The sequence below is a fragment of the Croceitalea rosinachiae genome (genome assembly GCF_031846445.1).
GTDB classification, from domain to species: domain Bacteria; phylum Bacteroidota; class Bacteroidia; order Flavobacteriales; family Flavobacteriaceae; genus Croceitalea; species Croceitalea rosinachiae.
In genome coordinates this window covers 519,042-634,384 of sequence record NZ_JAVRHR010000001.1, presented here as the reverse complement: position 1 = coordinate 634,384, position 115,343 = coordinate 519,042, and the positions used below count along the sequence as shown (strand labels likewise).

The 115,343-nt window shown below is 36.4% G+C and carries 111 protein-coding genes and 2 tRNA genes (2 of these 113 cut by a window edge); 36 read left to right on the top strand and 77 right to left on the bottom strand.

Going from position 1 to position 115,343, the window contains the following annotated elements:
• The 14 genes from RM706_RS02885 to RM706_RS02820 all read right to left on the bottom strand — a co-directional run.
• On the bottom strand, positions 1–651 hold the 5' portion of the coding sequence (locus tag RM706_RS02885; RefSeq protein WP_311349517.1) for a zinc metalloprotease. Its footprint begins 258 nt before the window's first position; only the first 651 of its 909 coding nucleotides appear in the window; it begins with the start codon at positions 649–651; the stop codon falls past the left edge of the window.
• A 268-nt stretch (positions 652–919) separates the two neighbouring features.
• Positions 920–4,051 carry an efflux RND transporter permease subunit gene (locus RM706_RS02880; protein ID WP_311349516.1) on the bottom strand — a complete coding sequence of 1,044 codons (3,132 nt, stop codon included), beginning with the start codon at positions 4,049–4,051 and terminating at the stop codon, positions 920–922.
• A 5-nt stretch (positions 4,052–4,056) separates the two neighbouring features.
• On the bottom strand, positions 4,057–5,160 hold the full coding sequence (locus RM706_RS02875) for an efflux RND transporter periplasmic adaptor subunit (protein WP_311349515.1): 1,104 nt from the start codon (positions 5,158–5,160) through the stop codon (positions 4,057–4,059).
• 12 nt (positions 5,161–5,172) lie between these two features.
• Positions 5,173–7,569 carry a TolC family protein gene (locus RM706_RS02870; protein ID WP_311349514.1) on the bottom strand — a complete coding sequence of 799 codons (2,397 nt, stop codon included), beginning with the start codon at positions 7,567–7,569 and terminating at the stop codon, positions 5,173–5,175.
• 40 nt (positions 7,570–7,609) lie between these two features.
• The gene (locus RM706_RS02865; RefSeq protein WP_311349513.1) at positions 7,610–8,320 is read right to left on the bottom strand and encodes an outer membrane beta-barrel protein; all 711 of its coding nucleotides are present in this window, start codon (positions 8,318–8,320) and stop codon (positions 7,610–7,612) included.
• A gap of 185 nt (positions 8,321–8,505) precedes the next feature.
• Entirely contained in the window at positions 8,506–9,708 is a 1,203-nt protein-coding gene (locus RM706_RS02860) for a hypothetical protein (protein ID WP_311349512.1), read from the bottom strand.
• Between the two features lie 191 nt (positions 9,709–9,899).
• A complete protein-coding gene (locus RM706_RS02855; protein WP_311349511.1) occupies positions 9,900–10,067 on the bottom strand; it encodes a hypothetical protein in 168 nt (55 codons plus the stop codon).
• Positions 10,068–10,227: 160 nt separating this feature from the next.
• The gene (locus RM706_RS02850) at positions 10,228–10,983 is read right to left on the bottom strand and encodes a LytR/AlgR family response regulator transcription factor (RefSeq protein WP_311349510.1); all 756 of its coding nucleotides are present in this window, start codon (positions 10,981–10,983) and stop codon (positions 10,228–10,230) included.
• A complete protein-coding gene (locus tag RM706_RS02845; RefSeq protein WP_311349509.1) occupies positions 10,980–11,987 on the bottom strand; it encodes a sensor histidine kinase in 1,008 nt (335 codons plus the stop codon). Before RM706_RS02845 ends, RM706_RS02850 begins: the two co-directional genes overlap by 4 nt.
• A gap of 41 nt (positions 11,988–12,028) precedes the next feature.
• A complete protein-coding gene (locus RM706_RS02840) occupies positions 12,029–12,403 on the bottom strand; it encodes a hypothetical protein (protein WP_311349508.1) in 375 nt (124 codons plus the stop codon).
• A 14-nt stretch (positions 12,404–12,417) separates the two neighbouring features.
• Complete coding sequence (locus RM706_RS02835) at positions 12,418–12,972, bottom strand: DUF6515 family protein (protein ID WP_311349507.1); 555 nt, start codon at positions 12,970–12,972, stop codon at positions 12,418–12,420.
• 141 nt (positions 12,973–13,113) lie between these two features.
• Positions 13,114–14,484, bottom strand: coding sequence for an aldehyde dehydrogenase (locus RM706_RS02830; RefSeq protein WP_311349506.1), 1,371 nt, complete (start codon positions 14,482–14,484; stop codon positions 13,114–13,116).
• Positions 14,485–14,605: 121 nt separating this feature from the next.
• Positions 14,606–18,082: a M1 family aminopeptidase gene (locus tag RM706_RS02825; RefSeq protein WP_311349505.1), complete on the bottom strand. Its 3,477-nt coding sequence runs from the start codon at positions 18,080–18,082 to the stop codon at positions 14,606–14,608.
• A gap of 12 nt (positions 18,083–18,094) precedes the next feature.
• Positions 18,095–18,973 (bottom strand): ABC transporter ATP-binding protein, encoded by an 879-nt coding sequence (locus tag RM706_RS02820; protein WP_311349504.1) that lies wholly within the window; start codon positions 18,971–18,973, stop codon positions 18,095–18,097.
• Positions 18,974–19,441: 468 nt separating this feature from the next.
• Between RM706_RS02820 and RM706_RS02815 the strand changes: the two genes are divergently transcribed.
• From RM706_RS02815 to trxA, 6 genes are all read left to right on the top strand, one after another.
• Positions 19,442–20,251 carry a LytR/AlgR family response regulator transcription factor gene (locus RM706_RS02815; protein ID WP_311349503.1) on the top strand — a complete coding sequence of 270 codons (810 nt, stop codon included), beginning with the start codon at positions 19,442–19,444 and terminating at the stop codon, positions 20,249–20,251.
• Positions 20,252–20,360: 109 nt separating this feature from the next.
• Positions 20,361–20,993: a Crp/Fnr family transcriptional regulator gene (locus RM706_RS02810; protein ID WP_311350448.1), complete on the top strand. Its 633-nt coding sequence runs from the start codon at positions 20,361–20,363 to the stop codon at positions 20,991–20,993.
• Between the two features lie 33 nt (positions 20,994–21,026).
• The gene (locus RM706_RS02805; protein WP_311349502.1) at positions 21,027–22,766 is read left to right on the top strand and encodes a SulP family inorganic anion transporter; all 1,740 of its coding nucleotides are present in this window, start codon (positions 21,027–21,029) and stop codon (positions 22,764–22,766) included.
• A 61-nt stretch (positions 22,767–22,827) separates the two neighbouring features.
• Complete coding sequence (locus RM706_RS02800; protein WP_311349501.1) at positions 22,828–24,237, top strand: MBL fold metallo-hydrolase; 1,410 nt, start codon at positions 22,828–22,830, stop codon at positions 24,235–24,237.
• Positions 24,238–24,244: 7 nt separating this feature from the next.
• The gene (locus tag RM706_RS02795) at positions 24,245–24,643 is read left to right on the top strand and encodes a rhodanese-like domain-containing protein (protein WP_311349500.1); all 399 of its coding nucleotides are present in this window, start codon (positions 24,245–24,247) and stop codon (positions 24,641–24,643) included.
• Between the two features lie 4 nt (positions 24,644–24,647).
• The gene (gene trxA, locus RM706_RS02790; RefSeq protein ID WP_311349499.1) at positions 24,648–24,899 is read left to right on the top strand and encodes a thioredoxin; all 252 of its coding nucleotides are present in this window, start codon (positions 24,648–24,650) and stop codon (positions 24,897–24,899) included.
• A 48-nt stretch (positions 24,900–24,947) separates the two neighbouring features.
• Here trxA and RM706_RS02785 read toward each other — a convergent pair whose 3' ends face one another.
• From RM706_RS02785 to RM706_RS02775, 3 genes are read right to left on the bottom strand one after another with little or no spacing between them, the layout of a single operon-like run.
• Positions 24,948–25,820 (bottom strand): sterol desaturase family protein, encoded by an 873-nt coding sequence (locus RM706_RS02785; RefSeq protein ID WP_311349498.1) that lies wholly within the window; start codon positions 25,818–25,820, stop codon positions 24,948–24,950.
• 6 nt (positions 25,821–25,826) lie between these two features.
• Entirely contained in the window at positions 25,827–26,285 is a 459-nt protein-coding gene (locus RM706_RS02780) for a monoheme cytochrome C (protein ID WP_311349497.1), read from the bottom strand.
• 2 nt (positions 26,286–26,287) lie between these two features.
• Complete coding sequence (locus tag RM706_RS02775; protein WP_311349496.1) at positions 26,288–27,508, bottom strand: sulfite oxidase; 1,221 nt, start codon at positions 27,506–27,508, stop codon at positions 26,288–26,290.
• Between the two features lie 196 nt (positions 27,509–27,704).
• Here RM706_RS02775 and RM706_RS02770 point away from each other — a divergent pair, with 196 nt between their 5' ends.
• The 7 genes from RM706_RS02770 to RM706_RS02740 all read left to right on the top strand — a co-directional run bounded on the left by RM706_RS02770 (position 27,705) and on the right by RM706_RS02740 (position 32,956).
• Positions 27,705–27,911 carry a YgaP family membrane protein gene (locus tag RM706_RS02770; protein WP_311349495.1) on the top strand — a complete coding sequence of 69 codons (207 nt, stop codon included), beginning with the start codon at positions 27,705–27,707 and terminating at the stop codon, positions 27,909–27,911.
• A 65-nt stretch (positions 27,912–27,976) separates the two neighbouring features.
• On the top strand, positions 27,977–28,534 hold the full coding sequence (locus RM706_RS02765; RefSeq protein WP_311349494.1) for a YeeE/YedE family protein: 558 nt from the start codon (positions 27,977–27,979) through the stop codon (positions 28,532–28,534).
• Between the two features lie 3 nt (positions 28,535–28,537).
• On the top strand, positions 28,538–28,951 hold the full coding sequence (locus RM706_RS02760; protein ID WP_311349493.1) for a YeeE/YedE family protein: 414 nt from the start codon (positions 28,538–28,540) through the stop codon (positions 28,949–28,951).
• A gap of 144 nt (positions 28,952–29,095) precedes the next feature.
• A complete protein-coding gene (locus tag RM706_RS02755; protein ID WP_311349492.1) occupies positions 29,096–29,494 on the top strand; it encodes a response regulator in 399 nt (132 codons plus the stop codon).
• Between the two features lie 572 nt (positions 29,495–30,066).
• On the top strand, positions 30,067–30,768 hold the full coding sequence (locus tag RM706_RS02750; RefSeq protein ID WP_311349491.1) for a helix-turn-helix domain-containing protein: 702 nt from the start codon (positions 30,067–30,069) through the stop codon (positions 30,766–30,768).
• Between the two features lie 96 nt (positions 30,769–30,864).
• Positions 30,865–32,214, top strand: coding sequence for a serine hydrolase domain-containing protein (locus RM706_RS02745; protein WP_311349490.1), 1,350 nt, complete (start codon positions 30,865–30,867; stop codon positions 32,212–32,214).
• Positions 32,215–32,287: 73 nt separating this feature from the next.
• On the top strand, positions 32,288–32,956 hold the full coding sequence (locus tag RM706_RS02740) for a DUF1028 domain-containing protein (RefSeq protein WP_311349489.1): 669 nt from the start codon (positions 32,288–32,290) through the stop codon (positions 32,954–32,956).
• Between the two features lie 269 nt (positions 32,957–33,225).
• Here the strand turns inward: RM706_RS02740 and RM706_RS02735 are convergent.
• Positions 33,226–33,297, bottom strand: a tRNA-Arg gene (locus tag RM706_RS02735).
• A 91-nt stretch (positions 33,298–33,388) separates the two neighbouring features.
• On the opposite strand from RM706_RS02735, the gene RM706_RS02730 reads away from it, so the two are divergent.
• Positions 33,389–33,829, top strand: coding sequence for a molybdenum cofactor biosynthesis protein MoaE (locus RM706_RS02730; protein WP_311349488.1), 441 nt, complete (start codon positions 33,389–33,391; stop codon positions 33,827–33,829).
• A 3-nt stretch (positions 33,830–33,832) separates the two neighbouring features.
• Positions 33,833–34,258: a cyclic pyranopterin monophosphate synthase MoaC gene (moaC, locus tag RM706_RS02725; protein ID WP_311349487.1), complete on the top strand. Its 426-nt coding sequence runs from the start codon at positions 33,833–33,835 to the stop codon at positions 34,256–34,258.
• Here the strand turns inward: moaC and RM706_RS02720 are convergent, their stop codons facing one another.
• Positions 34,259–35,200, bottom strand: a complete 942-nt coding sequence (locus RM706_RS02720; RefSeq protein WP_311349486.1) for an NAD-dependent epimerase/dehydratase family protein — start codon at positions 35,198–35,200, stop codon at positions 34,259–34,261.
• 63 nt (positions 35,201–35,263) lie between these two features.
• On the opposite strand from RM706_RS02720, the gene RM706_RS02715 reads away from it, so the two are divergent.
• Positions 35,264–35,761: a hypothetical protein gene (locus RM706_RS02715; RefSeq protein WP_311349485.1), complete on the top strand. Its 498-nt coding sequence runs from the start codon at positions 35,264–35,266 to the stop codon at positions 35,759–35,761.
• Positions 35,751–36,257: a nuclear transport factor 2 family protein gene (locus RM706_RS02710; RefSeq protein ID WP_311349484.1), complete on the top strand. Its 507-nt coding sequence runs from the start codon at positions 35,751–35,753 to the stop codon at positions 36,255–36,257. The genes RM706_RS02715 and RM706_RS02710 overlap by 11 nt, the downstream gene beginning before the upstream one ends.
• A gap of 38 nt (positions 36,258–36,295) precedes the next feature.
• On the opposite strand, the gene RM706_RS02705 is transcribed toward RM706_RS02710, so the two are convergent.
• The 4 genes from RM706_RS02705 to RM706_RS02690 all read right to left on the bottom strand — a co-directional run bounded on the left by RM706_RS02705 (position 36,296) and on the right by RM706_RS02690 (position 40,724).
• On the bottom strand, positions 36,296–36,994 hold the full coding sequence (locus RM706_RS02705; RefSeq protein ID WP_311349483.1) for a tetratricopeptide repeat protein: 699 nt from the start codon (positions 36,992–36,994) through the stop codon (positions 36,296–36,298).
• Positions 36,995–37,137: 143 nt separating this feature from the next.
• Positions 37,138–37,515 (bottom strand): hypothetical protein, encoded by a 378-nt coding sequence (locus RM706_RS02700; protein WP_311349482.1) that lies wholly within the window; start codon positions 37,513–37,515, stop codon positions 37,138–37,140.
• 121 nt (positions 37,516–37,636) lie between these two features.
• Positions 37,637–38,446, bottom strand: a complete 810-nt coding sequence (locus RM706_RS02695; protein WP_311349481.1) for an NAD-dependent epimerase/dehydratase family protein — start codon at positions 38,444–38,446, stop codon at positions 37,637–37,639.
• Positions 38,439–40,724 carry a M28 family peptidase gene (locus RM706_RS02690; RefSeq protein ID WP_311349480.1) on the bottom strand — a complete coding sequence of 762 codons (2,286 nt, stop codon included), beginning with the start codon at positions 40,722–40,724 and terminating at the stop codon, positions 38,439–38,441. Before RM706_RS02690 ends, RM706_RS02695 begins: the two co-directional genes overlap by 8 nt.
• Positions 40,725–40,848: 124 nt before the next feature.
• Between RM706_RS02690 and RM706_RS02685 the strand changes: the two genes are divergently transcribed.
• Positions 40,849–41,319, top strand: a complete 471-nt coding sequence (locus tag RM706_RS02685) for a CBS domain-containing protein (protein ID WP_311349479.1) — start codon at positions 40,849–40,851, stop codon at positions 41,317–41,319.
• A gap of 1 nt (position 41,320) precedes the next feature.
• Here RM706_RS02685 and RM706_RS02680 read toward each other — a convergent pair whose 3' ends face one another.
• The 4 genes from RM706_RS02680 to RM706_RS02665 are packed head-to-tail and all read right to left on the bottom strand — an operon-like array spanning position 41,321 to position 45,928.
• Positions 41,321–41,668 (bottom strand): hypothetical protein, encoded by a 348-nt coding sequence (locus RM706_RS02680; RefSeq protein WP_311349478.1) that lies wholly within the window; start codon positions 41,666–41,668, stop codon positions 41,321–41,323.
• The gene (locus RM706_RS02675) at positions 41,665–42,162 is read right to left on the bottom strand and encodes a DUF6265 family protein (RefSeq protein WP_311349477.1); all 498 of its coding nucleotides are present in this window, start codon (positions 42,160–42,162) and stop codon (positions 41,665–41,667) included. The genes RM706_RS02680 and RM706_RS02675 overlap by 4 nt, the downstream gene beginning before the upstream one ends.
• A gap of 44 nt (positions 42,163–42,206) precedes the next feature.
• Positions 42,207–42,779, bottom strand: a complete 573-nt coding sequence (locus RM706_RS02670; protein ID WP_311349476.1) for a pentapeptide repeat-containing protein — start codon at positions 42,777–42,779, stop codon at positions 42,207–42,209.
• Positions 42,779–45,928, bottom strand: a complete 3,150-nt coding sequence (locus tag RM706_RS02665) for a VPS10 domain-containing protein (RefSeq protein ID WP_311349475.1) — start codon at positions 45,926–45,928, stop codon at positions 42,779–42,781. Before RM706_RS02665 ends, RM706_RS02670 begins: the two co-directional genes overlap by 1 nt.
• Positions 45,929–46,088: 160 nt before the next feature.
• Between RM706_RS02665 and RM706_RS02660 the strand changes: the two genes are divergently transcribed.
• Entirely contained in the window at positions 46,089–46,838 is a 750-nt protein-coding gene (locus RM706_RS02660; protein ID WP_311349474.1) for an SDR family NAD(P)-dependent oxidoreductase, read from the top strand.
• Positions 46,839–46,872: 34 nt separating this feature from the next.
• Positions 46,873–47,454, top strand: a complete 582-nt coding sequence (locus RM706_RS02655; protein ID WP_311349473.1) for a TetR/AcrR family transcriptional regulator — start codon at positions 46,873–46,875, stop codon at positions 47,452–47,454.
• A 139-nt stretch (positions 47,455–47,593) separates the two neighbouring features.
• Here the strand turns inward: RM706_RS02655 and RM706_RS02650 are convergent, their stop codons facing one another.
• The 8 genes from RM706_RS02650 to RM706_RS02615 all read right to left on the bottom strand — a co-directional run bounded on the left by RM706_RS02650 (position 47,594) and on the right by RM706_RS02615 (position 52,571).
• Positions 47,594–48,292: an SIMPL domain-containing protein gene (locus RM706_RS02650; RefSeq protein WP_311349472.1), complete on the bottom strand. Its 699-nt coding sequence runs from the start codon at positions 48,290–48,292 to the stop codon at positions 47,594–47,596.
• Between the two features lie 10 nt (positions 48,293–48,302).
• Complete coding sequence (locus RM706_RS02645) at positions 48,303–48,716, bottom strand: hypothetical protein (RefSeq protein WP_311349471.1); 414 nt, start codon at positions 48,714–48,716, stop codon at positions 48,303–48,305.
• A 1-nt stretch (position 48,717) separates the two neighbouring features.
• Positions 48,718–49,140 (bottom strand): (4Fe-4S)-binding protein, encoded by a 423-nt coding sequence (locus RM706_RS02640; protein WP_311349470.1) that lies wholly within the window; start codon positions 49,138–49,140, stop codon positions 48,718–48,720.
• A gap of 1 nt (position 49,141) precedes the next feature.
• Positions 49,142–49,435 (bottom strand): GNAT family N-acetyltransferase, encoded by a 294-nt coding sequence (locus RM706_RS02635; RefSeq protein WP_311349469.1) that lies wholly within the window; start codon positions 49,433–49,435, stop codon positions 49,142–49,144.
• Between the two features lie 96 nt (positions 49,436–49,531).
• Positions 49,532–50,284, bottom strand: a complete 753-nt coding sequence (locus RM706_RS02630) for a LytR/AlgR family response regulator transcription factor (RefSeq protein WP_311349468.1) — start codon at positions 50,282–50,284, stop codon at positions 49,532–49,534.
• Positions 50,265–51,344, bottom strand: coding sequence for a sensor histidine kinase (locus RM706_RS02625; protein WP_311349467.1), 1,080 nt, complete (start codon positions 51,342–51,344; stop codon positions 50,265–50,267). Before RM706_RS02625 ends, RM706_RS02630 begins: the two co-directional genes overlap by 20 nt.
• A 7-nt stretch (positions 51,345–51,351) precedes the next feature.
• Positions 51,352–52,152, bottom strand: a complete 801-nt coding sequence (locus RM706_RS02620) for a hypothetical protein (protein ID WP_311349466.1) — start codon at positions 52,150–52,152, stop codon at positions 51,352–51,354.
• Positions 52,149–52,571: an ABA4-like family protein gene (locus RM706_RS02615; protein ID WP_311349465.1), complete on the bottom strand. Its 423-nt coding sequence runs from the start codon at positions 52,569–52,571 to the stop codon at positions 52,149–52,151. Before RM706_RS02615 ends, RM706_RS02620 begins: the two co-directional genes overlap by 4 nt.
• Positions 52,572–52,842: 271 nt before the next feature.
• Between RM706_RS02615 and RM706_RS02610 the strand changes: the two genes are divergently transcribed.
• Entirely contained in the window at positions 52,843–53,175 is a 333-nt protein-coding gene (locus RM706_RS02610; protein WP_311349464.1) for a single-stranded DNA-binding protein, read from the top strand.
• Positions 53,176–53,342: 167 nt separating this feature from the next.
• A complete protein-coding gene (locus RM706_RS02605; RefSeq protein ID WP_311349463.1) occupies positions 53,343–53,717 on the top strand; it encodes a hypothetical protein in 375 nt (124 codons plus the stop codon).
• A 233-nt stretch (positions 53,718–53,950) separates the two neighbouring features.
• On the opposite strand, the gene RM706_RS02600 is transcribed toward RM706_RS02605, so the two are convergent.
• The 6 genes from RM706_RS02600 to metG form a co-directional block, all read right to left on the bottom strand.
• Positions 53,951–54,472, bottom strand: coding sequence for a ferritin (locus tag RM706_RS02600; protein WP_311349462.1), 522 nt, complete (start codon positions 54,470–54,472; stop codon positions 53,951–53,953).
• A gap of 104 nt (positions 54,473–54,576) precedes the next feature.
• A complete protein-coding gene (locus RM706_RS02595; protein WP_311349461.1) occupies positions 54,577–55,479 on the bottom strand; it encodes a histone deacetylase family protein in 903 nt (300 codons plus the stop codon).
• Between the two features lie 28 nt (positions 55,480–55,507).
• A complete protein-coding gene (locus tag RM706_RS02590) occupies positions 55,508–57,085 on the bottom strand; it encodes an ATP-binding protein (protein ID WP_311349460.1) in 1,578 nt (525 codons plus the stop codon).
• A gap of 108 nt (positions 57,086–57,193) precedes the next feature.
• Positions 57,194–59,335: a Tex family protein gene (locus RM706_RS02585; RefSeq protein WP_432264960.1), complete on the bottom strand. Its 2,142-nt coding sequence runs from the start codon at positions 59,333–59,335 to the stop codon at positions 57,194–57,196.
• On the bottom strand, positions 59,332–60,786 hold the full coding sequence (locus RM706_RS02580) for a hypothetical protein (protein ID WP_311349459.1): 1,455 nt from the start codon (positions 60,784–60,786) through the stop codon (positions 59,332–59,334). Before RM706_RS02580 ends, RM706_RS02585 begins: the two co-directional genes overlap by 4 nt.
• Positions 60,787–60,789: 3 nt before the next feature.
• The gene (gene metG, locus RM706_RS02575; RefSeq protein ID WP_311349458.1) at positions 60,790–62,901 is read right to left on the bottom strand and encodes a methionine--tRNA ligase; all 2,112 of its coding nucleotides are present in this window, start codon (positions 62,899–62,901) and stop codon (positions 60,790–60,792) included.
• A 281-nt stretch (positions 62,902–63,182) separates the two neighbouring features.
• Between metG and RM706_RS02570 the strand changes: the two genes are divergently transcribed.
• On the top strand, positions 63,183–63,356 hold the full coding sequence (locus RM706_RS02570; protein ID WP_311349457.1) for a hypothetical protein: 174 nt from the start codon (positions 63,183–63,185) through the stop codon (positions 63,354–63,356).
• Positions 63,357–63,437: 81 nt separating this feature from the next.
• On the opposite strand, the gene RM706_RS02565 is transcribed toward RM706_RS02570, so the two are convergent.
• Positions 63,438–65,153: a DUF1501 domain-containing protein gene (locus tag RM706_RS02565; RefSeq protein WP_311349456.1), complete on the bottom strand. Its 1,716-nt coding sequence runs from the start codon at positions 65,151–65,153 to the stop codon at positions 63,438–63,440.
• A 10-nt stretch (positions 65,154–65,163) separates the two neighbouring features.
• Entirely contained in the window at positions 65,164–66,648 is a 1,485-nt protein-coding gene (locus RM706_RS02560; protein WP_311349455.1) for a DUF1800 domain-containing protein, read from the bottom strand.
• Between the two features lie 166 nt (positions 66,649–66,814).
• Between RM706_RS02560 and RM706_RS02555 the strand changes: the two genes are divergently transcribed.
• Genes RM706_RS02555 through RM706_RS02545 form a run of 3 tightly spaced genes read left to right on the top strand, consistent with a single transcriptional unit; the run spans position 66,815 to position 69,910 of the window.
• Positions 66,815–67,174, top strand: a complete 360-nt coding sequence (locus tag RM706_RS02555) for a YraN family protein (protein ID WP_311349454.1) — start codon at positions 66,815–66,817, stop codon at positions 67,172–67,174.
• A 52-nt stretch (positions 67,175–67,226) separates the two neighbouring features.
• Entirely contained in the window at positions 67,227–67,886 is a 660-nt protein-coding gene (locus RM706_RS02550; RefSeq protein WP_311349453.1) for an aspartate kinase, read from the top strand.
• A gap of 50 nt (positions 67,887–67,936) precedes the next feature.
• On the top strand, positions 67,937–69,910 hold the full coding sequence (locus tag RM706_RS02545; protein ID WP_311349452.1) for a DUF3352 domain-containing protein: 1,974 nt from the start codon (positions 67,937–67,939) through the stop codon (positions 69,908–69,910).
• A 23-nt stretch (positions 69,911–69,933) separates the two neighbouring features.
• On the opposite strand, the gene RM706_RS02540 is transcribed toward RM706_RS02545, so the two are convergent.
• Together RM706_RS02540 and RM706_RS02535 are read right to left on the bottom strand one after the other, a co-directional pair.
• Complete coding sequence (locus RM706_RS02540; RefSeq protein ID WP_311349451.1) at positions 69,934–70,362, bottom strand: hypothetical protein; 429 nt, start codon at positions 70,360–70,362, stop codon at positions 69,934–69,936.
• Between the two features lie 77 nt (positions 70,363–70,439).
• Complete coding sequence (locus RM706_RS02535) at positions 70,440–71,354, bottom strand: hypothetical protein (RefSeq protein ID WP_311349450.1); 915 nt, start codon at positions 71,352–71,354, stop codon at positions 70,440–70,442.
• 79 nt (positions 71,355–71,433) lie between these two features.
• Here RM706_RS02535 and RM706_RS02530 point away from each other — a divergent pair, with 79 nt between their 5' ends.
• Positions 71,434–72,048, top strand: coding sequence for a flavin reductase family protein (locus RM706_RS02530; RefSeq protein WP_311349449.1), 615 nt, complete (start codon positions 71,434–71,436; stop codon positions 72,046–72,048).
• A gap of 40 nt (positions 72,049–72,088) precedes the next feature.
• Here RM706_RS02530 and mfd read toward each other — a convergent pair whose 3' ends face one another.
• From mfd to RM706_RS02500, 6 genes are all read right to left on the bottom strand, one after another.
• On the bottom strand, positions 72,089–75,502 hold the full coding sequence (gene mfd / locus RM706_RS02525; protein ID WP_311349448.1) for a transcription-repair coupling factor: 3,414 nt from the start codon (positions 75,500–75,502) through the stop codon (positions 72,089–72,091).
• Between the two features lie 65 nt (positions 75,503–75,567).
• Positions 75,568–76,359 (bottom strand): TspO-related membrane protein, encoded by a 792-nt coding sequence (locus RM706_RS02520; RefSeq protein WP_311349447.1) that lies wholly within the window; start codon positions 76,357–76,359, stop codon positions 75,568–75,570.
• 44 nt (positions 76,360–76,403) lie between these two features.
• Positions 76,404–77,036, bottom strand: coding sequence for a ligase-associated DNA damage response endonuclease PdeM (pdeM, locus tag RM706_RS02515; protein WP_311349446.1), 633 nt, complete (start codon positions 77,034–77,036; stop codon positions 76,404–76,406).
• Positions 77,033–79,495: a ligase-associated DNA damage response DEXH box helicase gene (locus RM706_RS02510; RefSeq protein WP_311349445.1), complete on the bottom strand. Its 2,463-nt coding sequence runs from the start codon at positions 79,493–79,495 to the stop codon at positions 77,033–77,035. Before RM706_RS02510 ends, pdeM begins: the two co-directional genes overlap by 4 nt.
• Before the next feature lies 1 nt (position 79,496).
• On the bottom strand, positions 79,497–81,140 hold the full coding sequence (locus tag RM706_RS02505; protein ID WP_311349444.1) for an ATP-dependent DNA ligase: 1,644 nt from the start codon (positions 81,138–81,140) through the stop codon (positions 79,497–79,499).
• Entirely contained in the window at positions 81,137–82,165 is a 1,029-nt protein-coding gene (locus RM706_RS02500; protein WP_311349443.1) for a ligase-associated DNA damage response exonuclease, read from the bottom strand. The genes RM706_RS02505 and RM706_RS02500 overlap by 4 nt, the downstream gene beginning before the upstream one ends.
• Before the next feature lie 87 nt (positions 82,166–82,252).
• Here RM706_RS02500 and RM706_RS02495 point away from each other — a divergent pair, with 87 nt between their 5' ends.
• Positions 82,253–82,675: a TerB family tellurite resistance protein gene (locus RM706_RS02495; RefSeq protein ID WP_311349442.1), complete on the top strand. Its 423-nt coding sequence runs from the start codon at positions 82,253–82,255 to the stop codon at positions 82,673–82,675.
• Between the two features lies 1 nt (position 82,676).
• Here the strand turns inward: RM706_RS02495 and fbp are convergent, their stop codons facing one another.
• Positions 82,677–83,684 carry a class 1 fructose-bisphosphatase gene (gene fbp, locus RM706_RS02490; protein WP_311349441.1) on the bottom strand — a complete coding sequence of 336 codons (1,008 nt, stop codon included), beginning with the start codon at positions 83,682–83,684 and terminating at the stop codon, positions 82,677–82,679.
• A 247-nt stretch (positions 83,685–83,931) separates the two neighbouring features.
• On the opposite strand from fbp, the gene RM706_RS02485 reads away from it, so the two are divergent.
• The 3 genes from RM706_RS02485 to RM706_RS02475 all read left to right on the top strand — a co-directional run bounded on the left by RM706_RS02485 (position 83,932) and on the right by RM706_RS02475 (position 87,533).
• Positions 83,932–84,411: a GNAT family N-acetyltransferase gene (locus RM706_RS02485; protein ID WP_311349440.1), complete on the top strand. Its 480-nt coding sequence runs from the start codon at positions 83,932–83,934 to the stop codon at positions 84,409–84,411.
• Complete coding sequence (locus tag RM706_RS02480; protein ID WP_311349439.1) at positions 84,408–85,658, top strand: aspartate kinase; 1,251 nt, start codon at positions 84,408–84,410, stop codon at positions 85,656–85,658. Before RM706_RS02485 ends, RM706_RS02480 begins: the two co-directional genes overlap by 4 nt.
• Positions 85,659–85,721: 63 nt before the next feature.
• Positions 85,722–87,533: a GNAT family N-acyltransferase gene (locus tag RM706_RS02475; RefSeq protein WP_311349438.1), complete on the top strand. Its 1,812-nt coding sequence runs from the start codon at positions 85,722–85,724 to the stop codon at positions 87,531–87,533.
• On the opposite strand, the gene RM706_RS02470 is transcribed toward RM706_RS02475, so the two are convergent.
• The 21 genes from RM706_RS02470 to RM706_RS02370 all read right to left on the bottom strand — a co-directional run bounded on the left by RM706_RS02470 (position 87,530) and on the right by RM706_RS02370 (position 102,710).
• On the bottom strand, positions 87,530–88,147 hold the full coding sequence (locus RM706_RS02470; RefSeq protein ID WP_432264959.1) for an arsenate reductase/protein-tyrosine-phosphatase family protein: 618 nt from the start codon (positions 88,145–88,147) through the stop codon (positions 87,530–87,532). The genes RM706_RS02475 and RM706_RS02470 overlap by 4 nt on opposite strands.
• 24 nt (positions 88,148–88,171) lie before the next feature.
• Positions 88,172–88,663 (bottom strand): GNAT family N-acetyltransferase, encoded by a 492-nt coding sequence (locus tag RM706_RS02465; protein WP_311349437.1) that lies wholly within the window; start codon positions 88,661–88,663, stop codon positions 88,172–88,174.
• 8 nt (positions 88,664–88,671) lie between these two features.
• Positions 88,672–89,160: a DUF6428 family protein gene (locus tag RM706_RS02460; protein ID WP_311349436.1), complete on the bottom strand. Its 489-nt coding sequence runs from the start codon at positions 89,158–89,160 to the stop codon at positions 88,672–88,674.
• Positions 89,161–89,171: 11 nt separating this feature from the next.
• Positions 89,172–89,495 carry an ArsR/SmtB family transcription factor gene (locus RM706_RS02455; protein ID WP_311349435.1) on the bottom strand — a complete coding sequence of 108 codons (324 nt, stop codon included), beginning with the start codon at positions 89,493–89,495 and terminating at the stop codon, positions 89,172–89,174.
• Positions 89,496–89,574: 79 nt separating this feature from the next.
• Positions 89,575–90,015 carry a TM2 domain-containing protein gene (locus RM706_RS02450; protein ID WP_311349434.1) on the bottom strand — a complete coding sequence of 147 codons (441 nt, stop codon included), beginning with the start codon at positions 90,013–90,015 and terminating at the stop codon, positions 89,575–89,577.
• A gap of 54 nt (positions 90,016–90,069) precedes the next feature.
• A complete protein-coding gene (locus RM706_RS02445; protein WP_311349433.1) occupies positions 90,070–90,456 on the bottom strand; it encodes a VOC family protein in 387 nt (128 codons plus the stop codon).
• Positions 90,457–90,579: 123 nt separating this feature from the next.
• On the bottom strand, positions 90,580–91,035 hold the full coding sequence (locus tag RM706_RS02440; RefSeq protein WP_311349432.1) for a DUF1801 domain-containing protein: 456 nt from the start codon (positions 91,033–91,035) through the stop codon (positions 90,580–90,582).
• A 117-nt stretch (positions 91,036–91,152) separates the two neighbouring features.
• Complete coding sequence (locus RM706_RS02435; RefSeq protein WP_311349431.1) at positions 91,153–91,581, bottom strand: VOC family protein; 429 nt, start codon at positions 91,579–91,581, stop codon at positions 91,153–91,155.
• A 12-nt stretch (positions 91,582–91,593) separates the two neighbouring features.
• The gene (locus RM706_RS02430; protein ID WP_311349430.1) at positions 91,594–91,950 is read right to left on the bottom strand and encodes a VOC family protein; all 357 of its coding nucleotides are present in this window, start codon (positions 91,948–91,950) and stop codon (positions 91,594–91,596) included.
• A 23-nt stretch (positions 91,951–91,973) separates the two neighbouring features.
• A complete protein-coding gene (locus tag RM706_RS02425; protein ID WP_311349429.1) occupies positions 91,974–92,420 on the bottom strand; it encodes a DUF4199 domain-containing protein in 447 nt (148 codons plus the stop codon).
• A gap of 98 nt (positions 92,421–92,518) precedes the next feature.
• The gene (locus RM706_RS02420; RefSeq protein WP_311349428.1) at positions 92,519–92,935 is read right to left on the bottom strand and encodes a response regulator transcription factor; all 417 of its coding nucleotides are present in this window, start codon (positions 92,933–92,935) and stop codon (positions 92,519–92,521) included.
• A gap of 9 nt (positions 92,936–92,944) precedes the next feature.
• Positions 92,945–93,883, bottom strand: coding sequence for a 2-hydroxyacid dehydrogenase (locus tag RM706_RS02415; protein WP_311349427.1), 939 nt, complete (start codon positions 93,881–93,883; stop codon positions 92,945–92,947).
• A gap of 1 nt (position 93,884) precedes the next feature.
• On the bottom strand, positions 93,885–94,250 hold the full coding sequence (locus RM706_RS02410; protein ID WP_311349426.1) for a cupin domain-containing protein: 366 nt from the start codon (positions 94,248–94,250) through the stop codon (positions 93,885–93,887).
• 10 nt (positions 94,251–94,260) lie between these two features.
• A complete protein-coding gene (gene mgtE / locus RM706_RS02405; protein WP_311349425.1) occupies positions 94,261–95,613 on the bottom strand; it encodes a magnesium transporter in 1,353 nt (450 codons plus the stop codon).
• Positions 95,600–96,469 (bottom strand): 16S rRNA (adenine(1518)-N(6)/adenine(1519)-N(6))-dimethyltransferase RsmA, encoded by an 870-nt coding sequence (gene rsmA / locus RM706_RS02400; protein ID WP_311349424.1) that lies wholly within the window; start codon positions 96,467–96,469, stop codon positions 95,600–95,602. The genes mgtE and rsmA overlap by 14 nt, the downstream gene beginning before the upstream one ends.
• 29 nt (positions 96,470–96,498) lie before the next feature.
• Positions 96,499–96,816, bottom strand: coding sequence for a gamma-glutamylcyclotransferase family protein (locus RM706_RS02395; RefSeq protein ID WP_311349423.1), 318 nt, complete (start codon positions 96,814–96,816; stop codon positions 96,499–96,501).
• On the bottom strand, positions 96,813–97,130 hold the full coding sequence (locus RM706_RS02390; RefSeq protein ID WP_311349422.1) for a DUF4286 family protein: 318 nt from the start codon (positions 97,128–97,130) through the stop codon (positions 96,813–96,815). The genes RM706_RS02395 and RM706_RS02390 overlap by 4 nt, the downstream gene beginning before the upstream one ends.
• A gap of 100 nt (positions 97,131–97,230) precedes the next feature.
• Positions 97,231–99,018: a tetratricopeptide repeat protein gene (locus RM706_RS02385; RefSeq protein ID WP_311349421.1), complete on the bottom strand. Its 1,788-nt coding sequence runs from the start codon at positions 99,016–99,018 to the stop codon at positions 97,231–97,233.
• Positions 99,019–99,078: 60 nt separating this feature from the next.
• Complete coding sequence (serS, locus tag RM706_RS02380) at positions 99,079–100,347, bottom strand: serine--tRNA ligase (RefSeq protein WP_311349420.1); 1,269 nt, start codon at positions 100,345–100,347, stop codon at positions 99,079–99,081.
• 119 nt (positions 100,348–100,466) lie between these two features.
• Positions 100,467–101,783, bottom strand: coding sequence for an HTTM domain-containing protein (locus tag RM706_RS02375; protein ID WP_311349419.1), 1,317 nt, complete (start codon positions 101,781–101,783; stop codon positions 100,467–100,469).
• A gap of 3 nt (positions 101,784–101,786) precedes the next feature.
• Complete coding sequence (locus RM706_RS02370; protein WP_311349418.1) at positions 101,787–102,710, bottom strand: bifunctional riboflavin kinase/FAD synthetase; 924 nt, start codon at positions 102,708–102,710, stop codon at positions 101,787–101,789.
• A 52-nt stretch (positions 102,711–102,762) separates the two neighbouring features.
• Here RM706_RS02370 and RM706_RS02365 point away from each other — a divergent pair, with 52 nt between their 5' ends.
• Positions 102,763–106,506 carry a zinc-dependent metalloprotease gene (locus tag RM706_RS02365; protein WP_311349417.1) on the top strand — a complete coding sequence of 1,248 codons (3,744 nt, stop codon included), beginning with the start codon at positions 102,763–102,765 and terminating at the stop codon, positions 106,504–106,506.
• Complete coding sequence (locus RM706_RS02360; RefSeq protein WP_311349416.1) at positions 106,503–107,186, top strand: hypothetical protein; 684 nt, start codon at positions 106,503–106,505, stop codon at positions 107,184–107,186. The genes RM706_RS02365 and RM706_RS02360 overlap by 4 nt, the downstream gene beginning before the upstream one ends.
• 2 nt (positions 107,187–107,188) lie before the next feature.
• Here the strand turns inward: RM706_RS02360 and pth are convergent, their stop codons facing one another.
• From pth to RM706_RS02345, 3 genes are all read right to left on the bottom strand, one after another.
• Positions 107,189–107,818, bottom strand: coding sequence for an aminoacyl-tRNA hydrolase (gene pth / locus RM706_RS02355; protein ID WP_311349415.1), 630 nt, complete (start codon positions 107,816–107,818; stop codon positions 107,189–107,191).
• Between the two features lie 88 nt (positions 107,819–107,906).
• Positions 107,907–108,548, bottom strand: a complete 642-nt coding sequence (locus tag RM706_RS02350; protein ID WP_311349414.1) for a 50S ribosomal protein L25/general stress protein Ctc — start codon at positions 108,546–108,548, stop codon at positions 107,907–107,909.
• Positions 108,549–108,612: 64 nt separating this feature from the next.
• A complete protein-coding gene (locus RM706_RS02345; protein ID WP_311349413.1) occupies positions 108,613–109,554 on the bottom strand; it encodes a ribose-phosphate pyrophosphokinase in 942 nt (313 codons plus the stop codon).
• Between the two features lie 153 nt (positions 109,555–109,707).
• On the opposite strand from RM706_RS02345, the gene RM706_RS02340 reads away from it, so the two are divergent.
• The 3 genes from RM706_RS02340 to RM706_RS02330 all read left to right on the top strand — a co-directional run bounded on the left by RM706_RS02340 (position 109,708) and on the right by RM706_RS02330 (position 114,207).
• A tRNA-Leu gene (locus RM706_RS02340) sits at positions 109,708–109,788 on the top strand.
• Between the two features lie 108 nt (positions 109,789–109,896).
• The gene (gene dinB / locus RM706_RS02335) at positions 109,897–111,111 is read left to right on the top strand and encodes a DNA polymerase IV (RefSeq protein ID WP_311349412.1); all 1,215 of its coding nucleotides are present in this window, start codon (positions 109,897–109,899) and stop codon (positions 111,109–111,111) included.
• Between the two features lie 66 nt (positions 111,112–111,177).
• The gene (locus RM706_RS02330) at positions 111,178–114,207 is read left to right on the top strand and encodes a DNA polymerase III subunit alpha (protein ID WP_311349411.1); all 3,030 of its coding nucleotides are present in this window, start codon (positions 111,178–111,180) and stop codon (positions 114,205–114,207) included.
• A 208-nt stretch (positions 114,208–114,415) separates the two neighbouring features.
• Here the strand turns inward: RM706_RS02330 and RM706_RS02325 are convergent, their stop codons facing one another.
• Positions 114,416–115,343 carry the 3' portion of an aminotransferase class V-fold PLP-dependent enzyme gene (locus tag RM706_RS02325; protein WP_311349410.1) on the bottom strand. It continues 341 nt past the right edge of the window, so 928 of the gene's 1,269 nt are visible here — the last part of the coding sequence; its start codon lies off the right edge, out of view; it ends in the stop codon at positions 114,416–114,418.

Here is a 115,343-nt window from a genome sequence, read left to right as displayed (position 1 = left end):
TTCGTGCGTAGCTGTTCTTCCTAAATTATAAGTCTCGTTCAAATCAGGGAAATTCCCTTTTTCTCCACTACCAAAATATTTATAGCCCACCACAATACCATCAGTTTGTGCACTACCTTCATCTTCATTTAATCCCATTAATCCAGAGTTGGAAGGAAATTGTGCATAGCCCAGCAAATTCCTACCCACGAATCCTCCGAAATTCACTGTCCAAATATTGAAGTATCGGTTTGGGTCCCAAATTGTTGCTGGCTTTAGTTGAGAATCTACGGAGGTAGACAAACCCGTAGGCCATATAATCCTACCGCCATCATAACGATCAATCCCTGGTTCTGCAAGCACATTTCCGTTAGGATCTGTCGTTGCCAGGTAAAATTCAATCTCCGTGTCTACTCCATCGGAATTAAACCCATTTGTACCCGAGATTCTTCTAAAATCTTCATTAAGCACCTCAATTTGCGATTGCACCTGTGCTTGGGAAATATTTGGTCCGTTACCTACCTCTTCTCCGTTATGTACTACATGTACTATAACCGGAATTCGATAAATAAAAGGTTCTGCATTAGTTTGAGTTTCATCGTCTTCCGAACAGCCAGCTAAAAGGACTAGTATGCCTAAAACCGTTAAGAGTCGAATTTCATATTTTTTCATGTCTTCTTATGTTTGTTCTTTTTAAAATGGAACTTACAATCCATTTTGTATCTAATCATGAACAATAAGAATCAGCCACTTATATGAATCAAAATTAGGGTGATATATAGCGTGTAACCGCGGAAAATATATGAAACAGCCAAATTTCAAAGTGAAGTGTCCATTGTCGAATTTAAAGAGCGACAAGCTAACTTATAATGTTGAATTCAAAGTCTGATTCCACTACCGTTTTACTTTGACTAAAAGGCAAATGCGACTATCGAAATATCTAAGTGGCTGAGCTATTTTTTTGAATACTCTTCTCTAAATTCAAATGAGAATTTGTTTGTGTGATAAATTTATTTTTAAAAAGAACCTTATAAATAACGGGCACGAAAATGAGAAGGATTATGGTAGCAAAGAGCAGTCCGAAAATCACACTTATTGCCATAGGTGACCATAGTTCGCCGCCCCCGGTCCATAAAGGTATCATACCACAAGATGTGGTAAGTGTGGTCAATAAAATTGGGCTAAATCTATCGTTTGCTGCTTTCTTTATACCCTCTTCAAGTGATTTGCCTGTGGTTAACTCCGTATTTATTTTGTCCACCAGAACAATGGCATCATTTATTATAATACCTGCCAAAGAAATAATACCCAAAAAGGCAGTGAAACTAAAAAAAGTGCCGGTTGCCAATAAGCCAAATGAAACACCTATAATAGCAAGCGGAATCGTGGAAAGTATTATTACTGAATTACGAAATGAGTTGAACTGTAATACCAATAGAATGATAATGATGGCAAATGAAATAGGCAACTGCTCCGCAATTGCACCCATGGCGTCATTGCCACTTTCAGCATCACCACCTAATTCATAATTGTAACCTGATTTCCATGTTTTGCTTTGTTCTGACAACCAAGGTTCAAGTTCTTTGATGATCTCTGAAGAAAGTGCATTTTCCTTTATTTGCGATTCAATGGTTATGGAACGTTTCAAATCCCTCCTCAGAATTTTAGCAAATACCCATTCTAAAGAAATATTGGCCACTTGTGTCAAAGGAGCATTTACTCCTGTAATTTGGGAGTATACCGCAATCGTTTCCAATGATTCAAAGTTGATGGTTTCATTGTTGTTGTTTTCCAAAACAATGGGGATGGTATTTTCATTTTCCCGGTAGTCCCCAACATTGTATCCAGACAAGGCCGTATTGAGTGATAATGCCACATCTTGGTTTGTCAATCCTGCTCTGGCAAGTTTGCCCTCATCAATATCAATAAATACCTTTTTTATTTTGGGCCCCCAATTGTCGCCTATGTTTTTAGTGCCTTTGATTTGAGTTAGCTTCTTCTTTATATTTTCTGAAATTTCAAATAATTCTTTTGGGTCATCACCAAAAACACGAATTTCGATAGGTGTATCCGACGCCCCTGGACCGGCAAGTCTTTTTACTTTAACATTGGCGTCTGAAAGATTATCTTGAACAAATCGATCTAGTTTGTTTATCACTGGCTGGTTGGCCTCACCAGCGTTTGTATTTATGAGCATATACGCATAAGACGAATTGGGCTGATCTTGGGAGTACCCCAAGTCATATGATTTTGGTCCCTCGCCAATGTATGAAGACCAACTTTCAACACCTAATGTCAAATCATCGTTTATGAGCAAACTATCTTTTATAAACTTCTCAATTTTAGCAATTTGGGCATCTGTCTCCTCAATTTTAGTGCCCAAGGGCAAGTCCAATTCCAATGTAACCAATTGGCGATCACTGGGAGGCATAAAAATGCTTGGGACTTTTGTAAAGCCAAATACTGCAATCACGAAAAGAACACCTATGGTAATCAAAACAAACACTGGCCTATTTAGGGTCTTATTAAGCAGTGTATTGTAAGACCCCCTTAAACTATCAAAGATGGTCTTATGTTCAGAATCATGTTTTTTCACTTTAAGGAGAACGGTGCCTAAAAGCGGTATTATGGTAAAGGCAATTAGCCAGGAAGAAAGTAAGGTGATGGTTATGACTTTAAATATATTTCCCATTATTTCCCCCATAATGGACTGTGCCAAGTAGAATGACATAAAGGCTGCGCATGTGGTTAATGAGGATATGAGCAAAGGCAGCATAAACTCTTTACAAGAATTAACAGCAGCTTGAAATTTTGTTTGCCCGGCCTCCAGTTTTTCTATAAGGGATTCAATCATGACAATCCCGTTATCCACCAAAAGGCCCAAGGCCATGATTAGGGATGCCAAAGTAACTTGATTTAGGCCCACGTTAAACAGGCTCATTATCCAAAATGCCATAATAATGGAGCAGGGAATGATACTTGCAATGGCGATACCTGCCCGCCAACCCAAAACCAAGAGTACGACCAAAAGAACAATGACAATACTTTGAAAAAGGTTCTTTACAAAAACTGAAATTTTTTGCTGAACATCAATGTCTTGGGAAGCTATTCGCATGGCCTTTAAACCAAGGGGCAACTCTTTATTGAAATCGACTAAAATAGCATCGATGTCTTCCCCTAGATTTATAATATTTGAATTGTCCTTAAGGGATACGTATAATGCCAATGCGTCTTGACCGTTTATCCTAACAATATTCTTTTTTGGGGTTTGATATGATCTTTTTACCGTTGCTATATCGCCAAGGGGCAACATCTCATTATTACGGATTGGAATCAATAGGTTTTTCAATGCGTTTATAGATTCAAAACTCCCCGATGTCTCCACCGTAATCATTTCTTTGGCAAGTGAAATCTCACCAGATGGAATGATGATGTTACTTTGAGTTATCGCTCTTTCTATCTGGCTTGCTGAAATACCCAGTTTGGCCAGATTTGAATCTTCATAATCTATATAAACCTGCTCTTCGGTTTCCCCTCCTATAACCACTTTTGCAGCGTCATCTATGGTAATGAGCCTATTTCTTAACCTTTCGGCGTATTCTTGAATTTCGGCATATTCAAAATTGTCGGACTGGATACCGACAAAAATTCCATATACCTTTCCAATATCTTCATCCTTTAAATCTGGGCCAAAAATATTATCAGGTAGGTCGTTTTGGATGGTCTCAATTTTCCTTCTGGACAAATCCCAGATGTCTTTAATCCTATCAGCACTTACATCATCGCTTAGTTTTATTTGGATGACAGAAAGTCCGGTTCTATTCGTGCTGGCAATGGTCTCAACTTCAGGAATCTCTTGGATTACTTTTTCTATTTTATCCGTAACAAGGGCTTCAACACGCTCTGGTGTTGCCCCAGGAAATTTGGTTACAATTGATGCCGCACGTACCGTGAATGGCGGCATACTGTCCCTTGATAAATTTTGATATTCTACCAAACCCAGTATCAAGATGATAAATAGACACAGTACGGTAACTCTGTTGTTTTTGAATATAATACCTGTAAGATTCATTTAATTCAATTTTTGAATAGTTGCACCTTCATGCCCTCGTACAAATCGTTCAAACCCGCAATTGCGATGTAATCCATTTGATTTAAACCGGAAACGATAATGAAGTAATCCCCTGAGATGTCACCAATTTTTACTGTTTTTTTTGTCACTTGGTAGGTTCCATTTTCAAGTGGAACCATTTGATACACGTAATTACGGGTATCATCTTGCCTAACGGCTTCTATAGGCACAACAAGACTATTATTTTGAGACGCTGATCCAATATCAAAGATTACTGTAGCTGAAAGCCCTGGGCGCAAGTTCTCTGCCCCATTTTCAATATCAACAAGTATTGGAAACGAGGCTCCTTTTGCAGCATATCCGATTTCTGAAATCGTGCCCTTTTTCTCTTCGTTGTTTATGAGCAATAACACCTCGCTTTCAAGCTCAACCTCATTAATGTAATTTTCCGGTAATGAAACTTTTACTTGAAAATTGCCATCATCCGAATCTATAGTGATGATATTACCACCGGCATTTACTACCTCGTTTTGTTCTGCATTCACGCTTGAAACAATGCCGGTATTTGGTGCTACAATCTTTGCATAGTTGTACTGAGATCTTTGTAGGCTTAAAGACTGTAGGTTTGATTCGTAAGCTGCACTCGCTTGGGCATAATTGTTTCTGGCATTTTCCAAATCGCTCAAAGAAGCCCCTTCTGATTGGTACAACCTTTTTGTTCGTTCCAAAGTGGATTCTGCCGTTTCCATCTGTATTTTAGAACTTCGCACGGCCTCATTTATCTGCTGTACGCTTAAATCTATCTCCCTGGTGTCCAATTGTGCCAGCAATTCTCCTTTTTTGACTTTCATTCCTACTTTAGCATTCATGGTGGTTATGATACCACCCATTCTAAAACTAAGGTTGGTTGTTGATGAGGATTGGGTTTCCCCATTAAAGGATTTTTGTTTCTGGCCGTTAGCATAATCAATGACCGCGTATTTTACCTTTTTCAAAGGTTCTTCAGTTTCTTTGGTTTGATTGTTTTTGCAGCTTACCAATACCATTAGACAGCAGGTCAATATCGCGATGACCCGGTTTATTAGTGTAGTCTTTATACTTAATGTCATGATATTTATAGTCTAATTATTACTAAATTGATTTATGCTTTTTTCAAATTTCTCCTTCTCTTCCAAGGTTGCCAAAGCACTAAAGAAACCAATGCTATTTTCGAGCTCGGCGAAAGCCAAAACGAAATTGTAGATTGAATTGATGTAACTAAGTTTCGCACTTAAAGATGCATTTTGAGCATCTAAAAATTGAATAAGGGAAATAGTGCTTTCAAAATATAATTCTCTGGCTATTTCAAAATTCTTCTGAGCGTTTTCTGAAGACTCTTCAGAGAGTAAAATGTTAGTCTGGCCGGTTATGAGATTCGCAACGCTATTCTGTATGTTCAGTTGTAAATTGTTGAGTAACTCATCTTTTTGGAGTGAAAGCTGCTCCGTCTGAATAGTGGTCTGTTGTCGTCGTATATTTTTTCTGTTGCCCTCAAACAATGGGTAAGAAACCGACACACCAACGCTCCAGAAGGAATCTATAAAATTGCTCAACTCACTAGTTGGCTCAGAGGCTACACCCCCTCTTTGAAGCACTTCAGATTGACTTAGCCCCATAGTAATATCGGGTAGGTAAAATGCCCTGTTGTTCGATTTTTTCTGACGTTCCAATGCCTTTATGGAGTATTCCAATTGCTGGGCACTGGGAAAGTTTTCGATGGCATATTGATAAAGATATTGGGTTATCTTTCTTATATCTTTTAGATTTTGTGCTTCGCCAAGTAAGGGGTAAATTTCGTAGTAATTGAATAAATCCGTTTCTAAGGTTACGTCTTCTATGTCGAATTCATCTTCCAAGGTATTATTTAAAAAAGTGTTCAAACTTGCCTTGGAAATGATTAAAGCAGTTTTTGCCTCAATTAGGTTTTGGGTGGCGTTGGCCACTTCGGATTTCCATCGGTAAACATCTGAGTTGTTTTTCGACCCTATTTCTGATTGTAATTCAGCCAGTTCCAAATTCTTTTTCAGAACATCAAGATTTTCCTGTTGAATGTTTACGTTTGATTTGGCAAAAAGAATGTTCAGGTATAGTTGAAAAGTTTGAAATATGGCATTGTTAATTTCTTGTTTGGTGGCGTACTTCTGAGCTTCATTTAGCAATTTTTGAATCTTAATATTGGCTAGTACGGGTTCCGAAAAGATAAGTTGTGATACTGTGGCCGTTTGATTTAAAGAACGTTCAGACTGCCCCACAAATTCATTGGTAGCTTCCTCATTTATGCGCGAAGCCTGTAGCCCTAAATTTAGTGTCGGTAAATAATTTGACTTTGCCTCTTTTATTTCTTGTTCGGTTAGGTCGATGTCTTTATAACTGACCTGTATTCCCAAGCTCACATTAATTGTTTTCTGAAGAATATCGGCGAGGCTATAGGTGTTTGTTTTAAAAATTTCATTCGTGTTTATCAAATTCGCCGTGAACAAGGTTTGAAAGCCAGGTGCAAAGCCGATGGCCTTGCTGGTTTCCATATTAAAATAAAGTTGTGTTTTTTGTCCTATGGCCACTGCTAAATCCTTTGCATTTATCCCATTTCTGATGTCATCGATCATTAAACCCAATTTTCTATAAATTGCTGTAGCATCCTTATCTGATGAAACACCCATTAATATGCCAGCTTCGACGTATTTTTTTAAGGGTGAGTATGATGGTATGTTGTTTGATTTTAAGTGAGCTATTATTTTCTCTATCCCTTGATCGGACATTTCTCGGGTTATGCCTAAAAAAGCAGCATCTGAATCCTTTGGAATGTTTTTAAGCGAATTTGTTATTTCATTAGCTATAGGTACTGGGTAGACCATGCAATTAAACCGATTTGATAGTGCAGAAAGTTGTGCTTTCAAATCACTTATTGAAGAAGAATCAACAGCTTTTTGGTAAAAAAGCAGGCTTAATTTTTTAAATTGATTAACTTCATAGAACTGCTCTAATTCTTGTTCTAAAGTCCTGCTCGTAAGGATGTAACTAAAATTATTTATACCCGATGTTCCCTTGGCAGTAAGCGGAATATTACTAACGGACGTAGTGCTTATGCCCAACGCTATAGTTGGCGTATCAATCACATTTTTTGCAAGGATGGTTTTCGTGCTTTTTGAACCGATCAATACGATAACATCACAATTTTTCGTCAATTGGTCATAAGCATCGATTATTCTAGAACTGTCATAGTCTGTGAAGATTATATGGCTATCGGGAATTATCAATTTGACGGAACCACCAACAGTCTTTGCGACCTCTTGAGACATGTTGTCTTTTACGTTGGCATATCTAACCTCATTGTACTCGTAGTCTAAAATGACCCCAATCCTCAATTCTTGGGCTATTCCATAATTAAAAAAACTAAGTCCAATCAATGCCAATAGTAGAAATCTGAATTTTTTACTAATTGTACATACATTAGAATGTATAGTGTGTGGGTTTTTCATGGATTTCGTATAATGGTTTCTTACCTTGTTAGAGCTCGGGTTAATAGAACTTGTAGGCTAAGGATATTCCTAAATTGAACGATTGCACGACAACATTGTAATTGCCGTTCACTACAATATTGTCAGCAACGGTGGTAACATCGCTAATGGTCGCTATTCCCCCACTGAATGTAAAAGTTGGCATTAGTGCCAATCGTTTCCCCAAGTTGCTTGTTAAGCCTATACCAAACTCGTATCCCAAACCAAATCCAGATTCAGCACTTCTGATGAAATTTTGTGTTATTGCGGGATCGGGCGAGCTAACATTGATACTAGGATTGTTGACAAGCATTGGACCAATTCCGATACGAGGAAAAATGGCAAATTTCTTGTAAACATTGATTTTATAGGCGGCCCCAACGAGTAGGGAATACACTTGCCAACTATCAGTGTCGGCAGAAAAATTGGCATTTGGCGTTTCCGTATTGAATTCGTTGACCAAATCCTCAATTTTAGTGTCGAATGTTTGGTACCTGAAAGTTCCTGTGAGTGTTATTTTATCATTTAAAAAATATCCGCCGAATAAATCAAGCTTCGTACCATTCTTAGCAAAACCTGCATCAGGATTGCTTATATCCGCCTCCTTAAAATCACCTAACGTAAACGCCGAACCAACGGAAGCCCCAATATAAAAAGAGACATCTTGGTTAGTTTGAGCAAAAATGGATTGAAACGCTGTTAAAAGTGTAAGTGAGAACAAAAGCTGCTTCATAGCTATTAACTTGTATTAATTTTTATGGTGAAAGTTTGTTGGTTTGGAATTAAAATTATCGTAATATGATTTTAAGTAACTGATATACAGTTGTTTATTTTTAGTACAAGCCAAAAATAGTACTCATAAAATGGCGTAATTCCAAAAAGAAAGTGAACCGTCCAAAATGTTCATTGAAACGACTTCTACCTGAAACTGAACCCTATTCCTACATTAAAGTTGTAGCCTGTAAATCCGGAAATAGAACCGATGTTATCCTTAAAGTTGGAAGCTGTATATTTAAAATTGCTCGATAAAAAAACCACGCCCCCGAGCCTATAATTGGTTCCCAATGTTAAGCCCATATAAAAGCTTCTATCCCTTCCCTCGGAAATATCACTAGTTGTACTTATACCCAAATTAGTTATAGTCACACTACCTGTGCCGCCCTCTGCCCTTACGCTTAGCCTTCCGCCTTTAACATCGCCATAAATGCTCCATTTTTTTCTAGAAAAGGGAATATATCTGGCGCCAATACCAAGTTTCAAAACGGCAAAACCGTTTCCAGAACCATTTACGGATATTCCATTAGAATTTGTGGTCTGTTCTTTGGAACTCATAAAACCTAAACTTAGCAACCCGCCTATTTTATTTGTGAACATATGACCAGAGGTCAGGTGCCATATGGAGTTCACTTCATTGATATCTACAAGTGTTTCTTCATCAAAATCGGTTACAAACCCATTATCCATAAAATGGTTGCCATATGTCAGTGATATGAAGTAGGTACTTTCCCAATTATGCAATTGACTTATAACCTTATAGTCTTCTCTTTGTCTCTCAGACTCTTTTATGGTGGCAGGTTCGTAATTTATTACGGTTCTTAGCTCATGACCTTGATTGCTCCCTGATACAACGAAGGGGGTATTACAACCCAATAAACCACTAGTTTCTGGAACGATAATTTTTGCTATGTCACCATGCAAATCATCAAGCCATTCGCAGCTAAAGGGCACTTCATTATATTGAAATTCGATACTTAACGTATTTCTATTAAAAAAATCCCTGTTGTAGCTATCTTCAATTAATGCTTTCAGGAATTTTAAATTCTGTTTTTCTTTCCTAAAATCAGGAAACTTCAGGTAGTAATGAATGGATTGGTCTTTACGTTCAATTCCATCCATAGAAATTGTATTGGATTGGACGGTTTCAAAAAGATTATTTTCCTCATCTACTATGATAAACTTTGCCTTGTGATTGGGTAAGTTTTTGAAAGTAGAGGGCATCTTGAATAGGGGATAGTATATGACATCATTTTCGTTAAAAGAGAACATTCTTTTTTCTTGGCCGTATGTGACAACTAAAAGATTGGTAATTAAGATAAATGAGAAAAGCAACTTGGTTTTCATTCTTGGCAATTATGGACTAGCTAAAATTTTCCAGCCAAATCTAAAGACTACCATAAAATGAGCCTGGTAATAGAAAGTGAAGCAACCAAATATGGATGTGAGACGTCTAGCTAGTATTCTTGGATAAAAAAACAATAAGCTATACTACAATCTACCAGTGCGGTAAAACTATAATGACCTAAACGGATACTTTACCCAATACTTTTTAAGGCTCTTTGTTTTCGCCAACCAATAAAGCCAATAGTGCCAATAACCAAGACTGCCAAAATGGGTAAGGCAGGTTTGAGCACGGTAACCAACGATTTTATGTTCACCTCCTTTTCTGCAGAATAGCCCTTTGGCTTTTCAATTACACCCACCCTCTTTTCGGATGCTTAGTATTCTGACAACATCTTTTGGGGAAATACTTGTTCTTGGGAAGCTAAAATATTGATTTTGACAGGATCATTTAATCATTAAAATTAGCATCACAGCTAACACTCTAAGGTGACGCAACCAACTTTTTTAGATATTTTAATTTCAACTTATCCATTGCTTCAGTCGAGGAGCTTTTATTTTACTCACGATAACTTGTTCACTTGGCTTAGGATTTAAATTCAAGATTAACTTTCCATTGAAATACAGTTGCAGGTTTTCAATAGCTTTTCGGTGCACGATAAATTGTCTGTTGACCCTGAAGAATTGATCTGGATTTAGTTCTGACTCTATGTGCTCCAGCTTTTCGTCAATAATAAATTCATTGTTATCAAAGGAAATAGCCTTTACTATTCCAGTTTCAATGGTGAAATACGCAATTTCATCTACGCCCAGAGGTACTAGGGTGTCGCGTTGATGAACTAAATATGTGGACTTATATTTCTTCTTTTCGATTTGTAGAATTTGCAGCATCTCCTGAAACTGTTGGTTTGCAGGGACTGACTGCTGAGTCCTATTGTACTTGACCAAAGCTTCCCTTAACTCATCCTTATCAATAGGTTTTAACAAATAGTCAATGCTATTTACTTTGAAGGCTTTAAGGGCATATTCGTCGTATGCCGTAGTAAAAACAATTGGAACATTGATTTGGACTTGTTTAAAAATCTCAAACGATATACCATCTGCCAGATGAATGTCAAAAAAAGCCAATTCGGCAGTGTTCTCTTTTGAAAAATAGTCTATAGCACCAGAAACCGTTTCGATAATATCATCAATTTGAATTGCTGCATCCACTTCTGATAAGAGAAACTTCAAATTTTCTGCAGCGGCCTTTTCATCCTCTATAATAACCACTCTCATACTAACGGAATTTTTACCACAAAATGTTCGTCATCTCTTGAAATTTCAATTTCCTGACTCATATGCAACTGGAATCTGGTATTTAGGTTGCTCAAGCCGGTATTGGTACTTTCTACATGCCCTTTTCTGCTCTGTAATCTGTTTTTTACAACCAAATGGTTGTCCTCATCATAGACTTCAGCATACAATGGTTTGTCGGTTGAAATTTCATTGTGTTTGACTGCGTTTTCCATTAGCAATTGTAGGGCCAGGGTAGGAACCTTTCTCTGAAATAGTTCTTCTTTTATATTGATATTTACAATAAAATTGTCTCTGTACCGCTCCTTGATGAGATGAATATAGCTTTCCAAAAACTTCAATTCCTCTTTCACGGTCAATAAATCCTGGTCCTTGCTTTGAAGTATATATCTGTACAAAAAAGATAGTTTGTTAATGAAAACCCCCGCTGCTTTTGGATTCTCCCTAACCAATAAGCTCAACGAATTAAGGGAATTGAATAAAAAGTGGGGGTTCACCTGATTCTTTAAGGCTGCCAGTTCATTTTGCAAACTTTTTCTCTTTAATCTCTCTTTTTCAATGGCATCAAGTTTTGATTGATTGTTAAGTAGAATCGTCCTACTAATGACCAATAACATGATTGTAACAAAGAGGTAAATAAATCTATTTAGTCGCGGGGAGATGGTATATGCTTCGATACTATAAATAAAATTATTTACCAATTCAAAAGACAGTAACCACAATCCTAAAATCAACAGCGTGAGCATAATTGAGGTCAAATTCCGATACTTAGCACTAATTACTCGCAACCATTTAAGATTTAGTTTCAGCACCACATAACAGAAACTAAAAAGCATGGAGATTCTAAAAACCGTATCCGTAAAGGATACTTCCATTAAACCCATTAATCCATGCTCTTCAATTCCAAACAAAAAAACTATCCTTGGTATGTTTACCAATAGCGAGAAGCTTATAGCTATAATAAGGATGAGTTTATTTGTATTCATAAGTAAAAAACCCTAGTCACAAGTCTTTTTATTAAAGTAATCTAATTATTCCTTTGTTCTTTCATTTTTTGCTGCATCTCTTCTTGAGTTGCCAAGTATGTCGTATACTGTTCTTCTGAAAGTAGGGCCTGCATTTCCTTATTTCGATCCTTACTGATGGATTTGAACTCTTTGTACTTGGAAAGGCGTCCTTTGCTACTTTCTTTTAACACCATAAGTTGTTTCCCGTATCTTTTGGTAATTTCTTCAAAATTTGGTTGTTGTGAATCAGATAGATTCAACTTTTCTATATATACTTCAAGCTGCGCTTCCATTTGGGCTTTTTGCTCCTCGGTCAATTCTTTTTCTTGCGCCACTGCAGTTGTGCCAACTAGTGTAATCACCATTAACACTAAAATATGCTTTATTCTTTTCATCATTTTTTTATTTATTATGCTTCAATTCCACCAACTACTTTGTACCCTTTCCCTCCGACGGTTTTAACTTTTTGGTACAGGGTCTCGTTATATTGATAATAGGTCTCACCATCAATTTTTACTTTTTCCGCTTCATTGGGTAAATCATAGACAATGGCATTTAATGGAGGTTCAACGATTTTATACTGCCTATCCTCTTGAACATAGAAATTTCCACTATAGTAGAAGTAAATATCAGTGCCAACTACCACTTGTTTATAACCTTCGGGCAGTGATTCAACCGTAATGCCCACTGGTGGGTTAACTAAGATATAAGATCCATTATAATACCTATAATACAATCCTCCATAATAGTGGTATCGCAATCCACCATAATTCATTACCACTGCCCTCGAAGGTAATGTTCTTACTACCCCAACACTGGGAGCTGGACGCGTATATACTACCCTGGGCGCTGTTCTTACCACCCTTCCTGGTGTTTTTACGACCACTCTTTGGGCATTTAAATTTTCGGACACAAAGAAAAATCCTATTATACTTATCACAAAAACTGATTTTAATGCTTTCATTTTTTCTAATTTACATTTGATAAACCAAAGATAAATTTACAAGTGGCGTAGTTTTCGAATAGTAAAGTGAAACGACTAAACTAACTAATGAAATGGCTAATATCTAAGACTGAAACATGAATCGATTTTAAGCCGAAGACTTTAAAACAAATGTTTCATTTTCTTAACCAGTTTTAAGGGTAGTTTATAAGGAGGGTAGCGTAAAGGAATATCTATCCAAGTCGGCTTTTTCATGATGGACTTTTTATGTGAGAATAAATCAAATGAATTTTTACCATGGTAACCACCAATTCCTGAACTTCCCACACCTCCAAAAGGCAAATTCTTATTGGTGATTTGCATAACAGTGTCATTGATAATACCACCACCAAAAGGGAACCTTTTTACAATTCTTTTTTGAAATTTTTTACTGTTAGAAAAGATGTACAAACCTAATGGTTCTCCATATATTTTTAGATTCTCAGCAATATCACCTTCCGAATCATAGGATATAATAGGAAGCAAAGGCCCAAAAATTTCATCTTGCATAATTTTGCTGTCGGAGTGTGGTTCGTCAATTAATGTTGGACCAATATATCGGCTATCATCATTATAATCTCCACCAAAAATGAGTTTCTGGCCTTCGATCATTGTTTTTAGTTTCTGATAATGCTGAACTGTTGCAATTCTGCCAAAATCAGAAGTTTTCTGAATGTTTTTGCCATAAGCTTTTGTAATGTGCTTTGTTAGTTCTTGGACCAATTTATCTTTAATATTTCGGTGTGCCAGTATATAATCCGTAGCAATGCAGGTTTGCCCAGCATTTAAAAATTTCCCCCAAACAATTCGTTTTGCTGCTAATTTTATATTTGCAGTTTCATCCACAATACATGGATTTTTTCCACTTAATTCTAATGTTACCGGTGTCAAATGTTCAGCAGCTTTTTGATACACAATTTTTCCTACTCGAGTGCTACCAGTAAAGAAAATGTAGTTCCATTTTTCGTTTAAAAGCTGTTGAGAAGCTTCAATCCCACCTTCAATTACGGTAATATACTTTTTTGAAAAAGATTTTTCGATGATTTCTGCCAATATTCGAGAAGAATTTGGTGTCATTTCCGAGGGTTTTATAACTACGGTATTGCCGGCCGCAATTGCACCAATTAAGGGAGATAAAGAAAGTAGAAAAGGATAGTTCCAAGGTGAAATGATCAGGACATTTCCATAGGGTTCAGAATAGATATAATCTGCGGATGGAAAATTCACCAAATTGGATGGTACTCGTTTGGGCAGACTCCAATTTTCAATATTTTTAAGCGCAAATTTTAGCTCCGAAAGCACCATCTGTGTCTCCGTTGCCAATGTCTCAAACCTTGGTTTTTTAAAATCCGCATAGAGTGCTTCACAAATGTCATTTTCTTTTGCAACTAATATCTTTTGAAGTCTTTTAAGGGCCTCTTTTCTTGTTTTTACGTTTTTGGTTTCTCCTGAATTGAAAAATTCTTTTTGCTTATGTAAAATATCTTGCGTCATACTTGTAAGAATTCTATGGTCAGGCAAAATAGTGAAAGTTAATTTAGTGCAGGTACATTGCCCTCTATTGTCTACAACAGTTCAGAAAAACAAACTGTAGTTAATGAATGCATTTAATTACTTAGAACTCGAAAATATTATTCTTAATATTTTTATCGATGGTCAAAATATTAGGATCCAAAATGATTTTCGAACATTCCTTTTCAAGTTTAAAAACGAGTTCGTTTTTTTTGCTGGTTATCAACACCTTCTCTAGCAAAATCAATTTTTCATTGGCATCATAAAATCCGATTTCTATAAAATCGCATAATGAATGTTCTTTTTGAGAGTTTTGCCCACGGTATTTTGACATTTCAAATTGAACCAAAACTTGTTTTTCTTCATTTTTCTCAGCATGAACGATACTTAAATTATTAAAGGTCACTGTCTCAAATAAATCTTCAATAATATACTGTAAAGAATCTGGAGTTACTTTTTTAAACCTTTCAACCAATTGTAAAGAAGTGGGATAAGGGGCATTTTTATTTTTGAATTCGTCAAAAAATTCTTTTAAGGTTAAATGTGTTTTTTGTTTTCCAATATGATGGCTCAAAGCATTGAATGCAATTGCCCCTTTACCGTAAGAAAGGTATTGTTGTGTGCTTTGAACATGAGTTAATGGAGATTCTTTGATAGTTGTGCTGGTTCTGCCATATAGATATCGCTCTCGCTGTTTTTTTAAAAAGCGAAGTGCTTTTTCGTGTCCAAAAGATTTTCTAAAAATATTTAAGGTTAAATATTCTGTTATACTTTCTGATAGCATTACAGCTCCTTTGGCATTGGCAGGGCTTAATTGATTTCCCCACCAATAATGGGTCATCTCATGTGCTAACGTATAAAATGCCAAATCAATGGCGCTATTTTTAGAATTGCCAATAAATCGCATTTCAGAAGTGGGAATGCAGTTTGAAAATGCAGTGGCATATGATCCCATGTGCATTGGAAACTCAACAATATTGGTTTCCTTAAACCCATAATCTCCAAAGTTTTTGGAATTGAATTCTATTGATGCTTTTACACCCTCTATCATATTATCAATATTATAATGGTGAGTTTTATGATAAAAAGTATTTAGGTTTTTATCGGTTTTTAGTTCATAATCTCCTGAGCTAAAACTATATGAATTACGAATCTTTTGATCGCTTTTATATTGAAAGTAATGGCGTTTTTCAAAAACCCAATCTTTTACAAGATTCCCAGGTGCTATAGCTATTTGCCCTTCGGAAGTAGATATTAAAGCGTTAAAGGAAACCATATCGGCCCCTTGAGTATAATAACTTGTTGATAGCGAAATACTATCAGAAGGGCTTGCAGAATCATCATTTAAGAAATAACCAAATCTTGGGAGGATGTCATTTTTAAAGAAAGTGCCGTTCTGTTCCACTCTTGATTTATTATTGAAAGTGGTTCTGTTTACACCTTTTAACGAAAAAGTAAAGAACAAACTGTCTTTGGGTAGCATAGGTTGTTTTAGTTTTAGCGCGTAGAACTTTACATAGTCATCCTTTTTGATGATATTGAATGGGGTGTTTATGTCAAAAGTAGTGGTCTCGTTGAATCCGTTTTTGATCAGTAAAGTATCAATGAATTGTTCTGAGTTGTTGACCAGCAAGAATTTTCCTTCAATTTGAAGCGCACCGTTTTTAGGGTAGATAGCTACCTGAAGGTCAACTTTGGTAATCTGTGGTTGAATAAAAATACTCTTGAATTGATTAAAATTGTTCTTAAATTTTTCAAAACTTTCATTTTGCTCGCTTGTGCTAACTGATTGACTTTTCCATTCTTCATTTTTAATCCTAAGTCCAAAAAGAAAAAGACAGGTAAGACAACAGACAAGTGCGATTTTGGCACCACGTCCAAAAAACTTTTTTTTAGTGAATCTACTTAAGAATGAATCATACCAACCTCTTTGCCAAAAAAGATAAGTGGGCACCATAAGTGCCAAACCAAAAAATAGCCAATAGCATTTTTGAAGAAAGTATGCTTTTAGCGTATTTTGATAGCCAGAAATATCAGAGTAAGCAATCGGCTCAGAAAAATTGAACAATAGCAATCTTTCAGTAACACCCAGTTGTTGTATTCCAGAAACCCCTAGCCAAACTAGAATGAGCAAGAATATCCCTAAAAACAGATTGCCAATTACGGTATGAACAAAAAGAGAGATAAGCGCCCAAATTAATAGTGCCGAAAATTGAACCACGAAAAGATGAAAAAGATAGATGCCTATTTGAAAATCGCAAAAGCCATTGTACAATTGAATAAGTATCCCGGCGACCATCATAATAAACAAGAGAATGATTTGCATTTTCATTATCGCCAATAGTTTGGAGAAAACAAAAACCCAATTTTTAGATGGTGTTGCATCTATCAATTGATTCATTCCAGAAACCTTGCCTCTATTTATCAGCATGCCACTATAAATAAATGTCAAGAGCATAACTATGGTAGTGTAGAAAAATGCTGGTAAGGTAATTACAACACCAGTCACGGGTAAAATCGCAATTTCTTGAGCATTTGTAACCCTGCCAACAATAAAAACAAGCACTAATAAACCTAGCAAAAGAATACAATAAAAAATCCAGCTTTTAGCAATTAACAATAAGTCAGCAATTGATAGTGCCCAACTTTTTTTCAATTGAGAAGTCAAATTGAAATTATACGATACTTGAATAAGAGCTGACTTGTTGTTATGGATTGATTTGTGTGCTATTGAACTATTGGGTTTAATTCTTGGTAAAAATGAATTTAAACTGGAATACTGAGAGAGCATGAATTTTTTCACTGTAAAATAAAAAGTGATAGTAGCCACGAAAAACCAGAACAATCTATTATAAGCAATAAGCCCAAAAACTGGAATTGACGAATGATTTTGCTCCTGTATTGTCCAAAACCTCGAAATAAAGTTCACAGTGTTTTCGCCAAAAGGATCAAATAGGCCAATTAAAATTCCATTTCCATCAAATACGTTCTCAGTAATGCTTTGACCAAGAAAGAGAAGGATTACTGTGATAAAACCAGCATAGATATTTCTTGATAACAGTGTAATGCAGAAGACAATAACTCCATAAAATAATAGGTTAGGTAGCGTGAATAAAAAAAAGGCTTTAAGGTATGGAAGCCATCTAAAATCTGCTAGTCTTTCTTTTTGGAGTCCGGGAATATGCTCACCAATTACAAATGCAATATAAATGGTCGAGGCAATTAGAATTGTTATGGTAAGACTACTAAAAAATTTTGCTAAGATGTACTGCCATTTTTTTAATGGATAGCTATAAAGTATGGAGTGGGTATTGTTCTTAAAATCATTATTGATGCTGGCACCTATAATAGCTGGAAGTAAGAACATTAAAAGCTTGTTAAAATAATGTATGGTCTTGTTTACTTCCAATGGGGAATTCACCAACTTATGCAAACCACCATTTTTGATTGGTTCATCAAATAAGCCTGCGCTGCCTACAAAAGCTATAAAAGCGATGGAAAAAAATGTAATTCCATAGAAATACAGAATAGGTTTTTTTAACCAATTTTTGAACTCAAAAAAGAAGATGTTTAGAAACATAGTTTGTCTTGTTTATTGTTTCTTGTTTGGGTTTAGGGATAAGAAATAAACATCTTCAAGATTGGCGGTTGCATGCACAAAACCATCTTCTGGTTCGTTATTGGCGTAAATTCTGATATTCATAGAATTATCTGCATTAAATCCTGAAGAAAGCAGATGGTAGTTTTCTTGATATCGCTCGATAGCATCGGTGGCAATATTTTTTGTCCAAACCTTATTGGTTATCTTTTTTATGAGTTGTTTAGGAGTATTGTGTTTTAGAATTTCTCCTTTATTTATAATGGCCATATCATTACAGAGTTCACTAACATCATCAACGATATGGGTCGAGAATATGACTGTATTCTCTGAACCGACTTCCCTTAATACATTTAAAAAACGGTTGCGTTCTCCAGGGTCAAGACCTGCAGTGGGTTCGTCAACAATAATTAATTTTGGATTGTTCAATAATAATTGGGCAATACCAAAACGTTGTTTCATTCCGCCCGAATAACCGCTAACACTTTTTTTTCTGACTTCAAAAAGATTGGTAAGCTCCAAAACATGTTGTACTATTTTTTGACGTTCACCTTTTGATGAAATACCTTTTAATAGTCCAAAATAATCTAGCAACTTCTCTGCAGATATTTTTGGATATACACCAAAAGATTGTGGGAGGTATCCAAGAATTTTTTGTAGCTCAATCGGAGTATTAAGAACTGAAATCCCCTCAAAGTTTAAAAAACCAGAATCGGGCATTTGAAGAGTAGCCATTATCCGCATTAAAGTGGATTTGCCGGCTCCATTTGGGCCTAAAAGACCGAACATCCCTTTTCCAATGTTAATATTTACATTGTTTAGTGCACAAGTTCCATTCTTATAGGTTTTGCTAAGGTTTTGTATTTCTAACATATTTTAATTTTTACAGAGGTCCTTTTTTAGTTTTTGTATTTCCTTAAGCTCTTTATCACTTAAAAGGGAGCTATACTTAGATATTTTTTGTCTTATTGGTAAGGATGTGATTTTTATAGTACAGGCATAATGCTTCACATATAGCTTTCCGACCGTTTTTAAATCAATCATAAAAGATATTAGCGCAACGGATAAACACAACATAGAAGTAACAATTGACTTTCTCATACTATTATATAGCACGATAAATTTATCTATTCGTTACATCTAAATGGTTGAAATTCTGTGAACTGGGTAAGAAATATGGTTGAATAAGGCAAGAAATAGAAAGAAGTCTTTGTTACAAGTATTCACTTTGTTCGTTATTAAACTATGTACCTTCAACTAAATCCGACCATACTATTTTCAAAAGGATATAAGCCCAATAAAGAATTATTAGTTCAAATTCTTTTATGGGTTATTTATTTCATGACAATTAATGTCAATTGGACATCTAGTTGGGTCGCAGAAAAATTCTTACCAGAATCGGTTGCTCCTCATATTGCAATTGCGTTTCCTTTAATATTTATTGGAAATGCATTTTGGCTTTTACCTAAATATTTTAATAAGAGAGGATGGCCATATTACCTGGTAATTTTAATTGGGTCAATTACTTTGTTTGAACTTATTAGGGCTTTTATTTTTTCGCTTCTTATTGCCTTGCAAAGTCCATTTATTCTAAAATTTACTTCAGAGTTTTTAGGAGATAATAGTTTGATTTTTGGCCCATTAAATGTCATGATACTAAATGCATTTTTTTGGTCATTTGTTTATAGGTTTTTTTGGGATTGGTGGATTAATCATGAGCGGGTTTTCAAACTTAAAAAAGAAAATCAGATACTTCAATCAAAAATATCTGAGTCTCATATAATAAGTAATAGATTAACAAAGCATAGTATGCAAGAAACATTTTTAATTAAAAAAAGCAAAAGTGTTTTTATACTTAAAACAGTAAATGTAGTTTGTTTTCAGGCCCAGGGAGACTTTATTGTCGCAATTGATGATGATAATCGTAGACACATTATAAACACATCACTTAAAAACATAAAATCAAAGCTTAATGAAAATTCTTTTTTTCAAATTAACCGCAGTGAGATAGTGAATATAAATTTTATAAAAGAATATACCCCTCATATTAAGAATAGACTCAAAATTTCAACTATTCTTCCAGGAAAAACCTTCTATAGTTCAAATAGAAGAACACCAGAATTCAGAAAATGGGTGAGTTCAACAAATTAGCCTCTATAACTTATTAATCGAAGACATACGATTAGCAAACTTTAGTTTTTAACTTTAAAACCTATTCTATATCGGTGGTAGAGATTAAGAATTAATACTTTTACATATGATGCTAAATAGTCTTCAATCAAGTTTCGGAACCATTTTTGAACCTGATCTTTTTGCAGAAATAGCTGAAGTCGGAAACTTGACAAAAGTATCTGAAGGAGAAAAAATTATTGAAATAGGTCAGTACGTCAGGGGAATGCCCCTACTACTTTCTGGAGCTATCAAAATTTTACGCGAAGATGATGAAGGCGATGAGTTATTGCTTTACTACTTAGAAAGAGGCGATACCTGCAGTATGACTATGGCCTGTTGTTTAGGAGACACCCAAAGTGAGATTCGAGCAATTGCAGAAACGGATGTCGAATTAGTAATGCTGCCTGTAAGAAAGATGGAAGAGTGGACGGCCAAATACAGATCGTGGAGAAACTTTGTTTTCGACAGTTATCATAATCGATTGAATGAATTGTTGACAACCGTGGACAGTATTGCTTTTAAGAACATGGATCAGCGTTTGGTCGAATATCTTGAAGAGAAGTCAAGAATTTCTAGTTCTAAAATCATTGTGAATACCCATCAAGAGATTGCTGATGATCTGCACAGTTCACGAGTGGTTATTTCTAGGTTGTTGAAAAAATTAGAACACCTAGGTAAAATTAAAATACACCGCAATCAAATTAAGCTTATCAATTTTTAAGCTCTGCAACCAAGGATACATTCGAAACCGCAAATGCATAGTATCTTTGTGTACATGCTAAAACGCTATTTTCCAATTTTAGAGTGGTTGCCCAAGTATAAGAAATCGTATTTGGCTGGAGATTTCTCTGCAGGAATTACTGTTGGAATCATGTTGATTCCGCAAGGAATGGCATATGCACTTATTGCGGGATTACCCCCAATTTATGGGCTTTATGCCGCATTAGTTCCCAATCTCATTTATGTTTTTACAGGTTCAAGTAGAAAATTGGCCGTTGGTCCTGTCGCGCTCGATTCTTTAATTGTTGCTTCGAGCTTAGCTGCAATGAAAATTGCGAATGTTACAGATTACATCAGCATGGCTATCTTTTTAGCATTGTTTGTTGGGGTTATTCAATTGGTGATGGGCTTCATGCGCTTAGGATTTTTATCTAATTTTTTGTCACGCCCTGTAGTAAGCGGATTCACCTCGGCTGCGGCATTGGTGATTGGAGTAAGTCAGTTGAAACATTTTTTTGGACTCGAAATTAGCACGAATAATACGGTGAAAACACTTCAAGCTATTTTTAGTCAAATCAGTGAAACTAATTTTTATGACTTGACTATTGGTGTTGCTGCTGTTCTGGTCATTTTAGGATTGAAAAAATTACACCGAAAACTTCCTGCAGCCATGGTAGTTGTTATTCTTGCTATTGTCGGTATTTATCTATTTATGGTCAATGATACCGATGTACATATTGTTGGGCAAATACCTCAAGGCTTGCCAGCATTTTTAATACCAGAATTGAATGTCGATATGATGGTCCGGGCATTTCCGACGGCGATGGCATTAGCATTTATTGCATTTGCGGAAGCTATGACCATTGCTAAGGCAGTTGAAGATAAAAGTCAAGAATATTTTACAGAGCCCAATCAAGAACTTCGTGCTTTGGGACTTTCAAATATTATAGGTTCTTTTTTTCAATCATTTCCAGCAAATGCAGGACTGTCTAGAACTGCAGTAAATGTTGATGAAGGGGCGAAGACAGGAATTGCTTCTTTGATAAGTGTGGTTGTTGTAGGCGTTACGTTGCTCTTTTTAACTCCATTTTTTTATTACTTGCCTAAATCGGTCTTAGGAGCCATTATTATACTGGCCGTTTATGGACTTATTGATTTAAAATACCCAAAGCAATTGTGGGCCCAGCGTAAAGATGAGTTTTATCTGTTTCTAGTAACTTTTTTAACCACTCTTCTCATCGGAATTTCTCAAGGAATCATTTTTGGAGTCTTATTTTCACTTTTGTTATTGGTATACAGAATTTCTAGACCGCATATTGCTGTATTAGGTAAAATAAAAGGGATGGAATACTTTAAGAATCTAAAACGATTTCCTGAAGATGTAGAAGTGCATGATGAGATTTTAATGATACGATTTGATGCGCAACTGTTTTTTGCCAATGTCCAGTATTTCAAAAGTCAGTTGATGAAAGAAGTTTCATTAAAAGGCGATGGTTTAAAATATGTGATTTTAAATGCAGAACCGGTAAACTATATTGACAATACGGCTTTAAACCAATTAGAAAAAACTGTAGAAAATTTGAAAGAAGCAGGAATTGTTTTTAAAATCGCTGGTGCTATTGGTCCGATTAGGGATATCCTTCAAAAGAGCGGTTTTTTAAATGTGATTGGAAAAGAAAACGTATACGTTCGCACAGCCGAAGCTTATGAAGATTGTTTAAAAAAAATGGAAAGGACAGCTTTACAAGAAAAAGTTTCACTGCAATATAAGTAGTGTAACATAGGTTGCAAGAAATTACATTGACAATCAATAAATTTGACAAGAAATTGACGAGATGAATATTGAACAAATATATACCGGATGCTTGGCTCAAGGAGCATACTACATTGAAAGTGAAGGCGAAGTTGCCATTATTGACCCTTTGAGAGAGGTTGAGCCCTATTTGGAAAGGGCCGCTCGAGATAACGCCAAAATCAAATATATTTTTGAAACACATTTTCACGCCGATTTTGTTAGTGGTCATGTGACGCTAGCAAAAGAGACTGGCGCAACCATTGTATACGGACCAAATGCGAATCCTTCTTATGAAGTTTTGGTAGCAAAAGATGAGCAAGAATTTCAATTGGGGAAACTGACCATTAAAGTTTTGCACACTCCTGGTCATACCATGGAAAGTACCACCTATCTTTTAAGGGATGAAAATGGAAGGGACCATGCAATTTTTAGCGGAGACACCTTGTTTTTGGGTGATGTGGGTCGTCCAGATTTAGCACAGAAAGCAGCTTCCATGACTCAAGAAGATTTGGCTGGTCTGCTCTTCGATAGTTTGCGAACCAAAATCATGCCTTTAGCCGATGATGTAATTGTCTACCCTGCTCATGGCGCAGGTTCCGCCTGTGGTAAAAATATGATGAAAGAGACAGTCGACACACTGGGCAATCAGAAACAAATGAACTACGCCTTACGCGCCAATATGACCAAAGAGGAATTTGTAGCTGAGGTAACGGACGGACTTTTGCCACCCCCGCAATACTTCCCCTTGAATGTTAAAATGAATAAGGAAGGTTATGACGACATTCATGAGGTAATTGAGCGAGGGGTCACAGCGCTTACACCAGAAGCTTTTGAAACGGCGGCTAATGAAACCGGAGCAGTAGTTTTAGACGTGCGCCATCAAGATGATTTTGCAAAAGCTCATATTCCGAGATCAATTTTTATAGGATTAAAGGGAAGCTTCGCTCCTTGGGTAGGTGCTTTAATAGCTGATGTAAAACAACCCATACTTTTGGTTGCTGATGCTGGTAAAGAAGAAGAAGCCATAACCAGATTAAGCCGTGTTGGTTTTGATGGTACTTTAGGATATTTAGAGGGTAGCATTGAAGCATGGAAAAAATCAGGTAAAGAAGTGGATGCCGTAAAAAGTATTTCTGCCGAGGTCTTTAAAGAAAGGTTAGAAGTTGAAATTCCCGTTTTTGACGTTAGAAAAGAATCTGAATTTAGTGCAGAGCATATTGAAAATGCAAGCCTGACCCCACTGGATTTTTTAAATGACCATTTGGCCCAATTTCCAGAGAAAGAAACTTTTTACGTGCATTGCGCTGGAGGTTATCGTAGTATGATTGCCGCTTCTATTCTTAAGAGTCGTGGTATTCATAATTTAGTGGATGTAGCTGGTGGTTTTGGTGCTATTAAAAAGGCGGGCATACTGGTTACTGATTTTGTTTGTCCAACGACTTTAAAATAAAACTTTAATGAGATCATTATTAACCGTTATTAGTTTGGTAGTGTTCTTTAGCTGTGCACTTTCTTGTCAAGAGCAACCTAAAAAGCAAGTGAATAAAGAAAGTATTATTGTCATCAATAAGGCCATGCTTAAAGCTGAGGTCATTGGTAAGAAAGTGCAGCTTGTTGATGTTCGTACACCAGAAGAATACGAAGCTGGTCATATAGGTAATGCTGTAAATTATAATATCATTAATAGCGAAAGTTTTTTGAAACAAATTGATCACTTAGATAAAGATGCGCCAATTTATTTATATTGTAAAATGGGTGGGCGAAGTAATAGAGCCGCGAAACTGCTTGAAGAGAATGGTTTTACTAAACTGTACGACTATTCTGGCGGTTATAATGATTGGGTAACGGAAGATTAAGATTATGGCAAGTTTTGAAGATATAATCTCTGATGAAAGGCCAGTCTTAATTGACTTTTATGCTACATGGTGCGGACCTTGTAAAACAATGATGCCTATTTTGGCTGATGTAAAAGCAAAATTAGGTGATACGGCTAAAATTGTTAAAATTGATGTTGACAAAAATCAAGCCTTGGCTTCAAAATATAAGGTTCGGGGGGTTCCAACATTTATGCTGTTTAAGGGAGGAAAACAAGTATGGAGGCAATCGGTGTAATACAGGCGAACGAATTGATAAGTCAAATATTAGCGTAACGAATCCGGTTTAATCTCCTTTTTTGAAGCCATAAAATAGTTGCCTCAAAAAGCTTGTTGGCATTTGATTATCACCTTGATAGCCTAAGGGTATTGTACCGCTATCTTCAGGCACGTAATGCGTGCTAAAAAGATAATCCCATAAGCTAAGGCTTATTCCAAAATTCACGCCAAATTTTCCTTTAGGAAGTTGATAAGCGTGATGGTATAAATGCATCACCGGGTTATTAAATACATATTTTAATGGGCCGTAGGTGAGTTTAATATTGGCATGGTTCAAATGGCCAATTGTGATAGCTGCAAAATGAACTATATAGGCTTGTTCTGGTTCAAATCCGCCAAGCAACATTACACCAAAGGTTTTTAAGGGTTTGTACAAAATGTTTTCCATCCAATGGTAGCGAAGGTGGGCGGCAAACCCCATTTCTTTTACACTATGGTGAATTTTATGAAATTGCCATAGTACAGGAAACTTATGCAGCATGATATGGGTGAACCATTGCACAAAATCAAGAATGATAAAGAAGACCAATAATTGAGCCCATTGTGGCCAAGCAGAAAAATCAAGAATCGCCAAACTCGTTGCTGTAATGCCGAAATCGTTAAAAATAGCTTCTAGAGCTTTGTAAACTCCATTGATGATTAAGGCAAAAAGAAAGAAGTTAAAGAACATATAGAAGGCATCTAACCAAAAGTCTTTTCTAAAGACAGACTGTTCTTTTCGCCATGGAAAAATAATTTCTAAGCTCCATATAACAAGAGAGATAACAATCAAACCCCAAAAATAATTGGTGTACCAAGGCGCCTCAAAAACAATGGATTTCCATGTCCAATTAACCGTTCCTAAAAACCCAGAGGTGAATGCATCTAGATATTTTTCCATTTTAAATTACTTCAGTTCATACCATTCAACAACCTCAAGATTTGCTCTTCGTCCTTTGGCTTCCGGCGCATAATTTTTAGCTAGATAACTCACTATTTTGGCTTCATTTGGCCCTAAGTCCCAAAGGTTTTGAGTTTCCTGCATCCATTTTATGGTCGCTTTCCAACCCTCTTCACTCATTTTGTTTTGAGTGACCAATTTGGCTGAGTGACAACTGGTACAATTTTGAATCACTAAATCCATATGCTCATCATCAATAAACCCGGTTTGCACATGAATACCATTTTCAATTTGGTCGTTTTCTTCTTTAGAAATTTCAACCAATTCTTCTTCAAGTTCTGGTTGTAAAAAACTAGGGTTATTTTTTAAATAGAATAATCCAACAAACAGTATAAAAATCAGCACTAAAAAAATACTCAATACACCACTAAGCAGCTTTACCTGTTTTTGAAAATTGTTTTTCATCTTTAAACAACTTTAATGGCAATTCGATGGCAAGCATTATTTAAATATCCTTTTGGATTCCATCCGGGCAAAACCATAGGCTGACTTTTTCCATTTTCATCGGTTGCCCTTGCCCAAATTTCATAATATCCTTTTTTTGGAAAATCGATGGCGACCTTAAAGTGTTGCCATGCCAATCGATTCATAGGCTGCTCTAGGTGGCAAGTTTGCCAAGTACTTCCAAAATCAATGGAGCATTCCATCTTCGAAACCTGTAACTCTCCAGCCCAAGCATGTCCATTTATCGTAACAGTGTTTCTTTTTTTGACAAGTGCCCCACTTTTAGGGGATGTAATCAATGATTTGACGGGCATCGATTCTATAATGCACATATTAGCATCTTCAACCTTACTTCCAGGAGCAACTGTTTCACAGGGAACACGGTAAGAGGTACCGCCCATTTTAGCACCATCGTGAACTTGGTTTCTAACACTTATCGTATGTATCCATTTACCTGATGCAGAAGCTGGCCAGCCCCCACAAACTAATCGCAAAGGAAATCCATGAGCTATGGGAATGGGCTTGCCATTCATTTCAAAAGCCAATAAAGTTTCTTCTTGCATAACTTTTTCGATTGGCACACCGCGAGAAATGGGCTCTTTTTTGGAATCACCACTCAAATGGGTGTCGGCAGCATGATAGCCAATATAAACCGCATCTGATTTTATGCCAACATCTTCCAACACATCTTTCAGGCGAACACCAGTCCAATTAGCACAGGAAACAGCACCGATGGTCCATTGGTTTCCTTTTGCTGGCGGATTAAATTCACTTCGTCCGTTACCCCCGCATTCTAAGGTCAATTGATAGGTATAATTTTTAAACTTAGATTTTAATTCAGCAAGCGAATACTCTTTTTTTTGTTTTACGGATTCCCCATTAATGGTTAATGTCCAAGATTTACCTTCAATCTTTTCAGGAATTTGACCATTGTTGCGAATGAACATAAACTTGTTTGGGGTGACCTTATCGTTCAACAAATGCGCCTGCGCTTCCATATTCCATGGCTTATCATTGAGCAATACCATTTCGCTATCCTTTTGAAACAGTTTAAAAGGGTCTGGGTCTTGTAAACCTAAAGGAATATAGTGCCGTGGCATTTGATTACCAAAGACTAACTTAGTGCCCAAAACTCCAGAAATGGTGGCCAGAGTCAGTTTTGAAGCAAATTTTCTTCGGTTCATGGATTTAAAGTTGAAATTTAAAAATAAGATAAAAATTACGATCCCTATGTAACTAAGGTTACAACTCTTTTGTTTAAAGAACTTTAGATTTGACCATGAAATTAAAAAAGTGGCACAAATTAATATTGATTTGTATCAGCTGTATGGCTTTTATAACTCTTATTGTGGTTACCATTGAAAATTTAAAAAACTAATTATGAAAAAAAATATGGGCGGTGTAGACCGCATTATCCGTTTTGTTATAGCGCTAAGCATTATTACCTTATACTACTTCCAAGTAATTGAGGGCACTTTGGCATACGCATTATTAGCGCTTTCAGGGATATTCATTTTGACCAGTTTTATTAGTATTTGCCCATTGTACCGTATTTTCGGATTGAATACTTGTAAGGTTAAAAATTAATAGGCTTGTAGTCAAAACGATAAGCTTAGATTTATTGTTGACCTTTCTTTGTAAAAATTTCAGGTATGGATAGTATTTTAAAACCTTGGCCATGGTATGTTTCTGGCCCTTTAATTGCCTTTACAATGGCAATTTTAATTATGCTCGGTAAGCGTTTCGGCATGTCTTCTAATCTTAGAACCCTTTGTACTATTGCTGGGGGTGATAAGGCTGCTGAATTTTTCAGATTTGATTGGAAATCGCAACGATGGAATCTCATTGTTATGGTAGGGGTTATTATGGGCGGATTTGTGGCAGTTAATTTTCTCACAATTGATGAGTCGGTTGCGATAAGTACAGAAACCGTTGCCAAATTAAAACAGCTCGGGTTTCATAGTGCAGGCAGCTCTTATATGCCAACTGAGTTTTTTGCCAATGAGGTTTTTTCTGACCCTAAGACGCTATTCATTTTAGTTTTAGGAGGTTTTTTGGTTGGTTTCGGCGCTCGATATGCTGGAGGTTGTACCTCGGGGCATGCAATATCTGGGCTCAGTAATTTACAACTACCTTCTCTAATAGCCGTTATCGGTTTCTTCGCTGGTGGATTGCTTATGATTCATTTTATTTTCCCATTACTATTTTAAGATATGCGAGATTTAATTTATTTGATTGTAGGTATATTTTTTGGAATCGTATTATTTAAATCAGAAGCAGCCTCTTGGTTTCGTATTTATGAGATGTTTCAATTTGACGCTTTTCATATGTACGGTATTATTGGTTCGGCATTGGTTTTAGGGGTTCTATTTACGCAATGGATAAAGAGGGGCAATAAAAAATCGTTATTTGGGGAAGAAATTAAAATCGCGGATAAAGAAAAGTCGATTGCCCGTTATGCTATTGGAGGAATTTTATTTGGGCTGGGCTGGGCTTTAGCTGGTGCCTGCCCAGGGCCCATGTATACGTTGCTTGGCGCAGGGTTTCTTCCCATTCTTGTGGTTATTTTTGGGGCATTGCTAGGTACTTTTGTTTATGGGTTACTAAAAAATAAACTCCCACATTAGCAGTATGACTCAATATTTCGATAGATTTTGACGTTATGCAGAGGCTTTTGACCATAAAACGACATTATTCGTGGCACTGGTCATAAGGTCTTAGTTTTGTAAACTTAATTGTTGATTAGTATTAGTCAGCAAAGCATAATGCGCATGCGAACCACCACTTGGATTATTGATGACGACATGGTCTCACAATTTGCTACTAGGTATTGTCTTCAACAATACGATGAGCAACTTGCGATTGAAACGTTCTCCAATGCAGAAGAAGCCCTAGAGGCAGCATCTTTGCTGGTTGCCAATAAAGAACCTTTGCCGTCACTGATCTTTCTAGACCTTATCATGGATGATATGGATGGATGGCAGTTCCTCGAAAACTTAAAAAAGCTGACCAAAAGAATTTCTTTTCCTAAAATATACGTGTTATCTGCATTTGTAAATGCTAAGGATAGGGCAATAGCTAAAGAACATAAAAAGGTAGCAGGTTATTTTGATAAACCTTTAAGCAGGATTAGTCTGCAGAAGGTTTTTGCTGAGAAAACAAATTTTTAATTGGTAGTCTTGGCAAGAATCAAACTTCTTTCTCAGATACCAAAGTTTATTGAGGTTTTATACTTTTAGGAGATTCTAAAAAACCGCAAGAGCTTTTTATTTACAAATTGTTTTTGTTGAGTGGACGAAAAGTATAAGGTATTAATTGAACTGGTACATTTGGATTGGTGATGGAACAACTCATACAATTTATTCTAATAGCAGGTATTGTATTGAACCTGATTGCGCTGGCCAATCTCTTTAGAAAAAGGAACAAGGCACTACCCCAAAAGGTACTCATTGTTTTTTGGCTTTATATTTTAGTGGTTATTTCCCATTTTTATTTTGGACTTCTTGGCTTAAAATACAGCTATATAATCACATATTTTTTTGAAGATGGGGCTAGATTTTGCATCCCCCCACTGGTATATGTCTATGTGAAATCTATTTTTCTCGACCACAATTTTTTTTTTAGGAAGAATGGCAAACATTTCATGCCTTTTATCATTTATGTTCTATTTTATTCTTTCCCCGAGCTATTAAATAGTTTATCGGGTGAACTCTTGTTCCATTACCCGATAAAAATTTACAATATGATTAATTTGGCCTTGGTCAAAGATGTTTTCGGTATTGTTTATTTTATACTTGCCCTAAAATTGTTTTTTCAATCAAAAAAGAGGATGAAAATCCATTACTCATCCATTACCGAAGAAGGGTTTTCTTGGTTGCTAAAATTCCTGATAAGTTTTCTATTAGTTGTGGTTGTAGATCTCCTCATTACGGTCAATGAGATTTACTTTGGATATGATGTGGAATGGGACGCTTATATTACTCTTGTATTTCTCGTATTGGCCATTGTTTATGTGGGGTACTACGGCTTTTCACAATTGACCGTATTTATCCCAGATCTTGCATTAGATGAAAATACCCATCCGTATGATGTTGTATCCAATAAGGACAAAGAAGAGGCCAATCACTTAAAGGCCCTTATAGAAACCGACAAAACTTTTCTTATTCCCAATCTTACGTTGTCCATGTTGTCCGAAAAAGTAAAGATACACCCGCGAAGATTATCTTTTCTGTTTAACAATGTACTTGGAATCCCTTTCTATGACTTCATTAACGGGTACAGAGTAGAGGAAGCCAAAAGAAGACTGGTATCTACGGATAGTTATAAATATACCATCACAGCTATTGGGCTCAGTTGCGGATTCAATTCCAAGAGCAGTTTTTATAGAATTTTTAAAAACAAGTTAGGGGTTTCGCCATTTCAATATAAAAAAGACAGGCAATAGTCCCATTGCACGCAGTTGGACTCATTATTTGGCCTCTTAGTGTAACATTTATTCAAAACGATAAATCTTTGTCAAGAAACCGATTAAAACTAAAGCATGAAAACTCTCGTCATTTTACTGGTTACAGCTTTACTGGTACTAAGCTGCCAAACACAAAAAGAAAGTACACCATCACCGAGTCCCATACATAGGGCATTGGATTCCCTTGCGTCTGTGCAAAAAGAATCCTATAAACTGCCGGGCCTAGCCGTTGGAATAATAAAAGACGACAGCATAATTTACGCTAAAGGGTTTGGGGTGCGAAGCCTAAACTCTCAGGATGCGATCACTACAAAATCCGTTTTTCATATGGCGTCCGTATCCAAGCCCTTTGCAGCCACGGCCATAATGCAGCTTGTGGAAAAAGGAAAAATAGACTTGGATAAACCCCTAGTGGCCTATCTATCTTATTTTAAAATGAACGACAGTCGTTATAAAGACATAACAATACGCCAAATGCTCAACCATACTTCTGGAATTGCCGATGTAGAGGATTATGAATGGGACAATCCCCAGTACGACGCTGCTGCCGCTGAAAAGTATATCCGCCAGTTTTCTGCTGATTCTTTAGACTTTGCCCCCGGCACAAGTTATGATTACAGTAATGCCGCCTTTGATATACTGGCCGATGTCATTGCCAAAGTCTCCGGGTCTACTTTTGAGGACTATATGAAAAAACACATTTTTGAACCTGCGGGCATGATCAATAGCACGTTTTACAAACCAGATGTTCCTGAGGAACTTGCAACCAAACCCCATGTTTTGGGCCCTACTTTTAAAATGGAAGAAAGTTCTATTTATCCGTATAACAGAATACATGCCCCTAGTTCTACATTGCAATCCAATGTTGAGGATATGATGAAATGGGCACAATTGTATTTGAATAAAGGGAAGATTAAGGGCAAACAACTATTTAACGAAAGCAGCTATGAGCAACTCATCAATCCACAAGTTAGCATTGGTAACAAAGACAGTATTTGTCTTAGTTGGTTTTCAAGGTCATTGGGTGATTATAAAAAGTATGAACACAATGGGGGTGATGACGGTTTTAAAGCCCATTTTGCCTTTTTACCAGAAAAATCTATGGCTATTGTGGTGATGACCAATGGAGATTACTTTCCAAGTTGGATTTCTGCCGACACTTTTTTGGAATTGGTTTTAGATGAAAAGCCCTTACTTCCATGGGCAATCCCTATTCATTTGAAGTTAAGCGAACATATCTTAACCGATGGCGTAGAAGAGTGCAAAGAGATTTATTTCCATGAAAAAGAAAACAACCCCGAGCAATATCTTTTCATGCCTTGGTGTTTGGTAGAATTCAAATATTGGCTGCTTGACCGGAATTATCAAGAAGAAGCCTTGGCCATTGAAAAGTTTAGCGAAGAATTGAATAATATGGGAGAGTGACAATTTTTTGAAAATAGATTCCTTACAAAATTCTAAACCTATGAGAAAAATTAAAATACTTTGCGCTGTCCTTTTGATACTGCTTTTTTATGCAAACAGTTACGCCACTTGGTCAATAATAGCCGTCGACAGAAAAACAGGAGAAATTGGTATCGCAGGAGCTTCCTGCACGTTTGACGTTTCTGGAATAGCCTCAATAGAACCAGGAAAAGGAGCCATTGTAGTACAGGCGGCCAGTAATTATTTTGCTAGAATGGAAGGTGTTTCACTCTTGGAGAACAATGCTTCAATCCAAGAAATATTGGACGCCATGATGGCAGATCGCTTTGATCCGGAACGACAACAATATGGTGTTATACTATTAAAAGATGGGACAAGCCCCCTGGTCTATTCCGGTACTGAAATTAAGGATTGGAACGGTGAAATGATAGATGATGATTTTGCAGTTATGGGCAATATCCTTCTCGGAGAGCAAGTGGTGAAAAAAGCATTCGAAGCTTTTAACCAAAACAGGGACAAATCTTTAGCTGAGCGACTTGTGATTGCGTTAAAAGCCGGCGAAGAATCAGGTGGGGACGCCCGCTGTGGAAATCAATATGCACGTTCCGCCTTCATAATGATATATCAGCCTGTTCATGGGGCAATTTTGAAACTGGCCGTTCAGGGAATTGAAAAAGGGAAAAAACCGGCTGTAGGCCTATTGAATGAACAATTCAAACTTTGGTACAAAACGGAAGAGTAAACATGGTGGGCTATGAGCTAAGTAAACATATAAATATCAACTACACGGTATAATAACAGTTTATGAAATTCGAGTGCTAAAAAGTGTTGACGATTTGTGAACTTTTAAGCCACCTATCAAAGCATTTTCGATTGATATCATAAAAATCTTAAATACTAATCTTCAATAATTTTCATATTTATTGAATCACTTGGGCTGCGATCAGTATAAACCTCGATTCAAAAGCTTTGCTTTTAACATACTACATAGGTTTCTGCATTCCTATTTTGTAGCCCCGGCAAGAATCGAACTTGCATCTAAAGTTTAGGAAACTTCTATTCTATCCATTGAACTACGGGGCCAGAATTTAAAGAGGATAAATTTAATATTTTTACCGTATTAGAAAAGTACGAAGTTTTAATTCTTCCTTACCTTAGTTTGAAACTTCCGCAGATGGAAAAGAAAATTAAAAATGTTTTTATTGAAGGGCCGATAACCCCAGAATTTATTGCAAATTCTATTCAGAAACACCAATCAAAGACCACTATTGGCGCCCATGATATTTTTTTAGGTCAAGTACGGGCTGACGAAATTGAAGGCAAAAAAGTAGGTGCTATTGAATACACTGCGTATGAAAGTATGGCCAACCAAAAATTTCATGAAATACGAGAAGCAACTTTTTCAAAATTTGATTTAAGCTGTATGCATATTTATCATAGTCTAGGTCAAGTTGCTGTTGGAGAAATTTGTTTGTTTGTTTTTGTTTCATCTCCACACCGGGCAGCAGTTTTTGAAGCGTTGCATCACGTAGTTGAAGAGATAAAAAAAGAAGTCCCGGTTTTTGGTAAAGAATTGTTTGAAGACGAATCTTATCAATGGAAAGTAAATACATAAATCATGGTTGACATCACCCAAAAAGAAAATTCACACCGAACGGCTATTGCGCAGGCTATTGTAAATGTTGGTTCACAGAAAACCATAACGGCTATAGAAGAGAAAACAGTGCCCAAAGGTGACGTGTTTGCGATGAGTAAGGCAGCAGGATTTTTGGGGCTAAAAAAAACACCCGAACTCTTGCCAGATTGTCATCCGCTACCCATTGAATTTGCTGGAATCGAATATGAAATTGAAGGCTTGAAAATAATTGTAAAAGTAACGGTAAAGACGTTTTACAAAACGGGAGTGGAGGTAGAGGCCATGCATGGGGCAAGTGTGGTGGCACTTAATATGTATGATATGCTAAAACCTATTGATAAAAATATCGAAATTCAGCAGATAAAGTTGTTGAAAAAGACAGGGGGAAAGTCAGACATTAATAACTAACTACTTACTCAAATTTTCCAACATCTCCATAGTAGTCTTCTCTAAGTTAAATTCAGGTGCCCACCACCAATCTTCTACGGCCTTTGAGTCGTCAATACTACTGGGCCACGAGTTAGCAATTTGCTGCCTAAAATCTGGATTATAGAACATCTCAAAATCAGGAAAATGGTTTTTAATACTTTCGGCAATTTCTTCTGGGGCAAAACTCATGGCTGACAAATTATAGGAAGAACGAATACTCAGTTTTTCCGGTTTAACCTCCATAATTGAGATGGTTGCTCTAATGGCATCATCCATGAACATCATGGGTAATTTTGTTCCTTTAGCCAGAAAGCTTTTGTACCTGCCATTTTTTATAGCTTCATGGTAGATTTCTACGGCATAATCTGTGGTGCCCCCACCCGGTTGTGTTTTCCAACTTATCAACCCTGGATAACGAATGCTTCGTACATCTACGCCAAACTTTTTGAAGTAATATTCACACCATCGTTCTCCAGACTGTTTGCTAATACCATAAACGGTGCTAGGTTCCATTAGGGTATGTTGTGGCGTTTCATCTTTAGGTGTATTAGGACCAAAAACAGCAATGCTAGATGGCCAGAATATTTTATCTATTTTCTTTTCTTTGGCAAGGTTGAGCACATTGAACAATGAATTCATATTAAGATTCCAAGCTCGCATAGGAAACTTTTCTGCCGTTGCACTGAGCATCGCCGCCATTAAATAAATCTCTTCAATCTCATAATGCATGACCACATCTTCTATAGCTTCATAATTTGTGGCATCTAAAAGCTCAAAAGGTCCTGAATCCATTAAACCATCGCTACCTTCTCGAATATCACTGGCAATCACAGAATCATTGCCATATTGTTCACGTAATGCCATGGTCAGTTCTGTGCCTATTTGCCCACAGGCACCTATGATAAGAATAGATTTTTGCATTTAAAAGAAGTTAATTAGATACGATGTAAATATAGCTTATCTTAAAATTTGTACTTTCGTTTTATGCAGAAATTGTTAGTGGTCGTCATCTTTTTAACGATGGTTTTAGGGTGCAAAAAAGAAGCTAAAGAAACGAATGGCGATGAGAATGAATTGGTATTTTTTTCTTTTCAGAATATGCCAAGAACTCAAGAGGTGAATGCTGAAGCTGAAGAGATTTTGAATAATTGGAAAGAGTTTCAAGCGCTTCAAAGTAGTTTTAATGTCATGAATAAAGCTTCTAACAACGAAGACTTGGCTCTTGCCATTGATGATCTTTTGGAAAAAGAAAAGTCCCTTCGGGAAGGAGACTACCCTGAAGCGTTTGACAAACCGCAAATAAAAAGCAGGCAGCGGGTTTTAAGAACGTATCTTCTAAAAATAAAATCAAGTATTGCCGATCGCACCGATGTAAACGAACCTATGAAACAGATGTTGGAAGCTAACAATGCGTGGCGAGCGCAATTCAATGTTCTTGTAAACAATAAATTAGACCTTAAATTGATATTAGATGAGCAATAAAATTATAATGCTATTTGTGTTTTTCGTTACGTTAGGGGTTTTTGCTCAGCAAAACGAAATAACAACGATCAAAAATGTTTTGGATGCGTGGCACAAAGCCGCATCTGATGCTGATTTTGATACTTACTTTGAGCTGATGACCGAGGACGGGGTGTTTTTAGGTACCGATGCAACCGAAAATTGGCAAAACAAAGAATTCAGAAACTTTTCAAAACCCTATTTTAATAAGGGGAAAGCCTGGAGTTTTGCTGCGGTTGAGCGCAATGTATATCTCGATGAGGCCAAAAATTTGGCTTGGTTTGATGAATTGTTGGACACCCAAATGAAGTTATGTCGAGGTTCGGGTGTTCTTAAAAAAGTAAAAGGGGAATGGAAAATAGCGCACTATGTGTTGTCCATTGCCGTACCCAATGAAAATGTTGGAGACCTGATTGCATTAAAGAAAGTTTCGGATAGCCTTTTGACCACTAAGCTCAAAGAAAAATATAAGAATTAAAAAGAGGCTTTTCAAGCCCCTTTTTAATTCTTGATTCTTTAATTTTTCGCTGCCTCGGGGTCATTTTTTTTGGACACCAAAGCCTGTTTGCTCAAACTTGCCAAATTAAAATTAGGGTCAATTTTAAGAGCCTCATCCATGAGCCCAATCGCTTCATCAATCTTGGTTTTGTCATTATTGAATACCAGTAGGCCCTTCAGATGTTGAAAAGCTGCTTTTAATGAAGCTTCGTAAGGCTGTTGACGCTCGTAAAAAGCATGTTTCATGTCATCTTTAGCATTAGCCAATCCATATTCAATGTTGGTCGCAGCTCCAGCAGTATCGCCGGTCAATATTTTTAAATCAGCTAGCTCATAGGCCAAATAAGCATTCGGATTGCGCTGAAATAAAATTTCAAATTGTTCTATGGCCCTTTTTGGTTGGTTTAAGGTTTTTAAAGAAACTGCCTTTACTTGAACGGCAATATCCGAGCTGTTTGGATTATTTTCGATTCCTACGGTATTTAGGGCTTGCAAATGTTGACCATTGTTCATATATGCATATGAAAGGGTGTCACGTCTTTCTTGAGAAGGTGCAATTACATTTAAATGGGTCAGTGCATTGATGACGCCATTAATATCACCTTGTAAGCGCATTTCTTTATAAAATGCTTCGTAGTGTGCTTGCATTTCACTTTTTGACTGGCCGAATGATGATGCTCCGGTTATCAAAATCACCAGTAAAACTATTTTTTTCATTTTCATTTTCGTTTAGAAGTGGCGCAAAACTATAAAAATTTAGTATAGTATATTGTTAAACTCGTTCTAAAGCATTGAAAGCATAGCGTTAAACTAAAAAAGGTGCCCAAGGCACTTTTTATAAGTATATAGTTTTTTTAATTTTAATAGGATGCCAATTGATAGTTACCTCGGCTGGAGAAATCGCGAATTAGTTTTGCATAAAAAGCAAGGCTTTTAGTGTCTTTTTCTATACATGACCTCAAAAACATATGCAAATTTTTAAAAAACAGGTTGGTGTGCAAAGTCTTTAAATTTATATTGGCAGTTTTTGGGTCATAAGCAGTATCATCAACAATGATATTCATTTTTACCCGATGCCTATGATAATCAATTTTTGCATCTGAAGCATTGTAATATTTCTTGATAATTGCCTCGTGGAAATCTTGAACTTTTTTGGTCATTTTTCCTTTAGCACTACTTCTGGCAATAATTTTTTCAATTTCCATTAAAATTCTACCCTTTAATCTTGAATTTTCCATAACTACATTTTTGAATGATGAATCAAAGGTATGTATTTCGTCGATAAACCCTTTATTTTCAATGGTTTAATTAACATAAATTAGTCTTAATTGTTGTGAAAAAACACTTTTCTGTGGTGTGTTAAGATACTATCGATGTAAGTAATTGGTGACTTTTAACATAAAAAGTCTGACATTCAATAGCTTTTTTTACAATTTTCTCTTTTGAATTTAAAAATTGAGGGGGAGTCAATTGTCTTTTTATTGCTTCTTCAGTATAATAGTTTTTTTTGGTGGGGTGATAAGGATAAACGCCATTAAAAACCAAACCCCAATAGTTATGTTGCAAAATGGTTTCTATCATTAATATACAATCATTAAGATGTATCAAGTTTATGAGTTCTTCTCCGTTTTTTAAACCAGTTTTACCTTTTAAATAATTTATGGGATGTCGATTTGGACCGATCAAACCTCCAAAACGTATAATGGTAGTGCTAAAAGTTTGATTGCTTTTTAATTTCTGTTCTACCATCAGAAGTTGTTTGCCCGATTCGGTAATCGGCTCAGGAATTGTTTCTTCCGTTATCTCGCCTTCAACATTACCATAGACAGAGGTGCTACTTACAAAAAGGAGATGTTTAACTTTTGACTTATTAAGACAATCCAGTAGTTTTTCCATTCGTTTGACAAAACTTCCGGTAGTTGTTTTTCGTAAACCTGGAGGAATGTTAATGATTAAAACTTCTAAATCCATTAGAAAATTTTGAATATCACCTTCTACTTTCTTTTGAGTCAAAGTAATTTGATAGGGAACAATCCCCTTCATTTTTAGAAACTCAAGCTTATGTTCTGAAGTTGTTGTGCCCTTAATGCTATTTCCTTTTGCGATTAAGCTCTTTGCCAAAGGTGTTCCTAACCAGCCACAACCGAGAATTCCGATACTCTTACTCAAACGTCAGTTTTTTAATAATTAGAGTAGCATCATTTAAAACAAATGGCATAGGAATACTATTTTTTGGACGCTTCGGAACTGAAAACTGGTTATTGGTCAATAAGTCATTTGCAGCTTCATAAAGCGTAAGTTCTAATTTCTTGTCTTTGGCCAACTCAAGTTCTATTTCAGTATAATCATTATTACTTATGTAATGGGTTATCAATTTGCCATTTCTGCGATTTTGAAGATAAAAATCTGATAGCTCAATGCCATTAACAGTGGCTTTGTTAATATTGATATCATTTGTAAAAACTTCCAATCTATTGACGTTTCTTTTTGGAGTGATGCATAATGAGATCATACGATTTTCATTAACGATGGTATCTCTTGTTATAATAGTTTCAGGTTCTGGCAATGGTTTTGTTGGAGCATCTGAAGTATAAGTAAAACCTGTACTGTATTTACTGCTTATAGTTTTGTTGGTGCTATCATCTTGAGTTGAATTTTCTGTTTCAACCAAGTATTGCGAATTCCACCCGATCAAAACATTATCATAGGTTGCCCAATTTGCCTTTTTGGCATCGGCGTCATAAACATATAACAGACTACTCGGTTTGGGGCGTTCATCTGAAAAGTCTGAATTAATATGCGCACTGATGCTCACTACGACGTAAAATAAAATGGTGATGATACCAAATCGCATTTTATGTTTTGATAATCCAAATAAGGGTAGTAAGTAAAAGTATAATAGCGTTACAAAAACAGTTGATGCGACCATCATTTTAAGCCCTAAACCGACTGGGAACATCTTGATAAAGGGAGCATACATAAAAATTGCTGGTAGTGCTAAGAACAAAAGTAGAAATGAGCTCGGCTTTTCTTGGTTTATAGTGACCAAAAAAGCAGCTAATAAACCAAATAAAGGAACTACAAAAAAGCTTGCACCTTGCAGATATACCGAAACTAAGCCACAAATTACCAACCATAAAAAAATTGGCGCCACTAGAAGGTTAGGGGTTGATACTTTGCGAAATCTATTGTAAACAAAGAAGCAAACTGAAAGTGCAAATAATGCAAAAGCTAAAATATAAGAATGGCCATTATAGGTGAAACCATGGAGCATATCTTTATAACCAGGGTACCACCATTTCAAAGCTGACCAACTAAACCAGCCAAATGTGCTATTAATTAGCAGGACAAGAAGTAACGGTGCAAAACCTTTACCTAATGATTTTAAATCAAGAGCTTTCTTTTTTAAACCGACTCCTACAAGTATAATGAACAGCAGAACTGCCAGTCCGAACATGGGCCAAATCCATTCGAATGGGTAGGAAACCAGTTTAAAAAATGGAATATTGAAGTATACATGGTCATTCAAACTTTTTAAGTTATCAAGACTATTTTCACTAAAATGGTCCAAAAGGGGCATTAAATAACTGCCTTGATGGGCCAAAGTCTTACGGTCAAGGCGCTCATAAGTATCTAAGGCCGTGTGATAATCAAAGTGGTCATCTATAAAGGCAAAATTAAAACCTTCAATATCACCATCTTCCCTAAAGACTGTCAAATCAGTGTCATTGGGGAGCATTTTATATATACTATAAGCCAATGAATTTGCAACAGGATAATCGGGGTTGGCCTTAACGAACTCCTCAATCAACTTACTGTTACCACGATTGGTCTCAATAAGCATATAACTAGGACCGCCACTACCACGAGCTTCAAAGTTTAAAACTAAACCTATATTTTTTGCTAAAGGATGTTTTTTTACAAAAAGATCTGCTCCATTTAACCCTAACTCTTCCGAATCGGTAATTAAAATAATAATATCATTTTTTGGAGTTTTATTCTGGGCTAAAAATGCGCTGACCCCTTCTAAAATAGTAGCTACCCCACTACCAGCATCGCTAGCACCAAACGATGAATGCGGACTACTGTCATAGTGCGAAATTAAGACCAATGATTTACCTGATTCTTTTCCTTTTATTTTTGCAATGATATTGGTGGCCTTGCTCAAATTGCCCCAGTCACCAGCTGTATAGCCTTCTTGGATACTAGTTTGGAGCCCCATCTTATTTAACTCACCAATAATATAGGCAGCTGTTCTTTCATGACCTATAAAACCTACGGCATGTGGCTCTGCAGATATATTTTTAACATGTTCTAGTGCGCGGTCAACGGAAAAAGAAGCAGTAGCTACCTCTTGACCGGTTTTATAAGAGGGCATGAGCGATTTAAAACTCCAATAGACTGCAAGAGCGACAAGAAAAAGAGCGATGGTACGTGATAGATTCATAGTGATTTTAGTTGGCTCATAAATGTATAAAATTATAAGGGGTTCGCATCTTTAAGCCCTAAAAATTAGATAATTCATTAAAATTCATTATATTAGGTAACCAACCCTTAATAATATAAGCGATATGGGAATCAAGAGTTTTCAAGGGGCCAGAGCGAAGGTCGATTCAAAGAAAGATTATGATGCGCCGATTTTGGTTTCTGATTACATGACAAAAAAATTGGTCAAGTTTGCTCCAGATCAATCCATTTTAGAGGTTATGGAAGCTTTTGCTAAATATAAGATTTCCGGTGGCCCCGTAATGGATAATAATGGATTTTTAGTGGGAATTATTTCTGAAGCTGATTGTATGAAACAGATTTCGGAAAGCCGTTATTTTAATCAACCTATTCTAGATAAAAGTGTAGAGCGATTTATGACCAAAAATGTAGAAACCATTCCTCATGATATGAGCATATTTGATGCAGCTGGTGTTTTTGATAGACATAATAGAAGGAGATTGCCCGTAATGAAAGATGATATTTTAGTCGGTCAAATAAGCCGTAAAGATATTGTGGTAGCAGCTTTAAAGCTTAGTGGGCAGAATTGGAAATAGCTCACTCTCGCTTTACTATCATACAATAGTCATTATCTAAAGGAAGATACCCTAGGTCATAAACAAAATAATAGGTGCTTCCTTTTTTTGTGGTGTACAAATTCGTAATATATTCAAAGTCAAACCCCTTGTCCATCAATCGAGTTTTGGTAGTTCTTGTTTTGCCTTCTTTTAATTCAAAACTATCCAAAATGCGATAGTTCTTTCGTAAACGGTTATTGATGTTTCTTACTAAATTCTTACTGTCTTTGTTAAGTTTATTATTGTAGGCATTACGACAATAATCGGAACAGAATTTTTTATCCGCTCGGCCTTTGATTTCAGTTTCGCATTCTAAACATTCCTTCACGTACTAGCTCTTTTATAATTGAAGACTACTTCATTGGTAGTGCCATCTTCGTTGCTAATCAAACCATAAATATTGATTTCATTCTCATTTACACTTTCAAAAGTAAACCCGTCAAAATAGACTCGATTATCTTTTGCTTTGATGAACTTGAATTGCTGTACTTCATCTTTTTCTTCCCAACCATGTAAATTCGTATCAAAATGTTTGAGCTCAAAACTAAGGCTGTTTTCCAGCTCACGAATATGACCAACTTCATAAAAGTTCACCTTACCATCAGTCATATGTCGAAAAACGAACATTATGGATCCATTAACTGCAGGGCTCCATATTTCTTCAGTAGCACCACCAAAAGCAGTACCTGTCCAATGCCCTTCCATAAAGGATACCAGTTCTATTTTTGCTTCTAATGGTTCTTGACCTTTACTTAGTTGTAACGTATTTTGACCAGTCGCTAATAGAAAATTGAATAGTGCTAAAAATGATAGTGCTTTCATGATAAGAGTTTAAGTAAAGACGAAAACAAACACATATATTGGACTTATTCTATGACAATATCGTGTTTTTTCAATAACCCAATTAATTCTTCTTTACTAAATCGAGCTTTTTTTAGCGTGTTTACTTCAGGATTAATATTAAAATTGAACGCCTTAGAGAGGTTGACCTTGCTCAGATTGGTATTTTCAAAAACAGTATTGTCTAAATTGCAATCCGTGAAATTTGCCTCGGTCAAATCTGTATGGGTAAAGTCTGCCTGACTTAAATTTGAACCTGAAAAATCTGTTTTGTGCAGTGTCAATCCATAAAATACGGCAAGTGTTAAATTGCACTTGTCAAATTGTATTGTCATTAATGCCGGGTCGGATTTGTCAAAGGCGACACCTACTAATTTACATGACTCAAAGAATACATTGTTCCAAAGTGTATAGGCAACATTGGTATTGCTCAGATCACATTCTCGAAATGTACAATCCACAAAATTCTGATTGTCTAAAAACCCATTTTGAAATTGGCAGCCCTCAAAAACACATTCTTCATAAACTGCCCTTGCTAATGGGTTTTGCGTAAAATCTTCATTTTTAAAATGCTTATCTGCCACAAATGGCTTGCTCATTATTCCTCATTTAAAATTAAAGCAGGTAAGTTTAAAGCTTTAAAAATCTCACTGTATTCATTCATCTCTTTCCCTACGATGTCCTTTTTTTCATTCTTAAATACAGACCAATCGCCCAACAAGTCTTTAAGCCGTTCTTTTGCGCCACTGGTAACTTTGGGCTCGGAGACATCAACAAAACCTTTTAGATGAAGTAAATCGGCATTTAATTGATTGTTGAAATTAATGACATCTTGAAATGTCTTTTGTTTCGGCTGAATTAAATTTTCTTCCCAAATAGTAATGCGTTTTTCTAAAGCTTCTCCTTTTTCCAATAGTTCTTTTGCTGCATCATTGTGCTTAAGCAACTTTTGATAATTTTTTAATTGCTTTTTTGCAGAACGCATTTGGTTGACCGCATGATGCATTTCTATTACCGTAGCATCAATTTTTTGTAAAACTTCTTGTTGCTCGGCATAGTCAGCTGTAGTTGCTTCAATTTTTGGGTTTGCCAGTACCGCAGCAGTTGTCTCTACCATTTCATTCTCTAAGGTCAATCTTAGGGTATATGTGCCGGGTCCTACTCGATGCCCTGCGGAATTTCCAAATACAAATACCTTTTCTATGCTTGGCAGCGATTTAGTTCTGAAATTCCAAGTAAAACGGTTATAGCCTTTTTTGGAGGGAAGTACTGATGGTTTTGAAGGTCCTCCAGGCCATGATTTAAAACCTTTTGGTTTTTGGTTGGTATAGCTACGTATTACTGTGCCATTTTGTAAAACCTCTAATTTTAGTTCGGTGGAATCTAATTTCTTTGGAAGATAATAATCTACGGTCACACCAGATTTCGGATTTTGCCCTAAACCAGGTACAGGTTTGTCTTGACTACCTCCAAAAATGCGATAACTGGGTTTAGGTTGTACGAGTTTCAATTTTTGTGAAGTGTCAAAACTGTTTTGAATAGCCCCTAAATCATCTAAAATCCAGAACGAACGACCCGCCGTGGCAACCACTAAATCATTGTCTTGAATGGTCAAATCATTAATAGGAACTAGCGGCAGATTCAGCTGGAATTTCTGCCAGTTTTGTCCGTCATCCAAAGAGATGTAAAGTCCGGTTTCGGTGCCAGCATATAATAATCCTTTTTTCTTTTTATCCTCTCGAACGGCACGAACAAAAGTGTGTTTGTCCGTAATGCCATTTGTGATTTTAGACCACGTTTGTCCATAATCTGTAGTTTTGAAAACATAAGGTTTTAAATCCATTGATTTATAGCGCATTACTGCTATATATGCTGTAGCTGGATCATGTGGAGAAACTTCTATACTGTTAACAATGCCATTTCCAATATTTGGCGGTGAAATATTCTGCCAATTGGCACCGCCATCTTTCGTGATATGCAGTAAACCGTCGTCACTACCGGAATAAAGTACGCCCTGCTCATGCGGTGATTCCACTAAATACATTAAGGTATTGTAATTTTCACCACCTGCTGCTTCGTTCGTAAATGGCCCACCACCTGGGCCTTGCTTATCTTCTTCATTTCTGGTTAAATCAGGACTCACTACTTCCCAACTATGGCCGCCGTCAGTTGTTTTAAAAACTACATTGCCAGCATGATAAATGGTATTTCGGTCATGTGGTGAACTGATAATTGGTGCGTTCCAGTTATAGCGGTATTTAAAATCTTTAGGCACTTTACCTAGACCAAGTTCAGGATATTCTTTTATAGGCTTCCCTTCATGAGAAGCTTTCACCCATTTTTCAATAATACCCTGATAACAACCTCCGTAAACAACTTCTGGATTATCAGGGTCAAAAGCCAAATAGGCACTTTCACATCCTGCAACCGAATACCAATCTTTCCAATCAATACCGCCATCATTTGTTCTACTGGCAATGGCAATTGCAGAATTATCTTGTTGACCTCCATATAAATTATAGGGTACGAGGTTATCCGTAATTACTCGATAAAATTGCGATGTAGCCTGATTCTGTTGGGTGCTCCAGCTTTTACCTCCATTGTTGGAAATATTAGCACCGCCATCATTGGAATTAATCATTTTTGAATTGTCCTTGGGGTTGATCCACAAATGATGATTGTCACCATGCGGAGTGGGTAAGGGCTTAAAAGACTTTCCTCCATCGATAGATTTAGTTACAGGCGCATTAAGTACGTAAACCACATTTTCATCTTGAGGGTCAGCAAATATTTCCATGTAGTACCATGAACGTGCGATATTTATACGGTCTTTATTGACCTGCGTCCATTTTTTGCCTGCATCATCACTTCGGTAAACACCACCTTTAGTTCCCTCGGCTTCAATAACTGCAAAAACGAGTTCTGGATTTGCCCTTGATACGGAAATACCAGCTTTTCCGAATTCCTTTGGTAGGCCTTCTTTTAATTGCTTCCAAGTATCCCCTCCATCTGTAGATTTATAGATTCCCGAAGATGGGCCGCCAGATTCCATAGTCCAAGGATAACGTCTGTGTTGCCACATCGCGGCATAGAGAATAAGAGGATTGTTCATATCCATTGATAGGGAAGAAGCTCCTGTATTCTCATCTACAAAAAGTACCCTTTCCCAGTTTGCTCCACCATCTAAAGAACGGTAAACACCTCTCTGTTGCGAAGGTCCGTATTGAGCCCCTTGTGCTGATACAAAAATAATATCAGGATTGTTAGGGTCAATAATCACATCAGAAATGTGTCTTGATTCGTCAAGACCAATATGCTTCCAAGTTTTACCAGCATCTGTTGATTTGTAAATGCCATCACCCATTGAGGTCATTACCCCTCGAGCCGCATGTTCTCCCATTCCGACAATTACGATGTTAGGGTTGCTTTCAGCTACGGCAATAGCACCAACAGTACCTGTATTCAATTGGCCGTCAGAAATATTTTTCCAAGTAATTCCATCATCGGTAGTTTTATAGATTCCACCACCAACAGAACCCATATAATAGGTCATGGGTTGTCCAACCACGCCGGTAGAGGTTACACTTCGACCACCACGAAATGGCCCAATATTTCTCCATTTGAGTCCTGAATACAGAGAATCATTTAAAACTATGGAAGGAGTGGTGGTTTGTTTTTTTCTGCGCTGCGCGGAATTGTTAAGCGGAATAATAAATAAAATTAGGAACAGAAGTCTTAAAGTTTTCATGTGGTTGGAATTAGTCTTTTGAAAGATACAAAAGCAGGTTGATAAGATTAAAATAATGTTAAAACTTATTTTTTATTTGGAACAATCGTTCTGTTATTAATATGTTTGTATCGGAATGAACGTTCCAAAATAAAAAACAAGAAAATCTAAAATAAAAAACATGAAAAAATTAGAAAACAAAGTCGCCATAATTACAGGAGCAACCAGCGGAATGGGTTTGCAAACTGCTAAGCGTTATTTAGCAGAAGGAGCAAAAGTGGTTTTAACTGGAAGAAGCCAAGAAAAATTGGATGCTCTAAAATCTGAATTAGAAGGGGATTACCTTTTAGTAAAGGCAGAGGCAAGTAGTATCAACGATAGTGAAAGGTTAATCAATACGACGGTCGATGCCTTTGGTAAAATTGATGTTCTCTTCTTGAACGCAGGAATTTTTAGAGTTGAAACTATCGATGGATTGACGGAAGAATTATTTGATGAAGTACATAACATTAATGTAAGAGGACCACTTTTTACGGTAAAAGCTGCATATAATCATTTGAATGAAGGAGCTAGCATAATTTTCAATACTTCGGTAACCAATGTGAAAGGTTTTGGCGGAATGGCAGCCTACGCATCTAGCAAAGCGGCCCTGCGTTCATTAACGAGAACTTTGGCTGCAGAATTTGGCCCTAAGGGTATTCGCGTAAACGCAATCTCCCCAGGGCCTATTGATACCCCAATTTATGGTAAGCACAACGTACCACAAGAAAATATTGACCAAATGGCAGCTAGTTTCCCTTCTTTGGTAAGCTTGGGGCGTTTTGGTAATCCTGATGAGGTAGCCAGTACTGCATTGTTTTTGGCATCTTCAGATAGTAGTTATATTACAGGTGCTGAGATTCCCGTTGACGGCGGATTTGCACAAGTATAATTTTTTTGAATAAATTTGGAACAAGTATTCCAATATGCCACGTACAAAACAATTTGATGAAAAAGAAGTATTGAACAAAGCTATGGAGCTCTTTTGGCAAAAAGGGTTCCATGCTACTTCAATGCAAGATTTGGTTTCTCACTTAGGGATTAATAGAGCAAGCTTATATGACACTTTTGGTGGTAAAGATGCACTTTTTGAATCCGCTTTTTCATTGTATAGAGAAACTAATGGGGATATCATTCAGCATTTATTTGAGACAGAACGTTCGGTCAAAGAGGGATTCAGAAAACTATTTCAAAAAGCCATAGATGAATCTATGCAAGACGATTGCAAAAAAGGCTGTTTTGTAGTGAATACGACTACAGAGCTGATACCTGGTGATGAAAAAATACAAAAGATTCTTTTAGAGAATAAGATAAAAACTGAAAACCTATTTACGGCTTTTGTTCAAAAAGGCATTCGAAACGGTGAAATAAAAACGAATAAAAATGCCGATGAAATAGGCTTGATGCTATTTGCTTTATTCAATGGCATTCGCGTTTTGGCAAAAGTAGATGCCGACCCTGAAAAACTTTATAGTATTATGAATTCAGGTCTTTCTGTATTAGATTAACCCGTAGTGCGTAAAATTTGTATCGAGAATAAGAATTTTAATCTCTAAAATAGTTCTCGATACGATTTTTTATCAAAAAATCACTCGAACTGACATATTGGAAACTTCTTTCATTTAAAATGCAACGGTTTAAATTAATCTATTCTGAAATCTTAAACTTTACATTAACTGTGCTTTCCACACGAATTTTTTCAAAGCTGATATCTAAGGGCTCAGGTTCTGCAACATCCATAGCCATTGCCTTCATTTCCATTCTTGGTTGGTTGTACCTTGGATAATAAGGTTGTGAATTATCTACAATGTGAATGGCCATGCCTACTTCTTGCCCTAAAGGTTTGGTGAGGGCATTTGCTTTAAGCTTTGCTTTTTTCGCTGCCCTTGATTTTAAAGTGAGTTCTAATTCATCCATTTTAGAATACTCCGTTTTTTCCAAGTAGGTATTGGCAATATCCAAATCTTCTAAAGCCGCCATTACTTTTCCTGCGGTTAAACCGTCATAAACCAATAATGAATACTGCTTGCTTTTTAAAACTTCTTTAGAACGCAGAAAATACTTTTTATAGTTGCTTGCCAAATCTTTTATGGTCAATTGTTTGTCGATAGCTATACCTAAACTTTTTAGGCGCTGTGCCATTTTGTTCTCTTGTTCTTCAACAGATTTTTTGCCCTTTGAATCTTTTTCTTGAATGGTGATGTTCAAATAAATTTTATCTGGCGTTACTAGCGTATCAACTTTGGCAGAAGTTTCTAAATAGGGGATATCTAAAAAGTTTTTTGATTGCGACAGGGCGTTTGTTGTACATGCTAATATTAAACCTAGGGTAAATATTTTATTCATAATTTCTGTTTTAATCGAAAGGAAGCAAATCTGGTGCCAAATATGTTTTTTTGGCATATTCAGAATGATAGATATCAAAGCCATAATGCATGGCCATTAAGTCTTTGAAATTATATAGTAACCTTGGAAATTCTTCAATAAAATTCTTAAAATTAGTTGACTTGGACTTTAGCTTAAAGTGGTAGACCGCCTTTAACGCTGCAACCGTCAATGTTTGATTAAATTTATCTTGCTCATCAAGTGAATGAACATATTTTTTTAAATAAAAAGAAGTTTTTTTAACAGCAGTTTCTATACCAAATCTATTGATATTTAACCATGCCAGTCTCAAATGAGCTTGATGGTCAAAAAACTCAGGTTTAAGAGTAGCTGTTTCAAGTTGAATCAAAAATTCATTATCCGTTAGAGAAAAGTGCGATTTCATATTAACCCTTAAATTCTATTTTTTTATGTGTACCATCACAATAGGGTTTATTATCAGAAGCACCACAACGACAAAATGCGGTAGAAGGTTTTTTGGTTTCAGAGGTGCCATCGGCAAGTGTGACTTTTAGAAGTCCACTCACTAAAAGCGGACCGTTTTCGATTACGGTACATTCTGTTCCAGCTTTTTCTTCAACACTTTCTTCACCTACCATGCTATACGTAAGTGCTGCCGAAGGACATTTTTCTATTTGTGCTTTTAAAGCTTCAACAGAAGCATTTTCTGCCTTTATCCAAGGTTTGGCGTTTGGATTGTAAACTTCTGGCAATGTTTTAACGCAAATTTCAGAATGGATGCACTTTTTAGGCTTCCAGATGACGGTGAAGTCACCATTCTTGTATTCTTTAACGATTTCTCTTTCCATATTAGGCGATATTTATTCCTTTTAAAACTAGTGATGTCCACTCTGGATGGCGTTTGATATACATGGCTACAAAAGGACACATTGGAACCAAGGTCAACTCTTTTTGTTTGATGTCTTCCAATACCAACTTTACTAAAGTTGAGCCGATGCCTTTTCCTTCCAATTCAGTAGGGACTTCAGTATGGGTCAAATAAATTTTGTCCTGTGCTTTGATATATTCAATTCTTGGTATAAGTGAATCAATGTGCAGTTCATACTGTTTATTTGCTTGATTATCAAAAAGTGTGTGTTCCATAGACCATAATAGACTTGCCTAAAGTTACTTTATTTTTTAAAATCAATCCTTATGGTTTGAGGTGTTATCAAAGTTCCATACTGGCAATAATGGTAATTAGGTATTCAGCCATTTTTTAAAATCACTTGTTTTAGGTCTACTGACAATAAATTCTTGGTCTCGAGGATTTAAAATAGAAAGCTTAACCCGATGGTTAAAATAGGGGTTTATTTTTTCAATGGCCTTTTTTGTGATTAATTGACTACGATTAATTTTAAAAAATTGTCTAGGATCCAGTGTGCCAAATAAATAATCTAAAGATTCATCAATAATATATCTTTTGGTAGTGGTTACTCCAAAAGTGATACTTTCTTGAGAATAAAAATATAAAAAGTCGGAAATTTTAGCTTGCACAAAGCCACTACCTTCCTTAACCAACAAGCCTTCTCTTTTGGCAGGTTCTTGCATACTAGTTAAAAGTTGTTTTAAAACAGAGGGAGCTACCAATGCGGAATTACTAGATTTAGTGAATTTGTTTAACGCGTTGTTTAATTCTTCTATTTGAATTGGCTTTAATAAATAGTCCACACTATTTACTTTAAATGCTTGAATGGCATATTGATCAAAGGCGGTTGTAAAGATTATTGGCGCTTCTACATCTATCTTCTGGAAGACCTCAAAACTTAATCCATCGGCCAATTGGATGTCCATAAATATTAAATCAGGATTTTTATTTTTTTGAAACCAGATTACGGCATCTTCTACGGTATCAATAATGCCTAATAATTGATAATCAAAGCTACATGCTTTCAGCATGTTTTGTAATTGACTTGCTGCACGTGATTCATCTTCAATTATGAGTATCTCCATGGTAATTTTTTTGATCAGATAATTTTAGCAATGGAAGAGAAACCCTAAACTGGTTTTTTTCATTTCTTATTTCAATTGATTTTCCTGCAATTAAATGATATCGCTTTTCAATATTCCTCAGTCCAACTTTTGTCGATGGTATTTGTGTAGATTTTGATTGAATCTTATTAGAAACGACTAAATAATTATTTTCTACTTCCACAAGTATTCTTAAAGGTTTTGCTTTAGAAATAACATTATGTTTTATGGCATTTTCCAGTAAAAGTTGTAGACTCATAGGAACGATCATGCTGTCTAATGAGGTATTAGGAATAATCCATTTCATTTTGAGATTTTGCCCAAATCGCTCGGACTGGATATGGATGTATGATTTTGCAAATTTTAATTCATCTTTTAACGAAGTGAGATTAACGCTTCCAGATTCCAATATAAATCGATAAACATCGGATAATTTATCCACGAATTCTTTCGCATCTTCTTTTGGGTTTTGATCAATTATATCTCGTAAAGTGTTCAGTGTATTGAATAAAAAGTGCGGTTGTGCTTGATTCTTCAGTGCATCGAGCTCTGCCTGCACAACCGCTTGCTTTGCTTGTTCTTCTTCTCTGATTGATTTCTTTAAACGTATATAATAGTAGATGGCTTCATAAATTGCCATAGTCATAGTACTAATGATTATAATTGGCAAGAGCACCTGAGGAGAACTTTGAACATTAAGGTCCTCAAATATGATGGACAAGATTCTATTTCCAATAAAGTCCACAATGAGTACTGTACCGACAATTGTTAAAAACAATAGGACGAGTCGCTTTCCAATATCGCTAATGTTAGGGTATTTTTTTCGCAGTAGTATAATTACGGTTCTTATAATAAGCCAGTCACAGATGGTGAAAAATAGGGATACGCTCCAAATGATTACGGCTTCACTAAAAGGGAAACGGAAAAATGAATTATTAAAAAGAAAGTCGGTAACAAAACTGAGAAATAAAATTCCAACTGCAGCGAACCAAAAATCATTAAAACCTAAATATTTTATTCGTTTTTCCCTATTAAAAAACATGCTTAGTTTAAAGTTGAATTAATGCTATTCCTTGCTTTGCTTGATAGAATGTGTGCCCAATCCATCCAGCATATAATAGACCAAAAACGGTTACTGCAATTAGTTGATTTCTAGTATTTGTATTCCATTTTTTAGATACCCAAAAGGCAAATAAAGGAATTACTTGTATTGCATGCAATCCAAAAAAGTGCGCCACCCTTAAATCGCCAGCAGTTGTACTCCAGTTAACTAATGGTAATCCTGCTCCGCCATCTGCAACACCTACATTATGCGCCATTTGACTAATCATTTGCCCACCAATCCAACTGCCAATTACTACAATTATCCATCCTAGTAAAATTGCCCACTGTACCGTTTTACTTGTATCTAATTTTAATCGTATCGTTTCGAAGATAAACAATACCATAATGACCACATTAATTGCAATTAAAATACCCATGGCTGCAAAGAGTATCCCGTCAAATGGGTTAGAGATGTTGTAATGTGATTGCACACCTCTCGCTGCTTGATAAATTATAATTACAATTTCTATTAATAATGTAATTGAAACTATTATAGTGATGATATTTTTCTTTCTTTTTGAAAAAGGATAAAGCGTAGTGAGAAAACCCAGAGTTAGAATGTATATACCACCAGAGATTGAAAATTTCAATGGTTTAATCCAAACATTTATTCCCAGAAGGATTCTGTCATCGATTGCTAAACCAATTAGGCAGATGATAGCAAAGATGAAATGGATTATCACAACCCAATAGAGTATTGGACTAGACTTTTTTATGGTGTTGAATACTTGATTTAAAGTTTTCATTTTTGATTTTGTTTAATTGTTTTGATTAACATGAAGGCTAAAAACCCAACCGGACCTAACATAAAAGTTCCAAATAGGCATGGTGCCATTAATAATTGATGAATTTTTAATTCTTTGTTTTGGTCTAACATCCACATACCAACTAAAAGGTCAAAAGCTAGATAATGTACCCAGCCTGCCAAGACCGCATTTTCTTCGGTAAATAATGCCATTACAGATGCGAGACTGCCAAAATCCATTCCTCCACCTATACGCATCGCTAGAAAAATATAGACAGCATACACTAATGCCAAGAGAATGGGGATTATTTTATAATCTATTAAGAAACGTGTTACTTTCCATTTAGGAAGTAAAATCATAAGCAGCCACATGGGCATGGCAATCATATTTGCTAAAGAAAAAATTTCAGTTGGTGACATAGGTTGTTTTTTAAGAATTACTCAAATATGCCATTGTTGGGTTAAAAATGAAATTACTTTAGGCTAAACCATCGTTAATTGTCTTTGAATTGTAATACATGTATATAGATGCCCTCTGTGGGGGAATTATATGCTCATTTAAACGACTACAAACGATAACAAACGAAAATAAACAGTTCCTAACCGAATCTTTTTTCAACTCAGAAGTATGTTTGCCCTGTCGAATCATGGTGGTTCGATAGTATTAACTGTTTAACGAAAAATTAAAAAGATGAACGCATTAAAAAACAAAGTACAGTTGATTGGTAATCTTGGGCAAGACCCAGAAATTGTAACCATGGATAATGGTAACAAGTTGGCAAAATTTTCAATTGCCACCAGTGAAAACTATAAAAACGCCCAAGGCGAAAAGGTTGAAGATGTGCAATGGCATAATATAGTTGCCTGGGGTAAAACTGCAGATATCGTAGAGAACTATTTGACCAAAGGGAAGCAAGTGGCGGTCGAAGGTAAATTGACCCATCGCTCATACGAAACCAAAGAGGGTGATAAACGATATATTACCGAAATAAGATGTAATGAACTTTTGATGTTGGGGAAGTAAAAAAGCACAACGCTAAACGATTAAAAGGGGCTTTTTGCCCCTTTTTTTAGTGATTTTAATTTTTTAACAAGAACTTAATATGAAACAGGTAACAATTAACAACTTAATTCGTCAATTGTTATGTAATTATTAAGATGCAAAGGCTTTCGTTACATATTTGTTTGTTGATGGTGCTTATTCCCATATTGGGATTGGCCCAGATAGGTATTGCCGGGAATACGAAAAGCTTTTACGCTGAATTAGGGCAACGTGATGCTTTGAATGAACAGCAATTGGTTATGGTCAGTGATGATGATTATAAAGACTTTTGGAAAGACCAAACTCATTTTGAGTCTCTTTTGGCAGCACAAAATCCAGAAGGATATCAGATTTATTTGAACTCAAAAGGTTTTGCATATCGATTGCACCAAAAAATTTGTACAACTGCATGTGAGCATTCAGAATATTATTTAAACAAGGCTGCTTTTTATGCCATTAATGGACAAGAAGATATTGAAGTGGTATATGCTTCAAAAATAAAAAAGCCTCAAATCAAAGATTGAGGCTATATTTTTAGGCTACTTTTTTTAGTAAGTCATAACAAGGGCAGCGTCCACATCTTTTACTTTCACTTTTCTTATATTTTTTACAGCACTTGGTTTTACAGCCTTTAGGAACCAACTCTTTTAATTGTGCCGCCTTCTTTTTACTACTACTTTTTTTGCCCATTACTTAAAAGTGAATGGCACAAAAATATATTATTTTAAATTAATCTAAATAAGATTAATTGTTAAAATTACTCTGTCATGGTATCTGAAGCCGCGCTTTCTACTGTCAATTGTTGGATATCTCTATCGAATAGGTACAATCCGCCTTTATCATCACCAATAAGATTGATCTTATCCAAAACCGTTCGTGCCAAGGCTTCTTCTTCTAATTGTTCTGCCACATACCATTGTAAAAAGTTATGTGTGGCATAATCTTTTTCTTCTAAGGTGACGTGTACCAACTCATTAATACTTTGCGATACAAATACCTCGTGGTCATATAGTTTTTGTAGCATTTTTGGGAGGCTTCCAAATTCTGTCTCCGGTGCTTTCAATTCAGAAACAATGGCATGTCCGCCTCGCTCATTCACGTATTTGACCAGTTTGAGCATATGCATGCGCTCTTCATCGGAATGACCATACATAAATCCTGCTACACCTTCTAAACCTTTTACTTCTGCCCAACAGGCCATGGAAAGGTAAACTTGTGAAGATTCGGCTTCTATTCGTATTTGTTCGTTCAGTGCTTTTTCGAGTTTCTTTGATAGCATTTGTGTTATTTTTTAACAAAGTTACGAAATCTAAGTGCCTACTTTTCTCGGGCTTTGCTAAGCGGATAAATTTGGAAATGGTTTAAATAAACTTTAGAATTCTGTCAGAAAAAGATTTGTTGTGCTAATCTGAACGTATTGGCGTGTGCTTCAACAATGACTTTTATTTCTGGCGAATAACCCCCACCCATACTACATTGTACAGGCAAGTTCAAATCTTTACAAGTTTGAAGTACATAACGATCTCTTTCATGACAACCTTCTAAGGTCATCCCAAGCGTACCTAATTTATCGGTAGACAAAATATCGACCCCACATAGATAGAAGATAAAATCTGGTCTTTCCTTTTCAATAAGTTGAGGTAGTGTTTCTTTTAAAATAGAAAGATAGGTGTCATCATCTGTACTTTTTTGAAGAGGAATATCTAAATCTGAAACCTCTTTTTTAAAAGGATAGTTGGAAGCCCCGTGCATGGAAAAGGTAAATACCGTTTCATCGTTTTTAAAAATTTCCGCTGTACCATTACCCTGATGGACATCTAAATCCACGATAAGAATTTTTTTTGCCAATCGATTTTTCTGCAAATATCGCGCGCCAATGGCCTGGTCGTTCAACATACAAAAAGCTTCTCCTCTATTAGAATAGGCATGATGTGTTCCTCCTGCTATATTCATGGCGATACCTTTTTGTAAGGCAAATTCGCAAGCTTTAATGGTGCCATCTGCAATAATTCGTTCACGCTCGACAAGTTCTTTTGAAAGCGGAAACCCTATTTTACGAGCTGAACTTGGTTTGATTTCTAGGTTTTTAAGTTGCTCATAGTACGTTTTTTCATGAACATTTAAGATATGACCCTCATTGGGTAGGGTAGGTTCGAAAAAATTGCTGTTATCACAGGTGCCTTCATATAATAATTGTTGTGGGAGCAGGTCATACTTAACCATTGGAAAGCGATGCCCTTTCGGTAAGGGATGTTTATAAATAGGATGGTATGCGATTTTTAGCATTCGCTAAACTACAAACATTGAAACTCATCTAAAATCTTAATTGTGGAAGATATCCTTTAAGGACTTGTTTAAAAGTCTGCTGTTTTATCGGCTTCGTCATAACCTCATTGCAACCGGCAGCCAATATTTCGTCTGTTTCTGATTGCATAATAAAAGCGGATTGGGCAATTATCGGAATTGTTTCATCTGTTTTTCTGATTTCAATTGTGGCTTCAATTCCATTTAGATATGGCATTTTTATATCCATAAGGATTAAATCTATATTTTCTGATTTGCACATTTTTAAAACCTCATTGCCATTAGATGCGTGTAGAAGGTTGCAATACTTGCCTAACCACATTTCTAAGAGAAAAAAATTCACTTCTTCATCTTCCGCGACCAAGATTGTGGGCTTTTCTTGGACTGTTGCTTCAGGTTCACATGGTAAATAAGGAATTGTAAAATAAAAACTGCTGCCTCTGTTCACTTCGGATTCTAGCCACATTTCTCCACCAAAAAGAGCTACGAACCCATTGGCTATTGGAATACCAAGTCCACTACCACTATTGATTTTAGTTTTTTGATTACTTGCCTGGCCAAAACGTTCAAAAATTAGTTCTTGATCTTTTTCTGGAATACCACTACCTGTGTCCTTAACAAAAAATTCCAAATATTCACCTTTCAATTCATATCCAAAAATGATTTCGCCATTTTCAGTGTACTTGTATGCATTTTCTAAAAGATTTGAAATTATCTGTTCTAATCGAGCTGTATCAGTTTCTATACAAGAATTATCATTGTCAAAAGCTTTATGACAATTAAGCGTGTTTGTAGATTCTTTTTTGACAATAGTAAATTGAGAATATAAACTATCAATAAGTTCATTGACACAATGCGCTTTTAAATTTAGTTGTTGTTGATTTGATTCTAGCTTTGAAATATCCAAAATATCGGAAATAATAGTTAGTAACCGATTACCAGAGTTTTTGATATGATCTAAACATTTGATTTGGTCTTGAGGGTCTAGGTTTTTGTCTTCTAGTAATTCTGAACAACCCAAAATAGCATTTAATGGAGTTCGGATTTCATGTGACATGTTCGCAAGGAATGTAGATTTCAACTTTTCACTTTCTTCTATATTCTTATATGCCCTTTCTAATTCTACTTTTTGGGTAATATCTTTAAATAACATCATAAACTCACCAGATTTGTCCGAATAAGCTGTTGAATAATAATGGCGATTGGTCTGTTGGTTATAACCAGTGGTAGATTGCGTTTTTTGGGTCAACGCTACCCTTCCATAAAAATCAATCCATGATTTTTCTGCGGTAGGCATAATTTCAAGAATAGTCTTTCCTTCACAAAGTTCGGCAGTAAGACCCGTATGTTTTTCAAAAGCAGGGTTAACACTTAAAAAGCGATAGTCAATGGGTTGACCCTGATTGTTAAGAATGATTTCACAATGTGCCAATCCTTCGGACATAATGCCGGTCAATGATTTTAAATGTTGTTTTTGGTTATTATAAGTTTCGATCAACTCATTTAATACGCGTTTTGGTATATCATTTACATCAGAAGATGTACTTAGATTATCAAAAACTTGTTGAGTCTCAAAAATTGAATCCATGTCAAATCAATTATGGAATAAGAAATTTATTCAAGGTAGAAAAAAACTTACTAATATACCGTCCATAACTTAAAATAAGCGTTTCAGTATTGGATATTGATATTCCAATTAGCTTTTATGAAGTTTCAATTGAATACGTTTCCTTGGGATATCGATTTCAAGCACTTTGACAATAAGTTGTTGTTGCAAACCCACATGGGCATTCACATCGCTTACAAAACCATCTGCAAGATTTGAAATATGAATCAATCCGCTTTCCTTGATGCCTATATCCACAAAGCATCCGAAATTGGTAATATTATTGACAATACCAGGTAACAATTGACCAACTCTCAAGTCCTCAATGGTTCTGACATTTTGATCAAAGGTGAATATTTTTGCCTTTTCACGCCGATCCAAACCTGGTTTTTCTAATTCTTTGATAATATCTTTTAAGGTTGGTAACCCAACGTTAGCAGTAGTGTAGTGTTCAAGAGGAATGTTTTTTAGAATTTCTTTGTTTCCCAAGATTTTACTTAGAGCCACGCCCTTGTCTTTTGCTATTTTTGTGATAAGCCCATAACTTTCTGGGTGTACCGCCGAGTCATCCAAAGGATTTTCTCCATCTTTTATTCTTAAAAAACCAGCTCCCTGCTCAAACGCCTTGCCACCCAACCGGGGAACATTCTTAATGGCTTCCCTAGTTTTAAATGCTCCATTTTCGTTTCGAAAAGTAACTATGTTTTCAGCCAACTTTGAACCAATACCAGATACATAACTTAATAAGGGAACACTTGCTGTATTGATATTGACCCCAACAGAATTGACACAACTTTCCACTACGGTATCCAATGAGGTCTTTAGTTTTGTTTGGTCGACATCATGTTGGTATTGGCCTACTCCAATGGATTTTGGGTCAATTTTGACCAACTCAGCAAGTGGATCTGCTAATCTTCTACCAATGGAAACTGCACCACGAACGGTGACATCATAATTAGGAAATTCTTCGCGGGCAATTTTAGACGCGGAATAAATAGATGCCCCTGCTTCATTTACTACAAATACCTCAATTGGGTTTTTAAATGCGATACGTTTTACCAATCGTTCAGTTTCTCGGGACCCTGTTCCATTACCAATGGCAATGGCCTCTATTTTGTGGGCATCGACTAAAGAGCTTATTTTTTTGATAGCACCTTTACTATCATTTTGTGGTGCATGCGGATAGATGGTCTCGTTATGCCTTAAATTTCCTTCAGCGTCTAAACAAACCAGTTTACAACCCGTTCGAAAACCAGGATCAATTGCTAAAATGCGTTTTTCGCCAAGCGGAGCACCTAATAAGAGTTGTCTAAGGTTTTTTGCAAATACCGCTATGGCCGAATCATCAGCTTTTTCTCTAGCAATTTTCAAAAGCTCATTTGTTAGTGAAGGAAGCAACAGTCTTTTGTAGGCATCCGCTATGGCGATTTCAATATGCTCCGTACAGGCATTATCTGATTTAATGATACGTCGTTCAATATGCTGTAGGGCACGTTCATCGTCAATTTCTATCTTAACTCGAATAAAACCCTCTTTTTCTGCTCTTTGGATGGCTAAAAACCGATGTGAGGGACATCTGTTTAAAGGTTCGCTAAAATCAAAATAGTCTCTGAATTTTTGGACTTTTTCATCATCTTTTTTGGTCTTGATGACCTTGGTGGTTATTAAGGCATGCCGATTTAATTGATTGCGAAGTTGATTTCTGATATCGGTTCGTTCATTAATCCATTCGGCTATGATATGTCGTGCTCCTTGTAAGGCGTCATCTTCGTTATCAATAGCGTCATTTAAATACTTTGAAGCGATAAAATCAATTTCATCAGAGCGCTGCGCCATGATGATTTTGGCAAGGGGTTCTAATCCATTTTTACGTGCCGTTTCGGCCTTTGTTTTTTTGCTTTTCTTGTAGGGAAGATATAAGTCTTCAAGAGTTGTTAGGTCTGAACAGTTTTTCAACTTACTTTTTAACTCTGGAGTAAGGGCACCTTGCTCATCAACGGCTTTGATAATAGCGGCCTTTCTTTTTTCCAAAGCTTCAAACTCAGCTTTGAATTGGACGATAGCACCAATCTGAACTTCATCGAGATTGTCCGTACGTTCTTTTCGATAGCGTGATATAAAAGGAATGGTGCAGTCTTCACTTAATAAGGCAACCGTATTTTCAACACTTTTTTGTGGGAGTTGGGTTTTTTGGTAAATAAAAGAAATTAGGTTCATGTAGGTAAAATTCATAGACCTTCAAATTTCAATAAGATATACTCTTTAGATTTTTTGTCGAGCATTCCAAAAATAAAATAATCATCATATTTGAAAATATCTGCCGCTGAATATCTTTTAATCTCCTGCTCTTTCAGATAATCTTGGATTGTATAAAATATATTCTCTTTTTCCTTGGTTGGGGTAATTTCCAAATTATTATCCAAACCGTTGTTAATATAAACAGCTTTCGTTTTAGAAGCCTTATAAAAAGCAAGTGCAGCTGGATTAGCGAATAAAGTGAGGGCACCAAAACTAGCCACTACGGTAAACGGGTTTAAAAAAGCCACGGCGGCGACTACACCATCTTCTATTTCGGCAACGCTACCTATTCTTGCATGGTAATCATCATCGGCTTTTTCAACATAAATACTGAGGTTCCCATTGCCAATTTTCCTTAAAAACTGAGAAGTTTTCTCAAGTTCACGATAATTTTTAAAACGTCCTCCACGTTGTCTAATAGTACCATTTGTTAAAAAAAGTTCATCATCTTTCTTAACAGTATACTTTTTTAATATTGATTTATTTTTGATGTTAGATATTTGATAGTGTAATTCCTTCGTGCTGACTTTGATTTGAAATAGTTTATCCCCACGTAAAAAGGAGTTGTTAAGATAATTTAGAGAATTGATAGGCTGGTTTATTTGGAATACTTCAGTTCGTTCTTTGACAAAATTGTGTTTTATAATTTGTGAAAAGTCCTTATTTATATCCGATACGAGATAAAATGAATCATTGTCTAGATATAATTTAATCAATGAAATCATAGAGTCCAACGAATATGGGATATCGCTTTTTACCAGTAACGGCTCAGTAATTGGGTTGTTGTGCATATCTAATGCCAGAGTAGACTTTAATCTTGTTTTATACTCTGAGTTGCCATAAAAATCATATCCTGTTAAGTCTAAATTCTTTTTAACATATTCACCATTGTTATTGAACTCATACAAATAAAGATAGTTTTCGCGGTAAGAGGCCGAAACGAGATAAAAGGTATTGTGATGAGTGAAAGAGATTATAAAAATTTCCTTTTTAAGGTTTAGGTTAATTTCAAATGAATTTTCTAGTCCTGATTCAAAATCGAATGTTATTCCTGCAAATTTATTTTTGCTATCATTTGAGAAGAAAAGGGAGTATTTTTTTTCTTTAATCGTTCCTCCTAGTGGCAAACGATATTTGGTTGGAAATTTATCGTGATATAATCGACTATGGAATTCAAAGTTCTTTAAAAAGAAGTATGCCGATACCTTACTTTTTTTTGTAAGAAACACTGTGAAATCTCCTGATGTATCATCGACCAATGAGAAAGAGTTTTCCATAGGGTATGGAGCTTCTTCGTAATAGGTGGGAAACCTTACTAGCTCTTGTTGACCATGGGAAAGCGATACCATAAAAACAGCAAAAACTAGAAACACCCTGATTTTCATATTTCAATTTATTTTTTCGCCATTGCTCACAGAGGCTTCATCCGGATTTACAAACACCAATTTACCATCTTTATTTTCGGTCATGAGAATCATACCCTCGCTTTCAACACCACGCAATTTTCTTGGCGCAAGGTTGACCAAAACGGTAACTTGCTTACCCACGATTTCTTCTGGTTCGAAGCTTTCAGCAATACCTGAAACAATGGTTCGTATAGCTAAGCCAGTATCAACTTTTAAGACTAGCAGTTTATTGGCCTTAGGCATTTTTTCAGCTTCAATAATGGTACCCACGCGCATATCCAATTTTGAAAAATCTTCAAAAGTGATGATGTCTTTTTGTGGGGTGACTTCTTTCTCTATTTGCTCATTTTGTTTTTTGGTAGCTTCCAGTTTTTCTAATTGCGCTTCAATTTCTTTGTCTTCTACTTTACGGAAAAGCAGCTCGCTTTTATTGATTTGGTGACCGCTTGGTAGCAGTATTTCTTTTTGGGCGACATCATTCCAGTTGTTCTCGATACTATTCTCCAAAGGCGAATAATTTGAACTGACATTTAGGATATGTTTTAATTTTTTAGAAGTGAAGGGTAAAAAAGGCTCACTTAATACTGCCAATGCCGATGCAATTTGTAGGGCAACAAACATCACCGTTTTGGTACGCTCTTCATCAGTTTTAATGGTTTTCCAAGGTTCTTCATCAGCCAAATATTTATTGCCCAGGCGTGCTAGATTCAATAATTCTTGACTGGCTTCTCTAAAACGATAGCGCTCTAATGAATCAGTTAAAGTTTGTGGAAAAGTTCGTAAAGTTTCTAAAGTTGATTTGTCTACTTCATTAAACTGAGAAGGTTCAGGCACCTGGCCATTATAATACTTATGAGTAAGAACGGTTACCCTATTGATAAAGTTCCCGAAAATCGCTACTAGTTCATTATTATTTCTGGCCTGAAAATCCTTCCAAGTAAAGTCATTGTCTTTGGTTTCTGGTGCATTTGCGGTTAGCGTATAACGCAATACATCTTGCATTTCAGGAAAGTCAACTAAATACTCATGTAGCCAAACCGCCCAATTCTTGGAGGTGGATAATTTGTCGCCTTCTAAGTTCAAAAATTCGTTGGCAGGTACATTCTCTGGTAGAATAAAATCGCCATGCGCTTTTAACATGCTTGGGAATATGATACAGTGAAACACAATATTATCCTTACCAATAAAATGTAACATTTTAGTGTTTTCATCTTTCCAATAAGGTTCCCAATCTTTACCTTCTCTTGCTGCCCATTCTTTTGTGGAAGAAATATATCCGATAGGCGCGTCAAACCAAACATAGAGCACTTTTCCTTCACCACCATCAACAGGCACTGGAATACCCCAGTCTAAATCTCGAGTAACAGCTCGGGGCTTTAACCCGTCATCAATCCAAGACTTGCATTGCCCATATACATTAGGTTTCCAGTCATTTTTATGGCCTTTGATAATCCATTCTTTTAGAAAATCTTCATATCTGTCTAAAGGTAAAAACCAATGTTTGGTGCTTTTAAGTGTTGGCACAGCTCCCGTAATGGTCGATTTTGGGTTAATAAGATCGGTGGCGTTCAAGGATGATCCACAATTTTCGCACTGATCCCCGTAAGCTTCTTCATGTCCGCATTTTGGGCAGGTCCCCATAACAAAACGGTCGGCTAAGAACTGATTGGCCTCTACATCGTAGAGTTGTTCCGTTACTTCTTCAATAAAATCTCCTTGGCCATACAATTTTTTAAAAAATTCTGAGGCAGTATCATGATGGACCTTGGCGGAGGTTCTTGAGTAATTATTAAATGAAATTCCGAAATCTTCAAAAGATTGCTTAATGATACCATGATATTTATCTATAATATCTTTAGGAGAAACCCCTTCTTTTTTGGCTTTCATGGGAATGGCAAAACCATGTTCGTCACTACCGCAGATAAAAGCTACATCTTTTCCTTGCAATCTTTGATAGCGCGCATAAATATCTGCAGGAACGTAAACCCCCGCTAAATGGCCTATATGTATGGGGCCATTGGTGTAGGGCAGTGCTGCTGTAATGGTATACCTGCCTGCCGATGAGATAGGTTTTGATGGAGTCTCTTGAGACATGAAATCTAATTTAAGGGTCAAAAATAGCGATTTTCGAAGGACTCTTTTGTGTTCAATGGGGGATTTAAAAAGCGTATCGAGAAAAGAATTTTAGAACTAAAAAACTTTGTTCTCGATACTTTTTCTATTGAAAAAACTCGAACTGACAGTTTTTAAGAATAATTCATGCATCAAATACACAAGACTCAAAATCTTGCCTTTTGTCGAAAAAGAGATACTCCTAAAAATAAAACACATAAAATAGCGTATTTTCTTACAATAGAAATTATTAAATTTTGAATATGGGCATAGGAAATCCGAAGAGATTTGAAAAACGCTCTAGATTAAAGAATATCTTACCACAAGGCAAGAGTGAAACAGGTGAAGGCGTTACAAAAGTTTATAAAGACAAAAATCATGAAGTAAAGAAAGCCCTAAAGTTCAAAACAACTACTGATAAAGCCAAACTGGCCTAAAAAGAAAACCTCCGAATCATGCAGCCCAAATTGGGGTGGGGGGTTGCACTATCGGAGGTTCTGGAAAATCAAATATATTATCTACATGATCATAACTGATTTACTCATTTTCTGATCACCAACCTGAATACGATAAATGTATTTTCCTGTTGAAAGGCTGTCTCTAACACGTTCTCGTATATTAATTTCGGCAGAACCTTCTAACATCATTTCATTAAACACCGTACCTACATTCTGTCCGAGAATATTGTACAATTGAATATCAACATGGGCACTGAACGGCATCTCTAAATAGATATGTGGTGTTCTTTGTGTTGGATAATAGGGTCTGTGGGTCACCTCAAAACCTATTTCTTCGCTACCAACTACACCTTCCTCATCTCGTGGTGGCGTATCTGGTAATGTTGGAGGATCATCGCTATAAACGATATCATCAAAGTCAGTACCACTACAATTAAACCCTAGATTGACCGGTTGATAGGGGTGGTCCAATAAATGTTGCTCCACTTTAGCGATTGGCACACAAAGCCATTCCGCTAGTACTGTAGCATATAAGTCCCTAAAATCCATAGTGTATTCTAAATTTCCACGTCCGTTCGGTGCTTCCAAAGATGGGTGGTCGCCGACAAAGGCACTACCATCCAAACCAGAACCAAAGAACAGCGTTGGTGCCGCTTTTCCGTGGTCTGTTCCATTAGAGCCATTTTCAAAAATTCGACGTCCGAATTCTGAAAAAGTCATACTTAATACTTGACTGTCTTGTTCTGTAAAGGCAAGGTCTTCGTAAAAGTTGTTGACCGCAATGGATAGGTTAGACATCAATCGCTCATGAGCTTCTGGCTGATTACCGTGGGTATCAAAACCACCCATTGAAATCATATAAACCTTTGTTCCTAAATTACCTTTTATCAATCTTGCCAGTAAAGCTAATTGTCTTGCAAAACCATTTTCTTGGTATTGTACTTGGTTTTGACCACGCTCATAGGCTTCATGAATTTTTCCGGCGTACTCGTATGTTGTATTGGCAACACCTCTTAAAAACTTAAGTTGATCGCCATACATACAATTATCGAAAGGGGCATTTTCAATGTCGTAGAAGAATCCGGTTTCGGCAATCTCTTCTAACTGATCAATGTTATTGGTAACAAAAGCGTAATTGGTCTCTTCACCTTGAAAAATAAGGTTCGAAAGGTTACCTATTTGAATCGCAGCAGGAGCTTCTGGTGGATTGATCAAATAATCTGGGTAACATTCTTCAAAATGTCTTCCCATCCAACCTGTGTTTAAACCAGAAAAACCTGTAGAAGTCAAATCAGTATTCGCATAAATGTCGGAGCCCGTAAAGTGAGAAAGACTTTGATTTTCATAGCCTACACCGTGGACCGCTTTAAACTGCCCTTCGCCCCATAACGGTTCTAAAGAATCCATATAGGTAGGAATTCCGAAATCATCGGTCAATTTTAAAATTTTACTCTCAGGGATGTAAATATTGGGTCTCGCATTGGCATAGGTATCGTACTGCTGAATTGGTATTACAGTACTTAGACCGTCATTACCACCTGAAAGGCGAATCAATATTAAAATGTTATCCGTCTCAGCATCGGCAATCGCCGATGTCAATGGAGAGGGTGCAGATGCTGAAAGCATATTGCTACCTAAAAACATGGAGCCAGATCCAGCAATCCCGAGGGCTTGAATGAAGGATCTTCTGCTCCAATTTTTGTGTTCAATGTCGTGGCCTTCGTGTTCTAGACCTTTGTGTGGGGAAGTATCTTGAGTATGATGGGTATCGCACATAATAGTAGGTTTATTTAAGTTGAAATTCTGGTTCTCTAACAAGATGTAACAGTAAAAGAAATACCTGTGATGGGGTATCATCTAGCATCATGTTCCAGGTGCCAGTTTCATATATGTTGTTGTCTTCGTAGGGCTCCCTAAAAATGGTTATCGCCCTATTATATTCAGCATCGGTCAATAAACCTTTTGGGGTGAATTTATCTATGATGGCACGAGCCACAACATTGGGATCATTTTCTGTAGTGCCATTGGCACCGGTAGCTTGAATTCCTAGTTGTCTGAATTGTTCAGTGCTTGCCGCATAGAATTGTTCTATGAAAACCTCCATGGTCAACCAACGGCCAATGATAAAATTGGTATTGATCCACATACGATCCCGTTGCCATCCTGCTACATCAACTGGATCGAAGAGATCTTGACCTATCATACGTGACGCATCAATAAAATTGATTACGGTACCATCGTTATAGGTAAAGTTGGTTTCCTTTAATAAACCAAGGTATAAATCAAATGGGCTTTTGATGATGACACCAATAGCAGTCTCATCGAAAAAGTGTTCACTTTTGAACAATTCTGCCAATACGGGTGCTATATCAAAATTGTTAGCGACGAAAGTATTTGCCATGCCCGCAATAATGGTCTGAGCGTTGCCCGCATCATCAGAGGAATCTGGATGCACAAAGAATTCATACAATTTCATGCAAATGAAACTTGCAATTTCATTAGTGCGTTGTGCAAATAAAATATCTATCACATCATCATAACCCCAATTGCCTGTTTGCCCTAGAATGGTTTTGGCATCAACATCATGTCGTTCAGGGTCAAAAGTAATTGCAGTACAACCAACTTCACCTCGGTTCACGTAACCTGTTAAAGCTCTAGCTGTTTCAATAATGTCTTCTTCGGTATAGCCATTACCTTCTCCTAATGTGAAAAGCTCGTAAAGCTCACGGGCATAGTTCTCATTTGGGCGGTTTCTATTATTAAAAGCACCATCTAAATACCTGAGCATGGCACTTGTTAATCCTATTTCACTTACAAAAGTTCTAAAATTACCTAAAGAGTTTCTTTGAAGACAATTTACATATTCAAACAAGAAAGAGTTACAATCGTAAACATCATATTCCGTTACAAAATGATTGCTCCAGAAAAAACTCATACGATCCCTAAGATTGTTGTTCAAAAGAGAATTACCATAGGCAGTGTAAAGTTCTTCACGCTGTGCTCTTCTAAGTTGTCTAGCAAGATCATCATCTGCAGGGTAGTTGGCATTTGTCCAAGCTGCCCATTCAGGCGCAGGAATAACAGGTTCGGCTAATGCTTGATTAACCAAAGTGTCAACTAAAGCTGTTGCTGATTGTCCGACTGCCTGATTAATGGTCTCAACAGAGGCGCTAAAACCTAATCTCCGATAAAGATGAGCTGCGCGCAATTCATCTAACGGAGCAGTATACGGCGCTAGGGTAGCGGTATTACAATTAATAAATAGTTCCATAGCAAAATTTGGCGTTTAAAAGTATCATAGTCATTGGGTCTACTATGTGCTTTCGGTAGGTGTGGTTCATTTTGATGCTGTAAATTACAATCTAAACGGGATTTAGGCGGTGAACTACCAAATTTTTCGATGAAATGCACATAAATTTTTATATTTTTCGCAATTCATGGGAAAACATAACGAATTTGGAAAGCTTGGTGAGCAAAAAGCGGCTGATTTTTTGATAAAAAATGGCTATGAAATCAAATATAAAAACTACCGATACTTAAAAGGTGAAATTGATATTATTGTCCAAAAAAAAGATACACTTGCCATTGTTGAAGTTAAATCTAGAAGTTCCAATTTTTTAGAAAAAATCGCAGAAACCGTAAATCTGAAAAAAATTAAGCTATTGGTAGCAACAGCAGATCATTATGTAACAACACATGATTTAGATGTTGAGGTACGTTTTGATATTATCACCATTCTTAAGAAAGGAAAGCAATTTGAATTGGAACACTTAGAAAATGCATTCTATCATTTTTAACTATTTGTTTTATTTATAACAATTAGTTAATTTTGTCTCAAATTCAAAGAGAATGAAGACGATATCATCTGTAGTTGAGAATTACATTAAAAAGAAACCTTTTTTACAAAGTGCTTTGGCTCAAGGTATAATTAACCTGACTTCATTATCTCGAATTGTAAAACCTGAGATTGAAGAAGAATTGGGGAAAGACATACGCAATGGCGCCATAGTCATGGCATTAAAACGACTCTCAGATGATTTAGAGTTTCGAGCTACACATAAAATTGTAAAGGTGCTCAAGAATATAGGAGAGATAACCGTACGTTCTAACCTCTCTGATTATACTTTTCTTTCTTCAGAAACCATTTTGGCCAACCAGGCCAAGCTTTTAGAAGAGGTGAATAAGAACCAAGATATTTTTTATACCTCTTCACGTGGGGTCAATGAAATTAATATTGTGGTGAGTAATAGTCTTGATCATACCGTGGAAGATTTGTTCAAAAGTGAACGGTGTACCCAAAAAGCAGAGAATCTATCTTCTGTAACCGTAAAACTGCCATCAGAAAATGTTTCGGTGCCTGGTATCTATTATTTTATATTTCAACGTTTGGCATGGGAAGGCATCGTACTTTATGAGGTTATCTCTACGACCAACGAGTTTACCATTTTGGTCAATGATGAGCAAGTTGATGTGGCCTTTAAGACCATTAAGGATTTGAAGACACTTTAATTTACAAAGTTTTCAAACTAAAGGGTTCCTTTTTTCGTTAAGACTTTATCATGAGTAGAAAAAAGATTCTTTTTACTGTTTTAGGTGTTTTTATTTTGTATCTAGTTTATCTGCTCTACATATTTGTTCTCTCCCCTAAAACCAATTTACAATCCATTTATCTGATACCCGATGATGCCGTATTTGTTATTGAATCAGAAAAACCCGTAGAGAGCTGGAAAAAAGTTAGTGAAAGCGAAGCTTGGCAGCACCTTCAGAAGAATGGCTACTTTGCTGAACTCACCGAGAAAATTCAAAAAGTAGATACCATTTTTAATGATAGAAGAAAGCTTTTCGAGTTTTTTGATGGGAGATCTTTGTTCATTTCCATCCATATGGTTTCCGAGAAAGATTATGGAATTTTTTATGTACTCGATTTAAAACGAATCGCAAAACTCCGTTTGCTTAAAACCTATTTGAATACGCTTTTAAATGAAGGGTATGTTCTAAGTAAAAGGAACTATCATAATCAGGAGATTTTGGAGATTTATGATAGAAAAAGTAAGGAGACCATGTACCTGGCCTTTATCAAAAATCAATTGATAGCTTCTTACACTCATACGCTGGTTGAGAAATCTATTGATCAATATCAAGAGCCTCATTTGGGCCGTAATTTGAATTTTTTGGAAATCAATCAAAAAGTAGGCTATGAAGATTTGTTCCGCTTGTATTTACAATATGATTTTTTAGATGATTATTACAAGCGATTTTCCAATAAGCCAACTGCTTGGATCAAAAATGTCAGTGAGAATTTTTTGTACTCTGGTTTTAGTTTTGATTTAGATAAGAACAGTTCTATCTCGGCAACTGGTTACACCAACATAAGCTTCGAAAATGAGAATTATTTAGAGGCGCTGCAAAAATCAGGAACAGCAAAACGGACAATCCCTGAAATAGCTCCAAAGCGAACCGCACTTTATTTGAGCTATGGTTTTGATAGTTTTGGTGAATTTTATGAGAATTTTGAAGCGGTTCAAAAGGCAAACAATTCCGAACAGTTTTTAAGCTATGAGGAAGGAATTGAAAAAGTAGAAAAGTTTTTAAGGATTGATATAAAAGAAAATTTTGTAAGCTGGATTGGTGATGAAATCGCCTTACTTCAAATTAAATCTGAAATTTCAAAAGGGAAAAATGATTTGGCTTTGGTGCTAAAGACAAACGAAATTGAAGATGCCAAGACCCATTTAGACTTTGTCCTCAAACAGATTAAAAAGAAAACCCCTGTAAAGTTTAAGGCAGTTACCTATAAGGAGCACGAAATTAATTTTCTTTCCATTAAAGGATTTTTTAAAATTCTATTAGGGCAACGCTTTGAAGAATTTGATAAACCTTACTTTGCGATTATTGATGATTATGTAGTGTTCAGTGATAATCCGAATACATTAAAAAGTATTATTGATGGTTTTATTGCTAAAGAGACCTTGGCAAATTCGGATGATTTTACGGCCTTTAATAAAAAGTTCAAGCAAGAAAGCAGTTTGTTTGTCTACAGTAATATTCCCGTTCTGTATGATAATATGTATGCTTTGGCGGATGTAAGCACAAAAACACAACTACGAAAAAATAAAGATTTTATCATCTGTTTCCCTCAAGTCGGGTTTCAATTGACTCCCGAGGATGATCTATTTGAAAGTACCTTTATTGTAAATTATCAAGATATAGAAAAGGTGAAAGCAAATGTGCAGTTTGAAGATAAACCATCAAAAGTTAAAGTCACCAATTCAACAGCAATTACGGATGCCATTTTTGATTTGCCGGCCATTTATCCTACAGATTTGAATGCAAAGTTATTCCTTAAAAAATACAGTAGCGGCGAGACCCGTTTTAACGTAGAACTTAAAGACGGACTCAAACATGGTCGTTATGAATCTTTTTATGCCAATGGCGAAAAGAAAATGACCGGACGTTTTCGCAAAGATGTGCAAGTGGGTACTTGGCGCTATTATGATTTAGAGGGAGAATTGGTTCATAGAAAGCGGTTTTAGATTTCTCTTAGCAATTATAGCTTTTATTGTATTCGTCTATATAGAAGTCCTGGACCATCACATGGTAAAGAACCTCCTGAAAGTTGGTTGAATGAAATTACGCGCAGTATTTCATCCTTGTCTCTAGAACAATTTTCAACTAATTGACTACTTTCATCATGAGCAAGTAAAAGTTGCGTTTCATTGTTTACTTCTAAAAATCTGAACTCGCCTGAAGCGTTTAAGGTTAAATTCTCAACGATTCTGGTTCTATTAAAAGTATTGCCTTCATTTAGAATTAAATTCTCTTCCCAAGGTAGATTATCTTCATTATATATAACTCCAGACATTCCAGCGTTGACTTGAACGAGTTTCCATGTTTGTGGAAACCCCTCTTCGAGCACCTGGTTATCATTCGTGCCAGAACAAGCTGCTGAAAGAAGTATAAGACTTACAATGATTATTTTGTACATATTTTCCCTTTTTCTAAAAGATGTTATTTTCTATTATGGTTGCTTTATAAAGTAGCTACTTTGATTAAAAAAAAGCTTTAATTTATAGAGGTAGGTTTTTCCAAATGACGTTCATAGCTATTGTGAACTGCCAGTATAATCAACCCAAATAGCACTGCAAAAACAATCAAAACCGTATTGACTAATCCATCAATTGAAAACGAGAGACGTATTAAAATGGTTGAAATAATAAAGCCAGAGTTTCTGATTACTTTATGGTATTTATCGGTATAGAAAAAGGAAACCAATAACAAAAGAACGTCAACGATGATGAGCATTGAGAAAAATTCATCAAAAAAGATGTTATTGATGTTTTTAAGTTCTTTTAGACTAATATCAATTTCTGTAAACTCAAAATAACTCCATATACCAAAACTATAGACGACCAGTCCAAGTAAGATTGGCACCAAAATCACCGCAATTGTTTTTTTGAAATTGATAAACCGGTCAAGATTAATATCTTGAGAAGGTGTCTCAACGTTCAACTGTTTTCTGCTTTTGTTTAATCGATAAAACCAAAACAACAAGTAAAAAAGAATTATGGAGGCTAGAATATCGTAAGTAAACTGCAAATCGCCTTTTATGCTAAACCATTCATTACTGAGTTTCAGATTTGCTAAATCTTTGAACAGCCTACGAATAATGATTAGGCTGATAATTTCATATTGCTTACTGATATAAGTAGTAATAGAACGCGGTAAGTAATAGACCAAAAGATAAACCTCATAAATTAGAATAAACGAAAAAGGAGTATAGACTGCCGCAACTGGGCTGCTCAATAGAGAACTTTCAGGATTTAAAAAAGGGAATAGGTTGGCAGCATAGATAAATATCAAATGGACGATGAAACTCGTAATGGCGAGTATCAAAATGATACGTTCAATCGTATTTTTTGATTGTTTAGATAAAAAGAGCCTATTTAATTTAGTTAACCAAAGTTCAAAAACAGCCATTGTTAAAGTTAGCCAATAATTGTGATAATGCTCTTTTTAGTTGATATTTTCGGAGGCTAATAATGCTAAGAATTTGAGAATGACCAAGACCTTCACTTTTGACCAAATCATGCAATTGCCTAGTCGTTATCGGGCAAACTTAATTAACAAAGTTTCTGGTTTTAAACCCGCTAATTTGATTGGAACCAAATCTAAAAGTGGACAGCCCAATTTAGCTATTTTTAATAGTGTAATGCATATTGGAGCAAATCCACCATATTTGGGTTTTATTTTACGACCAACCACCGTGGAACGGCATACCTATGAAAACATTAAGGAGACAGGAGTTTATACCATCAATCAAATAACTACGGCCATTCATCAAAAAGCACATCAAACTTCGGCTAAATATGAGCGTGAGGTCTCAGAGTTTGATGCAGTAGGGCTGACCGAATTTTATCAAAATGATTTTCATGCGCCTTTTGTGTGGGAAAGTCATATTAAAATAGGCCTCTCATTTCAAGAAGAACAGCTGATACAATGCAATGATACACGACTTGTTATTGGTAAAATAGAACACTTGATTTTACCAAAAGATTCAATTTTAGAAGATGGAGATGTCAAATTGGAAGATTTGGATACTGCCGCCGTGGCAGGATTATATAATTATTATAGGCCTGAACATTTAGTGAAGTATGGGTATGTGAAGCCTTGATAAGAACTATCTGCGTTTTTTAAGGGAAGACTTTCTATGGTCATTTTAAAGGCTCTAAAACCCTTAAAGCTTTTTTTACATTTGTAATCCCATCAAAGGTCAATAATAAACGTAACCCGTTTCGAGTTTGTTTTTCTTTTAACTGGCATTGTTTTGGATGGCTCTGAACATAGTGCAAAACTTTGGTAAAAGCTGCAGTTTGGTAAAAAGGCGATTGCTGGTCTGCAATGAAGTAGCCGATAAACTTATTTTTCTTTAAGATTACTTTTTCAAGACCAATACTATTGGCGGCCCACTTAATACGAACAGAGTTGAATAGATTGACAGCTTGAGTAGGAAGTTCGCCAAAACGATCTAACAATTCGGTTTCGAATTTTTGAAGACCTTCTTCATTTTCAACGACGTTCAATTGGGTGTAAAGATTAAGACGCTCGGTAATATTATTGATATAATCATCAGGGAAGAGGAGTTCAAAGTCCGTATCTAATTGGGTTTCTTTGACAAAAACCTTTGGTTTGTCACCCTCAACTTCATCATACAATTCTTTGAACTCATTTTCTTTGAGTTCTTCAATGGCCTCGGCCAAGATTTTCTGGTAGGTCTCAAAACCAATTTCGTTGATAAAGCCACTTTGCTCACCCCCTAATAAATCACCCGCACCACGAATTTCCAAATCCTTCATGGCGATATTGAATCCGCTGCCCAGTTCAGTAAATTGCTCTAGCGCTTCAATACGTTTTCGTGCATCTGTGGTCATCACCTCATAAGGTGGTGTGATGAAATAACAGAAAGCTTTTTTATTACTTCGCCCTACACGGCCTCGCATTTGGTGTAAATCACTCAAGCCAAAATTATTGGCATTGTGAATGAAAATGGTATTGGCATTGGTGACGTCTAAACCACTCTCTACAATAGTGGTAGAAACCAAAACATCAAACTCTCCATTCATAAATGAAAGCATGAGGGTTTCCAGCTTTTTACCTTCCATCTGCCCATGACCAATTCCAATTTTAGCATCGGGTACCAAACGCTGTATCATCCCAGCAACCTCCTTGATGTTCTCTATTCGATTATGGATAAAAAATACTTGGCCGCCACGTTGAATTTCATAAGAAACCGCATCACGAATCACTTCTTCATTAAATCGAATAACACGACTTTCAATCGGATAACGATTTGGTGGAGGGGTATTAATAACCGACAAATCACGCGCTGCCATTAAGCTAAACTGCAAAGTTCTAGGTATGGGCGTTGCGGTTAAAGTCAATACATCTACATTCTCTTTTATCGACTTTAATTTGTCTTTTACGGCTACCCCAAATTTTTGTTCTTCATCAACGATGAGTAAGCCCAAATCTTTGAATTTCACATTTTTATTGACCAATTGGTGGGTGCCAATAATGATATCGACTTTACCTTCTGCCAATCTTTCTAAAGTTTCCCGTTTTTCTTTTGCTGTTCGAAAGCGATTCAAGTAATCAACGGTCACAGGCATTTCTTTGAGCCGTTCTTTAAAAGTGCGTGAATGCTGAAAAGCCAAAATGGTCGTTGGGACTAGAATGGCCACTTGCTTACCATTGTCCACTGCTTTAAATGCTGCACGAATGGCAACTTCTGTTTTGCCAAAACCTACATCACCACAAATGAGGCGGTCCATGGGACGTTCGTTCTCCATGTCTTTTTTGACATCGGCAGTAGACTTTTCTTGGTCAGGAGTATCTTCATAAATAAAAGACGCTTCTAATTCGTGTTGCAAATAACTGTCTGGGGCATATTGAAAACCTTTTTCAAGTCTTCGTTTCGCGTATATTTTAATAAGATCAAAAGCAATTTTCTTGACCCTACTCTTGGTCTTGTCCTTTACCTTTTTCCAAGCCCCAGAACCTAGTTTGTGAATTTTTGGTGGAGCCCCATCTTTTCCATTAAACTTAGATATTTTGTGCAACGAGTGTATACTAACATAAAGAATATCGCGCTCACCGTACATTAATTTAATAGCCTCCTGTTTTTTGCCCTCAACATCTATTTTTTGCAATCCACCAAACTTTCCTATTCCATGGTCAATATGGGTGACATAATCGCCAATCTCTAGTTTGTTTAGTTCTTTAAGCGTAATGGCTTGCTTTTTGGCATAACCATTTTTTAGATGGAATTTATGGTAGCGTTCAAAGATTTGATGGTCGGTATAACAAACTAATTTTAAGTCTTGGTCAATGAAACCTTGATAGAGCGGAAAAACGATAGTTTTATAATGAACGGTACTCTCTACCTCATCAAAAATATCATGAAAGCGTTTGGCCTGTTGCTCAGTGGAGCAGAAGATGTAATTGGCATATCCTGAGGTATGATTTTCGTTGAGGTTTTCAATAAGCAAGTCGAACTTTTTATTGAAAGAGGGTTGAGGTTTGGTATTGAATTGAATGTCACTTCGAGCGTCCTCAGTGACCAATTTATGTTGGGGGCTGGGGACACTCGAAGCCGCGGTTTCAACCAAACAAAACCCTTGCAATTGCGCTTTAAAAATGGTTGAATCGAGAAACAATTCCTCAGGTTTTGTGTGCTTTATTTCTTCACTGAGTTTTGAAAAAATTTCTTTCGCCTTTTCAAAATTAGAATCGATTCTATCATAGACCAAGTCTAGATTTTTACTAAAAATGACTGTTTGTGGAGCGATGTATTTTAGAAAACTTTCTCGGTTTTCATGCATTGTTTTGTTAGCAACGTTCGGAATAATAGTAATCTTATTAACCTTCTCAGTAGACAATTGCGTTTCTACATCAAAGGTTCGAATACTATCTACTTCATCACCAAAAAATTCAATACGATAGGGCTCGTCATGTGAAAAAGAAAATACATCAACAAGACCACCACGCACGGAAAATTCACCAGGTTCCGTAACAAAATCTACCCGTTTGAACTGGTATTCAAAAAGCACTTCGTTCAGAAAATCTAGGGAGAGTGTATCCTCCAACTTGATTTTCAAAGTGTTTTTATCCAGCTCTTTTCTGGTAACCACTTTTTCAAACAAAGCATCTGGATAGGTTACAATAACCGCAGGTTTTTTTCTCGAATTGATACGATTTAAAACTTCAGCACGCAAGAGTACATTGGCGTTGTCAGTCTCTTCTATTTGATAAGGCCTGCGATAACTTCCAGGGTAAAAGAGCACCTCATTTTCACCTATCAATTGTTCTAAATCATTAAGATAATAAGCGGCTTCTTCTTTGTCATTCAAAAGCACCAAAAAGGGTAACTCACTAGTTTTAAATGTATCAGAAATAACAAATGATAAAGAGGAGCCAGTTAAGCCTTTAAGATTTATTTTGGGCGATGTCACCGTGAGCCTTTCGACTTCGCTCAAGGCATGCTTGTCGAAGGGTTGGGCAATAGCATCTCGCAGTTTCCTAAGTTCTGGAGACTGTGCAAAAAGTTCTGAAATGGAGGTTTTGGTCAACCTAAAAACTTTGCTGCAAATATAAGGTCAGTATTGCAAGAGCGCAATGACTTCATTCAATTTTATCAGCTTCTCTCTAATAGTTTTTGTAGCGGGTTCGTTTTTCTATTTAAAAATGCATGAACAGCAATACTAATGAAGAGAACAATACTTGAGACTAAGGCTGTGCACGATATCGTTTCATAGTTTGTTTTATGTCTAATGTAAATAGCAAATAGGGCCCAAACACCAACTAGGGCAAACTCGCGCATATTGCGTTTCCAGATTATAATTAGGTTTAAAATGGTTGCAACAATCACCATTATAATTGTCCAATTTTCTTGTGATAAAAAAGCCCCTTCCCAACCAATCTTGGTGAGGTAAATCGAAATATTAGCTATAGTTGCAACTGCTATCCAACCACTATAGATACAAATAGGCCACCAAACAAAAGCTATAATTGCAATAGGCGCATCCCATTGTTCCATGTTGGTATTAAGAATTATTTTTACTAGAGAGATTAGAATCCCAAGCATGATAAATACGGAAAGTCCGATGTAATCATAGACACATGCGAAGACCCAAGAACAATTTAAAACGTTAGCTATTATAAACCAGTATCCGGTTTTTTCAATGAAATTACTTTCTTTGGTGCTAAAGAATGCCCTGCGTATTTGAAAAATACCGTAGGCTAAAAGACCTAAAAAAATGATGCCCCAAATAGCAAAAGCATAACTGGCTGGCGTGAATAAGTTGTCATATTTTCTACTGATTTCTCCGATGGTAGTATCATTCAATCGCAAGGCTTGTGAAACGTAATTCACTACAATTACAAGTATGACCGAAACTAAGTTGAGTACTGCTAAAGTTTTTTTCATAACCAAGTTTTAGTGAAAATAAGGATTTGTTACATTCTCATGATTTAAATTTTAATCACTTCATTTTCTACGATGGCGTAAACTTCATCTTTTTTGGTAGGTTCTAAAGTATAGGTGCCGGTAAATTCCCCAAAAGCAGGTAAAATCAATTGGTGCTGTTTTTTGAAAAAACAAGGTAATTTTAAGCGTTGTCGTCCAGACCCTTGTAGTCGAATTGCAGGATGTATGTGTCCGCAAAAATTAAAAAGGTTTTTACGTTCCTCAGGATGATGGGTCAATAAAAAATCTTCGATAATCAATTCTTGAAAAATTGGGATGGCTAAAGCTTCAAATTTTTCTGGGGCAATGATATCGTGATTACCAGCGACCAATAGAATTTCGGCTGGAGTTTTTTGTACCCAATTTTCAAATAATTGCCATTCTTTGTTTAATGAAGAATGGAATAGATCTCCTAAAAAACAGATTTGAAAAGGTTGAAAATCATTGACAATTTCATCGAGTAAAATGAAATTCTTATGAATTGCTTTTTGCGGTACGGCAGCTCCAAATTTTCTAAAATGTGCGACTTTGCCCAAATGCACATCGCTAATCAAAAGCATTGATTTTTCCGCCCAAAACATCCCACCATGAGGATGAAGGATGAACTCTTGATTTTTGATGCGAATAGAGTGCGTCATTTGGTCAATATTTTGGTCATACGTTTGATTCTATCGGCCAATTTTTCATTAGAGAGCTTTTCGCGTAGCCGATCCGTAATTATCGGAAAAGAGAAGGGGGTAGGGTTTTTACATTTTTTCCAAACGATATTTTGTTCGTTAATTCGCTCTAATGCCATACGCAAACGACCTTCTTCTAATTGATGTTCAAAGGTTTCGGTAAAGGCTTGCTGATAGAGCAGGTTATCTGCTTCAAAATCTTTAAACACATCAAAAAGTAATTGCGAACTACTTTGTAAATGTTTCATTTTAATGCCCTTATCTGGGTAGCCAGTAAATACCATGCCACTGATTACGGCAATATCCCTAAACTTTCTCCGCGCCATTTCGTTACTGTTCAAACTTTTTTGCAAATCAGAAAGCATGTATTCCGTGGTACATAAGTCGTTATCCAAGACTCCTTGAATGTCGATAGGTTTGTCAGACAAGAGCTCAAAACCATAATCGTTATAAGCCAAAGAACAGGTTATGGGGTTTAACAAACTGATACGATATGCGAGCAAACTACTCATTGCCTCGTGAACCCCACGACCTTCGAACGGATAAAAAATGTGGTGATAGCCATCTCTGGTTTTGAAAGTTTCAATTAAGAACTCATTGGGTTTAGGAACAATACTTTCTTCACGTTGTTTATTAAACATGGGTGCAAGTGATTGAATCTCTTTAGATTGCTTTTTAAAATCTAATTCTGCTGTATACAATTCTTGTCTTAACAGTTCTGACATCTGTGCAGAAAAACTCAGTCGGCCACCCATCCAACTGGGAACTTTGCTGGTGCGTTTATTAGAATTACGAACATGGGCTTGCATGCCTTTAATTCGAATGAATTCCAGATTTCTTCCAGCAAAGGTGAATACATCGCCAGGGGCTAATTTTGAGATAAAATACTCTTCAATTGAACCTATATATCCTCCTTTTTGGTAGCGTACCGAAATTGATGCATCCCCAACTATGGTGCCTATTTGAAATCGATGGCGCATTGCAATGCCACGATTGTTGACTTTGAACTTACCATCAGCTTCAACTTCTACTTTTTGGTACTCATCATAAGTTTTGAGGCTTTGGCTACCCATGACCAAAAAATTCAATAACCATTGCCATTGGCGTTCGGTGATTCCTTGATAACAAAAGGTTCGTTTGATTTCAGGATAAATCTCGCTTGGATAAAACCCATCTGAGACTGCCAAAGTTGTCAAATATTGCAGCAGGACATCAAAACTATTCAAGTAAGGAATTCTATCTTCTACGGCAGCATTTTGAACCGCCTTTTGCATGGCGGAAGCTTCGATGAGTTCCATAGCATGTGTGGGCAAAAAATGAATCACACTTTCTTTACCAGGTTGATGTCCACTACGACCGGCCCGTTGTAAAAATCGAGCGACACCTTTTGGTCCACCAATTTGTACCACGGTTTCTACAGGTGCAAAATCTACCCCTAAATCGAGACTTGAAGTACAAACCACTGCTTTCAAGCTTTCGTTACGTATGGCTTGCTCTACCCAAAGTCGCGTTTCTTTGTTGACACTGCCATGGTGCATCGCAAATTCTCCAGCATATTCTGGATGCTTTTCCAGTATTTTTTGAAACCAAATCTCGCATTGACTTCGGGTATTGGTAAACAACAGGGTGGTTTTACTTTTATTGATAATTGGAACTACATCTTCTAAAAGTCGCAAACCTAAATGCCCTCTCCACGGAAAGGTTTCCATCTCTTTAGGAATAATACTTTTGACGGAAATCTTTTTGTTGAGTTTGGCCTTAATCAAAACCGAGTTTCGATAGGCATCTGTTTGCGGCCCTAACAATACTTGTCTGGCTTGCTCCAAATTTCCAATGGTGGCAGAAATTCCCCAAATTCTTAAGCCAGGCGAAACTGTTTTTAATCGGGATAAGCCCAATTCCATTTGAACACCGCGCTTGGTGCCTAAAAGTTCATGCCACTCGTCGACCACAATAGCAGAACAAGCTGCAAAAACCTTATCGTAGCCTTTTGAAGAAAATAATAATTGTAAACTTTCAGGTGTTGTTATGAGCAAATCGGGCATTTTAGTTTTTTGTTTTGCCCGTTCTTTGGTTGAGGTGTCACCAGTGCGAATACCAACGGTCATTTGTGTTCCCAAATCTTGGGTAATACGTTCTGCAGATTGTTTGATTTCCTGGGATAATGCACGTAAGGGGGTAATCCAAATAGCCTTTAGTCCTTTTTTATGTTTGCTTTTATAATTCGGATTGTTTTTGATATAGTTGAGTACGATAGGAAACCATAGCGCGTATGTTTTGCCACTTCCTGTTGGCGCATTCAACAAACCATGTTTTCCTTGTAAAAAAGCGGTCCAGCTTTCTTTTTGAAAGGCAAAGGGCTTCCAATTTTGTTGTTGGAACCAGTTTTGGGCAATATGGAAAAGCTCTTGTCTGTTCATATCACCTGGCTCCGCTTGGAATTAGTGCTTTCAAATCTTCTAATGAATTGGCCTCTTCAGTATTTTTATCTTTTCGCCACCTCAGAATTCTTGGAAAACGGGTGGCTACTCCGCTTTTATGACGTTTTGAAAGGGCAATGCCCTCAAAAGCAATTTCAAAAACGTGATGGGGAGTGACGCTGCGTACCGGTCCAAAACGCTCTAATGTATTTTTCTTTATCCAAGCGTCTACTTCTTTAAATTCTTCGTCGGTAAGTCCGGAATAAGCTTTTGCGAATGTTACCAATTCCTTTTTGCCTTCGTCATTTTCTTTCCATAGGGCGAAGGTATAATCTGTAAACAGGTTGCTTCTCCTACCGTGGCCCCTCATGGCATAGGTCAATACCGCGTCAATAGTCAAAGGGTCGACTTTCCATTTCCACCAATTGCCTTTTTTTCGTCCAACTTGATATGGTGAATCTTTACGCTTTAACATAAGACCTTCGCTTTGCATTTCGCGCGATTTTGAACGTTCTTTTGCGACTTCCTTCCAAGAATTAAATTGCATGCGTTCTGATAATAATAGGGGTATACTTTTGGAGTGAACTCTCTCAACTTCGCTAGAAGGGACTATTATTTCATTTAAAAGTTTTTCTAGTATTTCTCTGCGTTCAAAGAACGTTTTTGCGCGAATGTCTTTGCCCTCCCATTCCAAAACATCATAAGCTTTCAGTATTACGGGAGTTTTAGCCAGTAGGTTTTTGGAAACGGTTTTTCGACCAATTCGGGTTTGAAGGTCGTTAAACGTTCCGATTTGACCATTAGGATATGGGAGTAGTTCCCCATCTAGTACCGTTCCATTAGGAATGAATCCAACAAATTTTTGGAACTCAGGGTACTTGTCGGTCACTAATTCTTCGCCTCGGCTCCAAACAAAAAGTTCGTCATTTCTAATGATGACCTGGCAACGAATACCATCCCATTTGTGTTCAAATGACCAATCTTTGACATTTCCTAAGTCTGCAGGATCTCCTTCTACGGCGTAAGCTAAATAAAAAGGATAGGGTTTGGATAAATAATCACTTTCTTTTTCGTTCAACACTAAATCTTGAAAGCTTATTTTATCAGGATTCCAGTTTCCCATAAGTTTGTACGCCAACACATCTTCATCTAATTTTGTTGCTTTTGCCAGCGCTCTGGTCATGAGTTTTTGACTCACCCCAATTCGGAATCCGCCTGTAATTAATTTAGTGAACACAAAACGTTCATAATAATCTAGTTGACTCCAGTTTTCAAAAAGATAGGCTTTTTTTTCTTCCTCAGTTTTTGGTTTTAGCGCAATCATTTCCTTTAGAAAATCAGACAAACTCTTGGGGGTAGATTCACTTTTGGTAGGAACCACCAAAGCAATTGTTTCTGCCAAATCGCCTACAATATGATAACTTTCTTCAAAAAGCCAAAGAGGAATATTTGCCAGTTCTGCGGCCCACACTCTAAGCATAGTTGTATTGATAGGTCTTGATGGTCTGCGATGTGATAGAATAGCAATGGTCCACACTTTATCAGAATCATTGGCTTTTAGAAAATACGCTGATAATGCCGTAACCTTCACATTGGTTTTGTTCGTACTATCAAGTGTTTTTATAAGCTTGGCAAAGTCTTTCATTCAGCTTCAGCTTTTGAAGTTTCAGAAGTATTTATTTCCGCAAGCTCGCCTTCATATTGCGTTTCTTCTGTACGAGCATCATACCCTAATTCTCTCAAATATTTTGAAAATATATCTGTATAACCATGGGTGCAAATTACTTTTTCAGCTCCTGTATTTTTGATTGCAGTTAGCAAATCTGGCCAATCACAATGGTCACTTAACACAAAACCCTTATCAATGGCACGCCTTCTTCGAGCCCCTCTAAAAGTCATCCAACCGCTTGCTGAAGCAGTTACAAAAGGAGTCATTTTACGGATCCAAGTACTGCCATGTGCAGAGGGTGGAGCAATGACAATGTTCCCCTTAATATCTTCTTTTTTGGTATCTCTTGTAATCAATTCTGTTTTAGGAAAATCCACCAATTGCCTTAACACTTGAGTCATATTTTCTACAGCTCCGTGGGTATAAATTTTACCTATGGAAGGGTCTAAATTTTTTAGCAGACGTTGTGCCTTGCCCAAAGAATAACCAAAAAGGATAGAAGTTTGTCTGTTTGCTTTATTTTCGGCCCACCACTGGTTAATATCTTTAAATACTTCTTGTTGTGGGGCCCATAAAAAGGCAGGAAGCCCAAAGGTACATTCCGTTATAAAGGTGTGGCACTTGATATTTTCATAAGGCGTTGCAACCCCATCATCTTCTAGTTTATAATCTCCTGTAAATACCCAAACTTCGCCCTTATGCTCAACCCGTATTTGCGATGAACCAATAATATGGCCTGCTGGATATAAAGTGAATTTTACATTGTTGATATGAAAAGATTCTCCCCATTCCTTGCCTGAGATATTAATATCGCCCAACCGATGTTTTACAATGGGCACATTGCGATTATGGCTAATATAGCTTTTGTGCCCCCAACGGCTATGGTCGGCATGACCGTGAGAAATAATAGCCTTATCTACAGGTTTCCAGGGGTCTATATAGACACCTGCTTTCTGGCAATAAATTCCTTTAGTCGTAAACTGTAAAAGCGGGATTTTCATAGCGAAGTCAATTTACAAATTTCTTTTGGCGATAAATACCAATTGTTTTCGACTTAAAAATTATATTTGCGCAACAAAAATTATCATATGCCTATTATTGATTTATACGAGCACAGTGAACAACGACACAATCTAGCACATTTTGCGACTTTGGCAAGTTTGGCGGCGGTTGATGGAGAAGTGAATCCGGAAGAAAAAGCAGTCCTAGATAAGTTTGCTTTTAAACTGAATATTACTGCGGAAGAGTATAAAGAGGTTATGAAAAAGGATAATAAATATCCTATCCAGACACCGCACAGTGGTGAAAAAAGATTGAAGCGAATTTTTGAATTCTTTCAAATGGCATTTGCTGATCGGTCTATTGATGAGGGTCAAAAGAGAATGATAGAACGCTATGCTATTGGGTTAGGGTTTTCTCCGGATAAAGCCGAAGAAATCATTCAAAAGTCTTTTGATATATTCTGCGGTAAAATCGCTTTTGAAGATTATCAATATTTGATGGATAAGTAGCCTAATGGTACTTATTCAAAAATTCTTGCAGTTTTTCAACCATATTTCGGCTCCCACAAAAGAAAGGCACACGCTGGTGTAATTCTGTAGGCATAATATCCATGATTCGATTTTTGCCTCCAATGGCCAATCCATTTGCCTGTTCGGCTATAAATGCAATGGGGTTGCATTCATAGAGCAATCGCAATTTTCCGCTTTGTGCCACGCTACTTTTCGGGTACATATAAATACCACCCTTGATCATGTTTCGGTGAAAATCAGATACTAACGAACCAATGTATCTTGAAGTGTAAGGCCTATCGCCTTCTTCTTCTTGGCAGTATTTTATATAATCTTTTACTCCTTGTAAAAAATGAATGTAATTTCCCTCATTGACAGAGTATATTTTTCCATCTTCTGGAAACTGCATATTAGGGTGCGATAAATAAAATGTGCCCAAGGCAGGATTCAAGGTAAAACCGTTTACACCATCTCCAGTAGTGTAAACCAGCATAGTAGAGGTGCCATAAACGACATAACCAGCTGCCACTTGTTGATTGCCAGGTTGAAGAAAATCTTCAAGTTGAACGGGTGTGCCCACTGGGGTTACCCTTCTGTAAATAGAAAAAATGGTTCCAACAGAAACATTCACATCAATATTTGAGGATCCATCCAAAGGGTCTATAAGTACTACATATTTGTTTTGATGCTTTTCATCACTACTGTTAATGCTTATAAAACTATCTTCTTCCTCAGAAGCAATACCACAAACAATTTCTCTATTGGTCAAGGTTTGAATAAACTTTTCATTGGCAAAAACATCTAATTTTTGTTGGTCTTCACCCTGAATATTGGTGTCGCCTGCCGCTCCAATTACATCTACCAAACCAGCCTTATTTACTTCATGGTTAACTACTTTAGCAGCTAAACGAATGGCATTTATGAGTTTAGAGAGCTCGCCAGAAGAGTATTGAAATGAAGATTGATTTTCAATAATAAATTCTCCAAGTGTCTGATTTTTTCTGGTCATTGTGGTTGTTTGTTTATTCGGTATAAATATCGGTATTTCTAAAAGCACTACAACGTTTTCGTTTCTGTATTGTTGCCAAATATGGTAAGATTATGAATACGATAAAATTAAACGCTGTTTTTTTGACTTATGATTATTTCGGGAATCAAGTTAATTCTGTTTATTTAGCCACAAATTTGTAAGTTTTCGTTGAAATAATAAAAAGAACATTAGAGTTATATAACTAATTGTTTTATTTGTAACAGTTATGAAATACATTATAAGAGATGCCGTTAAAACAGATATGTCAAGAGTACTTGAATTGATTCAAGAACTTGCCTCTTTTGAAAAAGAGCCAAATTCTGTTGAGGTCACATTAGAAGAGTTGATTGAAGCTGGATATGGAGAAAAACCATTATACCATTGTTTTGTGGCCGAAGTTGATGGCAAAGTAGAAGGAATGGCCTTGGTATATCCTAGATATTCGACTTGGCGGGGACCTGTAATCCATTTGGAGGATCTGATAGTGACCCAAGATATGCGAGGTACTGGTTTAGGTTCTGCTCTTCTGAAAAGGGTTGTGCAGTATGGAAAAGAACAAGGGGTAAAAAGAATAGGATGGGAGGTTTTAGACTGGAATGAGCCTGCTATAAAATTTTATGAAAGCAAAGGGGCCAATGTAATGCGCGATTGGGACGTAGTACAATTAGACGAAGAAGGAATGAACCGATTTTTAGAAAGCACATGAGGATATTCAAATTTGGTGGTGCATCTGTCAAAGATGCCGAAGGAGTAAAAAATGTAGTGAAGGTTCTAAATGAGGTAGGGCATAGAGATACCTTAGTAGTTATCTCAGCAATGGGCAAGACCACAAATGCCATGGAGAATATTGTTGATGCCTACTTTAATGATAAGAATAGTTTAGAAGAGGCCATACAATTGGTTGTTGATAACCATAAAGCTATTGTCAACGATTTATTTGAAGCAAGAAATCATACAATTCACAATAGGGTTAATGTGCTTATTGAAGAATTTCGAGGCTTTTTAATGTGGAATAAATCCCCAAAATATGCTTTTGTATACGACCAAGTTGTAGGTTATGGTGAGTTATTGTCAACTACTATTGTGAGTGCTTATTTGAATGAAGTTGGATTAAAGAATAAGTGGTTGGATGTTAGGGAACTTATAAAGACGGATAACAGTTATCGTGATGCACAAGTTGATTGGGTCCGTACCGAACTAGAAATCACAAAAAATGTTGACACTAACGCTTTGAATATTACCCAAGGGTTTTTAGGAAGTGATGAGAACAATTTCACAACAACATTGGGTCGTGAAGGTTCAGATTATACAGGTGCTATTTTAGCCTACTGCTTAAATGCAGATTCATTAACTATTTGGAAAGATGTCCCTGGAGTATTAAATGCCGACCCACGTCATTTTGAGGAGACGCAATTGTTGCATCAGATTTCGTATCGCGAAGCGATTGAACTCGCTTTTTATGGAGCATCTGTTATTCACCCAAAGACATTGCAGCCATTACAGGGCAAGGAGATTCCACTTCATGTGAAATCTTTTCTCAATCCAAAAGAAAAAGGAACCACTGTTGGTAAGGGTGTGAAAATATCTCCTGAAACCCCATGTTTTATAGTAAAGAAAAATCAAGTACTATTAAAACTATCGTCATTGGATTTTTCTTTTATTGTAGAAGAAAATATGAGTGAACTATTTAAGCTGTTTCATGACCATAGGTTAAAAGTTGATTTATTACAGAACTCTGCTATTAGTTTTTCAGTCTGCTTAGACAATAAGTTTGGGGGCCTTAATGACTTGCTGAAAACATTGGAACAAAAGTTCAAGGTTACCTACCATGAAGATGTAGCATTGTATACCATACGTCATTTTGATGAAACTTCCGTTGAGAAAATTTTGAACGGGTATTCAGTTCTTGTTGAGCAAAGAGGTAAAGAAACTGTACAATTGGTTGTAAAATGACTTTGTTAGGAATATAAGAATCCTCTTATTTTTCTATATTTACCCTTACCTAATGTTGTAATTATGGGGTTGGTATCGGCGAAAGAGGTTGCAAAGGTCCTAAAAGTGGAGAGGTATGGTTTTCTTGGTACTTTTCTTGGATGGATGCTCCTTAAGATTACACGTATTTCTAGTGTCAACTCTTTTTATGATTCAATTGCACATCTCCCTCCCTTAGAATACACAAATGCAATTTTAGAACACTATGCTATAGATTTTGAAATTTCTGATGAAGACTTAAAACGATTACCCAAAACAGGGGCCTATGTTACTATCAGTAACCACCCTCTTGGTGCTATTGACGGTGTTATCTTGATTAAACTAATGTTGGAAAATCGCCCTGATTTTAAGATTATGGCAAACTTTCTCTTACAGCGAATGGTTCCAATTGAACCTTATATTTTACCGGTCAATCCTTTTGAAAGTCATAAAAACGTAAGAAGTAGTATAGCTGCATTTAAAAAGACCTTAGCGCATTTGACAGAGGGTCATCCCTTGAGCGTTTTTCCAGCAGGAGAAGTTTCTACCCATAAAGAGGGGATTTTGATTGTTGACAAACCCTGGGAAGAGGCCGCTTTAAAATTAATCCGTAAAGCTGAGGTGCCAGTGGTGCCTATTTATTTTCATGCAAAAAATAGCCGTTTGTTTTATCGATTGGCTAAGATTAATGATGTTTTCAGAACAGCTAAATTACCATCAGAAGTTGCCACTCAAAGACGGAGGCCCATAAAAGTTAGAATAGGTCAACCCATTAGCGTTGCATCACAGAAAGAAGAAGAAACATTGGAAAGCTTTGGAGCACTTTTAAGGCGAAAAACCTACCTATTAGCCAATGCCTTCGAAAAAGAACGCTTGATTGATAAGGTGCCGACAACTTTAAAGATTCCCAAACCACCTAAGAAAATAGTAAACGCCGTTCGCACAGAAGTCATTGAGGGCGAGATAGAAAAGCTAAGAGAAAAAGATTGTCGCCTATTGCAAAGCAAGAATTATGAAGTTTTCTTGGCTCAAGAGAAAGACATGCCGTTTATATTAAAAGAAATTGGGAGGCAACGCGAAGTTACGTTTAGAGCGATAGGTGAGGGCACCAATAATGCAATTGATTTAGATGAATTTGATTCATATTACCATCATCTTTTTCTTTGGGATGATAAGGACAAAAAAGTAGTAGGAGCTTATCGCATGGGTTTAGGTGCCGAAATATTTAAAGATTTAGGCATTGATGGATTTTATTTGCAAGACCTATTTCGTTTTGAACCAGAGTTATATGGAATGATGTCAAAATCCATTGAAATGGGTCGGGCTTATATTACGGCAGAGTATCAACAAAAACCAATGCCTTTATTTTTGTTATGGAAGGGCATAGTGCATACCACTTTGCGCTTTCCTGAACATAAATACTTGATTGGTGGAGTGAGTATCAGTAATCAGTTTTCAAACTTTTCAAAGTCTCTCATGATTGAGTTCATGAAATCAAATTATTGGGATCCTTATGTTGCCCAGTATGTCCATCCAAAAAAAGAATTCAAAGTGAAATTAAAGGATGCTGATAAAGAATTTATTTTTGATGAAACACAAGCTGATTTAAATAAGTTTGACAAGTTGATTGATGAGGTAGAACCAGGAAGCCTTCGCTTACCTGTGTTAATTAAAAAATATATCAAGCAGAATGCTAGAATGGTCGCTTTTAATGTCGACCCTTTATTTAATAATTCTGTCGACGGATTAATGTACATTAAAATTGCCGATTTGCCCGAAAGTACCGTTAAACCTGTAATGGAAGAGTTTCAGGCGGAACTGGAACGCAAGCTTTCGGAATCGAGTTCAGTTGATTAGGCTTTAATCGCTTCTAGAAACACAAAATAAAGTTCAGTAGCTATCTGTATACTTCGTTCTAAATACTTCTCAGTCTGCTGCGGGGTATCATCAAATTTTTTCGGGTCTTCATAGGTTATTGGAAAACGATTTTCGGCTCCCATTACCATGGGACATGCTTCGTTAGCAGAATCACAGGTCATGATAGCGCCAAAACCTGATGTTGGATTAAAAGTATCATCATAAGTTTTTGAAAAACAAATGACCGGATGTTCTTTCTCTGAAAATTTGATGGCATAAACCGGGTTTTGTGCGTCTGAGAGCTTAAGAATTTTAAAACCTTGATTGCTTAGCGTTTCTCCAACCTTTGGAAACATCGCTGTTGCTTCAGTTCCACCAGAATAGCAAGAAATATTGTTGATGCCCAAATAGTTCGCGATTACCTGTGCCCATATTTGAGATAAATGGCTTCTACGAGAATTGTGTGTACAAATGAAATTGAGGTTGATTGCTTCGTTATTGCGAATTTTAGTTTTTAAATAGTCAACTAAACCCAGTAATACTTCTTTACGCTCTACTGAAATACTGTCAATATTCAAAGACTGAACAGTCTGTTCTATTTTAGGATAAATCATTTGTCTTTTGTTTCTACTTTAAGATTATAGGCCAACTTTTTCACTTCTTTTTTCAAATAATAGATTGTCTTTCCAAATACCATTTTGGGTCTTTCCAACACGTTCTCTTTTACCTAAATATCGAAAACCAACCTTTTTATGTAACTTAATACTTGCTTCATTCTCTGGAAAAATACCTGATTGTAATGTCCAATATCCGGCAGCTTCACTTTCTTCAATAAGTCGAAGCATCAGTGCCTTGCCAACACCTTTTCCTCTCGATATGTTTGCTATGTAAACACTTACTTCTGCTACACCACCATAAACACACCTACTTGAGACTGGTGATAATGCTGCCCAACCCAAAATAGTTCCATTACTTTCTGCAATAATTCTACATGCATTAACATGTGCCAAATCCCAACTTTTAAAATCAGGAACTGTACTTTCGAAAGTCGCATAACCTGTTGCGATGCCTTCGGCGTAAATTTTAGAGACCAAAGGCCAATCGTCCGAAATCATTTGCCTTAGTACCATACTTACTTTTAACAACAGCCACTTCCAGGGGCACAATTAGACTGAGCAGATACTTCAGTTTCAACAGGTACACCACAAGTTTCTTTTGCTTTACAGTCTGTTTTTTCAACTGCAAGTTGAACAACTAGCCTACTATCATTCCAAATAATTTCGTTAACAAATAGTTGTGTTGTATGAAAGCTGGTGTTGCTATATTCAAATTTCACTTCAGCATCTTTGACCATAGGTTTAATGCAATCTACTTTGTTCAAAATACCCAACGCTTTGTACGCAGTCATATATTCTTTTTTGTCTTTTTCTGTAGGGCTTTCCCAAAGCTGTATAACTGTTTCCTTCCAGAAATCAACACCAGCCCCGCAATCAACAGAGTCAACGGTGATGTTTTTAATTTCTGTGATGTGATAATTGGCACCGACAAAATGCCCGCTGGTATATTCAAAAAGGAGTTCTTTGTTTTTATGATCGTTTAATAATTCTAAAAATTCGTTTGTCTTCATTTTTATAGTTTTTAGCAACAATTGCTTTTTGTCGTATTAAAAAAGTTGTTTAAAATTCTTTGGATATCAGTCCATTTATCCAAGTTGATACAGTAGCATACCTTTTTTCCATCGATTTCACCTTTTATTAGATTAATGCTTTTCAATTCTTTTAAGTGTTGCGATATAGTGGGTTGTGCCAAACCAATTTCATCAACAATATCATTACAAATACATGCATCTTGCTTGCTGATGTATTCTAAAATTGCAATACGGGCGGGATTGGCGAGAACTTTAAAAATAGTGGCCATTTGGTTTTGATCTACATTGAATATCTGTGTTTTAGTGATACCCATAACATATTTATATATTGCAATATTACGATGATAAATTGAAATAAAAAAGGCCAGAGCAATTTTTCTGACCTTAATGTTTTTAGAACCAAGGTTTTTTGCCTACTTGGTAGGTGTTATAAAATTCTTCGTCAGACTTAGTTAAATAAATGATTCCTTCTATTAAACCAACTAGTCCTGGAATCCAAACAAATAGTAGTCCAACTCCAACACAAGAAAGTACATAAGCCGCTATAGTCACGCCTAACAAAATAAACCCTTCTTTTTGGTAGCCCAATATAAATTTATGTACGCCCAATGACCCGAGTATAATGGCTAGAATACCTGCAAGAATTTTCTTGTTGTCCGTTCCACCTACTGCTTTATTTAAGCCATCACTAAATTCATTTGCAGTTTTCTTGGCTTCATCAGCAAAATCACTTGCTGCTTCTTTCGCATCGCCCGCTGCTTCTTTTGCAGCATCTTTTGCCTTGTCAAATGCTTCTTCAGCTTTATCGCCTAAATCTTTGTTTTCTTCTGACATGATATTTACTTTGATTGGTTAAATGAAGTCTAAATGTAATAAATTATTCCTTTGTTAAAGAAAGGCTTTATCAACAGGCTCCCAAAGCTCTAATTTATTACCCTCTGGATCCAAAATCCAACCAAATTTTCCATATTCATATTCTTCGACCTCGCCTACTATGGTTACACCTTCCTTTTCTAGCTCTACTAAAAGTTGTTTTAAATTTTCTACCCGAAAGTTCATCATAAACTGCTTTTCACTAGGTTTAAAATATGAGGTATCCTCGTTCATTGGACTCCATTGGGTGGAACAATCATTTCCTTCTTTGTCTTTCCACCAAAAAGTACAACCGTATTGGTCCGTATTTAACCCTAAATGGTTTTTATACCACTCTTTAATTTTATTAGGATTTTTTGTTTTAAAGAAAAATCCGCCTAAACCAGTTACTCTATTTTTCATATTTTACTTTTTTCATTCCTGCGTAGGCAGGAATCTTTCTATCAGTGTACATCAAGTTTTTTTAAATAATAGGTTTTGATTGCACTTCGACTTCGCTCAGTGTGACATACTTGACCATATGCACTAACGCTTCACGTTTTTCTCATACAATGCAACCCAATCCTGAACTGTCATTTTTTGACATAGTTCTGCAATCAAATCAAAAGGAATATTTTCCATCTTTTTAAACCGAATACAACTTTTGCCCATATCCAATTTTGTTTTTATGTGCTTTGGATATTCCGCCACAAACCAGTCATATAAATCAGTATTCGCATAAATACCTGAATGGTACAATGCGACAAAATTCTTTTGTGAGGCAATATTGATAAAAGGTAATGGAAGTTTTGTATCGCAATGATACCCTGCAGGATAAATGGAATGTGGTACTACAAACCCAATCATTTTATAATTAATACATTCTTTAAAGCCTTTTGGTAAATTTTCTTTTACAGTATCTCGTAAGTTGGTCACGGCAGCCTTTCTGTCCTCAGGAAGTTTGGATAGGTATTCATTAACTGTTTTGGCTTCTATGTTCATAACGAAATTAGCTATTGATTAATACTTTTATTTTTGCGGATACAAAACCACAATTAGTAGGCGGTACCTATTCTTATTTCAATAGTTTACTTATTAACTCTATGCATACTTCCTTATTTATTCAGAAAGTAGAAATTGCCAGGATATACCATATTTATCCTCACACCATCCAAATCTTTTACCAAATCCGTAATCTCCTTCACCCTTGTAACTGTCTAGAGGAACCATTATCTGACCACCATTCGAAGAAAGCTTTTCAAAAAGTGTTTGTATCAAATCATCTGAATTATCACTTATAAAAATGGAAACTGCTGGTGTAAATGACCAAGCATGATCATAATTACTTTCAGAAACCATGTAATCAGTTCCATTTAATGTAAAGACTCCATATTTAATTAGTTCGGGTGTACCTCCTGCCTCGCCTTTGGAGTATTTTATTATGCTTTTAATTTTTCCATTTGGGAAGATGGAAGTGTAAAAATTTATTGCTTCCTCGGCCTTTCCGCATTGGTCGCCTACAAATGTTAGAAATGTTGTTGTTTTCATTCGATTTTTGTGTTAGGATGGTGAAGGTGTAATTAGTCCAATTAGGTTACTGGCCACGTCTTTAAACCAAGCAAATTCTCTTCCATCAGGCAGTTGTACAGGATTTACAAATATCTCTCCACCGTTTCGTACAACTGCATCTAAGTCAGAACGTAAGGAATCAGTTTCAATGTAAATTGTGATATAATTTTCAGGGTCTTCTGGTCCTAATTTATTAATATGCCCACTTAATACGTCTTCTTTTCCTGTGTCAATGATAGCGGAATTTCCATGTTGATTTAAATTCCAATCAAAAACTGCTCTATAAAACTTTGATGTTTTTTCAAGGTCACTGCAGCCTATTTCAAAATGTACGACTCTTTTTTTCATTTTTTTTATTGCTGTCAACGGAGTTATTTGCGTTGTAAAATGAGTGATGAAATTAATGTTATTATAAGGCCAATAATAAAAACAATTGCTAGCATAAATAGCGCTGCCTGTCCACTTGTCAACTCCATGATTTCAACACTGGGGTCTTTGGCCTGCATCATTTTGCCATATTCATCTAAAAAATCTGGATTAATGATAGCTGTATAAAGATAATCAGCAATGCCAATTCCTATAGCAGTAAATAGGCTAATAAGCAAACCAATAGCCATTCCTTTTTTAAAACTGAGCTTGCCACTATTTTGTTTGTCTCTAAAATGTCGTATGCCAAAGTATACAAAAAGCAAAGAAGCCACAATGGTGGCGTAACCAAAGACTTCATTTGTGGTAAAATCGAAATACAGTCCAGCTAGAAAAGATATAAAGCCGAAAAGTATACCATAGGTACTGAATTTAATTATTGAAGATTTCATAGGTATTGGTTTAAGGTTTGGACTAAACTAATGGATACCTTGTATTTAACACTCATACTAAAGTACTAAATGATTCATTCTTAAGTAGTAAACGCACTTTAAGCAGGTAGGATATGAAACTCTTTCGCTTTTTGAATGGCTTGTGTTCGCCTTTTAGAGTCTAGTTTAACCAATATATTTGAAACATGGGTTTTAATCGTGCTTTCGGTTACAAATAGTTTTTCCGCTATTTCTTTATTTGATAAACCTTTTGAAATTTCAACTAAAACTTCATATTCCCTGTTGCTTATACCTAGCTTTGCAATTTGTTTTTGGTCAATTTCAGTCGCCTCACTATTATTCTTATGCAAGCTATTTTTGTTTAAATAAATACCAAGACCTAAGAAGAGTATTGCAATAAGAGCTATAATAATTTCGATAGATAAGTCATCTCTTAGATAGGTGTACTTGCTTAATTGAAATAACAAAAGCAAGGCAAGACTAATACTGGAAAAGACAAAAATGGTTTTCTTCACCAAATAAAGTTAACAAAATTCAGCTTTGATTTTATCCACAATAGTTTGTGCTAATTTTTGTTTGCTTTCAACCGTCCAACCAGCCACATGAGGGGTCAATAATACATTTTTTGCCTTTCGTAAATATTTAAAAGGTTGCGGTTTGTTTAAAAAGAAGTCGCCAAAATCAAAGGATTTTTTTTCATATTCCAATACATCCAATCCAGCACCTAAAACTTTTCCAGATTTTAAACCTTCGACCAAATCTTCCGTAACCACACATTTTCCACGTGCTGTATTCAGTAACCAAAAGGGCTTTTGAAAAGCTTCAATAAACGCTATGTTAACCATGCCAATAGACAATTCTGTTTGAGGAATATGAAGACTTATTACATCAGATTTTTGTTGTAGTTCCAATATTCCAACTTGTCTTGCATTCTCATCACCTACCCCTCCAATAATGTCATAGCAAATAATCTCGACATCAAAACCCTGAAGTTTTTTGGCAAAGGCTTTCCCTGTATTTCCGTAACCGATGATACCCACGGTTTTTCCATCTAATTCTACTCCGCGATTACCTTCGCGGTCCCATTTTCCTTTACGAACTTCTCTATGGGCCTTGTTCATATTGTTCATTAAAGAAAGTAACATTCCTAAAGCATGTTCAGCAACTGCATTTCTATTTCCTTCTGGCGCGTTAGCCAGAAAAACCCCTTTTTCTCTTGCGCACTTTGTGGCAATATTCTCTAAGCCAGCACCAACTCTCCCAATAAATTTTAGATTCGTGGCCTTATCAAGAAAACCTTCATCAATTGGAAATCTACTTCTTATGACCAATCCATCATATTGATGGATTTTACGTTCTATTTCTTCCTTAGTTGATTTGTAATCTTCGTGGTTTTCAAAACCTAGTTCTGAGAACTGTTCTATTAATAAAGGGTGGTTTGAATCAATGTGAAGTACCTTCATCTTAAATTTTGGGATAATGCGTTTGCGTCATTTCATGTGCTACTTTTCCAGTATGAGCGGTTTGTTGTTTTTCAAAAAGTAACAAATGAACTTCTTCATCACTTTTGGTTAGAGGGCAGTGCTCGACGCCTTTGGGCACAACAATGATCTCCCCTTCTTTAATGACTTCTGTTCTGTCTCGAAACTGCATATAAAGCGTGCCTTTGATAACCTGAAATAATTCATCTTCGTTTTCATGGGAATGCCATACAAACTCACCCTTTATTTTGGCTAGAATCACCTGCATATCATCAACAGTCGCTATTTGGTGTGGGTGCCATTGTTTTGAAAAAAGGGCGTGTTTTTCTTTGATATTTATTGGTTTCATAAGTACAAATTCATATTCCTAATATCATTTTTGCAATCCAGAAATAGATCAAGATTCCAAAAATATCATTGCTTGTTGTAATAAAAGGCCCCGTAGCAATTGCTGGATCAATTCCTCTTTTATGAAGAAATAGCGGCGTGAAGGTTCCTATAAATCCGGCGACGACAATAACAACAATTAATGATACCGAAATGGCCAGAGCAGTATTAAAACTACCTTTCCAAAACCATGTGAAAAGCAATAGTAAAGCAGCTAAAATAACTCCGTTTAATAGTGCTAAGAGCATTTCTTTTATGAGTCGGTTACCAACACTTCCTTTAATGTCGTCATTTGCCAAACCTTGCACAATTATGGCACTAGATTGTACTCCAACATTTCCTGCCATCGCAGCGATTAAAGGAGTAAATAAAAATAAAACGGTGTATTTACTGAACATATCTTCAAATCCACCCATTATTACAGCAGCTGCACCACCACCAAAAAGTCCTAAAATCAACCACGGTAATCGCGCTCGTGTCAATTCCCAAATACTATCATCTGCCTCAACATCTTGAGAAATACCGGCTGCTAACTGATAATCTTTATCTGCTTCTTCTTTAATAACATCAACAATATCGTCAATTGTAATACGGCCAACCAGGCGGCCAATCTCATCAACTACGGGAATTGCCTCCAGATCATACTTAGACATGATTTTAGCTACTTCTTCAGGCTTTTCATTAGCTGTTACATAGTCTACCTTGGGGATGTAAACTTCACTTATGTAGGTTTCTGTAGAAACTGTCAATAAATCTTTTAATGAGAGGCGCCCTTTTAGTTTTTCTTCATTATCAACTACATAAATAGAATGCACCCTAGTCACATTTTCTGCCTGTGCACGCATCTCTTTTACACATGTAGTGACCGTCCAATTTTCGTTGACCTTTACCAACTCTTTTGCCATAAGACCACCAGCAGAGTCGTCGTCATAGCGAAGTAGGTCAACAATATATTTGGCATGCTCTTTATCTTCAATATTAGAAATTACCTCTTGAATCAGCTCTTTAGGGAGCTCACCAACAATATCAGCAGCATCATCGGTATCTAGCTCTTCAATTTCACCAGCAATTTCTTTGGGAGAGAGATTGTTCAAAATCTCTTCTCGTACATCTTCATCGAGCTCGGTTAGAATGTCAGATGTCTTTTCGCTGTCAAGGAGTTTTATAAGATAGGTAGCCTCATCACCTTGTAATTCATTGGCAATTTCGGCAACATCAGCATAATGATACTCTTTCATCAATAGCCGTAGTTGTTCATCATTCTGATTTTTAATCAAAACCTGAATTTTATCTACAAGTTCGTCAGTGAGTTTAAACGGAATCATTTGCTATCGTCTTTGTAAGGGCTATAAAATCATTGACGGCCATTTGTTCTGGGCGACGATCAAATATAATATCTTCTTTGAGATTATCTGATAAATTAAAACTCTTGAGACTGTTACGGAGCGTTTTTCTACGTTGGTTAAAAGCAGCTTTCACCACTTTTGTGAGCAGTCGTTCATCACAATCTAATTTGAAGTCTTTCTTTCTTTTTAAGCGTAAAACACCAGACTGTACTTTTGGAGGCGGTTCAAAAACTTGTGGGTGCACGGTAAACAAATATTCGGCATCATAATATGCTTGTACCAATACTGATAAAATGCCATAGGCCTTACTGCCTTCTTTCTCACAGATACGCTTTGCCACCTCTTTTTGAAACATTCCTGAAAACTCGGGTACTTGTTTTCGCATCTCCAGCATTTTGAAAACGATTTGACTAGAAATGTTGTACGGAAAGTTACCTATTATGGCAAATTGTTCGTCTCCATAAAGTTGCCTCAAATCAAACTTTAGAAAATCAGCTTCAATAACATTTAACCTGTTATTCTGTAGAAGCTTAGGATGTTCTAGAGGAAAAGTATGGTTTAAATAAACAATAGACTCTTCGTCTAAGTCCATTGCGACGAGATCTATATTTCGCATCAACAGGTACTTGGTCAATACACCGGTACCAGGCCCTATTTCAATTACATTGGAATAACCTTCTAAAGAAAGAGTGTCGGCAATGTCTTGTGCAACTTTTTCGTCCTTTAGAAAATGTTGTCCTAAATGTTTTTTGGCTTTTACCAGTGAGTTTTCATGCCCGTTGTTGTTTCGCTTCTGTTTGTGAAAAGCGCTTTTTTGTTTCCCTTTTTTAGGCATGGGGGTGTTTTAATCGCAAGATAGCAAGTTCAATTGAAACTTGGAATGTAAACCCAAGCTTTTGTCCCCGATTTTAAGGTTACTGATGTTCTTGAATATGCCAAAGATTCATAGAGATCAATTTTGTAGATATCGAGATTTGATACTTGGTACAAGATGCCTTTTACCTTATCTTTTGAATTGTTTGTTTTTTCAATTATTGGATATTTGTTCATCAGCTTCTTTTCAAATTTTTTATAACCAATAAGTGTATCAAATTTGCCTTTTAACTTTCTTTCTAGCACAGATAATTGAACTTTTTCTTCTTGCAATGAACCGTAAGAGAATAGAAATTGTGTTGTTCTCAAGATACTTGCTCGCTAATGATTTCTAATTCAGTTCTAAAGGCAACAAATTTGTCAGCGAATAGTTTCAACCCTTTAGATCGCATTATAGCCGCATCTTCTTTGTAATACAGGTCGAGGGTTTTTTTGTCTTTGGTGGCGTATTGTACAGAATAGGTGATGCCACCCATATCTTCCTCCACCATTATCTTGCACATTTTAGCCGCATTAAATTTTTTTGTTGCCAGCATATCGGGAATGTGCTTTTCTTTCATCCATTGTAACCAATCGTCATGGACAGATTCATCTATGTTGATGGTAACATTGTATATAATCATGAAAAGATTTTAAAAGAATTAATAATATAGGATATAATTGTTAATGAGGTTTTTTGGGGAAAGAAAAATCAACACATTAACAGTATATCAATAATAGCACTTAATTGACTAAATCACCTCTTAATTTTCTAAAATTTTTGCGTGCCTGAGGATAAAAATAACTGTCTTGATAATCATAGATTATTTTTTCATAATGCGCTTTGGCTTTATCAGGTTCATTAAACACATTTTGATAAAGTTGTGCTAGCGCGAAATAGGCATCATCAGCTAAAATATCAGTTCCATAGAACTCAACAATCTTTTGGTAATTGAAACGCGCTTTGTCATAATCTTTGGATTCTTCATAAAGTTTGCCTTGTTTCAATAAAGCTTCATCTTCTATTTTTTCTCCTTTATGATTAAGCAAAATACCTTCTAGCGATATAATGGCTTCTTGGTTTTTCTTTTGATAGGCCAATAAATCAGCTCTAGCATATTTTTTCAGAGCAGTTCGGGTGGAATCTTCTAAAGAGTTATCAGAAATCAAAAGACTAAGTTGCATTGCATCATTGGCAATCAGTTGAGAAGTTGAACCTCTCAAGACTTTTAACTGCGTCAATGCCCAATCAAAATCACCCTTGTAAAAACTGGTCTGGGCTACCTTAAAACGAGCATCTTGCCCTAAAACATCATTCTTGAGCTTCTTTTGAATTTGCGAAAAATAGATTAGTGCCTCATTAAATCGTTCATCAAAAACTAAAATATCACCCAAAGCCATTTTCATATACGCCTCTCCGAACCTGCCCAAAGGTTCGTTCAAACTTTTTTTGAGTATCTCGATAGCCGGCTTTGGATTATCTTTTCTAAAGGTCAAAAAATTGGCATATGCTATTTGCAACTGTAAAGTTCTATTTTGATAACCATATTCATCAAGTAGCTTGATAAATTGCTTTTCAATAGCCGCCAGCTTTTTATCGTTAGCTTCAATAAGGTCAATATCAATCAAGCTTAATTGCCCATTGAGTTTTGTAGCTGGATCGCTGGCATTAGCAACAATATATTGAAAAGTGTCAATAGCGGTTTCTAAGTCTTGGTTTTCTAATGCTATTTCACCCAAATTTTTTAATCGATCTAAAGAACCGCTTTCATCACGTTTGTAAATTGCTTTTTCTTGCGCAAAGGCGCTTTTAAATTGTTTTTGCTGTACAAATAGCCAACTTAATAGTTCGTTCCATAGAATATCAGGATTCTTTTGGGCATTTTGAAGTAGTATTTTTCTAAGTTTAATATTATTTGCATTGTTAGGTTCTTCTGTGATAAAATCATCAATATTGCGAAGTACATTCGAACGAGAAGTTTTACCTTCAGAAATCAACCTGAGGTATGATTCATACATCTTTTCGATATTGCCCTGTTCTCCATAAATACGGGCCAGTTGAAAATCATAATTTAATTCCGGTTTAAGGGCCATGGCTTTATTGTAAGCAGCAATAGCTTCATCTAACAAAGCATATTTTTGAAAACGATAACCCACACCATATCCATAATTAGGATTTTCATCAATCTTTTGAATGGCTTTTTGATAATATTCTTGTGCTTTTTCTGGCTGTTGCTGAAGCGTATAATTATAACCCAGTTCTATGAAAAAAGTAGGGAATGTATAACTTTGCTTAAGCTTTTTCAATAAAAACTCTTCTGCATCTTTATAACGTTCTAATTGCTGGTAGCAGGCAACTAAACCTTCTGAGTAATCAGTTCTTCGCGGATTTTTTTCTACTAATTTTTCATAGAAAACTACTGCCTTTTCAAATTCGCCGTCATTAAAGTATTGTTTTGCCAAAAAGTCTTCTTGAGAAAAGCAAGAAGTTTGAAGTACAAAGCACGAAAAAAGAAATAACAGACTACGCATTACCCAAATATAACGCAGAAAACAACCTTAATATGTTAAGTGAATCAGAAATTGAATCAATCAAATATGGTCAAACCTACAATACGGCACCAATACTTCAGGAATTTCAATTCCATCGACGGTTTGGTAGTTTTCCAAAATCCCGGCAAGAACACGCGGCAAGGCCAATGAACTCCCGTTTAGCGTATGTGCCAATTGGTTTTTACCATTTTCATCTTTAAAACGAAGCTTTAATCGGTTGGCTTGATAGGTTTCAAAATTAGAAACAGAGCTAATTTCCAACCAGCGGTCTTGAGCAGTTGAAAAGACTTCAAAATCATAGGTTAGGGCAGAGGTGAAGCCTAAATCCCCACCGCATAGCCTTAAAATACGATAAGGCAGTTTCAACTCTCGGAGAATATTTTTAACATGTTCCACCATCCCATCCAAAGCATCATATGATTTCTCAGGGTGCTCAACACGAACGATTTCTACTTTGTCAAATTGGTGTAAACGATTGAGTCCGCGAACATGGGCCCCATAACTACCTGCTTCACGTCTAAAACATGGGGTGTATCCTGTATAGGTGATTGGAAAGTCTTCCTTTTTTACAATCTCATTACGAAATATATTGGTTACTGGAACTTCGGCGGTTGGGATTAAATACAAATCGTCTGCTTGTACGTGGTACATTTGCCCTTCTTTATCAGGTAGTTGCCCTGTGCCATAGCCTGAGGCTTCGTTGACCAAATGTGGCACCTGTATTTCAGTATAACCAGCTGCTGTATTCTTGTCTAAAAAATAGGAAATCAAAGCTCGCTGCAGTCTAGCTCCTTTGCCTTTGTAAATAGGGAAGCCTGCGCCGGTTACTTTTACACCTAGTTCAAAATCGATAATGTCATATTTTTTAGCAAGCTCCCAATGCGGTAATGCTTCGTTTATCAATTTAGGGATATCTCCTTCACGAAAAACTTCTTCATTGTCTTCGTCAGAAGCCCCCGTAGGAACAGAATCATGAGGGATGTTTGGAATCTGATATAATAATTGTTGTAATTTTTCGGAAGCTTCATTAAGATCTTCGCCCAGTTTTTTAGATGCTTCTTTTAAATTACCGGTTTTAGCCTTTAATTCATTGGCTTCGGCAGCTTTTCCTGATTTGAAGAGCATGCCAATTTCTTTAGAAAGCTTGTTTGATTCGGCAAGGGTGTTATCCAATTCTGTTTGGATTGTCCTCCTTTTTTCGTCAAGCACAATGATTTCATTAAACAAAGGTCCAGCATCAAATTTTCGCTTTTTTAAAGCTTTGATGAAGTTTTCTTTTTCTTCTCGTATTCTATGTAGTTGAAGCATGCATTTTGTTTTGCTGGGGCAAATTTAATTTTTTGTCCATTAAGCAGCTAAGATTTACTCGATAATCGATTTTTTGATTGATTTTCATTTGAACGCCTCGCGGGCTTTCTCAGGGTAATTTACTCTTTTCCTTGTGGTAAAATCCAGTTGTTGTGTGACAAGTGTTTCCAGGGTACGGCTGCAAGATCTGTTTTTGGGTCGATGAATGGCTGATATTTTCCTTTATTTACTTTTGCTTTTGAAGTCACAAAAACGCTTATGTCTTCACCTTTTTCTCGGTATTCTTTTTTCAGGTGCTGCGCGAATTGCCAGGCAAAATCAGGATAACAACTTACTTTTCTTCGTTGTTTTTTGGTTAAATAATCATCCAGATTTATCTGAGTGGTTTTCTTGGTTTCTTTATTGACCACACGATAGCGAATAGTACCAGATCTACTTCTTAACATCATTCGCCAACTTAGTCGGTGTCCTTCTTCAGTCCATAAAACATCATCTACAAAGGTATGGTGGCGTAAAGGCAGAAGTAATTGTACTACAAAGTAAATACTAAGGGCACTGAGTACCCATTGATGGTTTTTTGGCAGGTTAATTGCTTTGGGAATAGATACGGTTTTTTTCTTTAAAAAAATATTTCGGATGGTCTGAGGCGGAAAAAAGAATAAGCAAAAGGCTAGGGATAGATAAGGAAAAATTCCAATTTGAAAAACAAAACTATTGAACAGATGAAAGAAAATAGACAGTATGAACGCAATCTTTCTAGTTGGTTTCCAAAGTAAGGCGGGCACCACTAAAAGGTCGAATATAATACCAAAAGAACCAATAATTTTGTGTACCCACTTTTCCTGCAAAAACTCCCCAATCAAAAAATAGTCTTTCTTGCCTCGCATCAAAATATCGATAATGCTAAAGTCAAGCCAATCTCCATAAATTTTTGCGATAGAGGCGTAGGTGTAAACGATAAAGAGTTGTGTGATAATAATCCAGCGAAAATAATTGAACATACTATCGCTTTTCAATTTGGGATTCAGGTAAGCATCAACTGACAGATTTTTGTTGGCAGGAAAAAAGCCCATAATAAATGCCAATAGCATCAAAAGATAATAGTGATTGTTGTAAGACGTCTTCTGCATAAGATAAACGCCCGCCCACATAAATGCAAAGGTGAAAGCACTAAATCTATACTTATAACCGATAGTAATAAGTACACCCAAAATACCCATCACAAAAAAATAAATATACATACCATTGCCGGGCAACGGTTGCAGAAATTCAAAACCAATAAAATTAAATGTAAACTTTGGCTCAATGAACGTTCGTCTTACCCATCCAGTACCTATAGCACCAAAACATTCTGCACAAACGAGCAGTCCATAAAAAACCCGAAACACTAGTAGTTGCGCATTGTCTATTCTCTTAAATAAAAATTGCTTTATCACGAGCTATGAGATTAATTGAAGTGAGGTTGCTTTATCTTTTTCTAATTGTTCGCGCAAGTGTTCAAGGGATTCAAATTTATGTTCATCCCTTATCTTTTTAAGTAAATTAACCTGTACTTCTTTATGGTACAAGTTTTCATTTAAGTCAAAAAAATGGATTTCTATACTTTTCTCCGTTCCTGATACAGTTGGATTAAAACCTATGTTCATCATACCGTAAATCGTCTTATGGTCGAAAGAACTTTTAACGATATAGACACCATTTTTTGGGATAAGTTTATAGGTCTCTTTAATACTAAGATTCGCTGTTGGAAAACCAATTTCCCTTCCTAAACCTTTCCCTTTTTTGATTGTGCCGGTAAGCATAAATTCATAACCCAAATAAGCATTTGCAGCTTCAATATTACCATCTAAAAGTGCTTTTCTGATTTTTGTGGAACTTACCGATACTTCATCGATTTCTTGGACGGGAATTTCTTCTACATCAAAATCAAAGGTATTGCCATAGCTTATCAAATCATTGATATTGGCATTTCTATTTCTTCCAAAGCGGTGGTCGTATCCTATGATCACCTTTTTTACATTTAGTTGGTTAACAAGAACATCTCGAACAAATTCAAGTGCTGATAATCTAGAAAAGGCTTTCGTGAAGGGGTGAACTATGAGGTAATCTAAGCCCATGGAATCTAAAACCTGTTGCTTTTCGTCAAGACTGTTCAATAATTTGATATCAGAATCTTTTTGCAAAACCATTCTCGGGTGGGGGAAAAAAGTGAGCACTGCAGATTGTAAATTTGATTTTTTGGCACTATTTATGAGACGTTCCAATATCTTGCTATGGCCAATATGAACACCGTCAAAGGTGCCAATGGTAATTATGGTTGGTTTTGAAGATTTGAACTTAGAAATACCTTGGATTGTTTCCACTTAGCAAAAAATAAAAAAGGAGTATTTTTGATAACAGTCACCCCACTTTTGAATGAAAGCTAAATTACATCTTGTTTTATCAATAACCATATTTTTCAGCTGGTTTTACGGATTCTCCCAAGATGAATATTGGAAACCTATTCTTGCATCTAATAAAGCCATTACATCCAATGTAAAAGACCAAGACTTAGTTTACGAATTTGAGTCTTTAATTTTTAAAAAGGCATTGAATAATATAACTATTGATGCATCTCAAATAATTTATTTGCCTGATTATAGCGGTAAGTTGAGTGCCTTTGCGGTTGAGGAGCGTTCTGTTTTTCATCCTGATTTATCCAAAAAATATCCGCAGATAAAGTCCTTTGTTGGCTGGAATTTAGAGCGAAACAAGAAGGCAAGATTCAGTTTTTCACCAAATGGGATTAAGGTAATGCTTATCGATTATGCTTCAACGGAAACTACATTTATAGAAAAAATCTCAAGAGATAAAAATCAATACAAAGTCTATAAAGACAGTTTTAATAAGACCTCGTTTGAGTGTAAAACAAAAATGATGGGTATTACTAAGATTTTCAGGAATAATCTTTTGGTTGATGATCAGACTTTGAGAAGATATAGAATTGCGGTTTCTACGACGGGAGAGTACACGAACTACCATGGCGGAACGGTCTCTGATGCCTTAGCTGCTATCAATGCGACCCTAACTAGAATAAATGAGGTCTTTGAATCTGATTTAGGTGTTACTTTAGAATTGGTTTCTAACAATGAGCAAGTCATTTTTACCAATGCCTCAACAGATCCTTATACCAATAATTTGAATGCCCAAGTCCAAAATACGCTGACAAATATAATAGGTGAGGATAATTACGATGTCGGTCATTTGTTTCATATGGACAATGACAACGGTAATGCTGGTTTTATTGGATCGGTTTGTTCTGATAATAGAAAGGGTAGTGCATTTTCATCTGCTATGGAACCTGAAGGTGATGCTTTTGATTTAGATTATGTTGCCCATGAGCTTGGGCATCAATTTGGGGCAAATCATACCTGGTCATTCGAATCGGAAAGTACGGGTGTGCAAGCCGAACCTGCAAGTGGAACGACCATAATGGGTTATGCAGGAATTGTTTTAGGAAATGATGTTGCTCCTAATGGTGATGACTATTTTCATTACAATAGTATTTTACAAATAGCTGACTTCTTACAGACGACCTCATGTGCAGTTGTAAGCCCATTAACCAATGTACCTCCTGTAATAGTTCCCTTAAATGACTATTTGATTCCAAAGGGAACAGCTTTTGTTCTTACTGGTAATGCTAGTGATACAGATATAAATGATATATTGACCTACACTTGGGAGCAAATTGATGATGGTGTGGTCACCACAGCTACTTTTGGGCCAGATAATGTTGTGGGCGCAAATTTTAGATCTTTGAGGCCCTCCACAAATCCGAAAAGGTATTTTCCTAAACTTTCGAGGGTAATTAACGGACAGCTGGAACAGGTAAACCCTGAAGAGAATTCAGCTTGGGAAACAATCTCCAATATTGAACGTGATTTGAATTTTGCCTTAACTGTGCGTGATAATGCTTCAGGAGGCGGGCAAACAAGCTCAGATGAAGTTAAAGTTAGTGTTGTCAATAGTGCGGGACCGTTTTTGGTTACCTCACAAAGTACAAATGAAGTCTATAATGCGGGTAGCGTTCAAGAGATTACTTGGGATGTTGCAAATACAAATGGCACCGAAGTTAATGCCACAGAAGTTGATATTTATCTTTCAATAAATGGAGGGGCTAGTTTCCCCACACTTCTTGCAGACAACGTACCAAATATTGGTTCTGCTCTAGTTCAAATTCCTGGCGAGGCGACAACGGAAGCAAGAGTAATGGTAATGGCAAGCAGCAATATTTTCTTTGCCATAAATGCTACAGACTTCACAATACTTGAATCTTCAGTAGTGCTCAATTTTGAGGAATTGGTGTATGATGTTTGCAAACCGGATAATCTACAGGTCCCTTTTGTTTTGGAAACCTATGGTGGTTTTAATGAAACGGTCAGTTTTAGTGCAAATTTACCTGTTGGTTTAAGTGCTGTTTTTTCTCCTGAAACTGCTAATTCAAATGGAACCTCGGTTGCAATTGACATTACAAATATTTCTAGTTTAGAAACGAGGGATTATCCCATTGACATAATAGCGACTGCCCCTGGTTTTAGCAGCTCTACAACAATTACTTTGAGGGTTTTTGACGCCAATCTTACTCCTGTGGCATTGACTTCTCCTAGTGATGGTGCTACAGCAACTTCTGTAAACCCTGAGTTTTTGTGGGTCAATGATGTAAATGCAGAACAGTATGATATTCAAATAGCTACGGACGACTTGTTTGTTAATATTGTGGAATCTGCAACGACTTCTTTTAGTTCTTTTCAGAGTTCTAACCTTCAGGCAGAAACAAACTATTTTTGGCGTGTAAGGCCTAAAAATGATTGTGGAGAAGGAATTTTTGGCTTGCCATTTAGCTTTACTACCTCAGTAATTGATTGCAAGACGTTTGATACGGATCAACAACCTATTGAGATAATTGCTCAAGATCCTTCAGTAATTACTTCCAAGATAAGTTTTGTTGAAGATTTACGGGTAGCTGATATTAATGTAAATCTAGAAATTTCCCATACCTTTTTAGAAGATCTTATTATTAGTTTGACGTCTCCTTCTGGAAATACCGTGATTTTAACTTCTAAATCTTGCGGAAACCTTAATAATATCAATGCTGTTTTTGATGATGATGGAATACCAATTGTTTGTGGCGATAATCCTGCTTTGCAAGGAGTGATAAGTCCATTGGGTTCTTTGTCTTCTTTTAATGGAGAGTCTATTTTAGGAGATTGGATATTGACCATTGAAGATACGGCAGCCTCAGATGGAGGGTCATTAGACGCATTTTCCATGGAAGTTTGCGTTGAAGGTATATTTAGGCCTGACGATGATGAAGATGGGGTGTTTGATGATGGCGATGATTTATGTTTAGGAACACCTAAAGGATTAAAAGTTGATACTTCTGGATGCCCATTAAATGAGTTTCCTCAAAATAATTTCAATATTGCGATAGAAAGTGAAACTTGTAGATCCAATAATGATGGAGTTGTTATTATAACTACTGCGGATACTTCAATAAATTATATAGCAACTTTGACCGGTAATGGGCAAAATTCAGTTATTGATTTTATGGATGAGCATTCTTTTCAAGCTTTATCTTCTGGAACGTATAATCTTTGTTTAACAGGAAGCAATGATTCAGTTACCTTTAGGGAGCAATGCTTTGAAATCGTGATTGATGAGCCTGAGATATTATCTGTTTCTACTAGCTTAATTACTGAAAAACAACAAGTTTTATTAGAATTTTCTGGAGCAGATTTTTATACTATAGAACTCAATGGAATAGCAACTCAAACAAAGGAGAGTTCACTGCTTCTAGATTTAGAAAATGGTAACAATACTCTAAAAGTTTCGACTGATTTGCCTTGTCAAGGCATTTATGAAGAACAAATAGTTATTTTTCAAAAACCGATTCTTTTTCCGAATCCTGTTAATGAGTTTGCTACTATTCAAATTAGCGGGAATGAGCAAAATCTATTTTTTGAACTGTTTGCGTTGAATGGACAGTTGATTTCCAGCAAGGCTTATGAAGGAATTAACAGGGAGTTGAATATTGACCTCTCTAGTTTACCTGATGGCTTGTATTTTGCGGTTTTGACATCTAATGCTATTCGTTATACCTATAAAGTGATAAAACAATGAAAAGAGTTTTATATACTATTCTTTTAGTGTTATTTATTAGTTGTGGAAATGACGATGGTCCTCCGCCATCACCAGAGGGCGCATTATTGATATTTCCTGACGAAAATTCTGAATGTACGACAGGTATTAGTGTAAATGAAGAACTTAGCCAAGTTACTTTTGAATGGATGCCGGCAAAAAACGCAGATTTATATACCTTAACGGTAATTAATCTAAACACTAATGCGCCACAAGCCATTACCTCAGCTTCAACTTCTGTGGCATTATCTATAGAAAAAGGAGCGCCATTTTCTTGGTCGGTCACCTCTTCAAATACAGGTTCAGACCTTACTGCAACCAGTGACAATTGGTTATTTTATAATTCTGGCTCACAAACAACATATGCACCATTTCCGGCTCAGTTGATTGTCCCAAAATCAGGAGCAACCGTCCAAAAGAATAGTGCAAATGAAGTTTCTTTAGAGTGGTTCGGTGCTGATGTTGAAGATGATATTGAACAATTTGAAGTTTATTTTTCTGAGCAAAATCCGCCAAATGCATTATTAGTAAGCACTAATGGACAAGTATTGGAAACTAATGTAACCGTAATCTCGGGCACGACATATTACTGGAAAGTTATTACGACCGATGCGGAAGGCAATAGTTCAGATTCAGGAGTTTTTGATTTTAAGGTCTTGTAAACCTAGGTGCCATTAAATTGGTTCATAGTATTTTTAACCCCTGCAAATACAAAAGATAGAATAAGCTGTGTTGTTTTTTCAAGCCGCTCTGGTATGGCTTTATTTTCATCATCATTCCATTTTCCTAAGACGTAATCAACTTGCCGGCCCATACCAAAATCAGCACCTACTCCAAATCGAAAACGATTATATGTAGTCGTTTGTAAAGTATGCTGTATGTCTTTAAGGCCATTGTGACCCCCATCACTACCTTTGGTTTTCAAGCGAAGGGTTCCAAAGCTGAGATTGATGTCATCGGTAATGACCAAAACATTCTCTAAAGGAATATTTTCCTTTTCCATCCAATAGCGAACAGCCTTGCCGCTCAAATTCATATAGGTCGAAGGTTTTAGACACAATACACTTTTTGCTTTATGTTTAAAGGTGGCTATAGCTCCAAGTTTTGCATCTTCAAAAGTAAAGCCCTGTTCTTCAGCAAGTTTATCTAAGATTTTGAAACCAATATTATGGCGTGTATTATGGTATTTTTCACCAATGTTACCCAATCCTACTATTAAAAACTTTTTCATATCATCCGGTTCAGTGAGAATAGGTCTTTTAGAATTCCATAACGATGTTAACCAACCAAACATTAATTTGAATTTCCTTAAAAATACAAAAGCATCCAAAATCAAATTATAAAACTTGACAAAGGATGCTTTTTGTTATTATGATAATGCTTTATTCAGCACTCTCGGCTGCAGGAGCTTCAGCACCCTCAGCTTCGGCACTTTCAGCACCTTCTTCTGTTTCTTCATCTTCTTCATCTTCAATGGCATTACGAGATGCTTTAACCTGAACAACAGCAGTACTATCAGGGTGAAGAATAGAAAAATCATCACTCAATAAAGTCTCAACAGCAATTGTACCTCCAATTCTAAGTTTAGAAATATCAATAGTGATGAAATCTGGCAACAAATCTGGTAAGGCTTTGATAGAAAGTTTTCTTTTTCTAAACAATAAACGACCACCATTTCTTACACCTGGAGAGTTACCTTCTAAACGAACAGGAATGTTCATGGTAACAGCTTTGTCATCAAACAACTGATAAAAATCAATATGCATGATTTTGTCTGTTACGGGGTGAAATTGAATGTCTTGTAAAACAGCTTTTAATTTTTCACCACCATCCAACTCAATTACAGCTGTATATGCGTTAGGGGTGTACACTAATTTTTTGAACGAAAGTTCATCAGCTGAAAAGTGTAATGGTTTTTCCCCTCCGTATAATACGCAAGGGACCTTTCCAGCATTACGTAAGGCTTTGGTAGAAACCTTGCCCACGCTTTCTCTTTGGGATCCTTTGATAGTAATTGACTTCATTATATATATTAAAAATTAATAATTCTATTTTTTTGTCACCCCTCTTTAACCGGTCGAGGTAGCTTTACATTAAAAATTTTGACGATATTGAGGTATTATGGTGTACGCGGTGCATCACATCAGAAAATAAATCCGCGCAACTTAATACCTTAACTTTATCGCTTTTCACTTCACTCGGAATGGAATCTGTGATGATCAATTCTTTTAAAAGCGAGTTTTCTATTCTTTCGTATGCATTACCAGATAACAAACCATGTGTGGTAATAGCTCTAACACTAATTGCTCCTCTCTCCATCATTAAATCAGCGGCTCTTGTCAATGTTCCAGCGGTGTCTACCATGTCATCTACTAAAACAACATTTTTACCTGTAACATCACCGATAAGCTCCATATGTGAAATGACATTGGCTTTTGCTCTTTGTTTGTAACAAATGACCACGTCACATTCCATTGCTTTTGAATAAGCATAAGCTCTTTTTGAACCACCCATATCAGGAGAAGCGATACAAAGATTCTCTAGATTAAGTTTTTTCAGGTAAGGCAAAAATAGGGTTGAAGCAAAAAGATGATCTACTGGTTTTTCAAAAAAGCCTTGAATTTGATCTGCGTGCAAATCCATGGTAATAATTCTCGTAGCTCCTGCAGATTCTAACATTTTAGCAACCAATTTTGCAGCAATTGGTACTCTTGGCTTGTCTTTTCTGTCTTGCCTGGCCCATCCAAAATAGGGCATTACGGCCGTAATGTGCCTAGCAGAGGCCCTTTTTGCAGCATCAATCATCAACAACATTTCCATTAAGTTTTCAGAACTTGGATTGGTTGATCCAATGATAAAAATTCGCGCCCCCCTTATCGATTCTTCAAACGATGGTTGAAATTCGCCATCACTATACCTAGAAAATTTAACCTTCCCTAAATCGGCACCATAAGAAGCTGCAATTTTCTCACCGAGAGCTGTACTCTGGGTGCAAGCAAAAATTTTAGGTTCCGGTACTTGATATGGCATGCTAAGGTTTTATTTATAAGCCTTTTAACTTCCTTTTCTTTTAAGGAGGTGCAAATTTAAAAATTAATCTCGGTTGCTAAAGGATAATTGTATGAATTTTGGTTTTTGAAAAGAAAATATTTTTTAGCTTTGCAGTCCGTTTCAAATTTGAATGCTCGAGTGGCGGAACTGGTAGACGCGCTGGATTCAAAATCCAGTTCCTTTGGAGTGTGGGTTCGATTCCCACCTCGAGTACTAAAAATAAGCCTTGACATCTGTTGAGGCTTTTTTATAACATATTAATATGGAAATAATCCAATAAATAGGAAATAATCCATAAATTTGCTATCCTTTTTTGAGATAGTGAATAAAACCATTTTACATTTAGATCTTGACACATTTTTTGTCTCTGTAGAGCGTCGGATAAGTCCAGAACTGAAAGGCGTACCTCTATTGGTTGGTGGTATTACTGATAGAGGTGTTGTTGCTGCCTGTAGTTATGAGACCAGGGATTTTGGTGTCCATTCAGGCATGCCCATGAAAATGGCGCGTGAGCTTTGCCCTGAAGCTAGAGTAATCAAGGGAAATGCAGGTACGTACAGCAAAGTTTCTGATGAGGTTACCGAAATTATCAAAGAGGGGGTGCCCCTATTTGAAAAATCGAGTATTGATGAGTTTTATGCCGATTTATCGGGAATGGACAAATTTTTTGGTTCTTATAAATATGCGACCGAACTCCGAAGAAAAATTATTCGTGAAACCGGAATGCCCATTTCATTCGGACTTTCCATTAATAAAGTGGTCTCAAAAGTAGCGACCAATGAGGCCAAGCCCAATAATCAACTTAAAATTGATTTTGGTTTAGAGAAATCTTTTTTGGCTCCGCTTTCGGTCAAAAAGATACCTATGGTGGGGGACAAGACCTACCAGACACTCCGAAATTTGGGTATTCGTCAAGTAAAGACTATTCAAGAAATGCCTATGGATATTATGCAGCGGGTACTGGGGGCAAATGGTCGTGTGATTTGGAAAAGAGCGAATGGAGTGGATAATACCCCTGTAATTCCTTTTCATGAGCGTAAGTCCATTTCTAATGAACGCACTTTTGATCGAGATACTATTGATATGGTAAAACTTAAGGGAATCATTATGGCCATGGCCGAGAATTTGGCTTATCAATTACGTAGAGGAGAAAAACTCACAGCCTGTATTGCAGTCAAAATTCGATATTCTGATTTTAATACCTATTCTAAACAGAAACGAATTCCATATAGCAGTGCCGATCATATTCTGATTCCGAAGATTATGGAACTGTTCGATTCGCTTTACAGCAAGCGAATGTTAGTTCGATTGGTGGGTATTCGGTTTAGTCATTTGGTTTCGGGCAATTACCAAATCAATTTATTTGATGATACCGAGGAAGCATTGAACCTATATCAAGCCATGGATAAGGTTCGCAATCGATTTGGTGATAGGGCGGTTATTCGCGCTTCGGCAATGGGAGCAAGAACCATAGGCAGAATGCACAACCCTTTTAATGGACAGCCTCCAATAGTTTTAGCGCATAGAAAACAATAAAAGATGCTAGACCGCATCAATGTTAGATATAGGAGCGAAGAATAGAGGGTAATTTTAAACTTTAATTTGTATTTAAATTGTCACACATATTACAGTCTTCGCTTCGGAACATTCTCTGAACATGACCTATTGACATTAGCTCAAGAAAATAGAGTTAAGCAGTTGGTGCTAACCGATGTCAATAATACTTCGGCTTGCTTGAATTTTGTGCGTGAAGCCCCTAAATATGATATCAAACCCATTTTAGGGATTGATCTGAGAAATGGAGTTGATCCTTGTTTTGTTGGCATTGCCAAAAACAATAAAGGCTATCAAGAGCTGAATGAATTTTTATCGCATCACCTTCACAATAATATTGAGATTCCCTGGCAAGCACCAATGTTTAAAAATACATTTGTGGTGTATCCTTTTGAGAAAGTTCTTCTGAATGAAAAGAATGAATTCTTGGATAATGAGTATATCGGTATTTCCATTAAAGATTTAAGAAGGCTTCCCTTCTCCCAATTAAAAGATTTTCGAGATAAACTGGTAGTGCAACAACCAGTAACTTTTAGAAGCAAACGTGATTTTAATGCGCATCGGCTATTGCGGGCCATTGATAATAATGTTTTGTTGAGCAAATTGGATGAGGCCGAGGTGGCCAGCGAAGAAGAAAAAATGTATTCTATTAAAAGTTTATATCAAGCTTTTTCAGAATACCCGCATATTTTAGAGAATACTGAAAAACTCCTTGATCAGTGTTCCATACGGTTTGATTTTTCGAAAAGACGCAAAGCCCAAAACCTAAAGCATTACACTGGTAATAAAGAAGAGGATGAAGCACTTCTAAAAAAACTATGTATTCAAGGTTTACCAAAACGCTACGGGAAAGAAATATCCTGGACCATAAAGAGACGATTCTTAAAAGAAATGGATCTGATAAAGAAGAAAGGGTTTGTTTCTTATTTTTTAATCAATTGGGATATCATTTCCTATGCAAAAAGCCAGGGTTTTTATTATGTGGGGCGAGGTAGTGGGGCCAATAGTATTATAGCTTACCTATTGTATATAACCGATGTGGATCCTATTGACCTTGATCTCTATTTTGAACGCTTTATAAATCTATATCGGGCGAACCCGCCCGACTTTGATATTGATTTCTCATGGCGCGATCGTGAGGCGATGACCCAATATATTTTTGATCGTTTTAACCATGTGGCTCTTGTAGGTACTTATGTTACTTTTAAGAAGAAGGGCGTTATTCGTGAATTGGGTAAGGTGTTTGGGTTGCCAAAAGATGAAATTGATGTATTGAGCACTGGCACACTTCTTTCATCAAAGGTGGATAGTATGGCCAAGCTCGTACTCAAATATGGTCAATTGATAGAGGGGATGCCCAATTATGTGAGCGTACATGCTAGCGGAATACTCATTAGCGAGAAGTCGTTACAATGTTTTTCGGCTACGTTTATGCCGCCCAAAGGCTTTGCTACGGTACATTTTGATATGGTCATCGCCGAGGATGTGGGGCTATTTAAGTTTGATATTTTGGCGCAGCGTGGTCTGGGAAAAATAAAGGATACCATAGCTATTGTAAAGCAGAATCAACCTGAAAAAGCAGATTTTGATATTCATGATGTTTCCAAATTCTATAAAAATCCTGTAATCAATAATTTGATTAAAACCGCACAGTGCATGGGTTGCTTTTATGTAGAATCACCTGCCATGCGCATGTTGCTCAAAAAGTTGGAAGTGGATAATTATTTAGGATTGGTCGCTGCAAGTTCTATCATTCGACCAGGTGTCGCTAAAAGTGGTATGATGCGTGAGTATATTTTAAGACACCGAAATCCTGGTAGGGCAGAAGAGAGGGCACATCCTGTAATGTTAGACATTATGCCCGAGACTTATGGGGTTATGGTCTATCAAGAAGATGTCATCAAGGTCGCTCATTATTTTGCTGACCTGACCCTTGGAGAAGCTGACGTATTGCGAAGGGGGATGAGCGGTAAGTTCCGCTCGCGTGAAGAATTTGAAAAGGCAAAAGATAAATTTCGAAGTAATTGTTTGGAGAAAGGGGTTCCTGAAAAAACAGTTGATGAGGTATGGGACCAGGTAGCAAGTTTTGCTGGTTATGCATTTGCTAAAGGGCACTCGGCTTCTTATGCCGTTGAAAGTTATCAAAGCCTCTTTTTACGGGCTTATTTTCCATTGGAATATATGGTCGCCGTACTCAACAATGGAGGCGGATTTTATAGACCTGAATTCTATGTGCACGATGCTCGTATGCTGGGGGCAATAATTCACCCACCATGTGTCAATCAGAGCCATGGGCTGAACGTTATCTATGGGAAACATGTTTATTTAGGAATGATGTATCTACGTGATTTGGAAGAGCGTGTGATGCAACGCATTCTTAAAGAACGAGAGGCCAATGACAAGTTTACCTCTTTAGAAAATTTTATTGATCGTGTACTCATCTCAATAGAACAGGTCAGTATTTTAATACGTATCAATGCCTTTCGTTTTACAGGTATCAATAAGCACGAATTGCTATGGAAGGCTCATTTGATATTGGGGAAGACCAAGCGTATTGACCACCCGAAATTGTTTCCGCCAAAACGAAATAAGTTTAAAATTCCTAAGTTGGATACTACCCATCTAGAAACAGCTTTTGAAGAATGGGAGTTGTTGGGGTTTCCACTTTGCAATCCTTTTGAATTTTTGCAAGAGGTTCCAAAAAGTAAAAATGGGCAACAAGATTTGGAACGCTACTTAAACAGGCGTATCGATATTTACGGTTACCTCATTACCATTAAAAACACAAGTACTTATAAAGGGGATCGAATGTACTTTGCTACCTTATTAGACCTGTATGGTGAAGTATTTGATACGGTACTTTTTCCGCCCGTAGCAGCAAAATATAGCTTTAAAGGAAAGGGCATTTATCGTTTTTATGGCAAAGTAGTCAGTGAATTTGGGTTTCTTAGCATAGAGGTAATTAAAATGCAGAAGCAAAAATATGTGCCCGATCCTAGATATGCTGATATGAAAACAAGTAAAAAGTTGATGAAGTTAAAAGAGGGTGGCACGAAAAATCAAATAGGCCTAAACTAAAAAGAGTCTTGTTTTAACAACAAGACCCTTTTACGAGAACACTATATGAAAATGAAAAAATTTACTTTCTGAATTATTATATAGTAAATGTATAGTGAGGCCGCCAGCATCGAAAAGAAATGATGTGTAGTGTACAAAATCTGTGGTGAAGTAAGAAAAGTATGTAATTAAGCTATTACATAATTCATAAATAAGATGATTTTAAGTGTTAAGCCAAGTTTTGTAAAGCCTCTACTAAATAATCAATATCCTTTTTAGTGATGTAAATAGCAAAAGATAACCTAAGAGCATTTAAGCTATGACTACTCATAGGTCTGCAGTCAATTCCGTATTCATCCCAAAGCTCTTGCTTAATAGTGTCTACTTCTTTGCCATTAACTTCAACTACTTGAATAGCTGCAGAAAGTTCATCCGTTTTAGGGCTTTTTATTGAAAACCTAGAATCATTTTCAATTTTAGAACGAAAATATCTTTTGAGTTCAAAAGTTCGCTCATGAATGCGTTCGGGACCAATGATATTGTGAAAGTCAACAGATGCTCCCAAACCCAAAACTTCAGGTAGGTTTCGCGTATTATAATTTTCTAACCTTCGAATACTTTTATCAGTATGCCCGCGAGCTACCATTAATGGTTTTAAATAGTGTTGACTTTCTTGTTTTGCATAAAAAATCCCAACTCCCTTTGGAGAGAACAACCATTTATGCGCACTTGCTGTATAAAAGTCGCAGCCTAAATCATTTAAATCAATAGTGAACATACCTGCAGTTTGTGCTCCATCAACAGCAACTAAAATTCCTTTTTCATGAGCCATCTCAGAAACCTCTTTTACAGGTAATAGCATTCCATTAGTATTTACCATATGGCACATGGATATGACTTTTGTCTTTTGGGTAATTGCTTTTTTATAGACTTCAACTAAGTCGGTAACCTTTTCAGGTAGTAAAGGTAATTCTGGGCGTACCAATTTAATTCCTTTAGTTTCTTGCCAAACCTCCCAAGGTATTCTACCGCTCGAATGCTCATGATTGGCCAATACTACTTCATCACCAGGTAGTAAATCGAAACTTCGCGCGATAAGGTTCATACCCTCTGTAGTGTTGTGAATAAGCGCAATCTCTTCAGAAGAGACTGAAAAA

Bases quoted from the DNA above. Each gene is read 5' to 3' on its own strand.
- RM706_RS02690 (WP_311349480.1), bottom strand. From the start codon at position 40,724: ATGAATCTATCACGTACCATCGCTCTTTTTCTTGTCGCTCTTGCAGTC.
- RM706_RS02555 (WP_311349454.1), top strand. From the start codon at position 66,815: ATGGGAAAACATAACGAATTTGGAAAGCTTGGTGAGCAAAAAGCGGCT.
- RM706_RS02675 (WP_311349477.1), bottom strand. From the start codon at position 42,162: ATGAAAGCACTATCATTTTTAGCACTATTCAATTTTCTATTAGCGACT.
- RM706_RS02770 (WP_311349495.1), top strand. From the start codon at position 27,705: ATGAAAAAAAATATGGGCGGTGTAGACCGCATTATCCGTTTTGTTATA.
- RM706_RS02755 (WP_311349492.1), top strand. From the start codon at position 29,096: ATGCGAACCACCACTTGGATTATTGATGACGACATGGTCTCACAATTT.
- RM706_RS02730 (WP_311349488.1), top strand. From the start codon at position 33,389: ATGGAAAAGAAAATTAAAAATGTTTTTATTGAAGGGCCGATAACCCCA.
- RM706_RS02645 (WP_311349471.1), bottom strand. From the start codon at position 48,716: ATGAAATCGCACTTTTCTCTAACGGATAATGAATTTTTGATTCAACTT.
- RM706_RS02880 (WP_311349516.1), bottom strand. From the start codon at position 4,051: ATGAATCTTACAGGTATTATATTCAAAAACAACAGAGTTACCGTACTG.
- RM706_RS02760 (WP_311349493.1), top strand. From the start codon at position 28,538: ATGCGAGATTTAATTTATTTGATTGTAGGTATATTTTTTGGAATCGTA.
- RM706_RS02630 (WP_311349468.1), bottom strand. From the start codon at position 50,284: ATGGAGATACTCATAATTGAAGATGAATCACGTGCAGCAAGTCAATTA.
- RM706_RS02805 (WP_311349502.1), top strand. From the start codon at position 21,027: ATGCATAGTATCTTTGTGTACATGCTAAAACGCTATTTTCCAATTTTA.
- moaC (WP_311349487.1), top strand. From the start codon at position 33,833: ATGGTTGACATCACCCAAAAAGAAAATTCACACCGAACGGCTATTGCG.
- RM706_RS02475 (WP_311349438.1), top strand. From the start codon at position 85,722: ATGGGGTTGGTATCGGCGAAAGAGGTTGCAAAGGTCCTAAAAGTGGAG.
- RM706_RS02860 (WP_311349512.1), bottom strand. From the start codon at position 9,708: ATGAAAACCAAGTTGCTTTTCTCATTTATCTTAATTACCAATCTTTTA.
- RM706_RS02600 (WP_311349462.1), bottom strand. From the start codon at position 54,472: ATGCTATCAAAGAAACTCGAAAAAGCACTGAACGAACAAATACGAATA.
- RM706_RS02505 (WP_311349444.1), bottom strand. From the start codon at position 81,140: ATGAAAGACTTTGCCAAGCTTATAAAAACACTTGATAGTACGAACAAA.
- RM706_RS02440 (WP_311349432.1), bottom strand. From the start codon at position 91,035: ATGAACATAGAAGCCAAAACAGTTAATGAATACCTATCCAAACTTCCT.
- RM706_RS02665 (WP_311349475.1), bottom strand. From the start codon at position 45,928: ATGAAAACTTTAAGACTTCTGTTCCTAATTTTATTTATTATTCCGCTT.
- RM706_RS02710 (WP_311349484.1), top strand. From the start codon at position 35,751: ATGAGCAATAAAATTATAATGCTATTTGTGTTTTTCGTTACGTTAGGG.
- RM706_RS02595 (WP_311349461.1), bottom strand. From the start codon at position 55,479: ATGCTAAAAATCGCATACCATCCTATTTATAAACATCCCTTACCGAAA.
- RM706_RS02620 (WP_311349466.1), bottom strand. From the start codon at position 52,152: ATGAAAACTTTAAATCAAGTATTCAACACCATAAAAAAGTCTAGTCCA.
- RM706_RS02780 (WP_311349497.1), bottom strand. From the start codon at position 26,285: ATGAAAAACAATTTTCAAAAACAGGTAAAGCTGCTTAGTGGTGTATTG.
- RM706_RS02705 (WP_311349483.1), bottom strand. From the start codon at position 36,994: ATGAAAAAAATAGTTTTACTGGTGATTTTGATAACCGGAGCATCATCA.
- RM706_RS02565 (WP_311349456.1), bottom strand. From the start codon at position 65,153: ATGTGCGATACCCATCATACTCAAGATACTTCCCCACACAAAGGTCTA.
- RM706_RS02485 (WP_311349440.1), top strand. From the start codon at position 83,932: ATGAAATACATTATAAGAGATGCCGTTAAAACAGATATGTCAAGAGTA.
- RM706_RS02840 (WP_311349508.1), bottom strand. From the start codon at position 12,403: ATGAAAAGAATAAAGCATATTTTAGTGTTAATGGTGATTACACTAGTT.
- RM706_RS02585 (WP_432264960.1), bottom strand. From the start codon at position 59,335: ATGAATTTTACCTACATGAACCTAATTTCTTTTATTTACCAAAAAACC.
- RM706_RS02795 (WP_311349500.1), top strand. From the start codon at position 24,245: ATGAGATCATTATTAACCGTTATTAGTTTGGTAGTGTTCTTTAGCTGT.
- RM706_RS02605 (WP_311349463.1), top strand. From the start codon at position 53,343: ATGGTGCTTATTCCCATATTGGGATTGGCCCAGATAGGTATTGCCGGG.
- RM706_RS02635 (WP_311349469.1), bottom strand. From the start codon at position 49,435: ATGGAACACACACTTTTTGATAATCAAGCAAATAAACAGTATGAACTG.
- RM706_RS02625 (WP_311349467.1), bottom strand. From the start codon at position 51,344: ATGTTTTTTAATAGGGAAAAACGAATAAAATATTTAGGTTTTAATGAT.
- pdeM (WP_311349446.1), bottom strand. From the start codon at position 77,036: ATGACGCACTCTATTCGCATCAAAAATCAAGAGTTCATCCTTCATCCT.
- RM706_RS02470 (WP_432264959.1), bottom strand. From the start codon at position 88,147: ATGATTTATCCTAAAATAGAACAGACTGTTCAGTCTTTGAATATTGAC.
- RM706_RS02745 (WP_311349490.1), top strand. From the start codon at position 30,865: ATGAAAACTCTCGTCATTTTACTGGTTACAGCTTTACTGGTACTAAGC.
- RM706_RS02670 (WP_311349476.1), bottom strand. From the start codon at position 42,779: ATGAGCAAGCCATTTGTGGCAGATAAGCATTTTAAAAATGAAGATTTT.
- RM706_RS02775 (WP_311349496.1), bottom strand. From the start codon at position 27,508: ATGAACCGAAGAAAATTTGCTTCAAAACTGACTCTGGCCACCATTTCT.
- RM706_RS02785 (WP_311349498.1), bottom strand. From the start codon at position 25,820: ATGGAAAAATATCTAGATGCATTCACCTCTGGGTTTTTAGGAACGGTT.
- RM706_RS02520 (WP_311349447.1), bottom strand. From the start codon at position 76,359: ATGAAAAAAACTTTAGCAGTACTCAACTTAGTTTCGGTCATACTTGTA.
- RM706_RS02550 (WP_311349453.1), top strand. From the start codon at position 67,227: ATGAAGACGATATCATCTGTAGTTGAGAATTACATTAAAAAGAAACCT.
- pth (WP_311349415.1), bottom strand. From the start codon at position 107,818: ATGTTTGGTTGGTTAACATCGTTATGGAATTCTAAAAGACCTATTCTC.
- RM706_RS02830 (WP_311349506.1), bottom strand. From the start codon at position 14,484: ATGACGCAAGATATTTTACATAAGCAAAAAGAATTTTTCAATTCAGGA.
- trxA (WP_311349499.1), top strand. From the start codon at position 24,648: ATGGCAAGTTTTGAAGATATAATCTCTGATGAAAGGCCAGTCTTAATT.
- RM706_RS02640 (WP_311349470.1), bottom strand. From the start codon at position 49,140: ATGGAAAGAGAAATCGTTAAAGAATACAAGAATGGTGACTTCACCGTC.
- RM706_RS02870 (WP_311349514.1), bottom strand. From the start codon at position 7,569: ATGAAAAACCCACACACTATACATTCTAATGTATGTACAATTAGTAAA.
- RM706_RS02765 (WP_311349494.1), top strand. From the start codon at position 27,977: ATGGATAGTATTTTAAAACCTTGGCCATGGTATGTTTCTGGCCCTTTA.
- RM706_RS02415 (WP_311349427.1), bottom strand. From the start codon at position 93,883: ATGAAGGTACTTCACATTGATTCAAACCACCCTTTATTAATAGAACAG.
- RM706_RS02450 (WP_311349434.1), bottom strand. From the start codon at position 90,015: ATGTCAGAAGAAAACAAAGATTTAGGCGATAAAGCTGAAGAAGCATTT.
- RM706_RS02545 (WP_311349452.1), top strand. From the start codon at position 67,937: ATGAGTAGAAAAAAGATTCTTTTTACTGTTTTAGGTGTTTTTATTTTG.
- RM706_RS02660 (WP_311349474.1), top strand. From the start codon at position 46,089: ATGAAAAAATTAGAAAACAAAGTCGCCATAATTACAGGAGCAACCAGC.
- RM706_RS02715 (WP_311349485.1), top strand. From the start codon at position 35,264: ATGCAGAAATTGTTAGTGGTCGTCATCTTTTTAACGATGGTTTTAGGG.
- RM706_RS02810 (WP_311350448.1), top strand. From the start codon at position 20,361: ATGCTAAATAGTCTTCAATCAAGTTTCGGAACCATTTTTGAACCTGAT.
- RM706_RS02650 (WP_311349472.1), bottom strand. From the start codon at position 48,292: ATGAATAAAATATTTACCCTAGGTTTAATATTAGCATGTACAACAAAC.
- RM706_RS02820 (WP_311349504.1), bottom strand. From the start codon at position 18,973: ATGTTAGAAATACAAAACCTTAGCAAAACCTATAAGAATGGAACTTGT.
- RM706_RS02430 (WP_311349430.1), bottom strand. From the start codon at position 91,950: ATGAAAAAAAGAGTCGTACATTTTGAAATAGGCTGCAGTGACCTTGAA.
- RM706_RS02425 (WP_311349429.1), bottom strand. From the start codon at position 92,420: ATGAAATCTTCAATAATTAAATTCAGTACCTATGGTATACTTTTCGGC.
- RM706_RS02510 (WP_311349445.1), bottom strand. From the start codon at position 79,495: ATGAACAGACAAGAGCTTTTCCATATTGCCCAAAACTGGTTCCAACAA.
- RM706_RS02850 (WP_311349510.1), bottom strand. From the start codon at position 10,983: ATGAGAGTGGTTATTATAGAGGATGAAAAGGCCGCTGCAGAAAATTTG.
- RM706_RS02350 (WP_311349414.1), bottom strand. From the start codon at position 108,548: ATGAAGTCAATTACTATCAAAGGATCCCAAAGAGAAAGCGTGGGCAAG.
- RM706_RS02580 (WP_311349459.1), bottom strand. From the start codon at position 60,786: ATGAAAATCAGGGTGTTTCTAGTTTTTGCTGTTTTTATGGTATCGCTT.
- RM706_RS02455 (WP_311349435.1), bottom strand. From the start codon at position 89,495: ATGGGTATCACTAAAACACAGATATTCAATGTAGATCAAAACCAAATG.
- RM706_RS02875 (WP_311349515.1), bottom strand. From the start codon at position 5,160: ATGACATTAAGTATAAAGACTACACTAATAAACCGGGTCATCGCGATA.
- RM706_RS02700 (WP_311349482.1), bottom strand. From the start codon at position 37,515: ATGGAAAATTCAAGATTAAAGGGTAGAATTTTAATGGAAATTGAAAAA.
- RM706_RS02835 (WP_311349507.1), bottom strand. From the start codon at position 12,972: ATGAAAGCATTAAAATCAGTTTTTGTGATAAGTATAATAGGATTTTTC.
- RM706_RS02535 (WP_311349450.1), bottom strand. From the start codon at position 71,354: ATGGCTGTTTTTGAACTTTGGTTAACTAAATTAAATAGGCTCTTTTTA.
- RM706_RS02530 (WP_311349449.1), top strand. From the start codon at position 71,434: ATGACCAAGACCTTCACTTTTGACCAAATCATGCAATTGCCTAGTCGT.
- RM706_RS02570 (WP_311349457.1), top strand. From the start codon at position 63,183: ATGGGCATAGGAAATCCGAAGAGATTTGAAAAACGCTCTAGATTAAAG.
- RM706_RS02720 (WP_311349486.1), bottom strand. From the start codon at position 35,200: ATGCAAAAATCTATTCTTATCATAGGTGCCTGTGGGCAAATAGGCACA.
- mgtE (WP_311349425.1), bottom strand. From the start codon at position 95,613: ATGATTCCGTTTAAACTCACTGACGAACTTGTAGATAAAATTCAGGTT.
- metG (WP_311349458.1), bottom strand. From the start codon at position 62,901: ATGTCTCAAGAGACTCCATCAAAACCTATCTCATCGGCAGGCAGGTAT.
- RM706_RS02410 (WP_311349426.1), bottom strand. From the start codon at position 94,250: ATGAAACCAATAAATATCAAAGAAAAACACGCCCTTTTTTCAAAACAA.
- RM706_RS02385 (WP_311349421.1), bottom strand. From the start codon at position 99,018: ATGCGTAGTCTGTTATTTCTTTTTTCGTGCTTTGTACTTCAAACTTCT.
- RM706_RS02460 (WP_311349436.1), bottom strand. From the start codon at position 89,160: ATGAAGACAAACGAATTTTTAGAATTATTAAACGATCATAAAAACAAA.
- RM706_RS02540 (WP_311349451.1), bottom strand. From the start codon at position 70,362: ATGTACAAAATAATCATTGTAAGTCTTATACTTCTTTCAGCAGCTTGT.
- RM706_RS02500 (WP_311349443.1), bottom strand. From the start codon at position 82,165: ATGAAAATCCCGCTTTTACAGTTTACGACTAAAGGAATTTATTGCCAG.
- rsmA (WP_311349424.1), bottom strand. From the start codon at position 96,469: ATGCCTAAAAAAGGGAAACAAAAAAGCGCTTTTCACAAACAGAAGCGA.
- RM706_RS02495 (WP_311349442.1), top strand. From the start codon at position 82,253: ATGCCTATTATTGATTTATACGAGCACAGTGAACAACGACACAATCTA.
- RM706_RS02815 (WP_311349503.1), top strand. From the start codon at position 19,442: ATGACAATTAATGTCAATTGGACATCTAGTTGGGTCGCAGAAAAATTC.
- RM706_RS02825 (WP_311349505.1), bottom strand. From the start codon at position 18,082: ATGTTTCTAAACATCTTCTTTTTTGAGTTCAAAAATTGGTTAAAAAAA.
- RM706_RS02610 (WP_311349464.1), top strand. From the start codon at position 52,843: ATGAACGCATTAAAAAACAAAGTACAGTTGATTGGTAATCTTGGGCAA.
- RM706_RS02390 (WP_311349422.1), bottom strand. From the start codon at position 97,130: ATGATTATATACAATGTTACCATCAACATAGATGAATCTGTCCATGAC.
- serS (WP_311349420.1), bottom strand. From the start codon at position 100,347: ATGCTTCAACTACATAGAATACGAGAAGAAAAAGAAAACTTCATCAAA.
- RM706_RS02560 (WP_311349455.1), bottom strand. From the start codon at position 66,648: ATGGAACTATTTATTAATTGTAATACCGCTACCCTAGCGCCGTATACT.
- fbp (WP_311349441.1), bottom strand. From the start codon at position 83,684: ATGACCAGAAAAAATCAGACACTTGGAGAATTTATTATTGAAAATCAA.
- RM706_RS02465 (WP_311349437.1), bottom strand. From the start codon at position 88,663: ATGGTACTAAGGCAAATGATTTCGGACGATTGGCCTTTGGTCTCTAAA.
- RM706_RS02590 (WP_311349460.1), bottom strand. From the start codon at position 57,085: ATGGATTCAATTTTTGAGACTCAACAAGTTTTTGATAATCTAAGTACA.
- RM706_RS02480 (WP_311349439.1), top strand. From the start codon at position 84,408: ATGAGGATATTCAAATTTGGTGGTGCATCTGTCAAAGATGCCGAAGGA.
- RM706_RS02345 (WP_311349413.1), bottom strand. From the start codon at position 109,554: ATGCCATATCAAGTACCGGAACCTAAAATTTTTGCTTGCACCCAGAGT.
- RM706_RS02360 (WP_311349416.1), top strand. From the start codon at position 106,503: ATGAAAAGAGTTTTATATACTATTCTTTTAGTGTTATTTATTAGTTGT.
- RM706_RS02365 (WP_311349417.1), top strand. From the start codon at position 102,763: ATGAAAGCTAAATTACATCTTGTTTTATCAATAACCATATTTTTCAGC.
- RM706_RS02435 (WP_311349431.1), bottom strand. From the start codon at position 91,581: ATGAAAACAACAACATTTCTAACATTTGTAGGCGACCAATGCGGAAAG.
- RM706_RS02615 (WP_311349465.1), bottom strand. From the start codon at position 52,571: ATGTCACCAACTGAAATTTTTTCTTTAGCAAATATGATTGCCATGCCC.
- RM706_RS02685 (WP_311349479.1), top strand. From the start codon at position 40,849: ATGGGAATCAAGAGTTTTCAAGGGGCCAGAGCGAAGGTCGATTCAAAG.
- RM706_RS02845 (WP_311349509.1), bottom strand. From the start codon at position 11,987: ATGAATACAAATAAACTCATCCTTATTATAGCTATAAGCTTCTCGCTA.
- RM706_RS02655 (WP_311349473.1), top strand. From the start codon at position 46,873: ATGCCACGTACAAAACAATTTGATGAAAAAGAAGTATTGAACAAAGCT.
- RM706_RS02865 (WP_311349513.1), bottom strand. From the start codon at position 8,320: ATGAAGCAGCTTTTGTTCTCACTTACACTTTTAACAGCGTTTCAATCC.
- RM706_RS02445 (WP_311349433.1), bottom strand. From the start codon at position 90,456: ATGAAAAATAGAGTAACTGGTTTAGGCGGATTTTTCTTTAAAACAAAA.
- RM706_RS02800 (WP_311349501.1), top strand. From the start codon at position 22,828: ATGAATATTGAACAAATATATACCGGATGCTTGGCTCAAGGAGCATAC.
- RM706_RS02750 (WP_311349491.1), top strand. From the start codon at position 30,067: ATGATTAATTTGGCCTTGGTCAAAGATGTTTTCGGTATTGTTTATTTT.